105 protein-coding genes, 1 pseudogene and 2 riboswitches (1 of these 108 cut by a window edge) are annotated in these 111,381 nt (G+C 73.2%); of the genes and pseudogenes, 52 read left to right on the top strand and 54 right to left on the bottom strand.

Annotation, left to right across the window (positions count from 1 at the left end; translation table 11 throughout):
• On the bottom strand, positions 1 to 396 hold the 5' portion of the coding sequence (locus ABZW30_RS02870) for a methylmalonyl-CoA mutase subunit beta (RefSeq protein ID WP_355669242.1). 1,500 nt of this gene lie to the left of the window's left edge; only the first 396 of its 1,896 coding nucleotides appear in the window; it begins with the start codon at positions 394 to 396; its stop codon lies beyond the left edge, outside the window.
• 379 nt (positions 397 to 775) lie between these two features.
• Between ABZW30_RS02870 and ABZW30_RS02865 the strand changes: the two genes are divergently transcribed.
• On the top strand, positions 776 to 1,846 hold the full coding sequence (locus ABZW30_RS02865; RefSeq protein ID WP_355669241.1) for an NlpC/P60 family protein: 1,071 nt from the start codon (positions 776 to 778) through the stop codon (positions 1,844 to 1,846).
• Between the two features lie 4 nt (positions 1,847 to 1,850).
• Here the strand turns inward: ABZW30_RS02865 and ABZW30_RS02860 are convergent, their stop codons facing one another.
• From ABZW30_RS02860 to ABZW30_RS02835, 6 genes are all read right to left on the bottom strand, one after another.
• Positions 1,851 to 2,366 carry a zinc-binding dehydrogenase gene (locus ABZW30_RS02860; RefSeq protein WP_355669378.1) on the bottom strand — a complete coding sequence of 172 codons (516 nt, stop codon included), beginning with the start codon at positions 2,364 to 2,366 and terminating at the stop codon, positions 1,851 to 1,853.
• Between the two features lie 14 nt (positions 2,367 to 2,380).
• A complete protein-coding gene (locus tag ABZW30_RS02855) occupies positions 2,381 to 3,475 on the bottom strand; it encodes a YncE family protein (protein WP_355669240.1) in 1,095 nt (364 codons plus the stop codon).
• Positions 3,476 to 3,583: 108 nt separating this feature from the next.
• Complete coding sequence (locus ABZW30_RS02850; RefSeq protein WP_355669239.1) at positions 3,584 to 4,468, bottom strand: M48 family metalloprotease; 885 nt, start codon at positions 4,466 to 4,468, stop codon at positions 3,584 to 3,586.
• Positions 4,465 to 4,836 carry a BlaI/MecI/CopY family transcriptional regulator gene (locus ABZW30_RS02845; RefSeq protein ID WP_355669238.1) on the bottom strand — a complete coding sequence of 124 codons (372 nt, stop codon included), beginning with the start codon at positions 4,834 to 4,836 and terminating at the stop codon, positions 4,465 to 4,467. The genes ABZW30_RS02850 and ABZW30_RS02845 overlap by 4 nt, the downstream gene beginning before the upstream one ends.
• 223 nt (positions 4,837 to 5,059) lie before the next feature.
• Positions 5,060 to 7,798 (bottom strand): FtsX-like permease family protein, encoded by a 2,739-nt coding sequence (locus ABZW30_RS02840; RefSeq protein WP_355669237.1) that lies wholly within the window; start codon positions 7,796 to 7,798, stop codon positions 5,060 to 5,062.
• The gene (locus ABZW30_RS02835; protein WP_355669236.1) at positions 7,795 to 8,565 is read right to left on the bottom strand and encodes an ABC transporter ATP-binding protein; all 771 of its coding nucleotides are present in this window, start codon (positions 8,563 to 8,565) and stop codon (positions 7,795 to 7,797) included. Before ABZW30_RS02835 ends, ABZW30_RS02840 begins: the two co-directional genes overlap by 4 nt.
• A 166-nt stretch (positions 8,566 to 8,731) precedes the next feature.
• Positions 8,732 to 8,908: riboswitch (M-box (ykoK) riboswitch) on the top strand.
• 390 nt (positions 8,909 to 9,298) lie between these two features.
• Between ABZW30_RS02835 and ABZW30_RS02830 the strand changes: the two genes are divergently transcribed.
• The 4 genes from ABZW30_RS02830 (at position 9,299) to ABZW30_RS02815 (ending at position 14,157) form a co-directional block, all read left to right on the top strand.
• Positions 9,299 to 10,954: an NRAMP family divalent metal transporter gene (locus tag ABZW30_RS02830; protein ID WP_355669377.1), complete on the top strand. Its 1,656-nt coding sequence runs from the start codon at positions 9,299 to 9,301 to the stop codon at positions 10,952 to 10,954.
• 103 nt (positions 10,955 to 11,057) lie between these two features.
• Positions 11,058 to 11,792 carry an MgtC/SapB family protein gene (locus tag ABZW30_RS02825; RefSeq protein WP_355669235.1) on the top strand — a complete coding sequence of 245 codons (735 nt, stop codon included), beginning with the start codon at positions 11,058 to 11,060 and terminating at the stop codon, positions 11,790 to 11,792.
• A 152-nt stretch (positions 11,793 to 11,944) separates the two neighbouring features.
• Complete coding sequence (gene tnpB / locus ABZW30_RS02820; protein ID WP_355669234.1) at positions 11,945 to 13,486, top strand: IS607 family element RNA-guided endonuclease TnpB; 1,542 nt, start codon at positions 11,945 to 11,947, stop codon at positions 13,484 to 13,486.
• Positions 13,480 to 14,157 (top strand): YoaK family protein, encoded by a 678-nt coding sequence (locus tag ABZW30_RS02815; RefSeq protein WP_355669233.1) that lies wholly within the window; start codon positions 13,480 to 13,482, stop codon positions 14,155 to 14,157. Before tnpB ends, ABZW30_RS02815 begins: the two co-directional genes overlap by 7 nt.
• 61 nt (positions 14,158 to 14,218) lie before the next feature.
• On the opposite strand, the gene ABZW30_RS02810 is transcribed toward ABZW30_RS02815, so the two are convergent.
• A complete protein-coding gene (locus tag ABZW30_RS02810) occupies positions 14,219 to 14,875 on the bottom strand; it encodes a hypothetical protein (protein WP_355669232.1) in 657 nt (218 codons plus the stop codon).
• Positions 14,876 to 15,248: 373 nt separating this feature from the next.
• Between ABZW30_RS02810 and ABZW30_RS02805 the strand changes: the two genes are divergently transcribed.
• Genes ABZW30_RS02805 through ABZW30_RS02795 form a run of 3 tightly spaced genes read left to right on the top strand, consistent with a single transcriptional unit; the run spans position 15,249 to position 18,687 of the window.
• Positions 15,249 to 15,773, top strand: a complete 525-nt coding sequence (locus tag ABZW30_RS02805) for a PadR family transcriptional regulator (protein ID WP_355669231.1) — start codon at positions 15,249 to 15,251, stop codon at positions 15,771 to 15,773.
• Entirely contained in the window at positions 15,770 to 16,456 is a 687-nt protein-coding gene (locus ABZW30_RS02800) for an ABC transporter ATP-binding protein (protein ID WP_355669230.1), read from the top strand. Before ABZW30_RS02805 ends, ABZW30_RS02800 begins: the two co-directional genes overlap by 4 nt.
• On the top strand, positions 16,453 to 18,687 hold the full coding sequence (locus ABZW30_RS02795; RefSeq protein ID WP_355669229.1) for an FtsX-like permease family protein: 2,235 nt from the start codon (positions 16,453 to 16,455) through the stop codon (positions 18,685 to 18,687). The genes ABZW30_RS02800 and ABZW30_RS02795 overlap by 4 nt, the downstream gene beginning before the upstream one ends.
• Before the next feature lie 63 nt (positions 18,688 to 18,750).
• On the opposite strand, the gene ABZW30_RS02790 is transcribed toward ABZW30_RS02795, so the two are convergent.
• Together ABZW30_RS02790 and ABZW30_RS02785 are read right to left on the bottom strand one after the other, a co-directional pair.
• On the bottom strand, positions 18,751 to 19,215 hold the full coding sequence (locus tag ABZW30_RS02790; protein WP_355669228.1) for an NUDIX domain-containing protein: 465 nt from the start codon (positions 19,213 to 19,215) through the stop codon (positions 18,751 to 18,753).
• A gap of 21 nt (positions 19,216 to 19,236) precedes the next feature.
• Positions 19,237 to 20,688 carry an SDR family NAD(P)-dependent oxidoreductase gene (locus ABZW30_RS02785; RefSeq protein ID WP_355669376.1) on the bottom strand — a complete coding sequence of 484 codons (1,452 nt, stop codon included), beginning with the start codon at positions 20,686 to 20,688 and terminating at the stop codon, positions 19,237 to 19,239.
• A 363-nt stretch (positions 20,689 to 21,051) separates the two neighbouring features.
• Between ABZW30_RS02785 and ABZW30_RS02780 the strand changes: the two genes are divergently transcribed.
• Positions 21,052 to 22,491: a GuaB1 family IMP dehydrogenase-related protein gene (locus tag ABZW30_RS02780; RefSeq protein WP_355669227.1), complete on the top strand. Its 1,440-nt coding sequence runs from the start codon at positions 21,052 to 21,054 to the stop codon at positions 22,489 to 22,491.
• On the opposite strand, the gene ABZW30_RS02775 is transcribed toward ABZW30_RS02780, so the two are convergent.
• The 3 genes from ABZW30_RS02775 to ABZW30_RS02765 all read right to left on the bottom strand — a co-directional run bounded on the left by ABZW30_RS02775 (position 22,452) and on the right by ABZW30_RS02765 (position 24,960).
• Positions 22,452 to 23,285 (bottom strand): DUF5995 family protein, encoded by an 834-nt coding sequence (locus tag ABZW30_RS02775; RefSeq protein ID WP_355669226.1) that lies wholly within the window; start codon positions 23,283 to 23,285, stop codon positions 22,452 to 22,454. The two genes, ABZW30_RS02780 and ABZW30_RS02775, sit on opposite strands and share 40 nt — an antisense overlap.
• A 92-nt stretch (positions 23,286 to 23,377) precedes the next feature.
• Positions 23,378 to 23,767 (bottom strand): DUF3224 domain-containing protein, encoded by a 390-nt coding sequence (locus ABZW30_RS02770; RefSeq protein WP_355669225.1) that lies wholly within the window; start codon positions 23,765 to 23,767, stop codon positions 23,378 to 23,380.
• 101 nt (positions 23,768 to 23,868) lie between these two features.
• Positions 23,869 to 24,960, bottom strand: coding sequence for a PP2C family protein-serine/threonine phosphatase (locus ABZW30_RS02765; protein ID WP_355669224.1), 1,092 nt, complete (start codon positions 24,958 to 24,960; stop codon positions 23,869 to 23,871).
• A gap of 116 nt (positions 24,961 to 25,076) precedes the next feature.
• Between ABZW30_RS02765 and ABZW30_RS02760 the strand changes: the two genes are divergently transcribed.
• Positions 25,077 to 26,027: an RluA family pseudouridine synthase gene (locus tag ABZW30_RS02760; protein ID WP_355669223.1), complete on the top strand. Its 951-nt coding sequence runs from the start codon at positions 25,077 to 25,079 to the stop codon at positions 26,025 to 26,027.
• A gap of 189 nt (positions 26,028 to 26,216) precedes the next feature.
• Here ABZW30_RS02760 and ABZW30_RS02755 read toward each other — a convergent pair whose 3' ends face one another.
• The 4 genes from ABZW30_RS02755 to ABZW30_RS02740 form a co-directional block, all read right to left on the bottom strand.
• Positions 26,217 to 27,878, bottom strand: a complete 1,662-nt coding sequence (locus ABZW30_RS02755; RefSeq protein ID WP_355669222.1) for a multicopper oxidase family protein — start codon at positions 27,876 to 27,878, stop codon at positions 26,217 to 26,219.
• Between the two features lie 389 nt (positions 27,879 to 28,267).
• A complete protein-coding gene (locus tag ABZW30_RS02750) occupies positions 28,268 to 29,284 on the bottom strand; it encodes a DUF1259 domain-containing protein (RefSeq protein ID WP_355669221.1) in 1,017 nt (338 codons plus the stop codon).
• 250 nt (positions 29,285 to 29,534) lie between these two features.
• Positions 29,535 to 30,590 (bottom strand): type III polyketide synthase, encoded by a 1,056-nt coding sequence (locus ABZW30_RS02745; protein WP_355669220.1) that lies wholly within the window; start codon positions 30,588 to 30,590, stop codon positions 29,535 to 29,537.
• 340 nt (positions 30,591 to 30,930) lie between these two features.
• Complete coding sequence (locus ABZW30_RS02740; RefSeq protein ID WP_355669219.1) at positions 30,931 to 32,136, bottom strand: cytochrome P450; 1,206 nt, start codon at positions 32,134 to 32,136, stop codon at positions 30,931 to 30,933.
• Between the two features lie 378 nt (positions 32,137 to 32,514).
• Here ABZW30_RS02740 and ABZW30_RS02735 point away from each other — a divergent pair, with 378 nt between their 5' ends.
• Both ABZW30_RS02735 and ABZW30_RS02730 read left to right on the top strand, forming a co-directional pair.
• Positions 32,515 to 33,279: an SDR family NAD(P)-dependent oxidoreductase gene (locus ABZW30_RS02735; RefSeq protein WP_355669218.1), complete on the top strand. Its 765-nt coding sequence runs from the start codon at positions 32,515 to 32,517 to the stop codon at positions 33,277 to 33,279.
• The gene (locus tag ABZW30_RS02730) at positions 33,276 to 34,343 is read left to right on the top strand and encodes an S-adenosylmethionine:tRNA ribosyltransferase-isomerase (RefSeq protein WP_355669217.1); all 1,068 of its coding nucleotides are present in this window, start codon (positions 33,276 to 33,278) and stop codon (positions 34,341 to 34,343) included. Before ABZW30_RS02735 ends, ABZW30_RS02730 begins: the two co-directional genes overlap by 4 nt.
• Before the next feature lie 9 nt (positions 34,344 to 34,352).
• Here ABZW30_RS02730 and ABZW30_RS02725 read toward each other — a convergent pair whose 3' ends face one another.
• The 4 genes from ABZW30_RS02725 to ABZW30_RS02710 all read right to left on the bottom strand — a co-directional run bounded on the left by ABZW30_RS02725 (position 34,353) and on the right by ABZW30_RS02710 (position 41,262).
• Positions 34,353 to 34,898, bottom strand: a complete 546-nt coding sequence (locus ABZW30_RS02725) for a PQQ-binding-like beta-propeller repeat protein (RefSeq protein ID WP_355669216.1) — start codon at positions 34,896 to 34,898, stop codon at positions 34,353 to 34,355.
• 89 nt (positions 34,899 to 34,987) lie between these two features.
• Positions 34,988 to 35,392 (bottom strand): nuclear transport factor 2 family protein, encoded by a 405-nt coding sequence (locus tag ABZW30_RS02720; RefSeq protein WP_355669215.1) that lies wholly within the window; start codon positions 35,390 to 35,392, stop codon positions 34,988 to 34,990.
• Positions 35,393 to 35,515: 123 nt separating this feature from the next.
• The gene (locus ABZW30_RS02715; RefSeq protein ID WP_355669214.1) at positions 35,516 to 39,196 is read right to left on the bottom strand and encodes a SpoIIE family protein phosphatase; all 3,681 of its coding nucleotides are present in this window, start codon (positions 39,194 to 39,196) and stop codon (positions 35,516 to 35,518) included.
• Positions 39,197 to 39,780: 584 nt separating this feature from the next.
• The gene (locus tag ABZW30_RS02710; RefSeq protein ID WP_355669213.1) at positions 39,781 to 41,262 is read right to left on the bottom strand and encodes an MFS transporter; all 1,482 of its coding nucleotides are present in this window, start codon (positions 41,260 to 41,262) and stop codon (positions 39,781 to 39,783) included.
• Between the two features lie 119 nt (positions 41,263 to 41,381).
• Here ABZW30_RS02710 and ABZW30_RS02705 point away from each other — a divergent pair, with 119 nt between their 5' ends.
• Complete coding sequence (locus ABZW30_RS02705; protein WP_355669212.1) at positions 41,382 to 41,924, top strand: helix-turn-helix domain-containing protein; 543 nt, start codon at positions 41,382 to 41,384, stop codon at positions 41,922 to 41,924.
• An 89-nt stretch (positions 41,925 to 42,013) separates the two neighbouring features.
• Here the strand turns inward: ABZW30_RS02705 and ABZW30_RS02700 are convergent, their stop codons facing one another.
• From ABZW30_RS02700 to ABZW30_RS02680, 5 genes and pseudogenes are all read right to left on the bottom strand, one after another.
• Entirely contained in the window at positions 42,014 to 43,216 is a 1,203-nt protein-coding gene (locus ABZW30_RS02700; protein ID WP_355669211.1) for an alpha/beta hydrolase, read from the bottom strand.
• 101 nt (positions 43,217 to 43,317) lie between these two features.
• Positions 43,318 to 43,890, bottom strand: a pseudogene (locus ABZW30_RS02695) (thiolase family protein); the annotation flags it as partial.
• A gap of 598 nt (positions 43,891 to 44,488) precedes the next feature.
• A complete protein-coding gene (locus ABZW30_RS02690; RefSeq protein WP_355669210.1) occupies positions 44,489 to 45,544 on the bottom strand; it encodes a serine hydrolase domain-containing protein in 1,056 nt (351 codons plus the stop codon).
• A 152-nt stretch (positions 45,545 to 45,696) separates the two neighbouring features.
• The gene (locus ABZW30_RS02685; RefSeq protein ID WP_355669209.1) at positions 45,697 to 46,113 is read right to left on the bottom strand and encodes an HIT family protein; all 417 of its coding nucleotides are present in this window, start codon (positions 46,111 to 46,113) and stop codon (positions 45,697 to 45,699) included.
• Between the two features lie 165 nt (positions 46,114 to 46,278).
• Complete coding sequence (locus ABZW30_RS02680) at positions 46,279 to 46,974, bottom strand: MSMEG_1061 family FMN-dependent PPOX-type flavoprotein (protein ID WP_355669208.1); 696 nt, start codon at positions 46,972 to 46,974, stop codon at positions 46,279 to 46,281.
• Between the two features lie 212 nt (positions 46,975 to 47,186).
• Here ABZW30_RS02680 and ABZW30_RS02675 point away from each other — a divergent pair, with 212 nt between their 5' ends.
• Entirely contained in the window at positions 47,187 to 47,501 is a 315-nt protein-coding gene (locus tag ABZW30_RS02675; RefSeq protein ID WP_355669207.1) for an antibiotic biosynthesis monooxygenase family protein, read from the top strand.
• Between the two features lie 64 nt (positions 47,502 to 47,565).
• On the opposite strand, the gene ABZW30_RS02670 is transcribed toward ABZW30_RS02675, so the two are convergent.
• Positions 47,566 to 47,814, bottom strand: a complete 249-nt coding sequence (locus ABZW30_RS02670) for an SCO4226 family nickel-binding protein (protein WP_355669206.1) — start codon at positions 47,812 to 47,814, stop codon at positions 47,566 to 47,568.
• Between the two features lie 245 nt (positions 47,815 to 48,059).
• A riboswitch (FMN riboswitch) is annotated at positions 48,060 to 48,187 on the top strand.
• A 217-nt stretch (positions 48,188 to 48,404) separates the two neighbouring features.
• Here ABZW30_RS02670 and ABZW30_RS02665 point away from each other — a divergent pair.
• From ABZW30_RS02665 to ABZW30_RS02620, 10 genes are all read left to right on the top strand, one after another.
• Positions 48,405 to 49,082, top strand: a complete 678-nt coding sequence (locus ABZW30_RS02665) for a riboflavin synthase (RefSeq protein WP_355669205.1) — start codon at positions 48,405 to 48,407, stop codon at positions 49,080 to 49,082.
• On the top strand, positions 49,079 to 49,726 hold the full coding sequence (locus ABZW30_RS02660) for a nicotinamide mononucleotide transporter family protein (RefSeq protein ID WP_355669204.1): 648 nt from the start codon (positions 49,079 to 49,081) through the stop codon (positions 49,724 to 49,726). The genes ABZW30_RS02665 and ABZW30_RS02660 overlap by 4 nt, the downstream gene beginning before the upstream one ends.
• The gene (locus ABZW30_RS02655; RefSeq protein WP_355669203.1) at positions 49,723 to 50,994 is read left to right on the top strand and encodes a bifunctional 3,4-dihydroxy-2-butanone-4-phosphate synthase/GTP cyclohydrolase II; all 1,272 of its coding nucleotides are present in this window, start codon (positions 49,723 to 49,725) and stop codon (positions 50,992 to 50,994) included. The genes ABZW30_RS02660 and ABZW30_RS02655 overlap by 4 nt, the downstream gene beginning before the upstream one ends.
• Before the next feature lie 32 nt (positions 50,995 to 51,026).
• Positions 51,027 to 51,500 carry a 6,7-dimethyl-8-ribityllumazine synthase gene (gene ribH / locus ABZW30_RS02650; protein ID WP_355669202.1) on the top strand — a complete coding sequence of 158 codons (474 nt, stop codon included), beginning with the start codon at positions 51,027 to 51,029 and terminating at the stop codon, positions 51,498 to 51,500.
• Positions 51,501 to 51,601: 101 nt separating this feature from the next.
• Positions 51,602 to 51,874, top strand: coding sequence for a phosphoribosyl-ATP diphosphatase (locus ABZW30_RS02645; RefSeq protein ID WP_097238956.1), 273 nt, complete (start codon positions 51,602 to 51,604; stop codon positions 51,872 to 51,874).
• A 53-nt stretch (positions 51,875 to 51,927) separates the two neighbouring features.
• Positions 51,928 to 52,776 carry an ATP phosphoribosyltransferase gene (hisG, locus tag ABZW30_RS02640; protein WP_355669201.1) on the top strand — a complete coding sequence of 283 codons (849 nt, stop codon included), beginning with the start codon at positions 51,928 to 51,930 and terminating at the stop codon, positions 52,774 to 52,776.
• Positions 52,777 to 52,940: 164 nt separating this feature from the next.
• A complete protein-coding gene (locus ABZW30_RS02635) occupies positions 52,941 to 53,381 on the top strand; it encodes a PH domain-containing protein (RefSeq protein WP_355669200.1) in 441 nt (146 codons plus the stop codon).
• Between the two features lie 280 nt (positions 53,382 to 53,661).
• On the top strand, positions 53,662 to 55,005 hold the full coding sequence (locus tag ABZW30_RS02630; protein ID WP_355669199.1) for a hemolysin family protein: 1,344 nt from the start codon (positions 53,662 to 53,664) through the stop codon (positions 55,003 to 55,005).
• The gene (locus ABZW30_RS02625) at positions 55,002 to 56,048 is read left to right on the top strand and encodes a hemolysin family protein (protein ID WP_355669198.1); all 1,047 of its coding nucleotides are present in this window, start codon (positions 55,002 to 55,004) and stop codon (positions 56,046 to 56,048) included. Before ABZW30_RS02630 ends, ABZW30_RS02625 begins: the two co-directional genes overlap by 4 nt.
• Before the next feature lie 143 nt (positions 56,049 to 56,191).
• Positions 56,192 to 57,178 (top strand): NAD-dependent epimerase/dehydratase family protein, encoded by a 987-nt coding sequence (locus ABZW30_RS02620; RefSeq protein ID WP_355669197.1) that lies wholly within the window; start codon positions 56,192 to 56,194, stop codon positions 57,176 to 57,178.
• A gap of 71 nt (positions 57,179 to 57,249) precedes the next feature.
• On the opposite strand, the gene ABZW30_RS02615 is transcribed toward ABZW30_RS02620, so the two are convergent.
• A complete protein-coding gene (locus tag ABZW30_RS02615) occupies positions 57,250 to 59,169 on the bottom strand; it encodes an AAA family ATPase (RefSeq protein WP_355669375.1) in 1,920 nt (639 codons plus the stop codon).
• 421 nt (positions 59,170 to 59,590) lie between these two features.
• Complete coding sequence (locus ABZW30_RS02610) at positions 59,591 to 60,169, bottom strand: hypothetical protein (protein ID WP_355669374.1); 579 nt, start codon at positions 60,167 to 60,169, stop codon at positions 59,591 to 59,593.
• Positions 60,170 to 60,434: 265 nt separating this feature from the next.
• Between ABZW30_RS02610 and ABZW30_RS02605 the strand changes: the two genes are divergently transcribed.
• The gene (locus tag ABZW30_RS02605) at positions 60,435 to 61,598 is read left to right on the top strand and encodes an acyl-CoA dehydrogenase family protein (RefSeq protein WP_355669196.1); all 1,164 of its coding nucleotides are present in this window, start codon (positions 60,435 to 60,437) and stop codon (positions 61,596 to 61,598) included.
• Between the two features lie 101 nt (positions 61,599 to 61,699).
• On the opposite strand, the gene ABZW30_RS02600 is transcribed toward ABZW30_RS02605, so the two are convergent.
• Entirely contained in the window at positions 61,700 to 62,182 is a 483-nt protein-coding gene (locus ABZW30_RS02600) for a hypothetical protein (RefSeq protein ID WP_355669195.1), read from the bottom strand.
• A 380-nt stretch (positions 62,183 to 62,562) separates the two neighbouring features.
• Between ABZW30_RS02600 and ABZW30_RS02595 the strand changes: the two genes are divergently transcribed.
• The 5 genes from ABZW30_RS02595 to fxsA all read left to right on the top strand — a co-directional run bounded on the left by ABZW30_RS02595 (position 62,563) and on the right by fxsA (position 67,659).
• On the top strand, positions 62,563 to 63,003 hold the full coding sequence (locus ABZW30_RS02595; protein WP_045694655.1) for an Lrp/AsnC family transcriptional regulator: 441 nt from the start codon (positions 62,563 to 62,565) through the stop codon (positions 63,001 to 63,003).
• 49 nt (positions 63,004 to 63,052) lie between these two features.
• Positions 63,053 to 64,693, top strand: coding sequence for an amidohydrolase family protein (locus ABZW30_RS02590; protein ID WP_355669194.1), 1,641 nt, complete (start codon positions 63,053 to 63,055; stop codon positions 64,691 to 64,693).
• 76 nt (positions 64,694 to 64,769) lie between these two features.
• Positions 64,770 to 65,228, top strand: coding sequence for an N-acetyltransferase (locus ABZW30_RS02585; RefSeq protein WP_355669193.1), 459 nt, complete (start codon positions 64,770 to 64,772; stop codon positions 65,226 to 65,228).
• Positions 65,229 to 65,384: 156 nt separating this feature from the next.
• Positions 65,385 to 67,025: an apolipoprotein N-acyltransferase gene (lnt, locus tag ABZW30_RS02580; RefSeq protein WP_355669192.1), complete on the top strand. Its 1,641-nt coding sequence runs from the start codon at positions 65,385 to 65,387 to the stop codon at positions 67,023 to 67,025.
• Positions 67,026 to 67,080: 55 nt separating this feature from the next.
• Positions 67,081 to 67,659, top strand: coding sequence for an FxsA family membrane protein (gene fxsA, locus ABZW30_RS02575; protein ID WP_355669191.1), 579 nt, complete (start codon positions 67,081 to 67,083; stop codon positions 67,657 to 67,659).
• A 162-nt stretch (positions 67,660 to 67,821) separates the two neighbouring features.
• Here the strand turns inward: fxsA and ABZW30_RS02570 are convergent, their stop codons facing one another.
• The 3 genes from ABZW30_RS02570 to ABZW30_RS02560 form a co-directional block, all read right to left on the bottom strand.
• A complete protein-coding gene (locus ABZW30_RS02570) occupies positions 67,822 to 68,196 on the bottom strand; it encodes an RNA polymerase-binding protein RbpA (protein ID WP_153459849.1) in 375 nt (124 codons plus the stop codon).
• 275 nt (positions 68,197 to 68,471) lie between these two features.
• Positions 68,472 to 70,085: a hypothetical protein gene (locus ABZW30_RS02565; protein ID WP_355669190.1), complete on the bottom strand. Its 1,614-nt coding sequence runs from the start codon at positions 70,083 to 70,085 to the stop codon at positions 68,472 to 68,474.
• Between the two features lie 112 nt (positions 70,086 to 70,197).
• A complete protein-coding gene (locus ABZW30_RS02560) occupies positions 70,198 to 70,392 on the bottom strand; it encodes a hypothetical protein (protein WP_355669189.1) in 195 nt (64 codons plus the stop codon).
• Between the two features lie 385 nt (positions 70,393 to 70,777).
• On the opposite strand from ABZW30_RS02560, the gene ABZW30_RS02555 reads away from it, so the two are divergent.
• From ABZW30_RS02555 to ABZW30_RS02540, 4 genes are all read left to right on the top strand, one after another.
• Entirely contained in the window at positions 70,778 to 71,170 is a 393-nt protein-coding gene (locus tag ABZW30_RS02555; RefSeq protein WP_355669188.1) for an ankyrin repeat domain-containing protein, read from the top strand.
• 24 nt (positions 71,171 to 71,194) lie between these two features.
• Positions 71,195 to 71,710, top strand: coding sequence for a GNAT family N-acetyltransferase (locus tag ABZW30_RS02550; RefSeq protein WP_355669187.1), 516 nt, complete (start codon positions 71,195 to 71,197; stop codon positions 71,708 to 71,710).
• Between the two features lie 57 nt (positions 71,711 to 71,767).
• Positions 71,768 to 72,841, top strand: a complete 1,074-nt coding sequence (locus tag ABZW30_RS02545; protein WP_355669186.1) for a serine hydrolase domain-containing protein — start codon at positions 71,768 to 71,770, stop codon at positions 72,839 to 72,841.
• Between the two features lie 150 nt (positions 72,842 to 72,991).
• Positions 72,992 to 73,495 (top strand): NUDIX hydrolase, encoded by a 504-nt coding sequence (locus ABZW30_RS02540; protein WP_355669185.1) that lies wholly within the window; start codon positions 72,992 to 72,994, stop codon positions 73,493 to 73,495.
• Positions 73,496 to 73,502: 7 nt separating this feature from the next.
• Here the strand turns inward: ABZW30_RS02540 and ABZW30_RS02535 are convergent, their stop codons facing one another.
• The 3 genes from ABZW30_RS02535 to ABZW30_RS02525 all read right to left on the bottom strand — a co-directional run bounded on the left by ABZW30_RS02535 (position 73,503) and on the right by ABZW30_RS02525 (position 75,871).
• Positions 73,503 to 74,153 carry a vitamin K epoxide reductase family protein gene (locus tag ABZW30_RS02535; protein ID WP_355669184.1) on the bottom strand — a complete coding sequence of 217 codons (651 nt, stop codon included), beginning with the start codon at positions 74,151 to 74,153 and terminating at the stop codon, positions 73,503 to 73,505.
• Positions 74,154 to 74,250: 97 nt separating this feature from the next.
• Positions 74,251 to 75,048 carry a thioredoxin domain-containing protein gene (locus ABZW30_RS02530; RefSeq protein ID WP_355669183.1) on the bottom strand — a complete coding sequence of 266 codons (798 nt, stop codon included), beginning with the start codon at positions 75,046 to 75,048 and terminating at the stop codon, positions 74,251 to 74,253.
• Positions 75,049 to 75,193: 145 nt separating this feature from the next.
• Positions 75,194 to 75,871, bottom strand: a complete 678-nt coding sequence (locus tag ABZW30_RS02525; RefSeq protein WP_355669182.1) for a hypothetical protein — start codon at positions 75,869 to 75,871, stop codon at positions 75,194 to 75,196.
• Positions 75,872 to 76,047: 176 nt separating this feature from the next.
• Between ABZW30_RS02525 and ABZW30_RS02520 the strand changes: the two genes are divergently transcribed.
• The gene (locus tag ABZW30_RS02520) at positions 76,048 to 76,926 is read left to right on the top strand and encodes a CHAD domain-containing protein (RefSeq protein WP_355669181.1); all 879 of its coding nucleotides are present in this window, start codon (positions 76,048 to 76,050) and stop codon (positions 76,924 to 76,926) included.
• Positions 76,927 to 76,973: 47 nt separating this feature from the next.
• Here ABZW30_RS02520 and ABZW30_RS02515 read toward each other — a convergent pair whose 3' ends face one another.
• Entirely contained in the window at positions 76,974 to 77,753 is a 780-nt protein-coding gene (locus tag ABZW30_RS02515; protein ID WP_355669180.1) for a uracil-DNA glycosylase, read from the bottom strand.
• Positions 77,754 to 77,901: 148 nt separating this feature from the next.
• On the opposite strand from ABZW30_RS02515, the gene ABZW30_RS02510 reads away from it, so the two are divergent.
• Positions 77,902 to 78,912: a slipin family protein gene (locus ABZW30_RS02510; RefSeq protein ID WP_355669179.1), complete on the top strand. Its 1,011-nt coding sequence runs from the start codon at positions 77,902 to 77,904 to the stop codon at positions 78,910 to 78,912.
• A gap of 76 nt (positions 78,913 to 78,988) precedes the next feature.
• On the top strand, positions 78,989 to 79,441 hold the full coding sequence (locus ABZW30_RS02505; RefSeq protein ID WP_355669178.1) for a CBS domain-containing protein: 453 nt from the start codon (positions 78,989 to 78,991) through the stop codon (positions 79,439 to 79,441).
• Between the two features lie 88 nt (positions 79,442 to 79,529).
• On the opposite strand, the gene ABZW30_RS02500 is transcribed toward ABZW30_RS02505, so the two are convergent.
• Positions 79,530 to 79,940, bottom strand: a complete 411-nt coding sequence (locus ABZW30_RS02500) for a PaaI family thioesterase (protein ID WP_355669177.1) — start codon at positions 79,938 to 79,940, stop codon at positions 79,530 to 79,532.
• A 29-nt stretch (positions 79,941 to 79,969) separates the two neighbouring features.
• On the opposite strand from ABZW30_RS02500, the gene ABZW30_RS02495 reads away from it, so the two are divergent.
• Positions 79,970 to 80,185 carry a hypothetical protein gene (locus ABZW30_RS02495; RefSeq protein WP_355669176.1) on the top strand — a complete coding sequence of 72 codons (216 nt, stop codon included), beginning with the start codon at positions 79,970 to 79,972 and terminating at the stop codon, positions 80,183 to 80,185.
• A 56-nt stretch (positions 80,186 to 80,241) separates the two neighbouring features.
• Here the strand turns inward: ABZW30_RS02495 and ABZW30_RS02490 are convergent, their stop codons facing one another.
• A complete protein-coding gene (locus ABZW30_RS02490) occupies positions 80,242 to 83,178 on the bottom strand; it encodes an FAD-binding and (Fe-S)-binding domain-containing protein (RefSeq protein WP_355669175.1) in 2,937 nt (978 codons plus the stop codon).
• A gap of 122 nt (positions 83,179 to 83,300) precedes the next feature.
• Here ABZW30_RS02490 and ABZW30_RS02485 point away from each other — a divergent pair, with 122 nt between their 5' ends.
• Positions 83,301 to 83,921 carry a hypothetical protein gene (locus tag ABZW30_RS02485; protein ID WP_355669174.1) on the top strand — a complete coding sequence of 207 codons (621 nt, stop codon included), beginning with the start codon at positions 83,301 to 83,303 and terminating at the stop codon, positions 83,919 to 83,921.
• Positions 83,922 to 83,926: 5 nt separating this feature from the next.
• On the opposite strand, the gene ABZW30_RS02480 is transcribed toward ABZW30_RS02485, so the two are convergent.
• The 4 genes from ABZW30_RS02480 to ABZW30_RS02465 form a co-directional block, all read right to left on the bottom strand.
• On the bottom strand, positions 83,927 to 84,931 hold the full coding sequence (locus ABZW30_RS02480) for a glycosyltransferase family 2 protein (protein WP_355669173.1): 1,005 nt from the start codon (positions 84,929 to 84,931) through the stop codon (positions 83,927 to 83,929).
• 208 nt (positions 84,932 to 85,139) lie between these two features.
• On the bottom strand, positions 85,140 to 85,772 hold the full coding sequence (locus ABZW30_RS02475) for a transglycosylase SLT domain-containing protein (RefSeq protein ID WP_355669172.1): 633 nt from the start codon (positions 85,770 to 85,772) through the stop codon (positions 85,140 to 85,142).
• Between the two features lie 948 nt (positions 85,773 to 86,720).
• On the bottom strand, positions 86,721 to 88,133 hold the full coding sequence (locus tag ABZW30_RS02470; RefSeq protein ID WP_355669171.1) for an amino acid permease: 1,413 nt from the start codon (positions 88,131 to 88,133) through the stop codon (positions 86,721 to 86,723).
• 279 nt (positions 88,134 to 88,412) lie between these two features.
• Complete coding sequence (locus ABZW30_RS02465; protein WP_355669170.1) at positions 88,413 to 88,646, bottom strand: hypothetical protein; 234 nt, start codon at positions 88,644 to 88,646, stop codon at positions 88,413 to 88,415.
• Positions 88,647 to 88,762: 116 nt separating this feature from the next.
• On the opposite strand from ABZW30_RS02465, the gene ABZW30_RS02460 reads away from it, so the two are divergent.
• Together ABZW30_RS02460 and ABZW30_RS02455 are read left to right on the top strand one after the other, a co-directional pair.
• Positions 88,763 to 89,683, top strand: a complete 921-nt coding sequence (locus tag ABZW30_RS02460) for a Ku protein (RefSeq protein ID WP_355669169.1) — start codon at positions 88,763 to 88,765, stop codon at positions 89,681 to 89,683.
• A 48-nt stretch (positions 89,684 to 89,731) separates the two neighbouring features.
• Positions 89,732 to 90,016, top strand: coding sequence for a hypothetical protein (locus ABZW30_RS02455; RefSeq protein WP_355669168.1), 285 nt, complete (start codon positions 89,732 to 89,734; stop codon positions 90,014 to 90,016).
• 30 nt (positions 90,017 to 90,046) lie between these two features.
• On the opposite strand, the gene ABZW30_RS02450 is transcribed toward ABZW30_RS02455, so the two are convergent.
• Entirely contained in the window at positions 90,047 to 91,435 is a 1,389-nt protein-coding gene (locus ABZW30_RS02450) for an NADP-dependent succinic semialdehyde dehydrogenase (RefSeq protein WP_355669167.1), read from the bottom strand.
• A 120-nt stretch (positions 91,436 to 91,555) separates the two neighbouring features.
• Entirely contained in the window at positions 91,556 to 91,837 is a 282-nt protein-coding gene (locus ABZW30_RS02445; protein ID WP_355669166.1) for a DUF6158 family protein, read from the bottom strand.
• Between the two features lie 167 nt (positions 91,838 to 92,004).
• On the opposite strand from ABZW30_RS02445, the gene ABZW30_RS02440 reads away from it, so the two are divergent.
• The 3 genes from ABZW30_RS02440 to ABZW30_RS02430 are packed head-to-tail and all read left to right on the top strand — an operon-like array spanning position 92,005 to position 94,953.
• The gene (locus tag ABZW30_RS02440) at positions 92,005 to 92,610 is read left to right on the top strand and encodes a winged helix-turn-helix domain-containing protein (protein WP_355669165.1); all 606 of its coding nucleotides are present in this window, start codon (positions 92,005 to 92,007) and stop codon (positions 92,608 to 92,610) included.
• The gene (locus tag ABZW30_RS02435) at positions 92,607 to 93,905 is read left to right on the top strand and encodes an MFS transporter (RefSeq protein ID WP_355669164.1); all 1,299 of its coding nucleotides are present in this window, start codon (positions 92,607 to 92,609) and stop codon (positions 93,903 to 93,905) included. Before ABZW30_RS02440 ends, ABZW30_RS02435 begins: the two co-directional genes overlap by 4 nt.
• A gap of 49 nt (positions 93,906 to 93,954) precedes the next feature.
• A complete protein-coding gene (locus ABZW30_RS02430) occupies positions 93,955 to 94,953 on the top strand; it encodes an adenosine deaminase (RefSeq protein WP_355669163.1) in 999 nt (332 codons plus the stop codon).
• A 118-nt stretch (positions 94,954 to 95,071) separates the two neighbouring features.
• Here the strand turns inward: ABZW30_RS02430 and ABZW30_RS02425 are convergent, their stop codons facing one another.
• From ABZW30_RS02425 to ABZW30_RS02415, 3 genes are all read right to left on the bottom strand, one after another.
• Entirely contained in the window at positions 95,072 to 95,866 is a 795-nt protein-coding gene (locus ABZW30_RS02425; RefSeq protein ID WP_355669162.1) for a thioredoxin domain-containing protein, read from the bottom strand.
• Between the two features lie 106 nt (positions 95,867 to 95,972).
• Complete coding sequence (locus tag ABZW30_RS02420; protein WP_355669161.1) at positions 95,973 to 96,632, bottom strand: hypothetical protein; 660 nt, start codon at positions 96,630 to 96,632, stop codon at positions 95,973 to 95,975.
• Between the two features lie 98 nt (positions 96,633 to 96,730).
• Positions 96,731 to 97,204 carry an SRPBCC family protein gene (locus tag ABZW30_RS02415; RefSeq protein ID WP_355669160.1) on the bottom strand — a complete coding sequence of 158 codons (474 nt, stop codon included), beginning with the start codon at positions 97,202 to 97,204 and terminating at the stop codon, positions 96,731 to 96,733.
• Between the two features lie 316 nt (positions 97,205 to 97,520).
• Between ABZW30_RS02415 and ABZW30_RS02410 the strand changes: the two genes are divergently transcribed.
• Positions 97,521 to 98,390 carry a DNA-formamidopyrimidine glycosylase family protein gene (locus ABZW30_RS02410; RefSeq protein WP_355669159.1) on the top strand — a complete coding sequence of 290 codons (870 nt, stop codon included), beginning with the start codon at positions 97,521 to 97,523 and terminating at the stop codon, positions 98,388 to 98,390.
• 45 nt (positions 98,391 to 98,435) lie between these two features.
• Here ABZW30_RS02410 and ABZW30_RS02405 read toward each other — a convergent pair whose 3' ends face one another.
• Positions 98,436 to 99,296: an SAM-dependent methyltransferase gene (locus ABZW30_RS02405; protein ID WP_355669158.1), complete on the bottom strand. Its 861-nt coding sequence runs from the start codon at positions 99,294 to 99,296 to the stop codon at positions 98,436 to 98,438.
• A 224-nt stretch (positions 99,297 to 99,520) separates the two neighbouring features.
• Positions 99,521 to 99,784: a hypothetical protein gene (locus tag ABZW30_RS02400; RefSeq protein WP_355669157.1), complete on the bottom strand. Its 264-nt coding sequence runs from the start codon at positions 99,782 to 99,784 to the stop codon at positions 99,521 to 99,523.
• Between ABZW30_RS02400 and ABZW30_RS02395 the strand changes: the two genes are divergently transcribed.
• From ABZW30_RS02395 to ABZW30_RS02375, 5 genes are all read left to right on the top strand, one after another.
• Entirely contained in the window at positions 99,777 to 100,385 is a 609-nt protein-coding gene (locus tag ABZW30_RS02395) for a polysaccharide deacetylase family protein (protein ID WP_355669156.1), read from the top strand. The two genes, ABZW30_RS02400 and ABZW30_RS02395, sit on opposite strands and share 8 nt — an antisense overlap.
• Before the next feature lie 188 nt (positions 100,386 to 100,573).
• On the top strand, positions 100,574 to 100,906 hold the full coding sequence (locus ABZW30_RS02390; protein WP_355669155.1) for a hypothetical protein: 333 nt from the start codon (positions 100,574 to 100,576) through the stop codon (positions 100,904 to 100,906).
• A gap of 197 nt (positions 100,907 to 101,103) precedes the next feature.
• Positions 101,104 to 101,445, top strand: a complete 342-nt coding sequence (locus tag ABZW30_RS02385; RefSeq protein WP_355669154.1) for a hypothetical protein — start codon at positions 101,104 to 101,106, stop codon at positions 101,443 to 101,445.
• A gap of 170 nt (positions 101,446 to 101,615) precedes the next feature.
• The gene (locus tag ABZW30_RS02380) at positions 101,616 to 102,488 is read left to right on the top strand and encodes a sulfurtransferase (RefSeq protein ID WP_355669153.1); all 873 of its coding nucleotides are present in this window, start codon (positions 101,616 to 101,618) and stop codon (positions 102,486 to 102,488) included.
• Between the two features lie 197 nt (positions 102,489 to 102,685).
• Entirely contained in the window at positions 102,686 to 104,212 is a 1,527-nt protein-coding gene (locus ABZW30_RS02375; protein WP_355669152.1) for a M1 family metallopeptidase, read from the top strand.
• A 52-nt stretch (positions 104,213 to 104,264) separates the two neighbouring features.
• Here the strand turns inward: ABZW30_RS02375 and ABZW30_RS02370 are convergent, their stop codons facing one another.
• Entirely contained in the window at positions 104,265 to 105,095 is an 831-nt protein-coding gene (locus tag ABZW30_RS02370) for an AAC(3) family N-acetyltransferase (RefSeq protein ID WP_355669151.1), read from the bottom strand.
• Between the two features lie 333 nt (positions 105,096 to 105,428).
• On the opposite strand from ABZW30_RS02370, the gene ABZW30_RS02365 reads away from it, so the two are divergent.
• Positions 105,429 to 106,733: an MFS transporter gene (locus tag ABZW30_RS02365; RefSeq protein WP_355669150.1), complete on the top strand. Its 1,305-nt coding sequence runs from the start codon at positions 105,429 to 105,431 to the stop codon at positions 106,731 to 106,733.
• Positions 106,734 to 106,999: 266 nt separating this feature from the next.
• On the opposite strand, the gene ABZW30_RS02360 is transcribed toward ABZW30_RS02365, so the two are convergent.
• A complete protein-coding gene (locus tag ABZW30_RS02360) occupies positions 107,000 to 107,875 on the bottom strand; it encodes a methyltransferase domain-containing protein (RefSeq protein ID WP_355669149.1) in 876 nt (291 codons plus the stop codon).
• Positions 107,876 to 108,197: 322 nt separating this feature from the next.
• Here ABZW30_RS02360 and ABZW30_RS02355 point away from each other — a divergent pair, with 322 nt between their 5' ends.
• Entirely contained in the window at positions 108,198 to 108,707 is a 510-nt protein-coding gene (locus ABZW30_RS02355) for a DinB family protein (RefSeq protein WP_355669148.1), read from the top strand.
• Positions 108,708 to 108,723: 16 nt separating this feature from the next.
• Here ABZW30_RS02355 and ABZW30_RS02350 read toward each other — a convergent pair whose 3' ends face one another.
• Complete coding sequence (locus ABZW30_RS02350) at positions 108,724 to 109,218, bottom strand: hypothetical protein (RefSeq protein ID WP_355669147.1); 495 nt, start codon at positions 109,216 to 109,218, stop codon at positions 108,724 to 108,726.
• A gap of 200 nt (positions 109,219 to 109,418) precedes the next feature.
• Complete coding sequence (locus ABZW30_RS02345; protein ID WP_355669146.1) at positions 109,419 to 111,038, bottom strand: CehA/McbA family metallohydrolase; 1,620 nt, start codon at positions 111,036 to 111,038, stop codon at positions 109,419 to 109,421.
• Positions 111,039 to 111,381: the final 343 nt, after the last annotated feature.

Raw genomic sequence — 111,381 nt, 5'->3', positions numbered from 1 at the left:
CACCGGCAGGCCCGCGCCGCCCAGCTCCAGCCAGAGCGAGCCGACGCCGTTCTCCAGGTCCGCGAGGACCGCCTCGTTGGTGCGCCGCCGGTCGGGGTCGGCGTGCCGCTGACGGACGTCCCATCCGGCGATGGCGGAGCCCTGCGGCCGTCCGCCGCGGACGAACGGCGGGAAGCCGGGGTAGCCGGGCTCGGTCGAGCTGTCCTCGGCGGTGTACAGCGGGCGCGCGCGCAGGCCGTCCTGGAGCGCGGTGCTGAGCGCCTGTTCGGCGGCAGCACCGTTCTCGGGCTGGGCACCGGACTTGCGCAGCACGCCCTCGACGAGCTGCTGCCACTGCTCACGGTGCGCGGCCGGGAACTCGGCGGCGAGGGGGAGCCCTTCGGGCGGGACCTTCATGTCCGCAGGTTAGCGCCCGTTCGCGGACCGGCAGGAGGGGAGTCGCGTGTGACCTAGTTCTCGATTTGCTCAGCCTTTAGCACTCCGTCCGCCGGGGAGTGCCGCGAGGCCCTGCACTCCGCCCGTGGGGGAGTGTCCCGACGCGGTGTCGGGGCGGGCTCAACGCCGGTGGCACGGCACACGATCGATCGTCCGAAAGCCCTCGGATCAGGGGGATTGCGGAACCTCGCCACTCATCTATTAAGTTACTTCGAAGAAGGTGGGTGGGGCCGCATCCCCCGTGCGTCCCCGCCGGCCTTCGCCGTGCCCTGCACGCCCCCGACGCCCCTGCACGCCCCCCGGCAGGTTTCGAATGTCCCCCGAAGGAGAGCCCACCGCGATGGGAAAGCGCCGCAAGCCCAGCCCCCCGAGCCGGGCCCGCCTGGCGGTCCTCACCACGGCGATGGCCGGCGGCGCGGTGCTCGCCGCCGGCACCGCCCACGCCGAGCCGACCCCGACGCTCGCCTCCGTCAAGGAGCAGGTGGACAAGCTCAACGAGGAGGCCGAGCAGGCCATCGAGCAGTACAACGGCTTCCAGGAGAAGCAGCAGAAGCTGCAGGGCGACGCCAACGAGATCCAGGAGAAGGTCGCCCGCGGCCAGGAGGCGATGAACGAACTGCGCACCCGGCTCGGCGGCGTGGCCGCCGACCAGTACCGCAGCAACGGCATCGACCCGTCCGTCCAGCTGATGCTCGACTCCGACCCGGCCGCCTACCTGGAGCGTGCCGCGGTGCAGAACCAGGTCGCCGACTCGCAGTCCTCCCTGCTCAAGCAGGCTCAGGAGGAGCAGCGCAAGCTCGACCAGGACCGTACCGAGGCCACCACCACCCTCGCCCAGCTCGACTCCGTCGGCACCGAGCTGGCCGAGAAGAAGAAGCAGATCCAGGCCAAGCTGGCCCAGGCCCAGGCCATGCTCAACAAGCTCAGCGCCGAGGACCGCGCCAAGGTCAACGCCCAGCAGTCCGCCGAGAAGGCCAAGGCCGAGGCCCAGAAGGCCGCCGCCGCCGACCGCGCCTCCCGCTCCGCCCAGCGCCCCGACCTGAACGCCCCGGCCCCGCCCGCCGGCGGCCGCGCCGCCACCATCGTCCAGTTCGCCTACGCCCAGCTCGGCAAACCCTACGGCTGGGGCGCCACCGGCCCCAACAGCTTCGACTGCTCCGGCCTCACCGGGGCCGCCTACCGCGCGGCTGGCCTCAAGCTCTCCCGGATGTCCCAGGACCAGTGGAACGACGGCCCCCGCGTCGCCCGCGCCGACCTCCAGCCCGGCGACCTGGTCTTCTTCTACGGCGACATCCACCACGTCGGCATCTACATCGGCGACGGCAAGATGATCCACGCCCCCCGAACCGGCAAGAACGTCGAGGTCCTCCCCGTCGACGCCATGCCCTACGTCGGCGCCGTCCGCCCGTAACCCCCTACTCCTCGACCACCGACAGGACGATCTTCCCGGTGGTGCGGCCCAGTTCGCCCAGGCGGTGCGCCTCGGCGGCCCGGGCCAGCGGGAGGGTGGTGTCGACCAGGACGCGCAGGCGGCCGGAGCCGACCAGGTGGGAGATCTCCCGCAGGCCCTGCTGGTCCGGCTCGACCAGCATGAAGACGGCGCGGACGCCGGCGGCCTCGGCCTCGGCGAGGGGGAAGGCGTCGGTCGGCGGTTCGATGGAGACCAGGGTGCCGCCGGGGCGCAGGGAGCGCAGGGAGCGGGACCAGCCGGCGCCGCCGACGGGGTCGAGGACGAAGTCGACCTCGCGGACGGCCTCGGCGACGTCCTGGGTGCGGTAGTCGACCAGCTCGTCCGCGCCCAGTCCGCGCAGTAGCTCGTGCTTGGCGCTGCTCGGGCCGGCTGCCCGCGCAGCCGCCCCTCCTGTCGTTGCCGGCGAAGTGCCGACGGGCCCGGCCGCTCCGAGGAGGGTGGCCGGGCCCGTCGCGCTGATCCGGGGACTCCGGCTCAGTTGGCGATGATCTGGAGCTTCCCGCTGGTGCCGATGGTGCCGGTCACGTAGAGGGTGTGGCCGTCCGGGCCGGCGGCCAGGCCGTCGAGACCGTCCTCGTCGGGGGACACCGCTTCGGCCGGGACGACGTTGCCGGTGGCGGTGTCGACGGCGAGCACCGACGGGCCCGTCGTGTAGTCGTTCTCGGCGACGTAGAAGCGCGTACCGTCCGCGCTGAGCTGCGGGGCGTGCAGGTCGGCGAAGCCGCTGACCAGGGCGAGGTGCTGGGTGACGGTGTCGGCGGCGGGGTCGATCAGGTCGGCCTGGCCGCCGTTGGAACCGCCCGCCAGGGCGAACAGGCGGGTGCCGTCCTGGGTGAAGACGGGGTAGTAGTCGAGCGCCGAGGCGGTGCCGGTGACGGTGCCGACCAGGGCCGGCGTGGCACCGGCCGTGCTGACGTGGAAGACGCCGCCGCTGCTGCCCACGTACAGGTCCCGGCCACCCGGCCGGACCGCGGCCGTGCCGGTGAAGCTGCCGGGCACCTGCACCGAGCCGGTGAAGGCCGGCCGTGCGGTGGAGTACGCCAGCACCCGGCCCTGCCCGTACTGCCGGTACGCCGTCGGTCCGTTCTGCACGACGTAGACGGTGCCGCCGTCGGGGCTCACCGTGAGGCCGGTCAGCGTGCCCGGGTTCCAGCCGGCCTGGCGCGGCTGGTCGGGCAGGGCGGTGTTGGCGACCACGGTCAGCGAGGCGGTGTCCACCACGCTCAGCTGCTGCCCGTTCGCGACGTAGAGGCGGGCACCGTCCGGGCTGAGCCCGGCGGCGAGGTCGACCTGGTTCGTACTCAGGGCCACCTGGCCGGTGACCGCGTCGGTCTGGGTGTCGATCGCCTTGACCTGGACGAGGTTGTCGGTGCCGGTCACCACGACGTAGGCCTTGGTGCCGTCCGGGCTGACGAGCGGCTGGGCGTGGTTGGCGCCGATCGTGATGACGGCCTCCGTGCCGGAGACCGGTGCGGCCGCCTCGGCGCCGGTGCCGGTCAGGGCCAGGACGGCGGCCGCGGCGATCACCGTGGTCCAGCGAACGGCCTTCGCGCGGGTGTGCGTGGACATTGATCCCCCTTGTGCGCACCGCACGATGCGGTGTCGGGGGCAGGCTAACCGATCACACCGACAACTCTGATGGTCGGTCAGTGGACGAATCCTCCCGGCCGGGGCGCACTACGGGTGCGGCGCGCAGGCCAGCAGGTACGGCAGCACCGGCAGCGCCGACACGGCGAGCCGTCCGGCCAGTTGGCGCGGCCCGCGGCTGCCGGGCCGGGCCAGTCGGCGGACCCGGGCCAGCACCCCGGTGGAGGCCGCCCCCAGCGACCCGCCCGGAGCCGTCCCGGACGCGGCCAACGCGCAGAGCGCCGAGGCCAGTTCGCCCCGCGACACCGTCGCCAGCGCCGCGTCGTCCGCCGCCATCTCCAGCAGCAGCGCCACTTCCGAGCGCCCCAGCCGGGCCAGCGGCAGCGGCCCGAGCAGCAGCGCGAAGGTGTCGGCGGGCAGCCGGAACAGGTGGTGGCGGCCGCGGATGTGCCCGTGCTCGTGTGCGACGGCCGCGGCGAGCTGCCGCTCGTCCAGCAGCCGCAGCGCCCCGCGCGACAGCACGACCCGGGAGCGGCGCCCGGGCAGACAGTAGACGGTCGGGTGGGCGTGCTCCAGCACCAGCGCGCCCCAGCGCCGGTCCCGTACGGCGACCACGTCCAGCACCGCCCGGTGCCGCTGCCGGGCCCGCCCGGCCCGGGCACCGACGGCGGTCAGCACCACGGTGAGCACCGCCCCGGCGGCGGCCGGCAACCACCAGCCGTGGGTGTGCGGCACCACCGGCCCGGCCGGTTCGAGGTGGGGGAGCAGGCCGAGCAGCCCGGCCGGTTCGTGGGCGGCGGGCTCCAGCGCGTGGTGCGCCGCGAGCACCAGGGCGACGGTGAACGAGGCCATCAGCGCCAGCCACAGGGTCGCGCCCAGGACCGGACGGGCCTGGAGCCGGGCGGAGCCGGCCATCCGGCGGGGCAGCAGGACGCCGGTCACGGCCAGGTAGAGGCCGAGCAGGGCAAGGGTCACTCGGCGTCCCGGGCCTTGACCTGTTCGAGGGCGGCGAGCAGCGCGGAGGCCTCGTCCCCGCTCATCCGGTCGACGAAGTGCAGCAGCGCGCCGGCCCGGTCCGGGGTGGTCTCCAGCGCCTGGTGCATCAGCTGCGCGGTGTACGCCTCGCGGGTGCAGGTCGGCTCGTACACCCAGGCGCGGCCGATCTTGTCCCGGCGCAGCCAGCCCTTGGTGTGCAGGATGTCGGCGACGGTGGTGACGGTGGTGTACGCGACCGGCCGCTGCTGCTGGAGGTCGTCGACCACCTCGCGCACCGTTGCCGGACGGCCCCAGGACCAGAGCCGGTCCATGATCTCGGCCTCAAGATCGCCGAACCCCCGTAGCACTGCCGTGGTCTCCCTTTGCCGCACCGGCCGCCGGCGCCCTTCGCCCGCTGGAACGCGGCCCATGCTACGGCGAGCGCCGGGCGCCCGCCCCCGGGCAGTGGGGGCGGGCGCCCGTGGCGTGCGGGTGGCGCTCCGCGGGAGCTCAGCGGGTGCTCAGGCCGTGCTCAGGGCAACCGCTCCAGCTCGGGCCGTGCCGGCGCAGCCGCTCCAGCCCGGGCCGTGCTCACGACAGCCGCCGCGCGAGCGGCACCCGCGACCGGGTGAACAGTGCCGCGAGCAGCCCGGCCACCACCGGCAGCACCAGCACGACCAGCAGCAGTTCGCCCCAGGGCGCGGTGATCAGTGGAGGCTGGGCACCTGGTCCGCTCGCCCGGGACTTCAGCAGCCCCACCGCCGGGACGAAGCCGTTGGCCGCCCCGAGCACCGCCCCCAGCAGGGCGATCAGCGCGCACTGCAGCCCCGCCATGGTCCGCCGGATCCGGGGCGGCGCGCCGACGGCGGCGAGCGTCGCCTGGTCCTGCCGGGAGTCGGCGGCCGCGAGCCCGGTGGCGATCCCGGCCGCGCCGAGCACCACCAGCCCGGCGAAGCCGCTGAGCGCCAGGGTGAGCGCGTCGCTCTTCGGCTGGTAGCCGCGCTCGACATCGAGGCGGGCGAATCGGTCCAGCCGGATCGCGGCGGCCTCGGCGCGCTGCTGCGCCTTGCGGTCCGGCGGGGTGGCCGGCCGCCAGACCGCGCCGGTCGGCTGGGCCGCGAGCCCGAGCCCGGCCAGCGCGGTGGTGGGCAGCAGCCCCTGGGCGAAGCGGGCGGCGCCCGGGTTGTCGACCACCACGGCGTCCACCGGGACCTCCTGGAGGTCGGGCTTGGGGACCTGCCCCGGCTGCACCGGGCCGCCGCCTCCGCGCAGCAGCAGCACGGCCTTACCGTCGGCGCGGACCAGCGACCGGTCGAAGACCAGCAGCTTCCCGGCCGCCAGCGCCTGTTCGGCCGCCTGGTCCCGGACGTCGAACAGATTGTGCAGCAGGGCGGCGTCCCCGGTGGCGATGTGCGGCGGCTCGGCGAGCCTATGCCAGTCCACCGGGCCCTTGAGCTGGACATTGCTGGCGCAGTTGTCACAGAACTTGTAGATCAGCTGGCCGAGTTCGGCGCGCGGGCCGAGCCCGGTCAGCTGCTTCTCCAGCTCGGCGCGCAGCTGTTCGGCCGCCGCCCCGTCCCGGTGGCTGACCAGCTGGACGGCTCCGTACGGGGCCTGGGGCCGGTAGTCGCGGCGGTTCTCGGCGTCGGTGCTGGTGCTGTACACCCCGATGGCGACCGCCCCGGCGACCGCCGCCATCACCGCGGCGACGGCCGGCGCGGTGCGCGAGCGGTGCCGGGCGGAGTCCCGAAGCGCGAGCCGGGGGCCGAGCGGCAGCCGCTTGGCGGCCCGGCCGACCACGGCGACCAGCACCGGGGTGCAGGCGAGCAGGCCGAGTTCGGCGGTGACGGAGCCGCCGAGCACGGTGAGCGTGCGGGCGTCGTAGGTGCTCACCACGGCCCCGCCGTGCTGCACCGCGCCCGCGCCGTACATCGCGAGCGCGCCGCCGCCGAGGATCAGCGCCACGCCGAGGAGGGTGACCGCCCGGCTGGGCGGCCGGACGGTGTCCCGCCCGGTGAGCCCGGCGGTGACGCTGCGGCGGGCGGCCTGCCAGGCGGGCAGCGCGGCCGCGAGCAGCGCGGTGAGCAGCCCGATCCCGGCGATCGCGAGCAGGTCCAGCGGGGGCAGCGCGAAGTGTCCGAAGCGCGCGCCGCCGACCCGTTCGATGAGCGGCCGCAGCCCGGCGACCAGCCCGGTGCCGAGCGCCACGCCGAGCGCCGCCCCGGTCACACCGAGGACCAGTCCGCCGCCGAGCACCACCGCGCCGACGTGGGCCCGGCTGCCGCCGGCCGCGCCGAGCAGGGCGAGCTGGCGGCGCGAGCGGCGGGCGCCGACCGCGAAGGCGGGCCCGGCGAGCAGCGCGACCTCCAGCAGCGCCATCCCGGTGACGGTGGCGACCACGACCTTGGTGCTGTTGCCCGCGGCCGGGTCGCTGTAGTGGGCGGAGTCGCGGTAGTAGGGGACGGCCCCGTACGGCGGCGGGTCGAGCGCGACCGAGCGCGCGGTCAGGGTGTAGCCGTACGCGTTGAGCTGCTGCACGGCGGCCCAGTCGAGGCTGGTTCCGCTCGGCAGGTGGACCAGCCAGGCGTTGCGGGCGTCCGGGGCGCGCTCGGCGGCGGGCCGGCCGGGCTCCGCCGCGGCGGCCAGTGGGTCGAGCAACTCGCCTGGCCGGGCCACGAGTTCGACCCGGCCGAGCTCGTCCGGGTGCTCCACCACGGCGGTGACGGTGAAGGTGGTCCGCTCCAGCCCCTGGACGGTGGTGGTGCCGCCGAGCGAGAGCCCGGCGTGGTCCAGGAAGGCCCGGGTGGCGGCCAGTTCGTGCGGGGCGCTCGGGGCGCGGCCCTCGACGACGTTCAGTCGGCCGTGCCAGACGGGGTCGGCGAGGTCGGCCTCGGTGGTGAGGGTGCGGACCAGGCCTTCGGGCGAGGTCGCGCCGGTCTCCGGTCCGGGTCGGGCGGGGGTGAGCACGCTGCCGGGCGGCAGTAGTGAGCTGACCAGGGCCGCCGGGTCGGTGCTCGCGGCCCGCTGCTGCTCGGCGGTGGGCTGCTGGCCGGGCTTGGGCTCGACCGCGAAGGCGCCGTCCTCGGCGATCGGGGCCTGTTCGACGGTCCGGCCGGGGTTCAGCCCGGTGACCAGGGCGTCCGCCCCGCCGACCACCCGCTCGACCCGTTCGGCCGGGGTGAGCTGCCCGCTGCGGTGGACCACGTCGGCGCCGGTGACCCCGAGGACGGGCAGTGCGACCATGGCCAGGATGAGGGCGCTGCGCCCCTTGGCCCGCACCGCGTCGCGCCGGGCGATGCGCAGCGCTACCTTCGCTGCTCCGAGCCTCAACGTGCCACCTGGCCAAGCGCGTTGGGCCGGTGCACGGCCGCCGGGCAGCCGCCGGAGCGGCGTCCGGTGGTCTCCGAGGCGACCGCGCCGTCTCGCAGGTGGACCACCCGGTCCGCCCAGGCGGCGTGCGAGGCCTCGTGGGTGACCATCATGGCGGCCGCCCCGGCGTCGCAGCGGGCGCGCAGGACGGCGAGGACGGCGTCGCCGGTGGCCGAGTCGAGCGCGCCGGTCGGCTCGTCGGCGAGGACGAGCCGGCGTTCGCCGATCAGTGCCCGGGCGATGGCGACGCGCTGTTGCTGGCCGCCGGACATGTCGTCGGGGAAGCGGTCGGCGAGTTCCCCGATGCCCAGTTCCTCCAGCGCGGCCAGCGCCTCCCGGCGGGCGGTGCGGCCCGGGGCGCCGTCGAGTTCGCGCGGCAGGGCGATGTTCTCGGCGGCGGTGAGTGCCGGGATCAGGTTGTAGTCCTGGAAGACGTAGCCGACGGAGCGCCGCCGCAGGTCGGCGAGCCTGCCCCGGCTGAGGCCGCCGAGTGCGACGCCCTCGACCAGCACCTCGCCCTCGCTGGGCAGGTCCAGCCCGCCGGCCAGGGTCAGCAGGGTCGACTTCCCGGAGCCGGACGGCCCCATCACGGCGACGAACTCGCCGGCGTGCACGGTCAGGTCGATTCCGCGCAGGGCGTGCACCTGAGCGGCGCCGCGTCCGTGCACGCGGGAGACCCCGGCCAGTCTCAGGACGGGCTCGGACCAGGTCGGATCTGTGTGGGACACACTTCCCCCTCGTGAGCTGTTCAGCTGCATATGTCGGTGAACTATATATGCCGAGCGCGAGAGGATGGAGCGGTCGGGTTTGGTCAAAGTTCTACAAAGGTGTCGAAGATCGGCCGAAAAGGTGAGAGGGGCCGGCCGGGCGGGTCTATGCTTGGGGAGGTTTGAAAAGGCACCTCGTTCGGTGAGGCGTCTTCACGGACACAGGCCACTGACCCGACGACGTCGAGAGACGCCCAGGTTCAGGACAGGTCTTCCCGACTTAAGGGTTGACCCCAAGTGGCTTCCGGCCGGACAGGCTGGACACGCCGTGGAGTGCCAAAGCTCTGACGAGTTGGGGTGTACCGGTCCATCTCGACCGGTGTGCTCCTTGCCGTGTCGTGATGCGGCGCACAGGCGGTGCGCCCCCGGCCGGGAGGAGGCGAGAGACATGGACTGCCCTAGTCCGGGCCACAGTTGCCCCTACCCCCGCATGCTCTCGAACACCTCCGGCACGCGGTAACAACCTTCCCTGCGCGTTCACCCGGCGCTTCGTTCGGTGCTCGGTCGTGCCTCCGCGGCACTCGACCACGCCTCGACCCAAGTAGCCTGACGCATCGTCATGTCCGTACGGCCGCCGCCGCTCAGCGCCGCCGTGCGGAGACGACGGCGTGCGCCCGCAGGGAGGATCGCTGCTGCGTGCCCCCTGACGCCCCCTCAAGGTAGGGGGCAGGGAGGCCCCGCCATGACCAACGTGATGCTGGACCCGAAGGTTTCCACGGTCCCCGCCGCTTCCGCCGCCACCCGCTCCGCCGTCCTGGACGACGCCCACGTGGGCGACATCAAGGGCGCGCTCGGCACCATCCGGCTCGACGACACCACCCCCCGCAGCGGGCTCTCCGCCCGGCTCAAGACCCTGCTGGCGATCATCGGCCCCGGCCTGATCGTGATGGTCGGCGACAACGACGCGGGCGCCTTCTCCACCTACGGCCAGGCCGGGCAGAACTACGGCACCCAGCTGCTGTGGACGCTGCTGATGCTGGTCCCGGTGCTGTACGTCAACCAGGAGATGGTGCTGCGCCTGGGCGCCGTCACCGGGGTCGGCCACGCCCGCCTCATCCTGGAGCGGTTCGGCAAGTTCTGGGGCGCGTTCAGCGTCATCGACCTGTTCCTGCTGAACGCGCTGACCCTGGTCACCGAGTTCATCGGCGTCACGCTGGCCGCCGGGTACCTGGGGTTGCCGAAGGCGGCCTCGGTGGTCCTGGCGGCGGCGATCATCATCGCCTCGGCCTTCACCGGCTCCTTCCAGCGCTTCGAGCGTGTCGCCGTCACCCTGTGCGCCGGCTCGTTGCTGCTGGTGCCGATCTACTTCATGGTCCACCCCAAGACCTCGCAGATGGCCCACGACTTCGTGACGCCCACCCTGCCCGGCGGCTCCGGCCAGCTCGCGGCCGTCATGATGGTCATCATCTCGATCGTCGGCACCACCGTCGCCCCCTGGCAGCTGTTCTTCCAGCAGTCGTACGTCATCGACAAGCGGATCACCCCGCGTTTCATGAAGTACGAGAAGGTCGACCTGTGGATCGGGATCGTCGTGGTCATCGTCGGCGCGGCCGCGCTGATCGGCCTCACGGCGGCGGCCTTCGCGGGCACCGACGGCTTCGGCCAGTTCTCCGACGCGGCCGCCCTGGCCAGGGGCATCGAGGACAAGGCCGGCCACCTGGCGGGCGTGCTGTTCGCCATCGCGCTGCTGGACGCCTCGATCATCGGCGCCTTCGCGGTCTCCCTCTCCACCGCCTACGCGATCGGCGACGTCTTCGGCATCAAGCACTCGCTGCACCGCGGGGTCAAGGGCGCCAAGGGCTTCTACGCGGTGTACGCCGGCCTGGTGGCGGTCGCCGCCGCGATCACCCTGCTGTCCAACGGCTACACCCAGGGCCTGATCACCCAGTTCGTCCAGGTGCTGGCCGGGGTGCTGCTGCCCTCCGCCACCGTCTTCCTGCTGCTGCTGTGCAACGACAAGGCCGTGCTCGGCCCGTGGGTCAACGGCCCCAAGACCAACGCCTTCACCGCCGCCGTGGTCGGCGTCCTGGTCACGCTCTCGCTCATCCTGACCGCCGCCGTGGTCTGGCCGGACATCAGCTCGGACGCGATCCTGTGGATCATGGCCGGCTGTGGCGTGGCGGGCGTGCTGGTCGCCGGGTACTTCTTCACCTTCGGGCGCCGGGGCACGAAGGAGGAGCCGATCGACCGCACCGGCCGCGAGAACTGGCGGATGCCCCCGCTGGAGACCCTGGAGAAGCCGGTGATGTCCACCGCCCGCAAGGTCGGCATGGGCGCCCTGCGCGCCTACCTGCTGATCGCGATGATCATGGTCATCGTCAAGATCGTGCAGACCGCGCTGAACCACTGAGCCACCGAGCACGTCCCGTACGGACGGGTGGTGGGCAGCCGCTCGCCACCCGTCCGTCCCATGTCCCCGTGATCCCCGTGTTTCCTCCGAAGGAGGTGCCGTCGTGCACACCCTGACCACCGTCGAGTTCCTGGTCCGGCTCGCCACCGGCGTCGCCTGTGGCGCGCTGATCGGCGTCGAGCGCCAGTGGCGGGCCCGGATGGCCGGCCTGCGCACCAACGCCCTGGTCGCCGCCGGCGCCACCCTGTTCGTGCTCTACAGCGAGGCGGTCGGCGACACCGGCAGCCCCACCCGGGTCGCCTCGTACGTCGTCTCCGGCATCGGCTTCCTCGGCGGTGGCGTCATCCTGCGCGACGGCGCCGGTGTGCGGGGCCTCAACACCGCCGCCACGCTGTGGTGTTCGGCCGCCGTCGGGGTACTGGCCGCGTCCGGCAAGCTGGAGCTCGCCGTCCTCGGCACCCTCGCCGTGCTCGCCGTCCACCTGGTGCTGCGCCCGGCCGGCCGACTGCTCGACCGGGCCCCGCAGGCCGGCAGCGACCCGGACTCCACCTGCCGGGCCGTCGTCCACCTGGAGTGCGACCGCAAGGCCGAGACCCACATCCGCGCCCTGCTGCTCCAGGCCCTGGCCGCCTCCGGCCTCGCCCCCACCGGTCTGCGCGCCCGCCGCTCCGACGAGGGCGACGCCACCAACCTGCGGGCCACCGTGGCGATCACCGGGCAGGTGACCCCGGCCCTGGAGCAGGTCGTCACCCGGCTGTCGCTGGAGCCCGGCGTACGGGACCTGCACTGGCACCTGGACGAGGATTCGGAGGAGTCCGGCAGCCCGGCGCTGGCCTGAAGGGTGACCGCTGTTGCCGTTTCTATGGGCGAGTCTCAGCGATTCGGACGTTTCGGCGGATTGTCAGTGCTGCCCGGTATGGTCCGGGGTGTTGCTGGTCTGGCTCGGGTTGGGGGTGTCTTGTGCGGAGGTTCGAGGCGCGTCCCGGTTTCGTGGTCCAGGCGTACCGTTCCGCGCTGGATCCGAACTCCGGGCAGGAGGTGGCTCTTCGGTCGCACTGCGGTGCTGCGCGGGCCGCCTACAACTGGGCGGTGTCGTGGGTCGGGGCGTCGTGGTGGCAGCGTAAGCCCGAGGAGTCCTACGGCATCCCGGAGTCCGAGTTGACGCCGTGGCGGCCGTGGTCGCTGCCCGCCTTGCGTAAGGAGTTCAACCAGGCCAAGAAGACCGACCCGAGGTTCGCCGGCTGGTGGGAGGAGAACTCCAAGGAGGCGTACTCGACCGGGCTGGCGAACGCCGCCGCCGCGTTCGACAACTACGCCGAGTCCAAGCGCGGCCAGCGTAAGGGCAAACGCGTGGGGATACCGCGCCGGAAGTCGAAGCACACGTCGCGGCTGGCATGCCGGTTCACCACCGGCACCATCCGCGTCGAGACGGACCGCCGCCATGTGACGCTCCCCCGGCTCGGAACGATCCGCACCCACGAGAACACCCGCAAGCTTCAGCGGCGCATCGCGAACGGCACCGCCCGCATTCTGTCGGCGACGGTGCGGTATGAGCGCGGCAGGTGGTTCGTCTCGCTCCAGGTCGAGGTCAGGAAGACCGAACGCGCCGCCGCACGTCCGGATGTGGCGGTGGGCGTGGACCTGGGCGTGAAGTGTCTGGCGGTGATGGCGGACAGCTTGGGCGAGGTCCGGTACGAGCCCAACCCCAAACACCTCGACAGCGCTCTCAAGCGGCTTCGCCGTGCCTCGCGCCGCGTCTGCCGCCGCCAGGGACCGCACCGCAAGAAGGGCGTCGAACCGTCGAAGCGGTGGCTGAAGGCGAACGCCGAACGGAACCGTATCCACCACCGCGTGGCCAACCTGCGCGCCGACGCCCTGCACAAGCTCACCACCGGCATCACGGGCGAGTACGGCACCGTCGTGGTCGAGGACCTCAACGTCGCCGGGATGCTCCGCAACCACCGGCTGGCCCGGGGGATCGCCGACGCCGGGTTCGGCGAGATCCGCCGACAGATCACCTACAAGACCGACTGGGCCGGTGGCCGCGTGATCGTCGCGGGCCGCTGGTACCCGTCAAGCAAGACCTGCTCGACGTGCAAGGCCGTGAGAGCCAAGCTTCCCCCGCCTGTGCGAGTGTTCACCTGCGACGCGTGCGGCCTGGTCATCGACCGGGACGAGAACGCGGCCCGCAACCTCGCCGACCTCGCGTCGGCCGGCATCACGGGTACCGGAGTGGCCGGAAACCCGGACGCGCGAGCGTCGAAACCGCGTGGAGCCGACCGGAAGACCCGCGCCACCCGCACCCGCCGCAAGGCGGACGCGGGGCGGGCAGGTGGCGCAACCCTCCCCGCCAGCGGGGCGAGGAGGAAACGCGAGACCGTACTCAGGACGCCGAAGCGCAACTCGCGCTCTGGTGACACCGTGACGGACCTTCCGGGCCGTCATGCCCGGATCGCTGATATCCGACTAAGGAATCAGCAACGGAGTAGAACGGAAGGACCGTCACGAGGCCGCCGGGAGGCCCGATGCTGAAACCCGACCCCAAGCACGGGCCGCTGGTGCCGATGCTGCTGGTGCTGACCGTGGTCACCGGGGTGGTGGACGCGGTCAGCTACCTCGAACTCGGGCACGTCTTCGTCGCCAACATGACCGGCAACGTGGTCTTCCTCGGCTTCGCCCTGGCCGGCGCGGCGAACCTCTCCGCCACCGCCTCACCGGCCGCCCTCGCCGCCTTCCTGCTCGGCGCTCTGGCCGGCGGCCACCTCTCCCGGCACCTGCCCGGGCACCGCGGCCACCTGCTGACCGCCGCCGTCGTCGCCCAGACGGTGCTCGTAGCCGTGAGCACCGTCCTGGCGGCCGTGATCGGCCACGGCTCCGAACCCGCCCGCTACACCCTGATCGGTCTGCTCGCCTTCGCGATGGGCGGCCAGAACGCGGTGGTCCGCTCCCTCAAGGTTCCTGACCTCACCACCACCGTGCTCACCATGACCATCACCGCCCTCGCCGCCGACCGCACCGGCCTGCGCCGTCTCGCCTCCGTCGTCTGGATGTTCGCCGGCGCCCTGGTCGGCGCCCTCCTGGTCCTCCACACCGACGTCCCCACCGCCCTGGCCCTGGCGCTCGTCCTGCTGGTCGCGGTGGCCGCCCTCACCCACCACGCCGCCAAACCCACCCCGGCGCCGGCCTGGACGGAGCGCCTCTGACCCGGAACGCCCCTGTGCCCGCTCGTCGTCCGGGCGGATACCAGGGCGTTGCTCGTCTGGGTCAATCCTCCCGGCGGTGCCCCGCGCGGCCGCTCCAGAGCGGCTCCAGGCGGGCCCAGCTCGCGGTCCAGACGGCTTCGGCGCGGCGGTCGAGGACGCGCAGGCGCAGCCGGAGGGCCAGGGCGAGCAGCGCGAGCACGGCGAGCAGGGCGCCGGCTCCTGTGCAGGCCGCGGAGACCGCGAGGGCGGCGCGGTTGGCCGGGGGAGTGGTGGCGTTGCCCGCGGGGTCGACCCAGATAGGGACGAGGGCGCCGGCGACGGCCGTGCGCGGGGCCTCGACGGTGCCGGTGTGCGCGGTGCCCATGGGGTAGTTCCAGGCGGCCTCGACGTCGATCCGGGTGCTGTAACCGCCCGCGAACCGGCTGCCGGTGACCGCGCCGTGGTCGGGGAGGACGGCGACCACGGCGTTCACCTGGTGCAGCCGCACCCGGTCGGCCGCGGCCTGTGGCGCCGTCGAGCGGTACAGGAGCAGGGAGCCGATCACGGAGACGGCGACGGCCAGCAGCCCACCGACGAGCGTGAGCAGCCAGACGCGGGCGCGGGCGCGGTCGAGCGGGCGGGCCAGTGGTTCGTGCCGAGCGCCGAAGGCCCGCCGCAGCTGACGGCCGGTTCGCCGCGGGAGCGACGCGGGCCGGGCGGGGCGGGGTGTGCTGGCCACGGTGAGCACTCCTCAAGGACACGGGCGCGTACAGGATTTCATCACCCAATCTCCACCCGGCGGCCCCCTGTGCACAAGAGCGGTGCGCGCGCGGAGAAATCGCCCGGTGGCCCATCGACCCCACTACCAGGGACGTTCGGCCCTGGGCGGGCACCGCCAGTCCGGGCAGGCTGGAGTCCGGCCGCGCTCCCCGTGCCTGAGCGCGGCGCCGGCCCGGTGGGACCGTGGGGGTTCCGGGCCGTGGTGCGGAGCAGGGGGCGGTCGTGGGGCCGCCTCCTGTCCGCCCTGTCAGCCAATTGACGTTTCGCCAGATCATGGCCTTATTCCTCGCAGCTATACACTCGGTGTATATCCCTGGTGTATGGTCTCGCCCATGAGTGTTCCCTTGACCCTCCTCGGGCTGCTGGAGCGCGAGCCGAGCCACGGCTACGACCTCAAGCGCGACTACGACTCCCTCTTCGGCCGCGGCAAGCCCCTTCCGTACGGCCAGGTCTACGCGACCCTCGGCCGACTGGCCCGCGACGGAAAGGTGGTGGCCGGCGAGGCCGAGCCCGGCGACGGGCCCGAGCGCAAGCGCTACGTCATCACCGACGCCGGGGCGACCGAGTTCGAGACCTGGCTCCAGGAGCCGATCGCCCCCGAACCCAACCTGCAGTCCGTGCTGTTCACCAAGGTGGTGCTGGCCCTGATGCTCGGCCGCGACGCCGAGCAGTACCTGGACACCCAGCGCGCCGCCCACCTGCGCCGGATGCGCGAGCTCACCGAACTGCGGCGCACCGGAGCCCTGGTGGACGCCCTGCTCGCCGACCACGGCCTGTTCCACCTGGAGGCCGACCTGCGCTGGATCGACCTCACCGTCGCCCGCCTCGACGCCCTCGCCGCGGAGGTGCGCGCGTGACCGCCGTGATCGAGGCCCGCGACATCGCCCTCGCCTTCGGCGAGACGCCCGCGCTGCGCGGGGCGAGCCTGTCCGTCCAGGCCGGCGAGGTGCTCGCCGTCATGGGCCCCAGCGGCTCCGGCAAGTCGACGTTACTGCACTGCCTGGCCGGCATCCTGGTGCCCGACGCGGGCGAGGTGCTGTTCAACGGGCAGCGCGTGGACAGCATGCCGGAGGCCAAGCGCAGCGCCCTGCGCCGGGACAAGTTCGGCTTCGTGTTCCAGTTCGGCCAGCTGGTACCGGAGTTGACGGCGGAGGAGAACGTGGCCCTGCCGCTGCTGCTGAACGGCGTGCGCCGTGCCGCGGCGCTGGCCGAGGCCCGGCCGTGGTTCGCCCGGCTCGGCCTGGACGGAATGGAGAAGCGCCGCTCCGGCGAACTGTCCGGCGGTCAGGCGCAGCGGGTGGCCCTGGCCCGTGGCCTGGTGGCCCGTCCGCAGGTGCTGTTCGCCGACGAGCCGACCGGCGCGCTGGACTCGCTGACCGGCGAGCAGGTGATGGAGCTGATGGTCACCTCGGCCAAGGAACAGGGCACCACCGTCATCCTGGTCACCCACGAACCGCGGGTCGCCGCCTACGCCGACCGCGAGGCGATCGTCCGCGACGGCCGGGCCCGTACGCTCTCCGCCGGATCGGTGGCCCCGTGATCCCCTTCTCGCTCCGACTGGCCGTCAGCGGCGGTCGGGCGGCTCTGGCCCGGTTGGTGACGATCGCGGCGGCCGTCGCGATCGGGGTCGGGCTGCTGCTCTCGACGCTCGCCGGCCTCCACGCGATCGACCGGGCCAACGAGCGGCAGTTCTGGATGAACACCGGGGTCAAGGGCGCGACCGCCACCGCCGCGGTGGACCCGCTCTGGTGGGGCGCCCGGGTGGACTACTACCGGGGGCAGTCCGTCTTCCAGGCCGATGTCGCCCCGACCGGGGCGACATCGCCGGTGCCGCCCGGGCTGAGCAAGCTGCCCGCCCCGGGCGAGTACTACGCCTCGCCCGCGCTGGCGAAGCTGCTGCGCGAGGTCCCGGCCGTCGAGTTGGGCGACCGCTTCCCGGGCCGGCTGGCCGGTACCCTCGGCGACGACGCGCTGCCCTCCCCGGACACCCTGGCGGTGATCATCGGCCGCACCGTGGAGGAGGTCAAGGCCCTGCCAAGGGCCACCACCGTCACGAGTGTCGCCACCGCCCTGCCCGTCGAGTGCGACAACGACTGTTACGGCTCGGGCGTGCACGGCGACGCGCTGGTCCTGGTGCTCACTGTGGTGGCCGGGGCGCTGATCTTCCCGGTACTGATCTTCATCGGCACCGCGACCCGGCTGTCCGCCGCCACCCGCGAGCAGCGTTACGCCGCGATGCGGCTGGTCGGAGCCACGCCGGGCCAGGTGTCGTTGATGTCGGCGGTGGAGTCCACGGTGGCCGCGGTGGCGGGTACGGTTCTGGGCCTCGGCGTGTACGCCGCGTTGAAACCCCTGATGGCGGATGTGCCGTTCACCGGCGACCGCTTCTTCACCGACGATCTGAGCGTCGGTCTGCCGCAGGTGGCCGGGGTGGTCCTGGGTGTGCCGGTGGCGGCCGCGCTCGCCGCTCGGTTCGCACTGCGCCGGGTCACCATCTCGCCGCTCGGGGTCAGCCGCAGGGTCACCCCGAAGCCGCCCAGCGCCTGGCGGGTGGTCCCGCTCCTGGTAGGTCTCGGCGAGCTCGGCTACTTCGTCGGCCGCCGCCCGGCGACCACCGACGCGCAGTCGATGGCCTACCTGGCGGGCTTCGGGCTGGTGATGTTCGGTCTGGTGATCGCCGGACCGTGGCTCACCATGGCGGCCTCCCGGGGAGTGGCCAGGCGGACCAGCCGTCCGGCCACGCTGATCGCGATGCGCCGGCTGGGGGACGACCCGAAGGCCGGTTTCCGTTCGGTCGCCGGTCTGGTGCTGGCCCTGTTCGTGACCACCGCGACGCTGTGCATCATCGGCACCATCAACGTCAACGAGGGCGCGCTCAACGGCACTCCGGAGGTCCTCAAGGCCGTCGTGGCCACCCCGCCGGGTGGCCCGGACAGTCGGCTGGGGCTTCCGGCGGTGCCCGACGGCGTGGTGGCGCGGGCCCGGGCCGTCCCCGGCTTCGAGGGGATGGCGCTGGTGCACGACAACCCGGCTGGGATCGGCGCGTACCAGTACGGCCGGGAACGGATCGTGCCGCCCCTGGTGCGCTGCTCGGAGCTGGCGCAGATCCCGGTGGTCGGCCACTGCGCACCCGGGGCCGCCGTCGCGCTGATCGACCGGAACCAGTTCCTCAACCTGCAGGCGGAAGGGGAGAAGGAATGGCCGGCGGCGCCGATCTCCGCCGATGAGGTCACCACCCTCCCGGTGCGGATCATCTACGCGACCACCGACGGCTCCAAGACGGCCCAGGAGCAGCTGCGGACCCTCTTCATGAAGGAGTTCCCGAACTACTCGGTCCGGATGGCCGAGGACTGGAGCTCCGAGGGGCAGAAGAAGCTCCAGGGCTGGCGTCAGCTGGCGAACGTCGTCCTGCTGGCCACCCTGCCGATCGCGGGGTGCAGCCTCGCGGTGAGCGTGGTGGCCGGACTCTCCGATCGCCGCCGCCCGTTCGCGATGCTGCGGCTGACCGGGGCGCCGCTGCGGCTCTTGCAGCGGGTGCTCGGGCTGGAGAGCGCGCTGCCGCTGTTGGTGGTGTCGGCGGTCGCGATCGGGACGGGCTTCGCCGCGGCGGCGATGTTCCTCAAAGCGCAGATGAACTTCGACCTGGCGTCGCCGGGCGCGCCGTACTACGGGCTGACGGGCTTCGGCCTGGCCGCCTCGCTCGGGATCATCGCCTCGACGCTGCCGCTGCTGAAGCGGATCACGGGGCCGGAGGCGGCCCGCAACGGCTGATCGCCGCGGCCGAGTCGGCCGCCCCGACGCCTGCCGACGGGCAGGAGTCGGGGCGGCCGTGCGTCAGCGGCGGGCGACGGTGTAGCCGTGCGTCCCGTCCCGGCGGACGTCGTCCAGCCCGGGAAGCCAGCTGCCGAGCACCAGCGCCGACGGGTAGAACATCGGCTCCGGCAGCTCGTCCACCGCGAAGCGTTCCCAGCCGGCGCAGGCGTGCGGCTCGGTGACCACGGCCTCGGCCAGGCTCGGCGGCGCCAGCACGGCGGCGGTCAGCCGGGGCCGGCCGAGCTCGTGGTCCAGGTGCACGGCGAGCACCCGCATCGCGGCCGCCGGCAGCACGATGCCGGTCTCCTCGGCGAGTTCGCGGGCCGCGGTCCGCTCGAAGGACTCGCCGAGGTCGACCTTGCCGCCGGGCAGGCTCCAGGTGGGCGGCTCGCCGGCCGTGGTGCGGCGGCCGATCAGCACCCGGCCGTCCCCGGTGGGCACGATGATCCCGGCGCCGAGCAGTGGTGCGATCGGTGCTGTGCTCAACTCGCCGTCTCCTTCAGCTGGTTACCAGTTGGCGCGCTCGTAGTCCTTGAGGAAGCAGCCGTACAGGTCCTCGCCCGCCTCGCCGCGCACGATCGGGTCGTACACCCGGGCCGCGCCGTCGACGAGGTCCAGCGGGGCGTGGAAGCCCTCGTCGGCGAGGCGCATCTTGTCCGGGTGCGGTCGCTCGTCGGTGATCCAGCCGGTGTCGACGGCGGTCATCAGGATGCCGTCGGCCTGGAACATCTCCTCCGCGCTGGTGCGGGTGAGCATGTTGAGCGCGGCCTTGGCCATGTTGGTGTGGGGGTGGCCGGCGCCCTTGTAGCCGCGCTGGAACACGCCCTCCATCGCGGAGACGTTGACCACGTACTTGCGGCGGGACGCGGAGGCGGTCATCGCCGGGCGCAGCCGGCTGATCAGGATGAACGGCGCGGTGGAGTTGCAGAGCTGGACCTCCAGCAGCTCGACCGGGCCGACCTCGCTGACGGTCTGCACCCAGCTGTTGGTGGGCGCGAGGTCGGGCACCAGGCCGCCGGCGTCGATCGCCGTTCCCGCCTCGATCCGGGCGGGCGTGGCGGAGCCGGTGACGAGCGCGAGCGAGGTGACGTCCTCGGCGGCCATCCGCCGGTCGTCGCCGTTCGCCTGGTGGGGGAGCGCGGGCAGGTCGACACTGCCGCTGTTGAAGCGGCCGATGGTGGTGGCCTGCGGCAGCTCACCGGCCGGCAGCGGGGCGGACTCGGCGTTGACCAGCTCGCGGTAGGACTCCGGCGGTCGACGGACGGTCTGCGCGGCGTTGTTGATCAGGATGTCCAGCGGGCCGTCGGCGGCGACCTCGTCGGCCAGCGCCATCACCTGGGCCGGGTCACGCAGGTCGATGCCGATGATCTTGAGGCGGTGGATCCACTCGGCGCTGTCCGGCATCGCCGTGAAGCGGCGGATCGCGTCGTTGGGGAAGCGGGTGGTGATGGTGGTGTGGGCGCCGTCGCGCAGCAGCATCAGCGCGATGTACATCCCGATCTTGGCCCGGCCGCCGGTCAGCAGCGCGCGCTTGCCGGTGAGGTCGGCCCGGGCGTCCCGGCGGGACCGGTTCACGGCCGCGCACCGCTGGCACAGGTTGTGGTAGAACGCGTCGACCTCGACGTACCGGCCCTTGCAGATGTAGCAGGAGCGCGGCCGCTCCAGGATGCCGGCGATCTCGGTGGTGGTGACGGTGGTCAGGCCGAAGGCGCCGGCCGTCTCGTCGTCGATCCGGGTGGGTGCGCCGGTGGCGGTCCGGGCGGTGACCTTGCGGTCGTTGGCGGTCTTGCGGGCCCGGGTCTCCTGGCGGCGGCGCTGCTTGAGGGTCCGGAATATGCCGCCGACGGCCTGGCGGACGGTGATCGCGTCCGGGTGGTCGACGTGCAGCTCGTCCAGCTCGGCGAGCACCTCCAGGCACAGCCTCAGCCGCTCGGGGTCGAGGCCGGGACCGTAGTCGATCTCCTCCTCGGTGCCCTCGCCCTGGTCCTGACCGACGCCGTGCTGCTCGACGTCCTTCTGCTCGATGCTCACGCCCGCTGCCGCTTTCCCACTCGCCTCGCCGTTACCGCGTGAATGCTACGGGAGCGGTCCGCGCCGGCGCGAAAAGCCGACGTGGGGGCGGGCGCTTGGAGGATCGTCCATGTCTACGCGCGGAGCATTGATCACGGTTTGTGTACAGCACCAGCAATGTTCCCCGAACTGGCATTTGCCCCCACCCTGCCGGAGAATCGAACGCTGGGTGCCGGGCGCCCGAGTGCGCCCCGGCGGCATCGCCGCAACCGCACCCGAGGTGTAATTTCTCCCAGCCAGAGAGCCCATTCCATGCGTTTCCTGAACGACCTCAAGCCCTCGTACGACCTGACGTACGACGACGTCTTCATGGTCCCCAGCCGTTCCGCCGTGGGCTCCCGGCAGGGCGTCGACCTCTCCTCGAACGACGGCACCGGCACCACCATCCCGCTGGTCGTCGCCAACATGACCGCCATCGCCGGCCGCCGGATGGCCGAGACCGTCGCCCGCCGCGGCGGCCTGGTCGCCATCCCGCAGGACATCCCCACCGAGGTGATCGCCGAGGTCGTCTCCTGGGTCAAGCAGCGCCACCTGGTGGTCGACACCCCGATCACCCTCACTCCCGGTGCCACCGTCGCCGAGGCGCTCTCGCTGCTGCCCAAGCGCGCGCACGGCGCCCTCGTGGTGGTCGAGGACGGCAAGCCGGTCGGCGTGGTCACCGAGTCCGACTGCCAGGGCGTGGACCGCTTCACCAGCCTGGCCGACATCATGTCCCGCGAGCTGCTGCTGCTGGACGAGGGCATCGACCCGCGCGCCGCCTTCGACAAGCTCTCCGAGGCGCACCGCAAGCTCGCCCCGGTGGTCGACGCCGAGGGCCGCCTGGTCGGCATCCTCACCCGCAAGGGCGCGCTGCGCGCCACCCTGTACACCCCGGCCGTGGACGCCGACGGCAAGCTGCGGATCGCCGCCACCGTAGGCATCAACGGCGACGTCGCGGGCAAGGCCAAGGCGCTGATCGACGCCGGGGCCGACGTGCTGGTGGTCGACACCGCGCACGGCCACCAGGAGAGCATGATCAACGCGCTGCGCGCGGTGCGCGGCCTGGACCCGCGGATCCCGATCGTGGCCGGCAACGTGGTCTCCGCCGCCGGTGTCCGCGACCTGGTCGAGGCGGGCGCCGACATCCTCAAGGTCGGCGTCGGACCGGGCGCCATGTGCACCACCCGGATGATGACCGGCGTGGGCCGCCCGCAGTTCTCCGCCGTCCTGGAGTGCGCCGCGCAGGCCCGCCGGCTCGGCAAGCACGTCTGGGCCGACGGCGGCGTGCGCCACCCGCGCGATGTCGCCATGGCGCTGGCCGCCGGTGCCTCCAACGTGATGATCGGCTCCTGGTTCGCCGGGACCTACGAGTCTCCGGGCGATCTGCAGACCGCGGCCGACGGCCGCCAGTACAAGGAGAGCTTCGGCATGGCCTCGGCCCGCGCCGTGAGCAACCGCACCGCCCAGGACTCCACCTACGACCGGGCCCGCAAGGCGTTGTTCGAGGAGGGCATCTCGCACTCCCGGATGTTCCTCGACCCGGCCCGCCCGGGAGTGGAGGACCTGATCGACTCGATCGTGGCCGGCGTGCGCAGCTCCTGCACCTACGCGGGCGCCAACACGCTGGAGGAGTTCCACGAGAAGGCGATCGTGGGCGTCCAGAGCGCGGCCGGCTACGCCGAGGGCAAGCCGCTGCACTCCAGCTGGGCCTGATCGCCCGCGTCCGTCCCGCGGTCCGGCCGGTTCCTCGCCTCGGGGAGCCGGCCGGCGGCCGTCGACGGTCCGTGGTGCAGCGTTTCGTGGTGCGGGCCGAGGGGGAGCAGCAGCGCGTGGCCGAGCAGCCCGACCGAGCCGTCCAGCGCGGCGGCGAAGGTGTGCGCGGCACCCGGCGCCCGGCGCAGCTCCCACAGCGTCCGGACGGCCGACCAGGCCGCCTCGCGCGCGGCGTCCACCGACCAGGCGCCGAGCAGGTGGGCGAGCGGCTCGACCCGTGCCGGCAGGTCGGGCTCGGGCAGCAGCCGCTCCCGGACGGCGGCCTCCACCTCCGCCAGCACGCCGTTGACCCGGTGGTAGTCGTCCTCGACGTCGTCCGGCTCGCAGCCCAGCCGGTGGCAGGTGTCGACGACGGCCAGCGGCAGGTCGTGCTGGATGTGGGCGTTCATCCCGGCCAGCGCGAACTGCAGCGGGTGCACACCCGGGTGGGCGCGCAGCGCGAACAGCGGCCGCCAGCAGGCGGGCGGCTCCCGCCCGGCCGCGTCGGCGGCCACGGCCAGCAGGTACCGCCGGGCGAACAGCACGTCCAGCTCGGCCACCGCCGCCGGATCGGCGAAGTACGGGCCGCCGAGCCGTTCCCGGACGGCCTCCGTGACGGTGAGGTAGGCGCGGTTGAACACCGCCACGCCATCGTCCGGCGGCAGGTCCGCCCCGATCCCCCTCAACCGGCCGACCACGCCGTCGACCGTGACCACCGGGCTGTCCGCCGTGCCGTCCGCTGCCGCACCGGGCATGGGCCACCCTCCGATGTCGATCGTGCGCTGACCGCCTCATCGTGGCAGCGTCGTCGGCGGCCCGGTGCGTGCGGCGCGCAGCCGACGCCTGTTCAGCCCAGCTCGTACTCCAGGACGTAGGTGTGCGCGCCGTCCTCGCCGACGGTCAGGTGGAACTCCCCGGTGAGCCCGGCCAGCTCGCCCGAGCCCGTCCCCGGTACGACGCGTATGGTCACCCCGCTCGTGTCCCACGCCGCGTGCTGGAGCACGAACGAACCCTTCCGTCCGTCGAGCTCACCGGTGACGTGCTCCACCGCCACGTACGAGGCCGGGCCGCCCGAGGTGTCCCCGACGGACGTCATCCGCACCTCGCTGGTGCCCGTGATCCCGCCCGTGAACGTCTTGGCGATCCGGATCCGGCCGAAGCTCGCCCCCGCCCGCTCCTCCGTCTCCACCGGTTCGAAGGCGGTCAGCTCGAATGCCCCGCTCGCCTTGTTCACCATGCCCTGCTCCCCTCGACGATCGTGCCCGCGGCCGTCACCCGTCGACCGTGAGCAGAGCCTTGCACACACCACTGACATGGACGGCGTCCGCGGTGCGCCGGTCACGGCTCCCAGCGGAGCGCGAGCATCGCCGCGTCGTCCGCCAGCCCGGCCGGGCCGACCCAGCCGTCGACGTCCGCGAGCAGGGCGCCCAGCAGGTCCGCCGGGTTCCCCGCGGGCAGGCCGGGCAGACGTTCCGCCAGCGGGTAGAACCGGCCCTCGGCGTCCCGCGCCTCGGACACGCCGTCGGTGTGCAGGAGCAGCAGGTCGCCGGGCCGCGGTTCGAAGCGGCCCGCCGGGTAGCCGCCGCCGGTCAGCCCGAGCAGGCCCAGCGGCGGCGCCGGGAACGGCGGCTCCAGGTCGCTGACCTTGCCCGCGCGGCGCAGCAGCGGGTCCGGATGGCCGCAGTTCACGATCGTCACGGCCCCCCGGTCCGGTGGTACGTCCAACAGCAGCGCGGTGGCGAACCGCCCGTCCTCCGACCGTGCGGTGAGCGCCGCGTCCAGCCGCTCCGCGAGCCGGGTGAGGTCGGGCTCGGTCCGCGCCGCCTCCCGGAACACGCCCAGCACGTCCGCCGCCGTCTCCACCGCCGGCAGCCCGTGCCCCTGCACGTCCCCGAGCAGGATCCGTACCCCGAAGCGGTTCTCGACGACGGCGTACAGGTCCCCGCCGATCCGCGCCTCGGCCGCCGCCGCGACGTACCGCACGGCCACGCGCAGCCGTCCGATCCGCTCCGGCGGCGGGCGCAGCAGGGCCCGCTGCGCCGCCTCGGCCACCGTCCGGACCTGGAACAGCTCCCGCTCGCGGGCCGCCACCAGGACGACGTTGGCGGCGCTGGCCAACGTCGCGGCGAGCACCGTGATCAGCGCGGTGATGTGCACCTCGGTCGGCAGCTCGGTGTTGGTGGCCTCCAGCAGCCCGACCGCGAGGACGGCGATCGCCCCGGCGATCAGCGGCACACGGGCCGTCCGGGTGGTCGCTCCGGCCAGCACCGGCGCCACCGCGAGGACGGGGGAGAGCGTCGTGCCGGGGCCGGTCGCCAGATCGGCCACGATGGCGCCGACCAGCAGCACGAAGGAGCCGTACAGCAGCAGCCGGGTGCGTCGCGGCAGATGCAGCGGCGGCACACCGGCCGGGCCGTCGTCGGCGGTCACGCGTCCTCCAGGGCTGAGCGGCTGGGCGGGCCTACCGTCCACTCTGCTCCGCGCCCCCCGCAGGCGGCACCTCGGACGGAGACGGCCGGGCGTGCCCGACTAGGCTGGGCCGCGAGATGAGACGAAAGAGCCGCCGCCCGGCTTCCCCCCTCCCGCAGCGCAACGGCGTGGACCCGGTGCACCTGCGGCTGCCGGCCGAGGGTCCCTGGCCGACCGTTCGCGCCCACCTGGTCGAGCGGCTGCCGGCCGTGGCGGCCGAGCGGATCGACGCGGCGTTGCGGGGGCGGGAGATCGTCGGCGAGGACGGGCCGGTCGCGCCCGACGCGCCGTTCCGGCCCGGCGCGCACCTGTGGTTCTACCGGGACCTGCCGGACGAGGTCCGTGTCCCGTTCGACCTGGAGGTGCTGCACCGGGACGAGCACCTGGTCGTCGTCGACAAGCCGCACTTCCTTGCCACCACCCCGCGCGGCAGGCACGTCGCCGAGACGGCCCTCTCCCGGCTGCGGCACGCCCTCGACCTGCCCGCGCTCAGTCCCGCCCACCGGCTCGACCGGCTCACCGCCGGCCTGGCCATGTTCGTGGTCAGACCGGAGGACCGCGGCGCCTACCAGACCCTGTTCCACGACCGGCTGGTCCGCAAGGAGTACCAGGCCGTCGCCCCCTACGACCCGGCGCTGAGCCTGCCGCGCACCGTCCGCAGCCACATCGTCAAGGAACGGGGCGTGATCGCGGCCCGCGAGGTCGACGCCCCGCCGAACAGCGAGAGCCGGATCGACCTGCTCGACCACCGCGACGGCCTCGCCCGCTACCGGCTCCGCCCGGTCACCGGACGCACCCACCAGTTGCGCCTGCACATGTGCGGGCTCGGCGTGCCGATCCTCGGCGACCCGGTCTACCCGGTGGTGCTGCCCGAACCGGCCCCGGACGACTTCCGCCGCCCGCTCCAACTCCTCGCCTCCGTCGTCGAGTTCACCGACCCGCTGTCCGGCCGCGAGTGCCGTTTCGAGAGCCGCCGCACCCTGTCCGCCTGGACCGACCCGGAGGGCTGGGCCCTCGGCGCGTCCTAGGTTCGGCGATCGACGGGGCCCGGCCCGGTGGCCGATCCGCCGCCCGGCCCCACGGCGCGATCGCGGGGGCATGAACGCGGCGCTGTCCTGCGCCCCGCACTCCTCGGGAGTCTCGCGGGCCCCGGGTACCCGCGAGACTGGCTCACCACCGTGATCACAGGCGGTCGAACGCCGAGATCCCCGACAGCGTCAGGCTCGGGCGGCGACGCGGTGCCCGTGGTGGTGCCGACCGTGGTGGTGCCGGCCGTGGCGCCGCCGTCGCCGCCGACCGGTTCCGGATGCCGACGATCCGGACCGGCCGGCTCCGGACCCCGAGGCTTCAGAGGACGAGGATGAGTCGGCTAAGGCCTCGTCCGACTCGTGGTCGGAGCCTTCCGGTGCTGAGGGCAGCACGTCGACCCGACCCATCTGGCCGTGCGAGGAGTGCACCATGTGGTGGCAGTGATAGAGGTACTGGCCCGGGTAGTCGCCCCAGGTCATGGCGATCCGGACGGTCTCGCCCGGATGGATCGGGACGGTGTCCTTCAGCCCGGCCTCGGACGGGCCGACCGGCTCCCCGTCGCGGTCCAGCACCCGGAACCGCACCAGATGGGTGTGGAAGGAGTGGGGGGCGTGGAAGACCCCGGCCGGCCGGCGGGTGAGGTGGTTGTGGATCGTCCAGATCTCGCTGGTGCCGACGGTGGTCTGCACGTCGGTCCGGTCCGGGTCGTACTTGCGCCCGTTGATCCTGGTGTCCGGGAAGGTCGTCAGCCAGAACTCCCGGTGCACCGTCGCCTCCGGGATCGGCGGCAGGGTGGCCAGGACGTCCGGTACCCGGCTACGGTCCTCGGCCTTCCGGGTGATGTCGAAGCGCAGCACCTCGGACCGCTCGGTCTCCAGCGCGGCCGTGTTCTCCAGCACGATCGATTCGCCGACCGGGTAGCGGGCGAAGTCGACCACGATCTCGGCGCGTTCCGCGCCGGCCAGGGTCAGCTCGTCCAACTGCACCGGCCCGGCGAGCAGTCCGCCGTCGGAGGCTATCTGGGTGAACGGCTTGCCGTCGGCGAAGCGCAGTGATATGTGGCGGTTGGGCGAGACGTTGAAGAGCCGCAGGCGGTACTTGCGCGCCGCCACCTCGAAGTAGGGCCGCTCCTTGCCGTTGACCAGCATGTGCGGGCACTCGTACGGGTCGGTGTAGACCAGCCTGCCGTCGGTCTCGATCCGGGCGTCCCGGAACAGCAGCGGGACGTCGAACTCGCCGCCCGGCAGCGGCAGGCTGCTCTCGTGCGGGTCGCTGAGCAGGTAGGCGCCGGCCAGGCCGCGGTAGACGTTCTCGGCCTCCAGCCGGTGCGCGTGGTCGTGGTACCAGAGCGAGGCGGCCACCTGTTCGTTGGGGTAGCGGTACTCGCGGGTCTCGCCGGGCTCGACGAGGTCCATCGGCAGGCCGTCGTACCGCGACTGCACATGGCCGCCGTGCAGGTGGACGGAGGTGTGCACGCTCAGGTCGTTGGTCTGCCGGACTACCACCTCCCGGCCCTTGACCGCCCGGATGGTCGGACCGGGGAAGCAGTCGCCGTAGGTCCAGACGGTGGTCCGCAGCCCCTTGACGATCTCCACCTCGCTCTCGGCCATCCGCAGCTCGTACAGGTCCGAGGAGTCCGTCCGCGACACCGGGCTCAGCACCGGGGGCACCCGCATGGCGTGCGCGAAGGGAACGATCCGGGCGGTCCGCCCCCCGGTCCCCGACCTGGCCGGAGCGGTCGGCAGCGTGGCTGGCGCGACCTGGGCCACGCTTGGTGCGAGGCCCCATGGGAAGAGGGCCACCGGGCCGCCTATGGTGGCGGCCCTGAGGAGGTCTCGTCGGTTCAGCATCCTCGGTTTCTCCGTCCAGGACTCGGCGGTCGGTACGCCGCCAGGCAGTGGTCGCCGGTCGTGGCTTCCGTCCGCCCCGTCCAGCGGCTGCTGCGCCCACGACGGCGCGCGACCGGGCATTGCGGAGCGTGGCGCCCGTGCCGCGCTCCGTTACCGCCCGTCGGCTCAGTATCGGCGAGCTTCGCGCGCTCCGCATCGCGACCGCACCTGCCGGGAACCAGGGCGGCCCCTCGGAACGGCCGGCGGCCACGTGGTGCGGGGGCGCGCGCCCGGTGCGCACCTGGCGGCCGGCCACGCTCGTCGGGCATGGCCAGGGCGTGTCTTCGAACTTCCGCCTGAGGGAGTTCGAAGACACGCCCTGAAGAAGGCTTGCGACCGGCGCCCGTCGGTCAGACGGTGGCCGGCACGACGTTGGTGGCGGCGACCGCGGGGCGGACCGCTCTGGCCAGGTCCACGGCATCGCCCTCGGCCCAGATGTGGGTGAAGAACAGGCGCGGTTCGTCCGTCAGACCGTGGTTGTGGAGTTCGACCAGGTCGATGCCGCCCCGCCGCAGCGCCGCGTGCGCGTCCTGGACCTCGGCGGCGACCATGGCGAGGTCGCCGCTGAGCGCGGCCCGTCCCCCGCCGAGCGGCTGGAAGTTGAAGGCCGAGGTCGCGCCCAGGCCGGGCGGCAGGACGTGCCCCTCCTCGATGATGGTCTCGCGGCGGACGAAGACGCAGGCATGGACGTCTTCGCTGGTCGTGCCCGTGGCGCCCAGCGCGGCGTCGATGCCGGCCGTGTCCAGATCGAGGGGCCGGGTCGGTCGGGGCAGGTGGGGCGGTGGAGTGCCGGTGGAGTCGAGCGCGGTCCGCAGTCCGCGGGCCAGTGCCGCGGCGTCATGGCCGTGTGCGCAGACATGGGTCCACCAGATGTCAGGAGTGTGAGCCGGCAGGTGTTTGTGGATGGCGGTCTGGGCGATCCCCTGAGCATGGAGGGCGTCGGTCAGGGCGGGCATTTCAGCTGCGGTCACCACCAGATCGCCCATCATCAGCGTGCTGCCGTTGTCGTACCGGGCGAAGGAGACGTGCGAGCCCAGCGCGAGCCCGGGGCTGACGACGACGCCGCCGCTGACCACGTGTAGGTCGTGCCGGGGGAAGGGCGTGTGGTGGTAGGTCCGGCGGATGAGGCCACCCGGGCGGCGGAGAGCCCGCGCGACGTCGACCCAGTCCGCCTCCGAGGTGGACACCGGCCTCGGCGCCGACTCGGCCGGCTGACCACTGCCGTGACCATGGGTCACAGCCGGCTGTGCGGCGGTGTCCCCGCCCAGGCCGACCAGCACCGGCGCCAGCCCGGCCGCCGCCAGCAGCGGCCGTCGCGGTACAGCGGGGGGAATACTCTTCCCGGGGGTTCCGTCTCCGGTCTTCACAGGCACACCTCCAGAGTCGAAGGCAAACACAGGAGCCGGTGCCCGCGTCGTCGCCACGGCGGCGCGCGGGCACCGACTCCGGTCCGGATCGACCGATAGGGTTATGCCGGCGGCCGGACGAGCGGCCGGATGGAGGAGCGAAGCCACGGGACGGCAGCCGCCTGACAGCGACACCCGGCACCCTGGTCGACCGACCCCGCGGCGGGCTCGATCGACCCGACTCGGAAGGTCGAGCGCTCGGTTTCGTGCGTCAGGAATCGGGCGACGCCCAGGTGCCCAGGGACATCTCCGCGGTGATACCCGGGCCGAACCCGGCCAGCAGCCCCTGGTGACCGTTGAGAGCCGACTTCTCGTCGAACATCCGGCCCAGGGCGTCGAGCACGACCGCACTGGCGATGTTGCCGTACTCGGTGAGGGTGGCTCGGCTGAAGCGGAACGCCTCGGGCGGCACCTCCAGGAAGCGGCTCAGGTCGTCCAGGATCCGAGGGCCGCCGGCGTGGACGATGTAGAAGTCCAGCATGCCGACGTCCCACTGGTGCTGCTCCGCCACCGCACGCAGGGCCGGGCTGAGGGGCTCCATCGTCCCCGGCACCCGTCTGTCCAGCTGGAAGTGGAATCCGGTGGAGCGGACCGCGTAGGAGATCCACTCCTCGGTGTGCGGGATGAGGTACGAGCCGTTGCGCTCCAACCGGATCCCGGTCCCGCCCTCGCCCCGGACCACGGCGGCGGCGATCCCGTCGCCGAACAGGCCGTTGGACAGCAGCGACCCCACGCCCAGGTCGGTGGGCTGGTAGCACAGCGAGCAGAACTCGCAGGCCACGATCAGCACGTTGGCGCCCGGGTAGGCCGAACAGAAGTCATGGGCCCGGTTCACCGCCGCACCGCCGGCCGCACAGCCCAGTTGGGCGATCGGCAGCTGCCGGGTCTCCGGCCGGAAGCCCAGCTTGTTGATCAGCCACGCGGTGAGCGACGGCATCATGAAGCCGGTGCACGACACATAGACGATCAAGTCGATCTGCGACGGCTCCACTTGGGCCTGTGCGAGAGCCCTGACCACCACCTCCGGGACGCGGGCCCTGGACTCCGACTCGAAGACGGCGCTCCGCTCGTCCAACCCCGGGTGCTTCAGCACCATGTCGATGGGTTGGATCAGATGCCGCTTCCGCACTCCGGTGTTCTTGATGAGGCGCAACGCCAGATCGAGCTGCGGATGGTCGCGGTGGAGCCTGCGTGCCAGTTCGAGGGTTTCCTCGTTGGTGATGACGTGCTCGGGCACAGCTATCGCCGGCTTGCACAGAACGGCCATGGGACTTCCTCCTGTACGGGCGGAGTTCCCGGTGCGACCCTGGCCGGGCGGGGAATTCATCGGCAGCCGCTGCGAACCGGACGCGTGGAGACGGCGCGGCGGCGGGACTCACCGGGCGGGACCCAACAGCGTGGCGGACGAGCCGGCAGGGCGAGGATCGGATGCTCGCCGTGCGGGCGGTCGTGCCGGCCGCGAGTTGGTTCGAGCCGCGACAACCCAATGTACGGAAGGTGGGTCCAGCGCGCACGTCGGCCCGCACACTCCGAGGTGCGCGGGCCGAGGTGCGTGGCGATGCCGGAAGCGAGGTGGCGGCAGACGAGCGCCAGAGGGTGGGGCACCGTCACCAGGTGACCGGCAGCGCGAGCGGATAGCGCCAGATCGACGTGGTGTTCCACGCCAGCTCCGCGGCCGGCTTCGCCAGCGCGATCCCGGGGAAGCGCTCCAGCAGAGTCCCGAGGGCGACTTCGAGTTCGGTGATGGCCAGCGGTGCGCCGAGGCAGTGGTGCGCGCCCCAGCCGAAGGTCATGTGGGAGGGGCTGGTCCGCTCCAGGTCCAGCTCGTCAGGCCGGTCGAACCTGCGGCCGTCCCGGTTGGCGGTCAGGTAGGAGACATGCACGATGTCCCCCGCCGAGATCGTCACCCCGCTCAGCTCCACGTCCTCAAGGGCCACCCGGGGGATGCCGACGCCCTTGCGGAACGGGATGAAGCGCAGCATCTCATGGATCACCTGGGTGAGCATCTCGGGCCGCTCGCGCAGGGTGGCGCGCACGTCGGGCCGGGTGAGGATGGTGTACGAGAGGTTGCCGAGCTCGTACGTCGTGGTGTCCTGGCCGGTGATCAGCAGGACCATGGCCATCACGGTGAGTTCCTTCTCGTCGAGGACCTCGTCGCCGTCGCGGGCCGTGGCCAGGGCGCTGATCAGGTCGTCACCGGGGTTCCTGCGCCGTTCGGCCGTCAGCTCGGTGAAGTACGCCCGCAGGTCGGCCTTGGCCCGTACCGCGTCCGGCTTGTTGTCCAGGCCCACGTTCATCATCGTCCGGGCGTTGGCGCGCAGCTGTGCGCTGTCGGCCTCGGGGATCTCCAGGACCTCGCAGATCGTGATCAGCGGGAGCGGGTGGGCCAGGTGCTCCATGAGGTCGGCCGGGGGACCCTGGTCCCGCATGCGGTCCAGTAGCTCGTTCACCACGTTCTGGGTACGGTCCCTCATCCGCTCGATGTGGTCGGGTGTGAAGCCCTTGGACACCAGGCTGCGCAGTCGGGCGCTGGCAGGCGGGTCCATGACGTTGATCGCCTCGGCCTGGACGATCGGCTCGGGCGTCATGCGCGGAAAGTCCCGGCCGACGACGGCGTGGCGGCTGAAACGCCGGTCAGTGGTCACGGTGCGCACGTCGTCGTACCCCGTGACGAGCCAAGCCTCCCCTTCGCCGTAGGGGAGGCGGATGCGGCTGACCGGTGCCTCGTTCATGAGCTGCCGGAGCGTCGGGTCGAACTCAAGGGCCTCGGCGAAGTCGAACGGGCAGTTCCGTGGGCTGGAGTCGGTCGACATGCGGACCTCCAGGTCTGGGCCGTGCAGGCCGGATGGGAAGGCGGACGGAATGGACGGAGCACCGGTACCCGATCGGTCGGCCGGACACACCGGTGGAAGCGCGGGACCGCCGGTAATTCATCCGGGCTGATCAGCGGCAGGAGCGCCCGCACCCCGTGGACGGCGATCCGACGGCGGACGATCCGGAGACCACGGTCACCGGGTACGGCGTCCCCGTCCGGCCGAACCCGGCCCGGGCGAGCCCGTCCCCGCCGACCGCCCCGGCGGGGTGGGGCGTTGCCGTACCAGGGCCTGTCCGGGCCCTAGGCCCAACGAACGACGGGGTCCCCGGCCCGGTGGCCGATCCGTCGCCCGACCCCGCGGCGCGATCGTGGGGGCATGAACGCAACACAGCCCACCGCCCCCGTCGCCGTCGTCACCGGCTCCTCCCGCGGCCTCGGCCTGGCCCTCGCGCACGCCCTGGCCGCCGAGGGCTGGCAGCTGGTGATCACCGCCCGCGGCGCCGCCGAACTCGCCGCCGCCGAGGCGCGGCTGGCCACCGTCACCAAGGTCGTCGCACTGCCCGGCACGATCGTCGACGACGGCCACCGCGCCCACCTCGCAGAGGCCGCCGCCGCGCTCGGCGGCGCGAGCCTCCTCGTGAACAACGCCGGCACCCTCAACGGTACCGACGACGTCACGGCCGAACCGCTGCCCCGGATCGCCGACGTCCCGCTGCCCGCCCTGCTGGAGACCTTCGAGGTCAACGCCCTCGCCCCGATCGCGCTCACCCAGCTCGTCCTCCCGCAGCTGCGCGCCCACGCCGGCGCCGTCCTGAACATCAGCTCGGACGCCGCCGTGGTTCCCTACCTCGGCTGGGGCGGCTACGGCGCCAGCAAGGCGGCGCTCGACCTCGCCACCGCCGTACTCGCCCGGGAAGAGCCGGAGTTGAGCGTCTGGGCGGTCGACCCGGGCAGTATGCGCACCCGGATGCTGCAGGAGGCCGGCCCCGGCGAGGACATCTCCGGCGAGCCGCTGCCCGAGGAGATCGCGCCCCGGCTGCTCAGCCTGCTGCGCGACCGCGTCCCCTCCGGCCGCTACCGCGCCGAGGACCTGGCCGCCACACCGGCCGCCTCGGCTGCCGCGGACCGGGGTGGGCGATGACGGCCCTGACCGATCCCGGCTTCGGCCTCGCCGTCCCGCCCGAACTCTCCGCCCGCGCACCGGCGGAGGCCCGCGGCGGCGCCCGGGACGACGTGCGGATGCTGGTCGGCCGGCGCGCGACGGGCGGCGTCGAGCACCGCCGCTTCACCGAGCTTCCCGAGGTGCTGCGGCCCGGCGACCTGCTGGTGGTCAACAACTCGGCAACCCTCCCGGCCGCCCTGTCGGGGCGGCTGCCCGACGGCGCGCCGGTCGCGCTGCACCTCTCCTGTGCCCAGCCGGACCAACACGGCTGCCACCTGGTGGAGTTGCGCAGGGTGGTGCCCGGTCAGGCGGCGGCCTACTATCCGCCGCCGGAGTCCCCGGCCCGCCCGGGCCTGCGGATCGGCCTGCCGGCCGGCGCCGCGGCCGAGCTGACCGCGCCGTTCACCGCCCGCCTCTGGTACGCCGAACTCGAGCTGCCCGCCCAGCTGCCGCGCTACCTGGAGCTGCACGGCCGCGCGATCCGGTACGGCTACACGGACCGCGACTGGCCGATCGAGGCCTACCAGACGGTCTTCGCGACCGTCCCCGGCAGCAGCGAAATGCCCAGCGCAGCCCGCCCGTTCAGCCCCGAGGTGGTGGCCCGGCTGGCCGGCCGGGGCATACTGGTCGCCCCGATCACCCTGCACACCGGGGTGGCCTCCCCGGAGGCGCACGAGGCCCCGTACGCCGAGCGCTTCCACGTCCCGGCGGCCACCGCCCGCCTGGCCGGCCACGTCCGGTCCGAGGGCGGCCGGGTGATCGCCGTCGGCACCACCGTGGTCCGCGCCCTGGAGTCGGCCGTCGCACCGGACGGCACGCTCCAGGAGGCCGACGGCTGGACCGAGTTGGTGATCACCCCGGAACGCGGCGTCCGCGCGGTGGACGGCCTGCTCACCGGCTGGCACGAGCCCCGGGCCTCACACCTGCTGATGCTGGCCGCCGTCGCGGGCCGCCCGCTGCTGGCGGACTGCTACCGCGAGGCGGTCCGGCACCGGTACCTGTGGCACGAGTTCGGGGACGTGAACCTGCTGCTCCCGGACTGACCGATCGCGTCAGCCGGTGGCGGCGTAGGCCGCGATCCCTCCGTTGGTGTCCGCCAGCCCCGCGTAGCCGTCGACCAGGACGGGTGCGAGCTGCGGATTGCCGGGCCGGTCCTGGCCGGTGGTCGCGTCCAGGCTCACCGGGCCGTTGGAGGTCCTGCCGTAGACGACGCCGTGCCAGACGGCGGTGACCCGGGGCGCGACGCGGGTCTTGGCGTCGTCGGGCAGCTTCCAGAGCACCTTGCCGGTGGCGGGATCGAGGGCGAAGGCGCTGTCCTCGCCCGCGCACACCGTCACCGAACGCTCGTCGTACGTGCAGATGAGGTGCAGCGGGCTGTTGATGTCCAGCAGCAGCTTGCCGGTCGTGCCGTCGGTGAACCAGGTCAGGCCCTTGGCCGAACCGTAGTCGCTGCCCTCGACCAGGACCCGGTTCGGCCCGGCCGGCTGCACCGAGACCTGGAACAGGTCCTTGTCCCCGGTCCACGCCGTGCTGCCGTCCGTCAGTTTCAGGCCCGACAGCCGGCGCTTGACGAGGTCCGTGGCGCTCGGGCCGACCACCTGGTCGTCGGTGAGCGCGGAGCCGAGGAAGCCCAGGCCCGCGCCCCCGGCGGGCGGGCGATCATGGTACCGATCCGGGGGATCGCGGTTCAGGCCAGCAGGGTCTGCGCCACGTGATGGGTGTCCAGGTACTCTCGGACGGCGGTGATCCGCCCGTTCTCCACGGTGAACACGCCCAGGCAGCGGTTCTCGTACGCGGCCCCGTTGGCGGCCGTGCCGACGGTGGTCCACTCGGCCACCGCCTGGAGGCCGTCCGCGAGGACGTGGGTCAGGGTGATGGTCGGCAGGCCGTCGGCGGCGAACAGGGCGCCGACCTGCCCGAGGAACTCGCCGAAGATCTCCTCCTTGCCGCGCCAGGTGCGGGACAGGGCGAGGCCGCCCGGGTAGGTCCAGGTGGCGTCCTGCGCGAACAGGGCGATGGCGGCGTCGAGTTCACCCGCGGCGAGGAGGGTGACGTAGTCGGTGACGACGGTACGGGCGTCGGGCTGCTGCACGGTGGGCTCCTCTGGTGCGTCCGGTCGGGGCTCTCCCGCCGTGACACCAGCAAAGCCCCGCCGCGGCCCGGGCGGCCAACAACCGCACGGGCTCCCCGACAACCGTCCGTTGTCCATGCAGGCCTAGTCGGTCGAGAAGCCCGGCGGCAGCTCCAGCTCGAACCAGACCACCTTGCCCTCCTCGGTCCGGCGGCTGCCCCAGCGGTGCGCCAGCTCGTTGACCAGGTGGAGGCCGCGCCCGCCCTCGTCCTCGGCGCGGGCGCGGCGGATCCGGGGCGTCTCGCTCTCCTGGTCGGCGACCTCCACGGTGAGCACCCGGTTGCAGTACAGCCTCAGTTGGGTCGGGGAGCCGGCGTGCATGAGGGCGTTGGTGATCAGCTCGCTGGTGAGCAGCTCGGCCCAGTACGCGAGCGTGGTGAGCCCCCAGGCGGCCAGCGTCTCGCGGGTGAAGCGGCGCGAGTGGGCGACCATCGCGCGGTCGCCGGTGAGCGGCAGGATGGCGATCCGGTCCGCGCCGTGCGGGCGGACCTGCGCCATGATGACGGCGATGTCGTCCTCTGCGGTGCGGCCGGTGAGCCGGGTCAGCACGGCGTCGCAGGTCTGTTCCAGCGTGCGGCGCCGGTCCGCGACGGTGCGCAGGAGCAGGGTCAGCCCCTCGTCCAGGTCGCGGCCGCGGCGTTCGACCAGGCCGTCGGTGTAGAGCGTCAGGATGGCCTCCTCGGGGAGGGAGAACTCCACGCTCTCGAAGGGGACCCCGCCGACCCCGAGCGGTGCGCCGGGCGGCAGGCGGACCAGGTCGGCGTTGCCCTCGGTGTCGGCGACCACGGGCGGCAGGTGGCCGGCGCAGGCGGCGGTGCAGCGGCGGTCCACCGGGTCGTACACCACGCACACGCAGGTGGCGAACTGGCCTTCGCCGAGCGCCGTGGTCGCCTCGTCCAGCCGGTACAGCACCCGCTCCGGGTCCAGCTCCAGGGTGATCAACGTCCTGGCCACGGTCCGGAGTTGGCCCATGGTGGCGGCGGCCCGGATGCCGTGGCCCATCACGTCGCCGACGATCAGCGCGACCCGCCCGGCGGACAGCGGCACCACGTCGAACCAGTCGCCGCCGACCTCGCTGACCACGCTGCTGGGCAGGTAGCGGTAGGCCAGTTCCAGCCCGAGCGTGCGGTGGATCTCCTGTGGCAGCAGGCTGCGCTGGAGGGTGAGCGCGGTGTCCCGCTCACGGCGGTAGAGCCTGCCGTTGTCGATCGCCAGCGCGGTGCGGGCGGCCAGCTCCTCGGCCAGCGAGCGGTCCGCCGGGCCGAACGGCACCGGGTTGCGGGTGCGGACGAACTCCGCGCCGCCCAGCACCAGTCCGCGCGCCACCAGCGGCACCATCAGGTACGAGTGCACCCCGGCGGCCATCCCCGGCTGCACCCGGTCGGGGGAGGCGACGATCCGGCGCAGCTCCTTCTCGGTCACCTCGGACACCAGGATCGAACGCCGGGTGCGCAGGCTCTGCGCGTACACCTCGGCGGACTGCGAGGTCTCGCCGACCTGGTCGGCGGCCTCCGTCATGTGGCCGTCCTCGGCCGCCTCGCCGACCGCCACCGCCCGCATCAGTACCGACCCGTCCCTCGGCAACGGCCAGGGCTCCTCGTCGTTGAGTACCGCGTCGCGCAGGTCCACGGTGACGAAGTCGGCGAAGCGCGGGATCACCACCTCCACCAACTCCCGGGCGGTGCGGTGCAGATCGAGCGTGGTGCCGATCCGGTTGCTGGCCTCGTTCAGCAGACCCAGCCGCTGTTGGGCGGCCCAGGCCTCGTCCAGCGCCCGCTGCCGGGCCGCGGCCGCGTCGTGTTCCCGGGTGAACAGCAGCGCGTTGTCGATCGACACCGCCGCCCGCACCGCCAGCTCCCCGGCCAACGCCAGGTCCTCGTCCTCGTACGGCCGGTCCACCAGGGTGCGGTAGAAGCCCGCCACGCCGACCGCGCTGCCGCGCGCGATCAGCGGGACGACCATGAACGAGCGCACGTTCTGCTCCCGTACGGCGGCGGTGCGCACCGGGTCGTCGGCGAACCAGGCCATGCCCTCCGCGTCCATCCGCGGCACCAGCACCGGTTTGCGGTGCGCCAGGCTCCACGCGTACGGCGAACCGGGCAGGAAGCGGTGCACTCCGCCGGGCCGGTCGATCGGCGCCAGGGCGGAGTCGCGCACCGAGTGGAAGGCGATCCGTCGCAGCAGCGCCGAGCCGTCCGCCGCGGCGCGGGCCTCCCGCTCACCCCGGACCAGCTCCTCCAGCACCTCCACCACCACCGTGTCGGCCAACCGGGGCGTCGCCACCTCGGCCAACTCCTGTGCGGTACGGTCGATTTCGAGCGTGGTGCCGATCCGGGTGGAGGCCGCGTTGACCAGCGCGAGCCGCTCCTGCGCCGCCTTCGCCTCGCGCAGCGCCTGCTGCCGGGCCAGCACGGTCTGGTGCTGGCGCAGGTACAGCCGGGCGTTGTCGATCGCGACGGCCGCGCGCGAGGCCAGCTCGTCGCCGAGGGTGATGTCGGCCTCGGCGAAGGACTCCCGCTCGCCGCGCCGCGAGTACACCACCATGCCGAGCGTGGTGCCGCGCGCCACCAGCGGGGTGATCCGCACCGAGTGCGGCGGGTCGCCGAGGAACGCCTGGCTGTGGTTGTCGTCGATGTCCTCGCTCAGCGGCGGCAGCTCCCAGGACGGCACCACCACCGTCCGCCCGCTGGTCATCGCCCGGGCGTACGGGGAGTCGGCCGACAGCTCGTACACCGCGTCCACCGGCAGTGCCTCGGCCGGGCACGGCGGGTCGGCGGTGGCCAGCGCCAGCTGGCGGACCAGCTGCGGGGCGTCCGGGTCGGGCGGCTCGACGTTGCGGCCGGCCACCAGCGCCTCCAGCGCGAACACCCCGCTGATGTCGGCGACCCTGGGCACCATCGCGTCGGCCAGCTCCCGGGCGGTCTGTCGCAGGTCGAGGGTGGTCCCGATCGAGGCGGTCGCGTCGACCAGCAGGGCGAGCCGCTCCTGCGCCCGGGCCGCCCGGGCGTCGGCGCGGTAGCGCTCGGTGATGTCGACGACGGTCGCGCTCACCCCGAGCACCCGCCCGGCCCGGTCCGCCAGCCGGAAGTAGGAGGCGGACCAGGCGTGGTCGGGCCGCGGATCCCCCGGCGTGCGGCCGTGCGAACGGAAGTCCACCACCGGCTCACCGTCCGCCAGCACCTGCCGCATCACCGTCTCGGCCTCGGCGCCGTCGATCCCCGGCAGCACCTCGGTGAGCCGGTGGCCCAGGTGCTCGTCGGCGGCCAGCCCGTCCGTCCTGGCCATCGCCTCGTTCAGCCGGACGAAGCGCAGCTCGGGGTCGAACACCGCCATGCCGATCGGGGACTGGGCGAAGAACCCGTCCAACACGGCCAGATCCGCCTGGAGCCGGTGCAGCGTGGTGACCTCGGACGCGACGGCCAGCACCATCGGCGCCCCGCCGGGCCCGCGGATCGGATGGGTCCGGAACTCCAGGTTCACCAGGTGCCCGTCCCGGTGCCGTACGGGGAACACCCCGGACCACCCCCGGCCCGCCAGGATCTGCCGGAACAGCTCCAGCACCTCGGGCCGGTCCTCGTCCGAGGTCAGCAGCTTGGCCGCCTTCCGGCCCACCACCTCGTCCGCACGGTAACCGAGCAGTGCCTCCGCGTCGCCGCTCCAGTGCAGGATCCGCCCTTCGGCATCGGTCAGCGCCGTGGCGATCGGCACCATCAGCAGGGCATCCTGCCGCGGCTCCCCCTGACGCTGCCCTTCGTCGTTCACCATGGCCAGAGACCCGCCCGGAGATCGTTCCCACCAGCCCTGCCATCTTCCCACGGGCCCTGCCGCGGCCGCTCACCGTGGCGGCGGGAGCCGCCCCCGGGGCGGGCCTACCGAATCCCGCGCCGCAACGTCGGCCACACCAGGAGCCGCACCAACCGGTTGTGCACGATGCGGTACCCCGGTGTGACGCACAACCCCGCTCTGCCGCCGGCCGGGTGCGCACCGTCCCGGTACACGTACCGCACGTACCGCCGCCACAACGGCCCCCCGGCCACCAACAGCACCGGCGCCGCCACCACCGCCCCGATCCACACCGCGCTCCGGCAGAGGAAGTCGGTCGGGCTCCCCGCTCTCATGGGCCAACTGTCGCACGGATAGGGGCAGTCGGAGCCGTGTTCCACCGGCCCTGACGAGCCCGGCGTCGACCAGCTCGGCGATCCCGCCGGCGAGGCCGCGGCGGAGAGCGCAGAGGGGAGCGCCGAGCGGAGTGCCGACGACGGCGCCGCATCCGGCGAGTGACCGCCCCCCGGCACGCCCCGCCCGTCCGACCCGGCCAGGCGGGCGGGTTCGGCGTCCTCGGCCCCGCATCACCGGGGGGTGGCGTGCTCCCGGACCGGTGCGGTCGGCTCCGGCTCGGCGCCGGCCTCCGGGCGGGATTCGGCACCGCGGGCCGCGAGCGCCAGCACCGCGCCGAGGAGGCAGAGCGCTGCGACGACCAGGACGGCGCGGTCGGTGCCCGTGGCCAGGGCGCGGGCCGCCGCCTCCGGGCCCGGGCCGGTCGGGCGGGCGGAGCCGGCGACGGCGACCGTCACCGCCACGCCCAGGGCCGAACCCAGGTAGCGGGAGGTGTTGTTGGCGCCCGAGCCCATGGCCGTGCGGTGGGCCGGGACGCTGCTGACCGCCAGCCGGGCGAGGGCCGCGTTGAGGACGCCGCTGCCGATCCCTGCGACCGCCAGGCCGGGCGCCAGCCGGAGCCAGGGGGAGCCGGGCGTGAGCCCGTACAGTCCGGCCTCGCCCAGGCCGCAGACCAGCAGGCCGAGGGTGACCTGCGCGGTGGCCGAAAGGCGGGTCGCGAGGCGGCGGGCCTGGAGGGCGGAGACCACCGACAGGCCCGACCACAGGGCCAGCACGCCGGCCGCCGCCAGGCCGGACAGGCCGAGCACGCCCTGGAGCAGGGTGGGCAGGTAGCTCATGAAGCCGACCAGTGAGAGCCCGGTGAACAGCGCCCCGCCCGTCGCCGCGATGAAGCCGGGGCTGCGGAAGAGCGCGAGGTCCAGCATCGGCTCGCGGACCTTGGCCTCGACCACGGTGAAGGCCGCCAGCAGCAGTACCCCGGTGGCCAGCAGCGCGACCACCACGGGCCGCCCCCAGCCGCTGCGGCCCTCGGCCAGTCCGGCGATCAGCAGGGACGTCCCGGCGGCGAGGGTCAGCACGCCGTACGGGTCGAGCGCGCGCGGCTGCTCCGCGCGCGACTCGGTGAGGCACGCGGCGGCGCAGGCGGCCACGGCGGCCGAGACCACCGCGAGTCCGCCGCCGACCACGCGCCAGCCGGCGCACTGCTGCACCAGTGCGCCGTAGACCGGCCCGACCGCGATGCCGAGGCCGACTGCCGCGCCCCAGATCCCGAGTGCCCGGATCCGGGTTGGCCCCGGTGGGTGGGCGTGGCTGATCAGGCCGAGGGCGGGCGCCAGGACGGCGGCCGAGGCGATGCCGAGCAGCACCCGGGCGGCCAGGTACACGGTGCCGCCGGGGGCGAGTGCGGCCAGGGCCTCGGCGGCGGCGAACAGTGCCACGCCGAAGGTGAAGACCCGCTTGCGGCCGTGGTCGTCGGCGGCGCTGCCGGCGGTGAGCAGCAGCGCCGAGATGCCGACCAGGGTGCCGGTGAGGATCCAGGTGCGGCCGGAGGCGCCGAGCCGGGCGGCCTGGGCGGTGGCGGCGAGCGAGGCGGTGGGGGCGGTGTAGGCGACGGTGACCAGGGCGGTGGCCGCCGCGGTGACGGACAGCGTTGCGCCGGGTCGGACGGATGCGGCCACTGGGGCGGGGGTGGAACCGAGTGGTGCGGGGGACATGGATGTTCCCTCCGAGCGCGGACCAATAGGTCTGGTGAATGAACCTTCGTTGCGACGGCACGCTACCACTGCTGGTCTGTTCATTGAACCCATTGGGGGAGTGGACTAGGCTGGCCCGCATGGCGCTGGGAACCGACTACGAACTGCAGGACTGCGCACTGGCCCGCGCGCTGGAGGTGGTCGGCGAGCGCTGGAGCCTGCTGATCGTGCGCGACGCGTTCTACGGCGTGCAGCGGTTCAACGACTTCCTCGCCCACCTGGGCATCCCCCGCGCCGTTCTCACCGCGCGGCTGAACGCCCTGGTCGCCGCCGGGGTGCTGCGCAAGGAGCCGTACCAGCAGGCGCCGCTGCGCCACGGCTACCTGCTCACCGAGGTCGGCCTCGAACTCTGGGGTCCGCTCTACCAGTTGAGCCGCTGGGGCGGCCGACACGTCACCGAGGGCGGTCCGCACCACCTGTTCGCGCACGCCGCCTGCGGCACCGACCTGGACCTCGTCGGCGCCTGCCCGAAGTGCGGCGGCGGGCCCGTCCCCCCGGCCGAGGTCGCCATGCGTCCCAACCCCGCCCGCACCGGCGGCCGCCGCGACGACCCGGTCTCCCGCGCCCTGGTGCGCCCGCACCCGCTCCTCGAACCGATCGCCTCGGCGGCGGTAGCGGCTTAGGTCCGGGCCCGGGCCCGGACCCAAGCCCGGGGGCCCGCACGCCGACGAGGCCGCCGGCGGGTCGCCGACGGCCTCGCGGGGCGCAGGGATCAGGAGTGGAACCGGACCTCAGGGTTGGCGGCGGTCGGCCCGTCGAGGAGCGGCTGCTCGACGCCCTTCAGTCGGAGGTCGAAGAAGGCGCCGACGTACTGGCGGGTGAGGTCGATGGCGCGTCGGCCCGAGACGGTGGTGCCCGGGTCCTGGGGGATGCCGAATGCCTCGGAGAACAGCGGGTAGTCGGTGAAGCTGCCGTGGTTGGTGCCGTCGACGGTCAGCCACTGCTTCCAGCCGTCGAGCCGGGGCCAGCTCTTGGTCCAGCTGTCGTCCTCGGCGCCGTCGGGCAGCGGGTGGCCCATCATCAGGTACGGCTTGCCGTCGATGCCGGACTCGGGCACCAGGTAGTCCATGGTGCCGTCCAGGTCGGCGCCGGCCTGGATCCGGTCGTCGGTCAGCAGCGCCGGAACGGTGGACGCGCCGCCGGCTGAGTGCCCGGCCATGCCGATCCGGTCGCGGTCGATCATGCGGGCATAACGCCAGGCCGGGTGTGGGCGGCTGGTCAGCTGGTCGAGGACGAAGGAGACGTCCTTCGCCCGGCTCTCGGTCAGCGCCTTCCAGGCCTCAGGCGTCCTGAGCTTGCCGCACATGACGCAGGGGAGCGTCTGCCCGTCGGGGAAGGTCGTCCCGGTGTTCTCGTAGGTGTGGTCGACCAGGGCCACGACGTACCCGCGGCTGGTCAGGTCCTCGGCGAGGCTGGTGAGCGAGGCGCGAGGCATGGTGAAGCCGGGCGAGAGCACCACCATCGGGTAGTGGCCGCCCTGGGGGCGCGCGCCGGACTCGGCCCAGGTCCGGGTGTCGGTCACCGACTCGGTCGGGATGGAGTGGCCCGGGAGCTTCCCGTCCAGCAGCATCCGGGCGGCCGCGGCGGTCATGTACGGGGCCGGGCTGCCGGTTCCGGCGTGCGCGGGGTAGTACATCGAGACCATCAGCTGACGCGGACCGGCGGAGGGGACCCACGGGTCCGGACGGCCCTGGTCGACCAGGTGCAGGTCCTCCCGCCCGACCGCGTACGGGCCGGTCGGGCGCGGGAGCTGGACGTGGACGGCGGTCGGGGTGGTGTCCGCGGCGGTGGCGGTGACGACGGCACCGGCCGAGGCGGCGGGCGCGGGTGCGGCCAGGGCCGGTGCGGCGGCGACGGACAGCGGCAGCGCGAGCAACAGGGCTGCCGCGGCGGCGGTTGTGCGAAGTCGGCTCATATGACCGACGGTAGGCCGCGAGCACTGGAACTGACGTCCACTCAGCGATGTACTGGTCCCTTCCGGGAGGTCCCCCTTCCGCCCCTAGGGGACGGGCGGGATCAGCGGATCGCCTCCAGGATCGTCGCGTTGGCCAGGCCGCCCGCCTCGCACATGGTCTGCAGTGCGAACCGCCCGCCGCTGCGCCGCAGTTCGTGCACCAGGGTGGTCATCAGCCGGGTGCCGCTGGCGCCCAGTGGATGGCCGAGGGCGATCGCGCCGCCGTTGACGTTGAGCCGGGCCGGATCGGCGCCGGTCTCCTGCAGCCAGGCCAGGACCACACTGGCGAAGGCCTCGTTCACCTCGAACAGGTCGATGTCGGCGAGTGAGAGGCCCGAGCGGCGCAGCACCTTCTCGGTCGCGGGCAACACGCCGGTGAGCATCAGCAGCGGGTCCGAGCCGGTGACCGTGAAGGAGTGCAGCCGGGCCAGCGGGCGCAGACCGAGTAGCGCGGCGGTCTCGCTGCTGGTGATCAGCACGGCGGAGGCGCCGTCGTTGATCGGGCTGCTGTTGCCCGCCGTCACCGACCAGCTGAGCTGCGGGAAGCGCTCCTCGTAGGACGGGTCGGCGAAGGCTGGGCGCAGGCCCGCCAGCACCTCGGGTGTGGTGCCCGGGCGCACCGACTCGTCCATGGTCACCAGCCCGCCCGGCGTCCCCGGCCATATTCGCCCCTGCTCGGGCCGCCCGCGCCACTCGCCGGGCGAGTACTCGCTGGCCTCCACCTCGCCCCACGGCAGCAGCCGCTCCGCGCCGTCCGCCCCGACCAGCGCCAGCCCGCCCATGTGGACCCGCACGGACCGCAGCCTGGCAGTGTGCCGAGGCCGCCCGTAGCCGGTGGTGGCGAGCACCGCCGCAGCGGCCACCACGGGTGCGGGCCACCACTCGCCGAGCGCCAGGCAGAGCGCCACCGCGAGGACCGCCGCTGCGGCGTCCACCCAGGTCCGCGCCCGCCAGGGCATCGGCCGGAAGCCACGGTGCACCCGCACCACCGGCCCGAGCGGCCCGGCCGGCCTGCGCCGGGCCCGGCCGCTCTCCGGCGTGAGCGACCGCGCCCACACCGGCGACCACCCCATCGCCACTTCGGCCTCCTTGCCCTCGGCGGTCTCCCCAAGTGGAATCACGACTCTCGGATCACCAGCATCAACGCCCGACCGGCTCCGGGAACAGTGCCAATCGGCACGTTTTGGCCCAAAACGGCCGGACCGTGTCCCGTTCCACCCCGAGAGACGTCGATCAGCGCCCCGCCGCGCTGGCCCCGAGCTGCAGCCGCCGAAGCAGTGCCGTCCCGACCGGGTCCACCGACCGCCGGGTATTGACCAGCACCACCACCCCCACCTGCTTCTCCGGATCGAACGCGACGAAGGAGCTGAACCCGCCCGTGCCCCCGTTGTGCCACAGCTGCAGATGGCCGCCCTGCTGGCTGTGCAGCCGGTGGCCGAGCCAGCCGAGGTGCGTCCAGGCGAACGGGTTGACCCGGTGCCGGGTCTCCCGGGTGAAGGTGATCGCGGGCGCCAGCGGCCCGTCCGGCTCGCGCTCGGCGGACAGCTGGGCCCGCAGGAGTATCACGAGGTCGGCGGCCGTGGACCGGAGCCCGCCCATGCCCGGTATCGCCGCCAAGTCCCAGTACGGCACCGGCTGCCCGCCCGGCGTGTGCCCCCGCGCCAGCCGTCCGGACTGTTCCTCGCCCGGCCGCAGGCAGGTGTCCGCCAGCCCCAGCGGCCCGCAGACCTCGCGCGCCACCAGCTCCCCGTACCCGGCGCCAACCCGCCGGGCGAGGGCCAGCCCGAGCAGTCCGGCCCCGAGGTTGGAGTAGCGGAAGCTGCGCCCGGGCACGGCCCGCAACCGCGTCCTGGCGAGCCCGTCCAACACCGCCTCCGAGGTGCAACGGGCGTACGGATCAGGCCTGTTGGGCGTGAGCAGCGCCCGCACCGCCATGCCCCTCGGTAACCGGGGGAGCCCCGAGGTGTGGGTGGCGAGGTGCCGCAGGACGATCGGCTGCCCGCCGCGGACCGGGACGGCCGCGGCGTCGTCGAGCACCTCCGCGAGTGGCTCGTCGAGCCGCACCGCGCCGTCGAGGGTCAGCCGCGCGAGCAGGAGCGAGGTGAACACCTTGGTGACGGAACCGACTTCGAACAGGGTGCGCGGACCGGGCACACCGCCGTCCGGGCCGGTCTGCCCGGCGCCGCGGATCTCCACGTCGCCGTCGGCCAGCCCGGCGACCACCGCGCCGACGTGCTGGCCCGCGAGCCGGTCGGCGGCCTGTTGTACGAGACTGGCGAGTTCTTTCATGGCTGTGAGCCTAGGCCGCCCCGACCTGCGAAATCGTCCGCCCCGAAGCCGATTTCGACAGCCTCCCGCTGCTCCTCCGGGCGTACGGCTTGCTACCCTCCGCATCGCGATCGACGTCACAGCGTGCTCCTCGCCGGATCGGCGGAGGCGGGCTACGACTCCCCGAGCGCCGCCCGCAGCCGGGCCGCGACCTCCACCGCGCCCGCCTCGTCCGGGTACTTCCCCCGCGGCCAGAAGAACCCGCGCAGCCCGTCCTTGGGGTTCCGCGGCACCACGTGGACGTGCAGATGCGGCACCGACTGGCTGATCCGGTTGTTCGCCGCCACGAAACTTCCCGCCGCGCCCAGCCCCCGCTCGACGGCCGCCGCCACCCGCTGCACCCGCAGGAAGAACGGTCCGACCTCGGCGCGCGGCAGGTCCGCCAGGGTCCGGTGGTGGGCACGCGGTACGACCAGCACATGGCCGGGGAACAGCGGCCGGCGGTCCAGGAAGGCCACCGCCGCCTCGTCGTCCAGCACCCGGTGCGCGGGCTCCTCGCCCGCCACCACCGCACAGAACACGCAGTCCATCCGTCCATTCAAGCGACCGGCCCCGGCCCCGGCACCCCCGCAAACCCGGGTCCGCCCGACGTCACCCGTCCGGCCGCCGACCGGGTGCGCCCGCCCCGCACCGGTACGCGCGCTCCCCGCGCGTACCGGTGGACGCGCTCCCGACGCGTACCACTGCACGCGCCCCTACTCGTATCGGTACAGCAGCGCCTCCCGCTCCGCCTGCTCGATCATCTCGATCGTCAGCGACTCGTCCCGCAGGTGCGACAGCGTGATCTCCGCCGAGCTCGGCTGCGCGTCCTTGGCCAGCCAGTTCCCCGGCTTCCACGCAGACCCGCGCAGGAAGGCCTTCGGGCAGTGCGCGTACACCTCCTCCACCGCCACCACGATCGCGCTGCGCGGCGGCTTGCCGACCGCCGTCAGCTGCCGCAGCAGCTCCGGGTCGGTCGAGACGCAGGCCCGTCCGTTGACCCGCAGCGTGGTGTCCCGGCCCGGTACGACGAAGAGCAGCCCGACCCGGCCGTTCTCCAGGATGTTGTGCAGCGTGTCCAGGCGCTTGTTCCCGGTCGCGTCCGGTATGGCCAGGGTCTGCTCGTCGAGCACCGAGACGAGCCCGGCCGGCCCGCCGCGCGGCGAGACGTCGCAGCGCCCGGCGGCGTCGGAGCTGGCGACGAACACCAGCGAGGAGCACGCGATCAGCCGCTGCGCGACCTCGTGCAGCCGGTCCACCTGCTTGCGGCGCGCGTGGTCGCCCGGCTGCTCGTAGATCTCGCGCAGCTGGTCAGGGTCGGTGAGGGCCTCCGCGCTGAGGGCGGCGAACAGCCTGTTCGGCGCGTCCGTAGCGGTGGTTGACGGAACGGCAGCATCCGGTGTGGTGGTCATACCGGGAATCTACGGGACCCGGGGAAGCCGAGCCGGAGTCCTTCGCCGCACCCCCGGCCCGCGGTCCGCGACCGGCTCCGTCCCGCACCGCCTCCCCAGCCGCTCCCCCCGGCTTCCCCAGCTCTTCGTGAAAGGGGCGCGGTACCCCTCCCCACCAGCGGTTTTCCGCTGATAATGGGGCCAGGGACTCCAGCCAGCCGGAGGTGGTGGCCGTGATCGTCAGAATCTGGACCGGGCAGGTCGTGTCCGATCGCTTCGAGGAGTTCTGCGCGCACCTGACCTCCCAGCTGATCCCGCAGCTGGGGCGTACGGACGGCTGCCTCGGCGGCGAGCTGCTGCGCTCGGTGACCGAGGGAGGGCACCGGGTGCTCGTGGTGAGTCGCTGGCGGGATGAGGAGGCCCTGCGCGGGTACGCCGGGCCGATGTGGCGGATCCGGCCGGTTTGCTCGGAGGGCGAGATGTGCTTTCTCGCGCACCCCCCGGTGGTCACCCACTTCATGCCGATCACCGCACCCGCCACGCTCTGAACCGCCGGTCCCGGATACCGGGGCTCCGCGTACCGGGGCTTCACGCCGGCTGAATGCCGGGGCCCTACACCGACAACGGCACCGGGTGGATCTCGTCCGCCGGGTGCCCGGTACGGTCGTGGACCCGCAGTACCGCTTCCTTGGTCGGCGCCTCGGACAGGCAGTACACCGTGCCCGAGTCCGGGTCCGCCCAGGCCTGCTCGAAGTGGACGCCTTCCTCGCCCTCGATCGCCAGGTCGGCGGCGTGGACCGCCCTGAGCTGCTCCGCCGTGATCCCGTTCATCCCGTGGTGGATGTCCATGAACTTCGCCATCGCCCTCGCCTCCGAACGTTCCGGCCCCCACCACCAGCCTCGTCCTCGGTGTGCGACGGCGCCACCAGGCGGCGCGGCCGCGGCTCCGGACGGGCCCCGCCGCACCACGGGACCGGTGGGCCCGGAAGCAGCGTCCGTCACTGCGCGGCGCATTCCCCGTACCAATCGTGAAACAGGCCACAGTCGAAGACCCTCCCTGAGCTTGCGTCGCTCGTGGCAGAATGACGTCAACAGCAGTGACGTTCAGCGCACTCCGGGGTCGGTGAAAATCCGAACCGGCGGTTACAGTCCGCGACCCGTCCGCAGCCAGCGGCCGGTTGACCAGGTGAAATTCCTGGACCGACGGTTAAAGTCCGGATGGGAGGCGTGCGCGGGCGGACGAAGAGCAGTACCCGTGGTCCATCGAAACCGGACCGGACCGCGGTCAGGTGAACGGCGGGAGAGGTGTCTCCCGGGCCGGGCGAGTGATCTCCCGGCGGCCTCCGGCACCCCGGCGACGGGTCGTGCCCGCGGGTTCGTCCACCGTTGCCCGTCCGTGTCATCTCCCTCTGCCGCCCCGGAGTCCGCGCCCCAAGCGCGAGGAGACCCGGGTGTTCACCGGCATCATCGAAGAGCTCGGCGAGGTCGTGTCGATCGAGGAGATCGGCGACTCCTCGCGAATCCGCCTGCGCGGCCCGGTGGTCTGTTCCGGTGCGCGGCACGGCGACTCCATCGCGGTCAACGGCGTCTGCCTGACCGTCGTCGACAGCCCCGAGCAACTGGCCGCCGAGACCGGCGAGTTCAGCGCCGACGTGATGGCCGAGACGCTGCACCGTTCCAGCCTGGGCGAGTTGAAGCCCGGCTCCCGGGTCAACCTGGAGCGCGCCATGGCGCTCGGCGCCCGCCTCGGCGGCCACCTGGTGCAGGGTCATGTCGACGCCACCGGTCGGCTGTTGAGCCGCGAGCCCGGCGAGCGCGACGCGGACGGCAACCTGCGCTGGGAGGTGCTGCGCTTCTCGCTGCCGGAGTCCATCTCCCGCTACCTGGTGGAGAAGGGCTCGATCACGGTCGACGGCGTCAGCCTCACCGTGGTGGAGGCCGCCCGCGACAGCTTCACCGTCAGCCTCATCCCGGCCACTCTCGCGCTGACCACGCTCGGCGCCAAGACGGCCGGCGAGAGCGTCAACCTGGAGGTGGACGTGCTCGCCAAGTACGTGGAGCGGCTGCTCGAATCGCGCGCCCTCCCGACCCTGCCGAACCTCGATCACATCACGGGGGAGCCGAAGTGAGCTGGCTCAGCGGAGAGGCGTTCACCGTCCTCGGTGAACACGTGAAGTGGGCCGACATGATCGGCAACCTGCTCGGGCTCGGCGGCCTCGCGCTCGGCTGGCGCCGCTCGGTCTGGAGCTGGCCGGTGCAGCTCCTGTCGGGCGTCGTGCTGATCACCGCCTACCTCGGGGGCCACGTCCCCGGCCTGATCGGCAAGCAGCTGATCGTCATCGCCACCGCCGCCTGGGGCTGGGCGCAGTGGCGCCGCGGCAGCCGCGACACCGGCACCATCGCCGTACGGTTCGCCAGCTGGCCCGAGCGGGCCGCCCTGGTGGCCGGTACCGCGGTCGGCACCGTCGCCCTGGCGACGCTGTTCACCGCCTACCCCAGCCTGTCCTGGAGCCCCTGGTCGGACGCCTACATCTTCGTCGGCACGCTCGCCGCGATGATCGCCCAGGCGCGCGGCTGGCTGGAGTTCTGGTTCGCCTGGATCGCCGTCGACGCGGTCGGCGTCCCCTTCGCCTTCAACAGCGGTTACACCTTCTCCGGCCTCACCTACTCGATCTACTTCGTCCTGGTGCTGCTCGGCCTGCGCTCCTGGTGGCTGAGCACCCGTGAGCCGCGAGTCACGTCCACCAACGTCCCGCAGGGAGTCACGGCATGACCGAGAACCAGACCTTCGAGAGCGGCGCCGGCGAAGAGCTGGTCCTCGACCCCGTCGAGCGGGCGATCGCCGACATCGCGCTCGGCCGCGCGGTGATCGTGGTCGACGACGAGGACCGCGAGAACGAGGGCGACATCGTCTTCGCCGCCTCCGCGGCCACCCCCGAGCTGATGGCCTTCACCATCCGCTACAGCTCCGGCGTGATCTGCGCCCCGATGACCGGGGAGGAGCTGGACCGCCTCAAGCTCCCGCCGATGACCCAGGTCAACGAGGACCGCAAGGGCACCGCGTACACCGTCTCGGTGGACGCCCGCGAGGGGGTCGACACCGGCATCTCCGCCGCCGACCGAGCCCGTACGGTACGGCTGCTCTCCTCGCCCGGCACCGAGCCCGGCGACCTCACCCGCCCCGGGCACGTCTTCCCGCTGCGCGCCGTCGAGGGCGGCGTGCTGGTGCGCCCCGGTCACACCGAGGCCGCCGTCGACCTGGCCCGTCTCGCCGGGCTGGCGCCGGCCGGCGCGATCGCCGAGGTGGTCAACGACGACGGCAGCATGGCCCGGCTTCCCGAGCTGGTCGCCTTCGCCCGTGAGCACGGCCTCGCGATCATCTCCATCGAGGACCTGATCGCCTACCGCCGCCGCACCGAGCTGCACGTCGACCGGGCCGCCACCACCGCCCTGCCCACCGCGCACGGCGAGTTCACCGCGGTCGGCTACAAGGGCACCATCGACGGCGTCGAGCACATCGCCCTGGTGGCCGGCGGCCTCGGCGCCGACGGACACCTGCCGGACGGCGAGGACGTCCTGGTGCGGGTCCACTCCGAGTGCCTGACCGGCGACGTCTTCGGCTCGCTGCGGTGCGACTGCGGCCCGCAGCTGGAGGCCTCGCTTCAGCGGGTCGCCGAGGCCGGCCGCGGCGTGGTGCTCTACCTGCGCGGCCACGAGGGCCGGGGGATCGGCCTGGCCCACAAGCTGCGCGCGTACGAGCTGCAGGAGCAGGGGCGCGACACCGTCGACGCCAACCTGGACCTCGGCCTGCCCGCCGACGCCCGCGACTACAGCATCGCGGCGCAGATGCTGGTGGACCTCGGCGTCCGCTCGCTCACCCTGCTGACCAACAACCCGCAGAAGCTGACCGCGCTCACCGAGCACGGCCTCAAGGTCAAGGGGCGCGAGGCGGTCGAGATCGCGCCCGGCGAGCACAACCTGAGCTACCTGCGCACCAAGCGCGACCGGATGGGCCACGACCTGCCCGGCCTGGGCTCCTGAAGCACCCCACCAACCACAGGAAGTAGGAAGACATGAGCGGCCACGGAGCCCCCGAGCTGACCATCGACGGCGTCGCCGACCTCAAGGTCGCGGTCATCGCAGCCCAGTGGCACGACAAGGTGATGAACGGCCTGCTGGACGGCGCCCACCGCGCGCTCAAGGAGCTGGGCATCGCCGAGCCGACCGTGCTGCGCGTCCCCGGCACCTTCGAACTGCCGGTCGCCGCCAAGCGCCTCGCCGACCGCGGCTACGACGCCGTGATCGCCCTGGGCGTGGTGATCCGCGGCGGCACCCCGCACTTCGACTACGTCTGCCAGGCGGCCACCGTCGGCCTCACCCAGGTCAGTGTCGACACCGGTGTCCCGGTCGGCTTCGGCGTACTGACCTGCGACAACGAGGAGCAGGCCCTCGACCGGGCCGGTCTGCCGGGCTCCGCCGAGGACAAGGGCCACGAGGCCGTCACCGCAGCCGTCGCCACCGCCGCGGTGCTGCGCGCCGCGCTCTGACGGCAGCCCGCACGGTCCCGGACCGTGGACGTCCACCGGACTGTCCACGGTCCGGGACCGTTTACCGTCCGTCCGCCCGCACGCCGTAAGGTGGCCCCATCATGGCTTCGAAGACATTCGAGGAGCTCTTCGCCGAGCTCCAGCAGAAGGCCGCCACCGGCGACCCCTCGTCCTCCCGCACCGCGCAGCTCGTCCAGCAGGGCGTCCATGCGATCGGCAAGAAGGTCGTCGAGGAGGCCGCCGAGGTCTGGATGGCCGCCGAGTTCCAGTCGGACGAGCAGACGGCGGAGGAGATCTCGCAGCTCCTGTACCACCTTCAGGTGATGATGATCGCCCGCGGGCTGACGCTCGACGACGTCTACAAGTACCTCTAAACCCTCAAGCTCCCCGAGCACACCCCTCCCAACAGGTAAGGAAGCAACCTCCCATGCTGCGCATCGCCGTCCCCAACAAGGGTTCTCTCTCGGGTCCCGCGGCGGAGATGCTCCATGAGGCCGGCTACCGCCAGCGGAAGGACCCCAAGGAGCTCGTACTCGTCGACCCGAACAACGACGTCGAGTTCTTCTTCCTGCGCCCGCGCGACATCGCCGTCTACGTCGGCTCCGGCCGCCTCGACGTCGGCATCACCGGCCGCGACCTGCTGCTGGACTCGCACTCCAACGCGGAGGAGGTGCTCGCCCTCGGCTTCGCCGGGTCGACCTTCCGCTTCGCCCGCCCCGAGGGCGTGGACGTCGAGGACGTGAAGGGCCTGGAGGGCCTGCGGATCGCGACCTCCTACACCGGTCTGGTCGAGCAGCACCTGGCCGACCACGGCGTGAAGGCGACGGTCACCAAGCTGGACGGTGCGGTCGAGACCGCGGTGCAGCTGGGCGTCGCCGACGTCATCGCCGACGTGGTGGAGACCGGCACCAGCCTGCGCAACGCGGGCCTGGAGGTCTTCGGTGACCCGATCCTGATCTCGGACGCCGTGGTGATCCGCCCCAAGGGCGCGGGCGAGGACCCGCGGGTGGAGCAGTTCCTGCGCCGCCTGCAGGGTGTGCTGGTGGCCCGCCGCTACGTGCTGATGGACTACGACATCCGCGCCGAGAAGGTCGGCGCTGCCGTGGCGCTCACCCCCGGCCTGGAGTCGCCGACCGTCTCCCCGCTGCACACCGAGGGCTGGGTGGCCGTCCGCTCGATGGTGCTCCGCAAGGAGGCCCAGCGGATCATGGACGACCTGTGGGGCATCGGCGCCCGGGCCATCCTGGTCACCAACATCCACGCCTGCCGCCTCTGACCTGCCCGAACGGGCCGTCCGGAAGGCGGCGCCGGACGACCTGCCCGTCAGGCCGCGAGTAAAGAACGGTTCAATAGGGGCGGGGACGCCGACCGGCGTCCCCGCCCCTCGCCGTCGGCACGCCGCGTGCCGCACGCCGCCACCAGAACCACCGGAGACCCCACGTGTCCACGCCGCCCGTCCAGTTCCCCGTCACCTGGGCGCCCCGCCGTACCCGCGCGGTCCTGCTGCCGGTCTGCGCCCTGCTGGTGGTGCTGTTCGCCGTGCTGGCCCTGCTGCTCCCGGCGAACTGGCAGCTCAACGACCGGATCATGATGATCGTCAGCGGAGTGCTGTTCGCCTGCGTGGGGCTGATGCTGGCCCGCCCCCGGGTGACCGCGGACGCGGAGGGCGTGACGGTGGTCAACTTCGTCCGCAGCCGTCGGCTCGCCTGGGCCGAGATCGTCCGGATCAACTTCCGCCAGGGCGACCCGTGGGCCACCCTCGACCTCGCCGACGGCACCTCGCTCGCCGCGGTCGGCATCCAGTCCGGCGTCGGCAAGGCCCAGGCGATCGCGGACGCCCGCGCGCTGCGCGACCTGGTCGAGCACCACACCCAGGTCTGAACCGGACCGCGACCCGGGCCGGACGGCGACCCGCGCCGGACAGCACCGGGACCTGCGATTCCGCGATCCAACGGGTCCCGAACATGCTTCCTGCTGTTGCCCCGGTATGGTCTACGCTGGTAAAAGCAGGGCAAAACTTCAGTCCTGCCCGCAGGTCGTCCGACAAGAGCCCGACCTGACTCGAACTCTGACCTGAGGAGTGACACTCCCCCTCGATGGACGATCCGTCCGGTAGTACCTGCGCCGCCTCGCTTCCGACGTCCGGAAGGCAGGCGGCACTGTGATCACCGCCTGGCTGCTGTTGTTCGCGGCCTTCCTCCTGATCCTCGCCAACGGCCTCTTCGTGGCCGCCGAGTTCGCCTTCGTGACCGCCGACCGGGGCGCGGTGGAACGTTCCGCCAAGGCCGGAGACGCCAAGTCCGGCCGGGTCTCCAGGGCCCTTCGGCACCTCTCCTTCGAACTCTCCGGAGCCCAGCTGGGCATCACCGTCACCTCGTTGGTGGTCGGCATGCTCGCCGAGCCGGCCCTGTCGACCCTGCTGCGGCCCGTGATGTCGGGCATCGGCGTGCCCGACTCGGTCGCCCGCGGCGCCGGCGTGGTGATCGGCATGGTGCTGGCCACCGTCGTGCAGATGGTGATCGGCGAGCTGGTCCCGAAGAACTGGGCGATCGCCCGCCCGCTCCAGGTGGCCCGCTCGGTCGCCGCCCCGCACATGGCCTTCTCCTTCGTCTGCCGCCCGCTGATCAGCTTCCTGAACGGCGCCGCCGACAAGACGGTCCGGGCCTTCGGCGTCGAGCCGCAGGAGGAGCTGGACCACGCCCGGACCCCGGCCGAGCTGGTCTCGCTGGCCCGCCACTCGGCCAAGGCCGGCGCGATAGACGAGGAGTCGGCGACCCTGTTCGTCCGCACCCTCGGACTCGGCGAGCTGACCGCCGAGTCCGTGATGACCCCGCGGGTCGACGTCTCCGCCCTCCAGCGCGACGCCACCGCCTCCGACGTCATCAACCTGACCCGGGCCACCGGCCTGTCCCGCTTCCCGGTCTACGCCGACAGCCTGGACGAGGTCACCGGCATCGTGACGCTCAAGGACGCCCTCGCCGTCCCGGCCGCCCGGCGCGGTCTGGTGAAGGTCGGCGAGCTGGCCTCGCCGCCGCTGCTGGTGCCCGAGACCCTGCCCGCCGAGCGGCTGCTCGACCGACTGCGCCGCCTCCAGCCGATGGCCATCGTGGTCGACGAGTACGGCGGCACCGCCGGCGTCGTCACCGTCGAGGACATCGTCGAGGAGATCGTCGGCGAGGTGCAGGACGAGCACGACCCGGCCGACCGCCCCGAGCTGCTCCCGCTGCCGACCGTCGACGGCCTGCCCGCATGGGAGGCCGACGGCCGTGCCCGGCTCGACCAGCTGGAGGCCATCGGTCTGAACGCCCCGGACGGCCCGTACGAGACCCTGGCCGGTCTGGTCGCCGACCTGCTCGGCAAGCTCCCCGACGTGGGCGAGCAGGCCGGACTGCCCGGCTGGCGGTTCACCGTGACCGGCGTCGACCGGCACCGCACCAGCCAGGTCCGGGTGGAGCGCACCGCCGCGGCCGCGCTGTTCGGCGAGGACCAGGGGGGCGCCCGATGATCGTGCTGCAACTGGGCCTCGCCCTCCTGCTGCTGCTCGGCAACGCGTTCTTCGTCGGCGCCGAGTTCGCCGTCGTCTCGGTGCGCCGCAGCCAGATCGAGCCGCTCGCCGAGGCCGGGCACAAGCGCGCCCGCACCGTGCTGCACGCACTGTCCAACGTCTCCGCGATGCTGGCCGCCGCCCAGCTGGGCATCACCGTCTGCTCGCTGGGCCTCGGCGCGCTCGCGGAGCCGACCATCGCCGCGCTGCTGGAGGGCCCGTTCCACGCGATCGGCGTCCCGACCGGCCTGATGCACCTGCTCTCGTACGGGATCTCGCTCTCCCTCGTGGTCTTCCTCCACATGGTGATGGGCGAGATGGTGCCGAAGAACATGGCCATGGCCGGCCCGGAGAAGGCCGCGCTCTGGCTCGGCCCGCCGCTGGACCGGCTGGCCCGCTGCCTCGCCCCGGTGATCCGGATGCTGAACGCCTTCGCCAACGGCGTGCTGAAGCTGTTCCGGGTCGAGGCCAAGGACGAGGTCGAGTCGGTCTTCACCACCGAGCAGCTGATGTACCTGCTGGTCGACTCCCGGGACGCCGGCCTGCTCGACGAGGAGCGCCAGGAGCGCCTGGAGGACGCCCTGGAGATGGGCCGCCGCCCGGTCACCGACGTGCTGCTGCGGCCCGAGGAACTGGTCACCGTGGACCCGAAGGCGACCGCCGCCGAGGTCGAGGAGCTCGCCCTGCGCACCGGTTTCTCGCGCTTCCCGGTCACCGACGGCGACCCGGCCGGCCGCGGCTACCTCGGTTACCTCCACCTCAAGGACATCCTCGATGTGGAGGACCCGTCGGCGCCCGTCCCGGCCCGGCTGTGGCGGCCGATCACGGTGCTGCGCGGTGGCCTCCCGCTGGACGACGCCCTCGGCGCGATGCGCCGGGCCACCTGCCACCTGGCCGCCGTGCTGGACCAGGACGGCCGCACGGTGGGCGTGGTGATGCTGGAGGACGTGCTGGAGGAACTGGTCGGCGAGATGCACGACCCCGACCACCGCACCACCGCGTAGCACACCCCAGGTCAGGACAGCCCAGGTCAGGACACCTCCGGTCAGTACACCTCCGTTCGCTGACGGCGTGTCCGCCCGTGGCGATTCCGCCCAGAGCGTTCAGCGGTTCCCATGCCGGCCACCCTCGGAGCAGGGTGGTCGGCATGAGACTTCTCCTGCTGGGTGGAACGAAGTTCGTCGGACGCGCCATCGCCGAGGAGGCCCTCGCCCGCGGATGGGAGGTGACGGCCCTCAACCGCGGCACGCAGCCCGCGCCCGAGGGCGTGCGGGTGCTGGTGGGCGACCGTACGGCCGAGGACGGCCTTGCGGCGCTCGCCACGGGGGAGTGGGACGCGGTGGTGGACACCTGGTCCTGGGCCCCGGCGGCGGTGCGCGACAGCGCCCGGCAGCTGTTCGGCCGGGTCGGCCACTACGCGTACATCTCCAGCCGGTCGGTGTACGACTACCCGCTGCGCGCCGGGGCGGACGAGTCGGCGCCGGTGGTCCCCTCCTCCCCGGACCTGACCGGCGAGGTGGCCTACGCCGAGGCCAAGCGCGGCGCCGAACTGGCCCTGGAAGCGGAGTACGGCGGGCGCGCCCTGCTGGTGCGCGCCGGGCTGATCCTCGGCCCGTACGAGAACATCGGCCGACTGCCCTGGTGGCTCAACCGGATCGCCCGCGGCGGCCCGGTGCTCGCCCCCGGCCCGCGCGACATGGCGCTGCAGTACATCGACGGCCGCGACCTCGCGATCTGGACCCTGGACGCGGTCGCGGCCCGCCTGGCCGGCCCGTACAACGTGGTCAGCCCGGCCGGCCACACCACCATGGGCGGGCTGCTGGCGGCCTGCGTCTCGGCCACCGGTTCGGACGCCGAGCTGCGCTGGACCGACCCGGAGCGGATCATCGCGGCGGGCGTCGAACCGTGGACCGAGCTGCCGATCTGGCTGGCGCCGGGCGAGCTTCACGACTTCCTGTACGGCGCCTCGGTCGCCCGCGCGGTCGCCGCCGGGCTGCGCTGTCGCCCGGTCACCGAGACGGTCGCGGACACCTGGGCCTGGCTGCGGTCCATCGGCGGCGACGCCCCGCAGCGCGCCGACCGGCCGAACGTCGGGCTCGACCCCGAGCGCGAGGCGAAGCTGCTGCAGGGGTGAGGGGGCCACGGGGAGCTGTTCGAGGCCGGTGGCTTTTGTCGGACCCGGCGAGGACCCAAGCGACAGGCCCCCTAGCCCCGGCCGTCGATCAGCTCCCCGTAGGCCTGTACCAGGTCCGGCAGCCGTAGCGTAGCCAGGTCCTCCCGGCCCGGCGGCTCGCGCAGCAGCGACAGCCGCAGATCCCGGTAGGCGCAGGACTTCTCGTACAGGGTGCGGATGAACCGGCCGTTGCCCAGCTCGTCGATCCAGCCTTCGCGCACCACGTGGGTGCAGATGCTGGCCAGCTCCTCGGCGGCGTCCTCGTCCCAGCCGTCGCCGTCCCGGCCGGCCAGCGCCGCGCCGATGGCGGTCAGCTCGGTGGGGCGGTAACTCGGGAAGTCGACCCGGGTGGTGAAGCGGGAGTTGAGGCCGGGGTTGGTGGCGAGCAGCCGGTTCATCCCCTCGGGGTAGCCGGCCAGGATCACCACCAGCCGGTCCCGGTTGTCCTCGGCCCGCTTCAGCAGTACCTGGAGCGCCTCGTCGCCGTACGCGTCGCCCTTGGTGTAGCCGGAGTTGGAGAGGCTGTACGCCTCGTCGATGAACAGCACGCCGTCCAGCGCGGAGTCGATCAGGTCGTTCGCCTTGACGGCCGTCTGGCCGAGGAACTCGCCGACCAGGTCGGCTCTTTGAGCCTCCACCAGGTGGTCGCCGGAGAGCAGGCCGAGGGCGTGGAAGACCCTGCCGAGGATCCGGGCCACGGTGGTCTTTCCGGTGCCGGAGGGGCCGGAGAAGACGAAGTGCCGCTTCGGCGGCTGGACCGGCAGGCCCTGCTCGGTGCGCAGCCGGCTCATTCTCAACTGGGCCGAGAGCGCCCGCACTTGGCGCTTGACCGGCTCCATTCCCACCATCAGCGAGAGTTCGGCCAGCGCGGCGTCCAACTCCCGCTCGTCACCCTCCGGTTGGGCGGGGGTCGGGGCGGGCGCGAGGCGGGGCTGCGCCCCGCCGCGGACCGGCAGCGGCGCGGGTGCGGCGGGGCCGGCCGGGGCGCCCGAACCGGACCGCTCCCCGGCCGCCTGCGGCGCCCCGCCGGCCGCCGGCCCGCTCGGAGCGCCGTCCGACACGCCGTCCACCAGGCTCGCGTCCACCGAGGACCCGCTTCCCGGCGCGGCGGTCCCCGCTCCGAACTCCTCGCCGTAGAGCGGCCCTTCGGCGTACCCGGTGTCGTCCTGGTAGCCCGGGTCGCCGCCCGCCCCGGCGCTCTCCAGCCCGCCCGAGCGCCCGTCCGTCAGCAGCCCGTCCGCGAGCGCGTCCTCCGCCGCGATCGCCGTCAGCCGGGCCGCGGTGTCCATGAACGCCGGATCCGCCCGGTGCACCGCCCGGTACAGCGGCAGCGCCGCCGCGCTGCGCCCGGCCCCCTCGTACGCACGGGCCAGCCAGTAGCGCAGCTCCTTGCGCTGCGGCTGCTCGGAGCGGCAGCGCGCCAGCGAGGCGGCCAGGGGGGCCTGCGCCTGGGCGCACATGTCCAGCCGCACCCGCGCCATCCCGGCGAACAGCCCGGCCTCGATGCCCAGCAGCGGGTCGTCCAGCAGGTGGTCGGTGTCCCGGATCAACTGCTCCCAGTCCTTGAGCAGGTAGGACCGGCAGGCGTACAGGAACTGGGCGGACGGGTCCTCGCTGGGCGCCGGGCACTGCTCCAGCGCCCGGTCCAGCTCGACCAGGTGGCGGCCGTCCAGCCAGTGCGAGGCGTGCGCCAGCGCGAGGTCGCGGGCGTCCTCCAGGACGGGCTGCACCCACCAGCCCAGCCAGTACCAGGAGCTGAGCGGTCGCCGGTGCAGCCGCCGCTGTTCGCCGAAGCGCTTCTGGTGGCGGTACATGGCGAGCAGTGCCGCCGAGGTGTCGCTGCGCAGAGCGTGCAGGCCGAGCCAGGCGTCGGCCATGCCGGGGTCCAGCCGGACGGCGGCCCGGAACTCCTCCTCGGCCCGGGCGTAGGCGCCGGCCGTGTAGGCGTCCATGGCGCGCAGCCAGGCGCGGTCGGCGAGCCGGTCCGGGCCGCCCGCCGTGCTGTCGGAACTGTCCACCGTCGTCACTCACGCCCCCCGCGGTGTGGCCCGGGGCTCGGCCGGCGGTTCGCCTGAGCGCGGCCGGGCCGGTGGTCGGTAGCCCCCGGGGCGCATATGCGCCTGCCAGGAATCGTACCGGCGCAGGGCTGATCCGGAAGGGTGCCGCACAGGGTCAAATACGATCGCCCACACGGTCGTTGAGCGGTCGGATGGCTGAAACACCGAGGTCTGCCGACGGCGGAACGCGCTGTGGGAGGGGACCGGACGGCGCCCCCGGCTCACGGGGGAACAAGCCGGGGACGCCGGGTCCGAGGCGGCCGGAACGCTGCGTTCCGGCGGCTGAGGAGAACCTAGATCCTGGTGATGTCGCAGGTCAAGGGCTTGTTGAAGGTTCACCGACGGTGCCCGGGAGGATCCGCCCGGTCACCCCGTCCACGCGCGTGGCGGCGTACGGGCGGCTCGGGTCGGCGGCGAAGTGCGCCGCCTCCGCGTGCGCCCAGCCGGCCCAGAACTCAGCCAGTTCCGGACCGTCCCGCTCCTCGCCCCGCCGACGGGCCGCGACGGCGTCCAGTTCCATCCAGATCACCCGGGCCAGCCGGGGTCGAACGTCCCGGCGCCCGGCGCCGACCCCCTCCACCAGCACCACCGGGGCGGCCGGCACCGCGGCGGTGGTCGCGAAGCGGCGCAGCGTCCAGTCGTACACCCGGTACGCGGCGTCCCGGCCGACCGCCAGCGGCTCCAGCACCTGCTCGTGCAGCCGGCCCGTCCACTCGAAGGGCTCGGTGTGGGTGGCCAGGTCGTCGAGGTGGACCACCGGAGCCCCGTCGAGCGCCGCCGCCAGCCGCCCGGCGAAGGTGGTCTTGCCGGAGCCCGCGTGCCCGTCCACCGCGACCAGCCGCACCGGCCCGCAGGACGGCGGCAGCGCCCGCAGCTCGACGGCGAGCGAGGTCAGCGTGTCGCCGGTCGCGGGCGGACGGCGGGAGGGGAGGGTTCCGAAAACAGCCACAACGTCAACCCTACGGTGCCGTAGCCCACCACTGCGGACAGTTCATCTGTGCTGGTCGTGACGGCAGCGCGGGTTTCGGGCATACTCGCTTCGCCACGCCTGTGAACGGCCGTTCACCGCAACCCGGTGCCGGTCGGGCCGACCTGCCACACCCGCGCCGGACCAGCCGACACCCTCGGTCCGGCGCCCGATCGAGGAGGCGACCGCCGCCATGACCCCGTCCCCCGTGAAAGCCGTGGAGCGCCAGCTGCCGAGCGAGGAGGCCCGCGAGCTGCTGAGCCTCACCCGGGACCTGGTCCAGCGCGAATTGCAGCCGCGCGCGGCGGCGGACGAGGCCGCCGACCGCTTCCCCCGGGATGTCTTCCGCACCCTCGGCGAGGCCGGCCTGCTGTCCCTCCCGTACGACGAGAAGTACGGCGGCGGCGAGCAGCCCTACGAGGTGTACCTGCAGGTGCTGGAGGAGCTCGCGGCCGGCTGGCTGGCCGTCGGCCTCGGCGTCAGCGTGCACACCCTGTCCTGCCACGCGCTGGCCACCTTCGGCACCGACGAGCAGCGCGACGAGTGGCTGCCCGGCATGCTCTCCGGTGAGCAGCTCGGCGCCTACTGTCTCTCCGAGCCGCAGTCCGGATCGGACGCGGCCGCCCTGCGCACCCGCGCCGACCTGGACGGCGACGAGTACGTCGTCAACGGCACCAAGGCGTGGATCACCCACGGCGGACAGGCCGACTTCTACAGCGCCCTGGTGCGCACCGGCGTCGACGGCCCCAAGGGCATCAGTTGCCTGCTCGTCCCCGGCGACCAGCAGGGCCTGTCGGCCGCGCCGCCGGAGCACAAGATGGGCATGCGCTCCTCGCCGACCGCCCAGCTGCACTTCGACGGCGCCCGGGTCTCCCGCCACCGGCTGATCGGCGAGGAGGGCCAGGGCTTCCAGATCGCGCTCGCCGCGCTGGACTCCGGCCGCCTCGGCATCGCCGCCTGTGCGATAGGCGTCGCCCAGGCCGCGCTGGACCTCGCGGTGGACTACGCCCGCACCCGGCGCCAGTTCGGCCGTCCGATCGCCGAATTCCAGGGCCTGTCCTTCATGCTCGCCGACATGGCCACCCAGATCGAGGCCGGCCGCTCGCTCTACCTGGCCGCCGCGCGGCTGCGGGACGCGGGCCGGCCGTTCTCCAAGGAAGCGGCGATGGCCAAGCTGTTCTGCACCGACACCGTGATGCGGGTGACCACCGACGCCGTCCAGGTGCTCGGCGGCTACGGCTACACCCAGGACTTCCCGGCCGAGCGCTTCATGCGCGAGGCCAAGGTGCTGCAGATCGTCGAGGGCACCAACCAGGTCCAGCGCCTGGTGATCGGCCGCCACCTCACGAAGGCCTGACAGGCCTTCCCCGATACGGCCTCCGGCCGTCACTCCAGGGTGCGGAGTGACGACCGGAGGCATTTCCGATCGAGCGTCAACTCGCCTGCGGCAGGCGGCCGTCAGTGCCGGACCAGCCGCCGGCGCTGCTCCGGGATGACCGGCTTGACCGGGGCGACCTGCCACGCGGCCTGAGCCGGGACGGACGCGGTCCGCGCCGGGCGGTGCACCAGCGCGTGCGAGAACGGCTGGGTGCGCCAGTCGAGTCCGCTCGGGAGCTTGAACAGCGCGTCGAACCCGGCCGGCCGGAAGTCCTCGGGGGCCTCCACCTCCGCCAGGTCGTCCGTCAGCGTGCCCGAACCCGGGCAGACCGCGGGGGCGAAGGGGTTCCACGCGGTGGGCAGCAGCGCGTGCTGCGGGAGCCGCTCCTCATCCGCCACCAGGGCGATCGGACGGCGGCACTCGGGGCAGTGGACCCGGAAGATCTCCCAGGCCTCGGCGTCGCCGGGGTCGCTGTCCGGCGCGTGGTCGACCGCGAGGCCTTCGCGGCCGGTCATATCGTCGGTCTCGTCGGCGCCCAGCACACGCTGGTCAGTAGCAGGCATGAGGATCCCCCTAGGATCGGGCCCGGCGTGGTCGCCCGGGGCCACAACCAGCACTTCCCTGCGATTCGGGCTCATAACCCTGCGGCGTTGTGCACCGTGATGCACCGGGTGTGTCCTTGGCCACACCGCTTGCCACATTCACCCGGCACTTGCCCGTGTGACACCTGCAATCCCTCCAGTGATCGCCCGCTCGCCTCCGTGCGCTCTTGACCAGGCGCCGACGTTCGCCCCCCTTGCCCGCCCTCGGGCAGGAGGGCCCGCCCTCCGGCACTCGGTCCTCGCTTGCCGCTCGTCGCTCTCGGCGCCGGCGCACCCTTCGGCTCGGGCGGTGCACCACCGTGTGAGCCCCCCGTGCGTTCGAGCGGGTAGGTTTGCGCACTGTGGAGGATCTCGACCAACGCATCGTCCAGCTGCTCCTTGAGGACGGCCGGATGAGCTACACGGACCTGGGCAAGGCCACCGGCCTGTCCACCTCGGCGGTGCACCAGCGGGTGCGCCGCCTCGAACAGCGCGGGGTGATCCGCGGCTACACCGCGATCATCGACCCCGACGCCGTCGACCTGGCGCTGACCGCGTTCATTTCGGTCAAGCCCTTCGACCCCAGCGCGCCCGACGACACCCCGGAGCGACTGGCCGGCCTGCCCGAGATCGAGGCCTGCCACAGCGTCGCCGGCGACGAGAACTACATCCTCAAGGTGCGCGTCGGCGCCCCCGGCGACCTGGAGGACCTGCTCGCCCGCATCCGCAGCGCCGCCGGCGTCTCCACCCGCACCACCGTCGTGCTCTCCACCCCGTACGAGGCCCGCCCCCCGAAGCTCTGAAGGCCGGGCCGGACTTCTCGGAGCAAAAGCAAGGTGCAGACTTAGCGGCATGACCGAACGCACCCTCCCTCCTTGCCCGCCCTCGGGCAGGAGGGGCCCACGAACCGTCCTGCTGCGCGGCGGCGCCGTCTACAGCCCCGCCGACCCCTTCGCCACCGCGATGCTCGTGGAGGGCGAGCACATCGCCTGGGTCGGCAGCGACGGCGCCGCCGAGGCGTACGCGGCCACCGCCGACGAGATCGTCGAGCTGGACGGTGCCCTGGTCACCCCCGCCTTCGTGGACGCCCACGTCCACGCCACCTCCACCGGCCTGGCGCTCACCGGCCTCGACCTCACCGGCAGCCCCTCGCTGGCCGCCACCCTGGCCGCCGTCACCGCCTTCGTCGAGGCCCGGCCCGAGTCCGGCGGGGTGCTGATCGGCCACGGCTGGGACGAGAGCGGCTGGCCCGAGGGGCGCCCGCCCACGCTCGCCGAACTCGACGCCGCCGCCTGCGGCGCCGCGCTCTACCTCTCCCGCACCGACGTGCACTCCGCGCTCGCCACCACCGCGCTGCGCAGCCTCACCGAGGGCCTCACCGAGCGGCCCGGCTTCGACGCCGAGGGCCCGCTCACCAAGGACGCCCACCACGCAGTCCGGCAGACCGCGCTCGCCCGCCTCACCCCCGAGCAGCGCCGCCGGGCCCAGCGCGCCACCCTCGCCCGCGCCGCAGAACTGGGCATCGGGGCCCTGCACGAGTGCGCCGGCCCGGAGATCTCCTCGGAGGCCGACCTGGCCGCCCTGCTGGAGTTGGCCGCCGCCGGCGACGGCCCCGAAGTCTTCGGCTACTGGGGCGAGTTGGGTGGAGTCGAGACGGCGCGCAGGCTCGGCGCAGTGGGCGCCGGCGGCGACCTCTTCGTGGACGGCGCGCTCGGCTCGCGCACCGCCTGCCTGCACACCCCGTACGCCGACGCCGAGCACACCGGCACCGCCTACCTGACCGCCGAGCAGGTCGCCGACCACGTCGTCGCCTGCACCGAGGCCGGGCTGCAGGCCGGCTTCCACGCCATCGGCGACGCCGCCGTGGCAGCGGTCGTCGAGGGCGTCCGTACGGCCGGCGAGAGGGTCGGCGCGGGCCGGGTCAAGGCCCTGCGCCACCGCGTCGAGCACGCCGAGGCGCTGGACGACAAGGCCATCGCCGCCTTCGCCGAACTCGGCCTCACCGCCTCCGTCCAGCCCGCCTTCGACGCCGCCTGGGGCGGCCCGGACGGCATGTACGTGCAGCGCCTCGGCGCCGAGCGGGCCGCCGCCCTCAACCCCTTCGCCGCCCTGCTGCGCGCCGGCGTCCCGCTGGCCTTCGGCTCGGACGCCCCGGTCACCCCGCTCGACCCCTGGGGCACCGTCCGTGCGGCCGCCTTCCACCGCACCCTGGAACACCGGATCTCCGTCCGCGCCGCCTTCACCGCCCACACCCGCGGCGGCTGGCGTGCGATCGGCCGCGACCAGGACGGCGTGCTGGTCCCCGGTGCGGTCGCCAGCTACGCGATCTGGGCCGCCGAGGAACTGGTCGTCCAGGCCCCCGACGCCCGGGTGGCCGGCTGGTCCACCGACCCGCGCTCCGGCACCCCCGGCCTGCCCGACCTCACCCCTGGCCGCGAACTGCCCGCCTGCCTGCGCACCGTGGTCCGCGGCCGCACCGTGCACCGGCGCTAGGGCCTGCCAGGCAAGATCGGCCGGACAAGCCCTCATCGAATGAAGGGGCGGGCCGCCGCGTCCTAGGTTGATCACCATGACGACCGAACCGCTGGTGCCCGCCGACTTCACCGTCCCGCGCGAGCTGCTCGCCCCGGAGTTCCGCCTGGAACCGCTGGGCGAGCAGCACAACGCCTCCGACCACGCCGCGTGGACCGGCAGCATCGACCACATCCGTGCCACCCCCGGCTGGGCCGGCCGCGGCTGGCCGCCCGTCGACGGGATGCCCCCAGAGCGGAACCTCGCCGACCTGCGCCGCCACGCCGCCGACTTCGAGGCCCGCACCGGCTTCACCTACACCGTCCTGGAACCGGACCGGGACGAGGTGATCGGCTGCGTCTACATCTACCCGGACCGCGAGGACCCGTCCGTGGTCTCGGTCAGCTCCTGGGTCCGCGCCGACCGTGCCGCGCTGGACGCCCCGCTGCACCGGGCCGTCTCCGCCTGGCTCGCCGAGCACTGGCCGCTGGGCGAGGTCCGCTACGCAGAGCGCTGACCCGGGCGCCGGCCAGGGCGCGGGCAGGCCGGGCGAGGGGTGGCCGGGCGAGGGTCGGCCCCACCACCCTGACCTCACGCCGCACTGACGTTCCGGGGTACCGTCTTCGGACAGCGTCCGAACAGCAAGCCCCAGGAAGATGGTGCGCCGGTGGCCATGCCCGTCACCCAGGAGCGGTCCGGGACCGCTCCCGAGCCGCAGGACCCGGCCCCCACGCCCGGCCGTGCCGCCCGCGCCCTCGCCAAGGTCCGCGCCGGGCTGCCCCGGACCGGCCTCGCCGCCCTGGCCGGCCTGCTGCTCGCGCTCGCCTTCCCGCCCTACGACCTCTGGCCGCTGTCCCTGCTCGGCGTCGCCGCGCTCTCGCTGCTCACCCGCGGCCGGACCTTCCGCCAGGGTCTGTGGACGGGCTTCGCCTTCGGTGTGCCGTTCTTCCTGATGCTGCTCAGCTGGCTGCGGGTGGTCGGTTGGGACGCCACGATCGGCCTGTCCGTCGTGGAGGCGCTGTTCCTGGCCCTGCTCGGCGGCGCGCTGGCGCTCACTGCCCGGCTGCCCGGCTGGCCGCTCTGGGGAGCCTGCCTGTGGATCACCCAGGAGTGGGCGCGCGACCGGCTGCCGCTCGGCGGCTTCCCCTGGGGCCGGCTCGCCTTCGCCAACACCGCCACCCCGTACACCCCGCTGGCCGCGATCGGCGGCGCGCCGCTGGTGACCTTCGCCGTCGCCCTCTCCGGCACCCTGCTGGCCTGGGCCGCGCTGCGTCTGCGCGGGCCGCGCAGGGCCCCGTGGGCGGCCGCGCTGGCGGCGCTCGGCGCGGTCGCCGCGCTGCTGGCCGGCTACCTCGTCCCGGTGCCCACCGCCGCGGACGACACCGTCAAGGTCGCCATCGTCCAGGGCAACGTGCCCAACCCGGGCATGGACTTCCTGGGCCGCCCGATGATGGTCCTGAACAACCACGCCTCGGCCACCGAGCGCCTCGCCGCCGACATCCAGGCGGGCAAGGTCCCGCACCCCGACGTCGTGATCTGGCCGGAGAACTCCTCCGACCTGGACCCGTTCAGCGACCCGCTGGCCCGCCAGCGCATCGACGAGGCGGTCAGGGCCGTCGGCGTGCCCACCCTGGTCGGCACCCTGGTGGACGGCCCGGACGCGCAGCACGTCCAGAACGAGGGCATCGTCTGGGACCCGCAGACCGGCCCCGGCGCCTCCTACACCAAGCAGCACCCCGTCCCCTTCGGCGAGTACGTGCCCTTCCGCGCCCAGCTGATGAAGGTGATCACCCGCCTCCAGCGGGTCGCCCGGGACTTCTGGCCCGGCGACCACAACGGCGTCATGCAGCTCGGCCCGGCGAAGATCGGCGACGTGATCTGCTTCGAGGTGGCCTACGACGAGATCGTCCGGGACACCGTGGACAGCGGTGCCCGCGTCCTGGTCGTGCAGACCAACAACGCGACCTACGCCGAGACCGGCCAGCCCGAGCAGCAGCTCGCGATGAGCCGGCTGCGCGCGGTCGAGCACGGCCGGGCCGTCCTGATCGCCGCCACCAGTGGCATCAGCGCGGTGATCGCGCCGGACGGCACCGTCGAGCAGCGCACCCAGGAGCTGACCGCGGCCGAGCTGTCCGCGACCGTCCCGCTGCGCGACGGCACCACGGTGGCCGACCGGGTCGGCGTCGCCCCGGAGTGGACGCTGGCGATCGGGGGCCTGCTGGCCTGCGGCGCCGCGGCGCTGGTCGGCCGTCGCAAGAAGACCGCCGTCGGAACACCGGCCGCCGGGGAACCGTTGGACCAGGTGGTGCCGTAGCCGGCCCGGACCTCCCGTGCGGCGCGCAGAGCACCGCTTGGAGTGGATTCGTACCGTGACCCAGCAAGCTACCCCCACCCGTCCGGTCCCGCGTAGCAGGCTGCGCCGGGTGCTGCCGCCGCTGATCACCGCCTGGCTGGTGCTGGAGATCTGGCTGCTGGTCCAGGTGGGCTCGTGGCTGGGCGGCGGCACCGTCCTGCTGCTGCTCATCGCCGGCGCGGTGATCGGCGGCTCGCTGATCAAGCGGGCCGGGCTGAAGGCGCTGTCGGCGGCCGTCGAACAGAGCAAGAACCCGCAGTCCCAGCAGCCGCAGACCGGCACCAGCATGACCGTGCTGGCCGGGCTGCTGCTGATCATCCCCGGCTTCCTGTCGGATCTGATCGCCCTGACGCTGCTGTTCCCGCCCACCCGGGCGCTCTGGAGGGCCGCCGGGCGCAGGCTCGCGGACAGCGCGCTGCGCAGCACCTCCGCGGTCGGCGCCGACCCGTTCGCGGACGCGATGCGGCTGCAGGAGCAGATGCGCATCCACCGCCCGGACGGCAAGGTGATCCAGGGCGAGGTGGTCGAGCCGGACGCCGGCCCGCGCGGCCCGCAGGGCCCGGACACCACCTACCGTCCGCCGATCACCGGCTGACCCGGCCGACCCGTCCGGGGGCCGCCCGCCCGGGCGGCCCCCGGACCGTCACTCGGCTCCGGAGGCTCCGGACGGCGCGAACGCCCCGGACAACGCGAAAGGGACCCTGGTGACCAGGGTCCCTTTTCGCGTCCTCCCGCCCAGCGGCGGGAGCGAGGTGTGTCAGGCGCTCTTACGGGTGTCCCGCGGGTGCACCGCGAGGTTCATCCCGCCGGAGCGGAGCACGGCCAGCCGTTCGGCCAGCACCTCCTCCAGCTCCTCGCGCGTCCGGCGCTCCATCAGCATGTCCCAATGGGTGCGCGTGGGCTTGACCTTCTTCTCCTCCGGCTCGTCACCGTCGAGAAGTGCCGCCTCCTGGCCGCAGAAGCGGCATTCCCAGGTCGGGGGGATCTCCGCCTCGACCGAGAAAGGAACCTCGAATCGGTGTCCGTTCTGACATGCGTACTCGACGGTCTGGCGGGGAGCCAGATCGATACCACGGTCGGTCTCGTAGCTAGTGGCCCCGAGTCGCGTGCCGCGGAGAGCTCGCTCGCTCATGAATCGTGCCTCCCGGGCTTATGGCCCACAGGACTAGTGGTCGCTGTTCTTCGTCGTTCGGTCAACGCTCGGCTTCCGACGAAGATTCCCGTCCCGGGACATGCGTCGTCTGTCGTGCCGCCCCTGTTTGTACCCACCAGCGCCCGATTTGTCACATCTGGCTGGTGATATCACCCCAGGTGTCACCTATTTCACATCCGGTGACCGGTCGGGCTTTCCGTGTCGAGCGTACCGGGACGGGATTCGACGGCCGTCGCCGCCCCCGCCCCGGGCGGTCAGGAGATCGGTCGGGAACGGATCATCGGCTCGGTCTTGCCGAGGTCGACCGGGTGGGCCGCCGGCGCTCCGTCGGTCGGGATCGTCGGCGCCCGCTCCGGGCGGGGCGGGGCGGCGGGGGAGGCCTCGGTCCGGCTGTCGCGGTGCGGCAGCAGGGCGATCACCGCGTCCCGCAGCTGCGGCGGGGCCTCGTCGTCCAGCGGGTCGACGGTGGCGGGCACCTGGAGCCGGACCGGGGCGCCGTTGCCGATCCGGGCGTAGCCGCGGCCGATCGGGGCGTGGGCGGCGGGCGCGATGTCCAGCGGCGCGCCGAGCGCGGCGTGGCCCTCGTCGGGCCCGGCGGGGCCGAGCAGTACCCGGGCCCGGGTGGTGGCGCGGACGGTCGGGGTGATCCGGTCCCGGGCCTCCAGGTCGTCGGCGATCACCACGGTGACCCGGGCGGCCCGGCCGTGCCGCAGCGGCAGCTCCAGCAGGTCCTGCGGGTCGGGGCGGCCCTCGGCGTGGGCGAGCTCGCTCAGCTCGGTCGGGTGGTCCAGCAGCAGCCACAGCGGCCGGGTGGCGTCCGCGGGTGGGGCGGTGCCGGTGTGCCGGGCGGCGTTCAGCGCGGCCAGCCGACGGTCGGTCTCGTGGGTGGCCCACTCCAGCGCGGCCAGGGCCCCGTGCAGGCTGGTCTCCACGGTGTGCACCCCGGGCCGGTTCACCAGGCAGGCGTGCTCTCCGGTGCCGGCGCCGTCGATCACCACCAGGTCGGCGTACGGGAGGGCCTGGAGCGCCACCGAGCGGAGCAGGCTGGAGGTGCCGTGGCCGGTGACCCCGAGGGCCAGCAGGTGCGGCTCGGAGGAGCGCGGGCCGGTGCGCCAGACCACGGGCGGTTGTTGGACGGTGGTGCCGCCCTGACTGACCGGGATGGTGCGGGCGGTGCCGTCCTCGTCGGTGAAGCCGAGCACGATCTCGCCCGGGGCGGCCACGAAGCGCTGGGCCATGATGTCGGTGGGCAGCGGGGCCATCGCGGCGATCCGCAGCCGGTTGGACTCCTCGTCCCAGTCGAAGCGGTACTCCCGGGCCCGTCCCGCCTTGCCCTGGACGACCTGCTCGATCCGGGCCCGGGCGGTCGGCTCGGTGTCGGTGAAGTACGCCGGGTAGCCGAGCTCCAGCCGGGAGAGCCGGCCCTCGGTGTCGAACTCCCAGGAGCTGAAGGCGCTCTTGTAGCTGCCCTCGAAGTGGTACAGCGGGTTGGCGTCCTCGGGCCCGCACAGGTACGGGGTGAGCGCCGAGTAGAGGGCGCTCAGTTTGACGTCGGCGACGTCGGGTGCCGGCGGGCCGGGTGGCGCCTTGGGGGTCCGGCCGGCCCAGGCGGCGCTGGCCATCAGGGCGATCAGCGCGAACAGCAGGCCGTGCGGTAGCAGGTAGATGCCGATCAACGTCGCGGCGGTGAGGAACAGCGTCGGGCCGCGGCGTTCCTGCGGGGTGGCCTGCCAGCGGCCCTTGGCCCAGCCGGCGTGGTGGCGCAGGCCCCGGCCGATCACGGCGAGCGGGGCGAACATGTCGGAGGCGTGGTCCCCGGCGGTTCGGGCGACCTCGCGGCCCTTGCTGAAATGGCGGTGGAGCGGCATTCCGTGACTCCCCGGGCGAGTGGGACGGGTGGGGTGAGAGGGGACTGCTCGGGTAACGACGGGGCCCGGGGCGGTGGGATCCGCGCCCGGGCCCGTACGGGGAGTGGCGGTCCTAGAACTTGATGCCGCCGAGCAGGCTCGCCAGGCTGGCGCCGCCGGCTGTGATGCTCGGGGCGATGGAGGAGCCGGCGATGTAGAAGCCGAAGAGGGCGCAGACGATGGCGTGCGACATCTTCAGGCCGTCTCTGCGGAAAAACAGAAAGGCGACGGTGCCGAACAGGACGAGCGCGGAGACATTGAGGATCACGTTCTGCTCCTCGGGGAGGGGGCGGGGACAGTGTTACTTAAAGTGCTCTAATCGTGACAAAAAGTAATAGATGATGGAACGGCGCAAATGGGTGGTTCTGCCGTTCAATACCGCCCGGGAGAGCGGACGAGGGTATGCGAACCGGCCGGGGTGGGGGCCTTGTGTCGCAGGGATTCGGTGCGGCTAGGCATTCCCGGCGGGTGGGTGGGAAGTTTCCGGGGGGTCCGGAAGGTTCCCCCGAACGGCTGCGCAACCCGTGCGGCCACGCGTCGTACCCGTGCGGAACGCCATCCGGATTCCGGACACCCGCTGGCCCGGCTTCCCGCCGGCCGCTACGGTGCGGTACGCACGCTCCCCCGTCAGCTCTCAGGAAAGGCAGCCCGCCATGACCGATGCCCCCGACGCCGAGGTGATCGCGCTCGCCGGGAAGCTCTTCGACGCCGCCCGGGCCGGTGACACCGCCACCCTGACCGCCGCCGTCGACGCGGGCGTCTCCGCGGACCTCACCAACGGCAGCGGCGACACCCTCGTCATGCTCGCCGCCTACCACGGCCACGCGGCCACCGTCGAGGCGCTGCTCGACCGCGGTGCCGACCCGAACCGGGCCAACGACAAGGGCCAGACCCCGCTGGCCGGGGCCGTCTTCAAGGGCACCGTGGACGTCGTCGACGCCCTGTTGGCCGGCGGCGCCGACCCCACGGCAGGCTTCCCCTCCGCCGTCGACGCCGCCGCGATGTTCGGCAAGAGCGAGCTGCTCGCCCGGTTCGAGGGTCGCTGAGACGAGGTCGTAGGCTTTTCAGCCATGGAGAGCACCGCCACCAAGGACGCCGGCATCGTCGAGTTCCGCGTCACCGGCTACGCCCACCCCGACGCCCAGGCCCTGTCGGCGGAGGTGCAGCAGGAGTACGTGCGCCGCTACGGGGACCCGGACGAGACCGTGATGCACCCCGAGGACTTCGACGCGCCCGCCGGACTGTTCATGATCGCCTACCTGGGCGGCCGCCCGGTCGCCTGCGGCGGCTGGCGGGCCAAGCAGGCCGGCCCGAACGGGCTGCGCGACGGTGACGCCGAGCTGAAGCGGATGTTCGTGACCCCCGACGCCCGCGGCCGCGGCCTGGCCCGGGCCGTGCTGCGCCGCCTGGAGCAGACCGCCGTCGAGGCCGGGCGCACCCGCTTCATCCTGGAGACCGGCACCGGGCAGCCCGAGGCCATCGCGTTGTACGAGTCCGAGGGCTACGTCGCGATCCGGAAGTTCGGCATCTACAAGGACCACCCGCTGAGCGTCTGCCTCGGCAAAGAGCTCGTCGCGGCGGTCTGATCGCCCGCCGCGCCGGGTAGGCTCCCCGTCGGCCGGATGGGCCCTGGAGGGGGACGGATGAGCCACCAAGCGCCTGGAGCCGACCGGCTCCCCGCCCTGACCCGGCGCGACGGGGAGCTGGACCTGCTGGTCCGGGACGGCGTGCACATCGTCGGCGCGGGCGCCGTCTGGGCGGTCGGTGACGCCGACGGCACGCTCGGCGGCGGCGGCCACGGGGTGCTCGGGCAAGGCCCGTACGCGGAGTTCACGCCCGGGCCGGACACCCGGTACGACCTTGCCAGCCTCACCAAGATCGTCGCGCTCTGGCCCTGCGCCGGCGCGCTGTGGCAGTCCGGCCTGCTGCCGCTGGACGAGCCGCTCGGCCGCTGGTGGCAACCCGTCACCGGGCGCCCCGCCAGGTCGGTGACGGTCCGTCAGCTCCTCGCGCACACCGCCGGAATGCTCCCGTACACCCGCTTCGAGCAGCTCTACGGGCGGGAGCCCGCCGCGATCCGGGCCGGGGTGGTCTCCGCCCCGCTGCACCGCGAACCGGGCACCGCCGTCGAGTACACCGACCGTGCCGCCGTGCTGATGACGTATCTGGTCGAGGACCTCGGCGGTGCGCCGCTGGACGAACTCGCCGCGCGCTGGGTCTGGCGGCCGCTGGGCATGGGCGACACCCGGTACGGGCCGCTCGGCGCCGCGGAGACCGCCCGTACCGCGCCCACCGAGTACGAGGAGTCGGTCGGCACCCATCTGCGCGGCCTCGTGCACGACCCCTCGGCCCGGCTGCTCGGCGGGGTCTCCGGCAACGCCGGGGCCTTCTCCACCGCCCGCGACCTCGCCCGCTTCCTCACCGCCCTGCTCGCCCCGCCGCCCCAACTGCCCTGGGGCGAAGCGTGGATCACCGAATCACTGCGCGAGCAGACCGGCGGCCTCGCGCCCGCCCGCGGGCTGTCCTGGCTGTACGCCCCCGGCACCGAACCCGCCGAGGGCACCTTCGTCCACTACGGCTTCACCGGCACCGGCTTCTGGGTCTCCCGGCGGCTCGGCCGCTGGGCGCTGCTGCTCACCAACAAGGTGCACCACGACCGGACCACCCAGCCGCTCACGGACCTGCGCAACGCCTTCCGGCAAGCGGTGTTCGGTTAGGGCCTGCCTCTCGGGTCCTTGCCCGATCCGACGGAACCCAGGAGACAGGCCCTGGCACTCGATCGGGTGGATCAGGTGCGAACCGTCTTTGGCGCGGCGGTGATCGGGCACGGTGGCGGCGACAGGGCGGCACCCCGTGAAGGAGGCGCGATGACGGAGACCTTGGCACTCTCGGAGGCGGAGTGGCTGTCCGGGATGGTGCGCGCCTACATCGGGTCCAGCGTGCTGCTCACCGACGAGCAGGGCAAGGTCCTGCTGCTGAAGCCGGGTTACCGCGACCAGTGGCAGTTCCCCGGCGGCGGGATGGACCCCGGGGAGGCACCTGCCGAGTGCGCCGCGCGGGAACTGCGCGAGGAGACCGGCCTCGTGGTGGCGGGCGGACTGCGGCTGCTGGTGGTGGAGTGGCGCGAGGCGATCCCCGACCAGGGCCGGTACGCCCACCCCGCCGTGCACTTCATGTTCGACGGCGGCACGGTCGAGGCGGATGCGATCGTCCGCCTCCAGGCCGAGGAGATCGCCGACCACGGCTACTTCACCCCCGCCAAGGCCGCCGCGCTGCTGCACCCCTGTGCGACGCGCCGACTCACCGGGGCCCTGGAGGTCCGGCGGACCGGCACCGCCGCGCTGCTGCACTCGGCGGGGTACGTGGGGTGACCGGGGGTCAGATCAGGGTGCTCCAGTAGTACCAGAACCGGTTGAGGACCAGCAGCGCGATCACCGCCGCCCACAGCACCGGCAGCGCCCAGTGGTAGCGCGCCGCCTCCCGGACGACCGTCCGCATCCTCGGCCCGACCGGGATCACGCCCGTCCGCAGGTTGTGCAGGGTGGTGTACCAGAACAGCACCACCACCGTCGCCCACACCACCATGCAGTACGGGCACAGCGCGCCGATGTCGTACAGCGCCTGGTCGATCAGCCAGTGCGTGAAGACGACGCCCGCCGCGGTCCCGGCGTGCAGGCCCAGCCAGAACCAGCGCCGGTACGCGGCGCCGGCCAGCAGCCCCGCGCCGATCGCCGCCAGCGCTCCGAAGGCGGCCAGGCCGAGCAGTGGGTTCGGGAAGCCGAACACCTCGGCCTGCTCGGTGCGCATCACCGAACCGCAGCTGATCACCGGGTTGATGTTGCAGCTGGGGACGTAGGACGGGTTCTCCAGGATGCGGAGCTTGTCGAAGGTCAGGACGGCCGAGGCGGCCAGTCCGATCAGCCCGCCGAGGAACAGCAGGATCGCGAACGCCCGGCCGGCGCCGATCGGGGCTCGGCCGGCGGCGTCGGGGGCGGGTTGGGAGAGGTGCACGGTGGTCGCGGCGGTCATGGGCAGCACACTCCGGTGGCTGGCTGGGAGGGGCCGGCCCGGCCGGGAGTTCGGCCGGGCCGGTGGTGCCGTGCGGTGCGGTGCGGGCCGGGCGGACCTACTGGAGGCCGGCGGCCTGCTTGACCTGCGCGGTGAACTGCTCCGGCGTCGCGGTGGCGTTGCCGGCGAACAGGTTGATCGGCTTGCCGTCGACCTTGACCGTCGGGGTGCCGGTCACCTGGCTGTTGTTGAACGCGTCGGCGACCTTCGCCGCCCACGGTGCGTAGGTCTTGTCGGTGACCGCCTTCACGAAGGCGTCCGTCTTCAGACCGGGCACCTGGCCGGCCAGGTCCAGGATGTGGTCGACGTCGCCGAAACCGTCCTCGCGCTCGTCCGGCTGGTTGGCGTACAGCACGTCGTGGAACGCCTTGAACTTGTCCACGCCCTCGTTCAGCGCGGCGCCGGCGGCGGCCAGCGCGGTGCGCGAGCCCTTGCCGCCGAGGTTCTTGTCCAGGAAGGCCGCCAGGTGGAACTCCACCTTGATCTGGCCGTCCTCGGTGAGCTGCTTGACGGTCTGGCCGTTCGCCGCCTCGAAGTGCTTGCAGACCGGGCAGCGGAAGTCCTCGTACACCTCCATGGTGTGCGGGGCGTCGGCCTTGCCGTAGGTGATCACCGTGCCGTCCGGGCCGGTGGCGTTGGCCGGGACGACCAGCTGGCCCGCGGAGGCGGCGGCGGAGGCCTTGTCGTCCTTGTTCGAGCCGTTGACCGCGAGCGCGACACCGCCCGCGAGGGCGAGGACGACGACGGCGGAGACGGTCACGACGATCCGCTGACGGCGCTTGGTCGCCAGCTGCTCGCGGCGCTGTGCCTCCTGGATCCGCTCACGGGCACTGATTCGCTTGGTGGACTGAGCCATGGGGAAGTCAACTCCTGTACGCGGCGCGCGGGTGCGCGCGGGGAGCCGCACACGGGTGCGGCGGGGTCGGTGAACGCGGGAGTCGTGCGCACTGCCTGCGGGCGTACGGGGCCGGTCGGCCGGTACGCGTGTGACGGGGAACTGATCAGCAGGCAGGCGCGAAGGACGGCGGGCCACGGCGGGGCGCCGGGCTCAGCACCACGTCCTCACGGCGCGGCCGCGCACGGTCCGACACCGGCAGCGGCACCCGCAGCACCGGGCGCGCCGGGGCGGGGAGCAGCAGCAGGACCAGCGCCCGCAGCGGGCGGGTCAGCGACTGGCGCAGCGCGCGCAGCGCCCGGGCCAGGCCCGACAGCGCCGCGTCGCCCAGCCACAGCCAGGCCGAGGCGGCCAGCGCGATCGCCAGGTGCACCACCAGGAGCAGCAGCTGGGTCGCGGCGGGCGCCAACTGCCCGGCGTGCCCCAGCGGGCCGCCCAGCAGTGAGCCGTCCATCGAACCGCCGCCGCAGACCAGCAGGTTCACCCCGCGCGCGGACACGTGCTCGGACAGGACCGGCCCACAGCCGGTCTGGCCCAGGTTGAAGGTGGTGTTGAGCAGCAGCTCGACCGGCACCATCACGGCGGAGATGTGCAGCAGCCGCCGCTCCCCGCCGGCCAGCGCGGCCGCGAGCAGGAAGACGACGGCACTCGCCGTGGCCACCAGCGACAGCGGTAGCGGGCGACCGGTGATGACCACCTGGCCCAACGCGGCCATCGGCACGGCGAGCGCGGTGAACACCGCGGCCCGCAGGGCCCTGGTCGTCGCATGGGTGGAGGTCGTCACGCTCGGGAGTATGCCATGGCGCTTACGCCCGGCACGAGGGCGCGTGGTCGTTCACGCCCGCATGACGTCCCCTCAGCGGCTCCGCCGACGCGACAGAGGCCGCCGCGCGACTAGCCTGGAAGGCGTTCCCGGCGACCCCGACGAGCCCGGCGACCCCGACAAGGGGGTGGACGCACATGGCGAGGCCCGAAACCACGGTGGGACAGGTGCTGCTCGACCGCATCGAGGCCCAGGCGGTGGTGCTGGCCGGACTGGACGACGCCGTCCGGGCGGACGAGCCCGACGCGGTCCACCGGATGCGGGTCGCCTGCCGACGGCTGCGCAGCGCCCTGCGGACCTTCCGCCGTCTCCTCGCCCCCGGCGCCGTCGAGAGCCTGGTCGCCGACCTGCGCTGGCTGGGTGCCGCGCTGGGCCGCGCCCGGGACCGTGAGGTGCTCGCCGAGCGGCTGGTGGCCCAGGCCCGCGGGCTGCCGGCCGAGTGCGGACCGGAGCGGGTCGCGGGTGCGCTGGAGCGGTGGGGCGAGGCCGAGTACCGCCGGGTGTGGCCCGAGGTGGTCGCGGCCCTGGACAGCCCCCGTCGTCGGGTCCTGGCCGAGGCCCTGACCACGTTGTTGGCCGACCCGCCGCTGCGGCGCCGGGCCGCCCGCGCGGCCGTCCCCGAGCTGTCCCGGGTCGCCGCCCGCGAACAGCGCCGGACGGCCGAGTGCGTGCGCGCCGCGCTCGCGGCCGACCCGGAGGACCGGGACCGGGCCTTGCACGAGGCCCGCAAGGCCGCCAAGCGGGCCCGCTACGCCGGCGAGGTCGCCGAACCCGCGGTCGGCCCGGCGGCCGGGCGGTACGTGGAGCGGATGAAGGCCGTCCAGGAGGTGCTGGGTGAGCACCAGGACGCGGTGGTCGCCGCCGCGGCCCTCGCCCGCCAGGTGGACAGCGGCGGCGAGCCCTTCGCCTACGGCGTGCTCTACGCGGGCCAGCTCGCCGCGGCGGAGACGGCGCGCGGGCGGCTGCCCGAGGTGTGGGCGGGTGCCCGGGAGCGGAAGCTGGCGCGGTTCGGCTAGGCCGTCGTGCCCCGGCGCCGGACAGCGCCGGAGGCGGCCACTGGCGGCTACTCCGGCTTGGGGCTGAGCCCCGCCGAGAGCGCCGCGTCCCTGAGCAGGGCGCGCAGCATCGCCGTGGTCAGCCGACCGGTGTTCGTGTTGCGCGGGCTCACGTGGTAGCAGCCGTAGAGCCGCAGGTCGGGGCCGCCGTCGCGGGCGGGGAGGGTGATCCGGGCGGTGTGGCCGAAGGCGGGGCGGGGCCGGGGGACCTGCCAGCCGGCGTCGGCGAGCACCGGGAGCACGGCCTGCCAGGCGAAGCCGCCGAGTGCGACGACCGTCCGGACGGTGGGGCGCAGCAGCTGCAGTTCGCGGGTGATCCAGGGGCGGCAGGTGTCGCGTTCCGCGGTGCTGGGCTTGTTGTCGGGTGGGGCGCAGCGGACCGGGTCGGTGATCCGTACGCCGTACAGTTCCAGGCCGTCGCCGTAGCGGACGGACTCGGGGCGGTTGGCGAGCCCGAGGTCGTAGAGGGCCGCGTAGAGCAGGTCGCCGGAGGGGTCGCCGGTGAAGATCCGGCCGGTGCGGTTGGCGCCGTGGGCGGCGGGGGCGAGGCCGACCAGGACGAGCGGGGCGTCGGGCGGGCCGAAGCCGGGGACGGGGCGGGCCCAGTAGTCCCAGTCCTGGTAGGCGCGGCGCTTGGTGCGGGCGGTCTCCTCGCGCCATTCGACCAGGCGGGGGCAGGCCCGGCAGCCGGTGACGACGCGGTCCAGCGCGGTGAGTCCACCGGTTCGGGCCGCGGCCTCGACGGGGTGGCGGGGGTGGCCCGGGTCGTCGGCGGGGGACTGCGGCATGTCCCCGATCCTAGGGTCTCCAGGACGTTCACTTCGGCGTCGGCCGGGCAGGCGTAGCGTGGAATCAGTTGTTCCGGCGGCCCCCGGCCGGGCCGGGTCGGCGGTGGCCGGAGGCGCCGGTGTGCGAGGAGGCCGCGAGGAGGCCGCGATGATCGTCGATGCGGTGCTGGGGGCGCTCGGAGGGCTGGTGGGGTTGGGGGCGCTCTGGGCGGCCATGAGCATCAGAGTCGTCCAGCAGTTCCAGAAGGGCGTGGTGTTCCGCTTCGGGCGGGTGCGCGAGGAGGTCCGCCAGCCGGGGCTGGTCGCCCTGATGCCGATCGCGGACCGGCTGCGCCGGGTGAACGTGCAGATCGTGACGATGCCGATCCCGGCGCAGGAGGGCATCACCCGGGACAACGTGACCGTGCGGGTCGACGCGGTGGTCTACTTCCGGGTGGAGGACCCGGTGAAGGCGACGGTCAACGTGCAGGACTACCAGTTCGCGATCTCCCAGGTCGCGCAGACCTCGTTGCGGTCGATCATCGGCAAGAGCGAGCTGGACGACCTGCTGGCCAACCGAGAACCGATCAACCAGGGGCTGGAGTTGATGATCGACAGCCCGGCGCTCGGCTGGGGCATCCAGATCGACCGGGTGGAGATCAAGGACGTCGCCCTGCCGGAGTCGATGAAGCGCTCGATCGCGCGCCAGGCGGAGGCCGAGCGTGAGCGGCGGGCCCGGATCATCACGGCGGATGGCGAGTACCAGGCCTCGGCCCGGCTGTCGGAGGCGGCCGCGGTGATGAGCGCGACCCCGGCGGCACTGCAACTGCGGCTGCTGCAGACCGTGGTGGAGGTGGCGGCGGAGAAGAACTCGACGCTGGTGCTGCCGTTCCCGGTGGAGCTGCTGCGGTTCCTGGACAGCGCGACCGAGTCCCAGCAGCGCGATCTGCTGGCGGCCGCCGCGGTCGCCGCCGCGGCGAAGTCCGCGGAGCAGGCGGTGGAGAGCGGAGAGGTCCCCGAGGCCGAGCTCGACCGTGAGCCGCCCAAGCACGAACTGCCACCGCTGGAGGAGCTGTTGTCCCACTCGCCGCTGGAGAGCGCGGACCTGGAGGGCGGGCCTGCGGAGGCGGACGGTCAGGCCGAGCCAAAGGACCGCATGGAGCCGAGGACGACGCCCTGACAGGTGCCCGGTGGCGTGCGCCATCGGCCCGGACCAGGATGGACGAGGGGGAACAAGCCAGGTCAGGAGGCGGACCATGACCATAGCCAGCGACATCATGCACCCGGGCGCGGAGTGCATCCGCGAGCACGAGACGCTCGCGGCCGCCGCCCGGATCATGCGGGAACGGCATGTGGGCGCGCTGCCCATCTGCGGGGAGAACGACAAGCTGCTGGGGATCGTGACCGACCGCGACATCGTGCTGCGCTGCGTCGCCGAGGGGCGCGACCCGGCGAAGGTGACGGCGGGCGACCTGGCGCTGGGGCGGCCGATGACGGTGGAGGCGGACGAGGACTGCGAGCAGGTGCTGCGCGTGATGGAGCAGTACCAGGTCCGTCGGCTGCCGGTGATCAACCACCCGGAGCACAAGGTGGTCGGCATGATCAGCGAGGCCGACATCGCGCGCGGGCTGCCGCAGGCGCGGCTCGCGGAGTTCGTGGCGGCGGTGTGCGCGGAGGAGCCGCCCAAGAAGGAGGCGTTGCAGGCCTGACCCGTCGCCGGATCGAGGCCTTCCGAGCCCGGCTCGGAAGGCCTCCGGGTGCGCCCGGGTGAGGGTCAGGACCCGACGCTCTCGGGCGTCATCCCAGGGCGTAGACGGCGGTGGCGTGGGCGGCGGGCTCCTCGGCGTCCTCGGCGGTGAGGGTGGCGTCGAGGAAGGCGATCCGCCGGCCGAGCTTGGTGACCCGGGCGAGCACCAGGACGTCCTGGCCGACGACCGCGCGCTGGAAGCTGGTTGACTGCTGGACGGTGGTCATCGGGCCGAAGCCGCCGCGCGCCGCCGAGACCGCGACCACGCACGCGGTGTCGGCCGCGGCCATCATCGCCTGACCGGACAATCCGCCACCCTCGCGAGCGAGTCGGTCGGACCAGGGCAGTCGCAGCACGGCGTGCCGCTCGCCGGTCTCGACGGCGGACAGGCCGAGCGCCTGCACCCAGGGGGCGAAGTTGTCGGCCAGGAGCTTGTCCGCCTCAGCGGTGGTGAGGGTCATCGGGCCATTGTGCCAAGAGCGTTGGCGCGGTGTCAGGAAGCGGCGAGGGTGTCCAGGTGGCGGCGGAGCACCGCTCGCAGCTCGTATTCGGCGGTGCCGCCGAGTTGCTGCGGGGCGAGACCGCCGAGGGCTGGCGCTGGACGGCCGTCGGCGCCGACGGGGCGAGCGGCGTGGCGGCCGCCGGCCACCCGACCCGGGAGGAGGCCGCAGCGCACGCCGGGGCCTTCCTCGCCGGGCACGCGTAGCTAGGGCGTGTCTTGCGGATCCTTGCCGGAGCCGACAAGATCCACAAGACGCGCCCCTATTCCGAGGCCCGCAGCTCCCGGGCGATCAGCTCCGCCAGGTGCAGGGCCAGTCGGCCGTCGGCGAGTTGGGCGATCTGGGTGCGGCAGCTGAAGCCGTCCGCCAGCACCACCGTCTCCGGTCCGGCGGCCCGGACCTCCGGCAGCAGGACCCGCTCGGCGATCGCCTCGGACACCTCGAAATGGCCTTCCTCGAAGCCGAAGTTGCCCGCCAGCCCGCAGCAGCCGGAGTCCAACACCCGGTTGTGCAGGCCAAGTCGGGCCTCGACCCGGCGGTCGGCGGCGCTGCCGAGCACCGCGTGCTGGTGGCAGTGGGTCTGGGTGACGGCGTCCAGCGGGATCCGGGGGAGCGGCGCGTCGGGGGCGTACTCGTCGATGAACTCGGCGAAGGTACGGGTGCGTTCGGCCAGCGGGCGGCCGTCCGCGCCGAGCAGCCGGGGCAGGTCCTCGCGCAGGGTGGCGGTGCAGCTGGGGTCCAGGCCGACCACGGGGGTGTCGGCCGGGAGCCCGGTGGCCGCCAGCGTCCGCAGGCTGCGCCGCAACACCCGGCGGGCGGTGCCGAGTTGGCCGGTGGAGTACCAGGTGAGGCCGCAGCAGACCGGGCCCTCGGGCAGCCGGACGTCGAAGCCCAGGTGCTCCAGCACCTCCACGGCCGAGCGCAGCACGTTCGGCTGCAGGTGGTCGGAGAAGGTGTCCGGCCACAGCAGCACCGGCCGGCCGCCTGCCGGTGCCGGCCCGTTCGGGTCGATGCTGCCGGCGCGGCGCCGCTGGTACCAGCGGGTGAAGGTCTCGGGCGGGAAGACCGGCAGCACCCGGCGCCGGTCGATCCCGCCGAGCCGCTTGAGCAGGGCGCCGGCCGGGGAGCGGACCAGGGAGTTGGCCGCGCCGGGCGCGAGCGCCACCGCGCGCAGCCACAGCGGCAGCCAGCCCATCGAGTAGTGCGACAGCGGGCGCGGCCGGCGCCGGTAGTGCTGGTACAGGAACTCGGTCTTGTAGGTCGCCATGTCGACGTGCACCGGGCAGTCGCTCGCGCAGCCCTTGCAGCTCAGGCAGAGGTCCAGTGCCTCCCGGACCTCCGCCGAGCGCCAGCCGTCCGGGATCGCTCCCCCGGCCTGGCGGCCGGGAGGTGCCCCCATGCCCCGGAGCATCTCGGCGAGCAGCCGCGCCCGGCCCCGGGTGGAGTGCCGCTCCTCGCCGGTGGCCATGTAGCTCGGGCACATCACCCCGGTGGTCGGATCCACGCACTTGGCGACGCCCACGCAGCGGTGCACTGCCGTGGCCAGGCTGCCGTCGTCCTGCTCGTACGGCAGGGCCAGCGGCAGTGGGCGGAGCGGGGCGGTGACGAAGCGCAGGTCGGCGTCGAGTGGGCGGGGGTCGACCAGCGCGCCCGGGTTGAGCAGGTTCTCCGGGTCCCAGATCCGCTTGAACCCGCCGAAGAGCTCGATGACTTCGGGCGGGTACATGCGCGGCAGCAGCTCGGAGCGGGCCTGCCCGTCGCCGTGCTCGCCGGAGAGCGAACCACCGTACGAGACCACCAGATCGGCCGCCTGCTCCAGGAACTCCCGGAACACCAGCACCCCTTGGGGCTCGTCCAACGGGAAGTCGATCCGCAGGTGCACACAGCCGTCACCGAAGTGCCCGTACGGGACGCCGCGCAGGCTGTGCCGGCGCAGCAGGGCGCGCAGGTCCCGCAGGTAGTCGCCGAGCCGCTCGGGCGGGACGGCGGAGTCCTCCCAGCCGGGCCAGGCCTCGCCGCCCCCCGGCAGCCGGGTGACGATCCCGGCGCCCGCCTCCCGGACCGCCCACAGCTGGCGCTGCTCGACGGGGTCGGTGACCAGGGCGACGGCGGCCGAGGGCTCCCGGCGCACCGCGTCGGCGAGCCGGCGCGCCGCCTGGTAGGCCTCCACGGCCGTGGCGCCGCCGGTCTCCAGGAACAGCCAGCACTCGCCCGCGGGCAGCCGGTCCAGCGCGGGCGGGCGCGGGCCGGCCGCGAGCAGCGCGGCGATCAGGTCGGCCGCCATGCCCTCGGCGGTCAGCGGGCCCAGCGGCAGCAGCGCCGGGATCGCGTCCGCGGCCGCGCCCTCGTCGGGGTAGCCGGCCACCACCAGGGCGCGCGCGGGTGGGTCCTCGACCAGGCGGACGGTGGCGCCGAGCAGCAGCGCGCAGGTGCCCTCGGTGCCGGTCAGCGCCCGGGCGAGGTCGTGGCCGTGCTCGGGCAGCAGCGCGTCCAGCGGGTAGCCGGAGGTGCGGCGCGGCAGCTGCGGCATGCCCTGCCGGATGGTGGCGAGGTTGCGGTCGGTGAACTCCTGGAGTTCACGGTGCAGTTGGCCCGCCCGGCCGGGTAGGGCGCGCAGCGCGGCGCGCTCCTGCGCATCGAGCCGGCCGCCGACGCTCAGCTCGGTGCCGTCCGCGAGCAGCAGCTCCAGCCGCTCCACGTTGTCCGCGGTGCGCCCCCAGGCGAGCGAGTGCGAGCCGCAGGAGTCGTTGCCGATCATGCCGCCGATCGTGCAGCGGCTGTGCGTGGACGGGTCCGGGCCGAAGCGCAGCCCGTACGGTCTGGCGGCGCGCTGGAGGTCGTCCAGCACGGTGCCGGGCTGGACGCGTGCGGTGCGGGCCTGCGGGTCGATCTCCAGCACCGAGCCCAGGTGGCGGCGGAAGTCCAGCACCACCGCGCCCGGGCCGATCGCCTGCCCGCCGATACTGGTCCCGGCCCCGCGCGGCACCACCGGCACCCGGTACTTGCGGCACAGCGCCAGCGCGGTACGCACATCGTCCAGATCGGCGGGCTTGACCACGCCGAGGGGCAACTGCCGGTAGTTGGAGGCGTCGTGGCTGTAGACGGTCCGCTCGGCGGCACCGAAGCGGACCTCCCCGAGCAGCACGGCGGCCAGCTCACGGGCCAGCTCGGCCCCGGGGACGGCGGACGGACGGCTCACCAGGGACCTCCCGGGCGGGTGCGGCAGCGGCTCCGCCGATGATTGCAGCCCGGGCGCCGCACGGGTACTGGGGCACGACGGGGCTACCGCCATCCGGGTGTCCTGTGGCACCCTCGACAATCATGATCAACGATCCCGAGGACCCGGCCGGCCCCGACGCCTACCTCGCCCGCCTGCCGATCGGCGAGCCGCTGCCCTTCCCGGCGGACGGCGCACCGTCCTGGGAGATCTTCCCGTACGAGGGCGAGCTGACCGTCCGGCGGCTGCGCGAGCCCGAACTGCCCGAGCCGCCCCGCCAGGGCGAGGACGGCCCGGAGAGCTGCGAGCAGTGCGCCCGCCCGGACTCCGACTTCCTCTGGACCGACGAGCACTGGCGGCTGAGCGCCACCGACGAGCCGACCGGTCTGCCCGCCGCCCTGCTGCTCCAGCCCCGCGCCCACCACGACCTGCTGGACCTGCCCGCCGAGCTGTCCGCCCGGCTCGGCCCGATGCTCCAGCGCGTCGAGCGGGCCGTGCTGTCGCTCGGCGGCATCGGCCGGGTCCATGTGAACCGCTGGGGCGACGGCGCCGCCCACCTGCACCTGTGGCTGATCGCCCGGCCCACCGGGATGAGGCAGCTGCGCGGCTCCACCCTGCCGCTGTGGATGGACGTGCTGCCGCCGCTGCCCGCCGAGGCGACGGCCGAGCGCGCCCGCCGGATCGCCGCCGCGATGGCCGCGGACGGCGGCACCGCGCACGCCTGACGGGGCTACTTCCGCCCGGTGATGGTGCCGCGCGCGATGTGCGAGAGCTTGGCCACCTCGAAGGCCGGGTAGGCGCCGCCGGCCAGCAACGAGAACTTGATCCCCTCGCGCCCGCCCGGCTTGCGGTGGCCGGGCGGCTGGAAGCGGCGGTGGTGCTCGGCGGCCCGGTGGAAGAACTGCGGGCGCTCGGCCCGGGAGACGCAGCCGGCGAGGTCGAAGACGAACAGGTAGTGCCGGATCATCCGGACGAACAGCGCGTCGCGCACCGCGTACAGGTGCGGCTGCTCCTCCAGCAGGGCGAAGCTGCGCTCGTACTGTTCGAACAGGTCGAAGACGCTGCTGCCCGGGCCGCCGGCCGGGTGGACGGTCTCCCGGCGGCGCAGCTGGACGCACTCGCGCGGCAGTACGGCGGCCTTCCGGGCGTCGAGCAGCGCCGCGTGGACGACCGGGACCTCCTCGTACCTGCCGTCCGGGAAGGCGAGCTCCAGGTCCTCCCAGTGCCCGCGGCGGATCAGTCGGTCCCAGATCAGCGGCGGCGTGCCGAACAGCGCGGGCTGGTCGAAGGGGGCGAATACCTCGGGGCCGGTCTCGGCGAGCAGCGCCTCGGCCCCGCCGGGCCAGTCGCGGCCGTTGTGGTGCCGGGTGTGGCCGAACAGCAGCACGTCCACCGGACCGGTCTGCTGGAGCCGGTCGGCGAGCGTCTGGAGTGCGTCCGGGGGCAGCAGGTGGTCGGCGTCGAGGAACAGCAGGTACTCGCCGCGGGCCTGCGCCGCACCCGCGTTCCGGCTCACCCCGACCCCGACCGCCGCGTTCAGGTGCAGCGCCGAGACCCGCGGATGCTGTTCCGCGTACGCGTCGGCGAGCCCGCCCGGGGTCCCGGGGGAGCGGTCGGCGACCACGATCACCTCGACGTCCGCCAGGGTCTGGGCGAGCAGCGAGTCCAGGCAGTCGGCGAGCTGTCCGTGCTGGTCGTAGGCGGGGAGCACGACGCTGATCAGGGGTGAGGACATGACGCCGGAGCGTAAGAGGGCGCGCGAACCGTGGCAAAGCCCTGACGGTGCGTAACTCGGTGCAATGGCGGCAAATCGTACTACCGTGCGCCATATCTTCACGCCGCCTTCTGGGCGTGCACACGTCGATCGGTAACGCGACCCGGCCCGCGACGCGGGGTGCGTCGCGGGCCGGAGCGTGTACGGAGGGGTGCCGAGCGGGTTCGGCTTAGTACCAGTGGTGCGCCTGCCAGAACGACCACGCGGCGCAGGGGCTGCCGTAGCGGCTGTTCATGTAGTCCAGGCCCCACTTGATCTGGGTGACCGGGTTGGTGCGCCAGTCGGAGCCGGCCGAGGCCATCTTGGAGCCCGGCAGGGCCTGGACCAGGCCGTAGGCACCGGAGGAGGCGTTGACGGCCTGCGGGTTCCAGCTGCTCTCGCGGAACACGATGCTGCTGAAGCACTGGAGCTGGCCGGCCGGCACGATCTGCGCGGCGATCTGCTGCGGGGTGCCGGAGTAGCTGTTGAGGTCCTGGCGCTGCTGGGAGCGCGAGGCGGCGGCGTCGGCCTGGGCCTTCGCCTCGGCCTGGGCCTGGGCCTGCGCGGCGGCCTGGGCCTGCGCCTGGGTGGCGGCGTCCGCCTCGGTCTTGGCCTGGGCGGCCTGCTGGGCAGCGGCAGCGGTGCCGGCCTGGGCCTGATCGCCGGCCGGCTTGCCGTCCACCGAGACGGCGGCCACCGGGGCCGCGGCCTCGGCGTTTTGCGCGGTCTGCGGGATGGCGAGGGCGGCGGTGGCGGCGCTGGCGACCACGAGGGTGGCGACGCCGGTGATCAGGGAGTTGCGGCGGGCATGGCTGAGCTGCATGAAGCGGGCAATCCTTTTCCGTCGGGGACCGTGCCGGTGGCACTGGGCTCGGGCTTCGCGTGGGCTCCGGGTGAGCGGGGCCCGCGCGGCCGTCCGGGACGGCCGGGATGCCCCGGCGATGACGGCGGGGCCAGCGGGCTGCGCGGCGGACTGGGCCGGCCGGCGCTGCCTGGCGACGGCCATTCTTGGCAGGCCCGAGGACGGGTGGCAAAGGTGCTCGCTACTACGCCGAGTAGTGGCTGCGGGGCGACTGCAGCACGACTTGGCGGATGATTTGGTGAGGTTTATCCGAATTGCGAATCTGTGGGACGGGTGCGAGGCGGGGTCGGCGGGGCGCGAGGGCGTGAGGGCGGGTGGCCTGCGCTCTTCGGGGCGGGCGCGGTGACGGCGGGCGCGGTCCGGGTGCGGCCGGGGCGGCGGGACGAGTGATGGGGCCGGCCCGTCCACTACCCGGGGTCGTAGATGCGGAACCCCTTGTGGGCGGGCTCACATGCTTGAGGCGCTGACTTCGGCGCAGCGTGACCGGCGCGTCACGCGCTCGGCGCCCCCGGGGGGGAGTGGCCGATCGGCGCACTACGTCCGGCGCGCGCATCGCCGTCGGGGTTCGCCGATTCCACACCGCCTGGACACCGCACGTGTCGGACCGGTCGCCTATTGCGACGAGGGGCGGTCGCGATCGAGCGCGCGGACGGTGCTGACGGCAACCGGGCCCGTCTCGCCCTGCGGCAACACCGCGACGGACGCGGGTGGTGGCATCGACGTCACCGGGGCCAGGTGTCGGCCGTCTTCGGCACCGCCGGCGGCGACATCCCGATCCAGTGCGCCCCCGCCGGTTCCGTGCCCGGCTGCACCGGCTGAGCCGTCGACGAGCGTCCTGAACGGAAACCGGGCCCGGGAGCCTCCGCAACGGCTCCCGGGCCCGGCGTTTTCCGGCGCGGCCTGGACGGGTCAGGACTGCGCCGCGACCGCCGCCCGTCGCCGTCGGCCGACCACGGCCGAGGCCGCGATCACGATCGCCGCGGCGACCAGCGACAGGTACATCTGCTTGCGCCCGTCGGCGTCGGTGAACATGTACGCCATCACGAAGCCGATCATGCCGATGGCGACCCAGGTCAGGTACGGGTACAGCCACATCCGGACGGTGTGCCGCTCGGGCATCTCGCGCTCGATGATCTTGCGCATCCGCAGCTGGGTGGCGCAGATCACCAGCCAGACGAACAGCGCGACCGCCCCGGAGGAGTTGAGCAGGAAGGCGAACACGGTGTCCGGCGAGGTGTAGTTGAAGAAGACGGCGATGAAGCCGAAGACCACCGAGGAGAGGATGGCCACCCGCGGCACGCCACGGTCGGTCACGGTCGCGAAGACCTTCGGGGCGTCCCCGCGCCGGCCGAGCGAGAAGGCCATCCGGGAGGCGGTGTACATCCCGGAGTTGAGGCAGGAGAGCACGGCCGTCAGCACGATCACGTCCATCACCTGGCCGGCGTGCGGAATGCCCACGTGGTCCAGCACGGCCACGTACGGGCTGGCCTTGACCTCGGCCGAGTCCCAGGGCAGCAGGGTGACCACGAGCAGGATCGAGCCCAGGTAGAAGATGCCGATGCGCCAGATCACGCTGTTGGTGGCCTTGGTGACCGCCTTCTCCGGGTCCTCCGACTCGCCGGCGGCCAGGGTGACGATCTCGCTGCCCATGAAGGCGAAGACCACGGTGAGCATGCCGGTGAACACCGCGCCCACCCCGTGCGGCAGGAAGCCGCCGTGGCCGGTCAGGTTGCTGGTGCCGACCGCGTGGGTGCCGGGCAGCACGCCGAAGGCGGCGAGGACGCCGATCACCAGGAACGCGGCGATCGCGACCACCTTGATGCCGGCGAACCAGAACTCGAACTCGCCGTAGGAGGAGACCGAGAACAGGTTGGTGGCGGTCAGCACCGCCATCACGATCAGCGCCCAGCCCCACTGCGGCACGCCGGGCACCCAGTTGTTGAGGATCTTGGCGCCGGCGGTCGCCTCGACCGCGAGCACGACGACCCAGAAGAACCAGTACAGCCAGCCGATGGTGAACCCGGCCCAGCGGCCCAGCGCGCGGTCCGCGTACGCCGAGAAGGAGCCGCTCTGCGGGTCCGCCGCCGCCATCTCGCCGAGCATCCGCATCACCAGCACGACCAGCACGCCGGCCAGGGTGTAGGAGAGCAGGATGCCGGGGCCGGTGGCCGCGATGCCCGCGCCGGAGCCTACGAACAGGCCGGCGCCGATCACGCCGCCGATGGCGATCATCGACAGGTGGCGGTTCTTGAGCCCGGCCTTCAGGTGGCCGTCGCCGCTGTGTCCGTCCGGTCCCGACCGGTCGGGGGCCTTCGCGGCCATCGCAGACTTGGTGGTGTCCGCACTCATAAGGGGGTGCCCTGTGCCTTTCCGGCGCGGTGTGACCCTCGGCTCGTCGTGCCGGAAGGTGGGGGACAGACCCGCGCATTGCGGTGAAACCTAACTTCTACGCCCGGGTATCGGAACAATCGTTTGATAACTGTTCGTTCACCGGACACAAAGAGCCAGGTCAGAGTGGGTGTAGAGGTGGCGGGAAAAGCTCAAATCTGACCAGTCGTCAGGGTGGCGGAAGGTCGCCAAGCCCTGCGGGGGGTCCGGCACTCAGGCCGGGCGGAGCTCCAGGACGGTGATCAGTTCGGCGTCCGCCGGTCGCCCGGTGAGACGGGCGGCCAGAATCCGGGGGACGTCGGACTCCTGGGAGTACCCGGGCAGCAGTGTCACCTCGGCCCGCCGCGTCCCGGCCTCGCCGCGCACGGAGTACACCGCCCGGTACGCGGTCCGCTCCGGCGGCGGGACCCGGCTCCGGCCGTGGCTGCTCCGGCTCCGGACGGTCATCGGCATCGACCTCCTCGGCCCATTGTGGGCGCGGTGTGGCCGATCCCGGCAAATCCGGGCAGAGTGGGATTCCCGGGGCGAACTCGACGCCGCTCGGCCGTTTCAGGAGCGACCCCATGCAGACCACCTGGAAGGGGACGATCAGCTTCGGGCTGGTCAGCATCCCCGTCCACCTCTACTCCGCGACCCAGGAGCACGACGTCCCGCTGCACCAGGTGCACGCCAAGGACGGCGGACGGGTGCGGATGAAGCGATACTGCGAGCGGGAGGAGCAGGAGGTCCCGTACGCCGAGATCGCCAAGGGCTACGAGTCGCCGGACGGTCGGACCGTCACCCTCACCGACGAGGACCTCGCCGACCTGCCGCTGCCCAGCAAGAAGATCATCGACGTGCTGGCCTTCGTGGACGCGGGCGAGATCGACCCGCTGATGTTCTCCAAGGCGTACTACGTGGGCGTCGCCGACAAGGCGGCCGCCAAGCCGTACGCGCTGCTGCGCGACGCGCTGGTGGAGTCCGGGCAGATCGCGGTCACCAAGATCGCGCTGCGCACCCGGGAATCGCCGGCCGTGCTGCGGGTGCACGACGGGACCCTGGTGCTGCAGACCTGCATCTGGCCCGACGAGGTCCGCCCGGCGGCCGGGATCGCGCCAGAGGAGAACGTCACCGTCCGGCCGCAGGAGCTCAAGATGGCGCGGTCGCTGATGGACACCCTCTCCGAGGACTTCGACCTGTCCCAGCTGCACGACGACTACCAGCAGGCGCTCCAGCAGGTGATCACCGCCCGGCTGGAGGGCGTCGAGCTCCCGCACGAGGAGGAGCCCGGCCCGGCGCCGGACAACGTGATCGACCTGATGGAGGCGCTGCGCAGCAGCCTCAAGCAGGCGAAGGGCGGGCGCGCGCCGGCCGCGGAGCCGCAGGAGAAGCCGGCGCCCCGCAAGCGCGCCCCGGCGAAGAAGACCGCCGGGGTCGCCGAGAGGACCGCCTCGGCGAAGAAGACGCCCACCCGTAAGTCCACGGCTCCGCGCAAGGCCTCCTGACCCCCCGGGCCAGGCGTCCCGTCCCGTCCAGCATTGGAGGCGATCCCGATGGACCTGCTCACCTACAAGGAAGCCGAGACCGGCCCCGACGCCCCGCCGAATCCGAGCCTCGGGCACCGGGCCTGGCGCTGGCTGCTCAGCCTCAGCCCCACGGTCGTGACGTTCATGGTCGCGCTCTCGGTCGGCCTGGGCATGGTCGGTGCTCAGACGAGCAACATGACGGCGCTGGTGCTGATGGCGATCTTCTGGGGCCTGACGGTCATCGCGCTGGTCGGCGTCGTAGCCCGCTGGATGACGCCCGGCCGGGGCAGGCACCGGATGGCGGCCTCCTGACCCGGCCGGTGACGCGGCGTCCGGGAGGGCTCAGCCGATCCACACCGTGGTGACGTTGCAGAACTCCCGGATGCCGTGCCCGGACAGCTCCCGGCCGAAGCCCGAGCGCTTGACGCCGCCGAAGGGCAGCGCCGGGTGGGAGGCCGTCATGCCGTTGAAGAACACCCCGCCGGCCTGGATGTCGCGGACGAAGCGCTCCTGCTCGGTCTGGTCGTTCGTCCAGACGTTGGAGCTGAGCCCGAACGGGGTGTCGTTGGCGACCGCCACCGCCTCGTCCAGGTCGGCGACCCGGTAGACGGTGGCGACCGGGCCGAAGGTCTCCTCCTGGTGGATCCGCATCGCCGGGGTGATGCCGGTCAGTACCGTCGGCTCGTAGAAGTAGCCGGTGTCCCAGCCCATCGGGCGGTCGCCGCCGCACTCGACCCGGGCGCCGTGGGTGCGGGCGTCCTCGACCAGCTCCTCCAGATCGTCCCGGCCCTGGCGGCTGGCCAGCGGGCCGACGTCGGTGCTCTCGTCCATCGGGTCGCCGACCCGCAGGGAGCGCATCGCCTCGGTGAAGGCGGCGGTGAAGCGGTCGTAGACGTCGGTGTGCACGATGAAGCGCTTGGCCGCGATGCAGGACTGGCCGTTGTTCTGGACCCGGGCCCGGATGGCGGTACCCACCGCCGCGTCCAGGTCGGCGCTCGGCATCACCACGTACGGGTCGCTGCCGCCCAGCTCCAGCACCGCCTTCTTCACCTCGTCCGCCGCGGCGGAGGCGACCGCCCGCCCGGCCGGCTCGCTGCCGGTGAGGGTGACGGCGGCGACCCGGCGGTCCCGGACCACGCCCTCGACCGCGCCCGAGCCGATCAGCAGGGTCTGGAAGCAGCCCTCGGGGAAGCCGGCCCGCTGGAACAGCTCCTCGATCGCGAGCGCCGTCCGCGGCACGTTCGAGGCGTGCTTGAGCAGGCCCACGTTGCCCGCCATCAGGGCGGGCGCGGCGAAGCGGATCACCTGCCAGAACGGGAAGTTCCACGGCATCACGGCGAGGACCGGGCCGATCGGGCGGTAGCGGACGTAAGCGCGGGCGGCCCCGGAATCGGCCACGTCGGCCGGGGCCGGGTGCTCGTCGGCGAGCAGCTCCTCGGCGTTCTCGGCGTACCAGCGCATCGCCTTGGCGCACTTGGCGGCCTCGGCCCGGGCGGCGGTGAGCGGCTTGCCCATCTCCTCGGTCATGGTGCGGGCGACGGTTTCCCGGTCTTGGTCCAGCAGGTCGGCGGCCCGGCGCATCAGCTCGGCGCGGGCGGCGAAGGAGGTGTTGCGGTAGCTCTGGAAGGCGGCCTGGGCGCTGGCCAGCCGCCGCTCGATCCCGGCCGTGTCGAGCGGTTCGAAGGTCTGGACGGTCTCGCCGGTCGCGGGGTTGACGCTGGCGATGGGCATGCGGGGCTCCCTGGGGGTCCGGGTCCGGTGCGTCTGCCCTCACACCCTCCCCGACGGCCCGCCCCCGGGCACGCCACCACCGCCCGGCGTGTCCCGCCGGGGTGCGTTCAGGTATCGGCGTCACTCCGGCAGCGACTCCACCCGGGCCGCCGCCTCCCGGGCCCGCGCCCCGGCCCTGGTCCGGGCGGCGGTCACCTGCCGGTTGGGGAAACGGTGCAGGTACTCGGCCTCCAGCTGGCCGGTACGCAGCGTGTGCCGCTTCAGCGCCTCCTCCGAGCCGTACAGGAACGTCTCGTGGCGCGTGCGGTGCAGCTGCTCCAGCTCGTGCAGGAGGGTGTCGTTGCCCAGAGCGTGCGGGGAGATGCCCTCGGGCCGGATGTGCGTGTCGTCGGCGTGCCGCATCTCGGTACCTCCTCGGCGGGAGTCCCCTCCTACCGGGTGCCCGGTGCCCGGCGCCGGTACACCCGTTCGAGTGGGTGGCGGTACACAAGAGAAGTTGCACAAGAAGTGTTGTAAAAGAGGTGTCGCACAAGAGCTCTTGTGGATATTCTCCGGGCATGGATGACCGCATGGATGACCGCATGGGCGACACCGCGGACGAACCACGCGGCACCCGGGAGATCTCCGACTCCCGGGTGCTCGCCGCCCTCACCCACCCGCTGCGCCGCCGCCTGCTCGACCTGCTCAAGGTGCACGGCCCGGCCACCGTCGGGCAGCTCGCCGAGCGCACCGGGCAGGCGGTCGGCAACGTCAGCCATCACCTGAAGGTGCTGGCCGAGAGCGGACTGATCGCGGAGGCGCCCGAACTCGCCCGGGACCGGCGCGAACGGTGGTGGCGGCTCGCCGACAAGGACCTCAGCTGGACCAGGGCCGACTTCGACGGCGACCCGGTCGCCGAGGCCGTCGCGGACGCCGCCGGGTCGATCCTGCTGGAACGCCAGGTCGAGCTGGTCCGCGGATGGGCCGCCCGGCGCGGCGGGTACGGGCCCGACTGGCAGAACGGCTGCTCGGTGGCCACCCAGGCCTGGCTGCGGCTCACCCCGGACGAGGCCCGGGAACTGGCCGCCGACCTCCACGCGGTGATCCAGAAGTGGGCCGACCGGCCGGTGCCCCAGGACGGGCGGGAGCGCGAGACCGTCCTCGCCTTCTCCCACAGCGTCCCGGCGCGGCCGTGACCACCGTGACCGCCCCGCCGGGGCCGCCCGAACTCCGTTCGCGCTGGGGCCTGTTCGCCCATCGCGAGTTCCGACTGCTGTGGGCCGGCCAGACCGTCAGCCGGCTCGGCAGCAGCATCACCTCCATCGCGCTGCCGCTGGTCGCGGTGCTCACCCTGGGCGCCGGGCCGATCGCGGCCGGCCTGCTGACCGGCGCCGTCTGGCTGCCCTGGCTGCTGTTCGGCCTGCCCGCCGGGGTCTGGGTCGGCCGGGTGCCCCGACGCGCCGTGATGATCGCCTGCAACCTGGGCTCGGCGGCGCTGTACGCGAGCGTGCCGGTGGCGGGCTGGTTCGGGGTGCTCACCCTGGCCCAGCTGCTGGCCGTCGCCCTCCTGAGCGGCGTCGCCTCGGTCTTCTTCGACGCGGCCTACCACGTCTACCTGATCGAACTCGTCCCGGCCGAGGACCTGATCGAGGGCAACGCCAAGCTGGAGGGCAGCGCCTCGGCCGCCGAGGTCGCCGGCCGCGGCCTGGCCGGCCTGACCGTCCAACTGCTCGGCGCGACGGCCGGGTTGCTCGTCGACGCGGTGAGCTTCCTGATCGCGACGGTGACCCTGCTGCGGATCCGGACCACGCCCCGGCCGGTCACGGTCGACCCCGCCGGGGAGAGCCTGCCGCGACAGGTCCGGGAAGGGCTGGCCTTCCTGCTGCGCGACCCCTACCTGCGCTCCTTCACCCTCTACGGCGCGGCGGTGAACTTCGCCCTCATGGGCTACCAATCGATCACCGCGCTGTTCCTGGTCCGGGTGGCCGGGCTCGCCCCCGGCTGGGTCGGCGGGCTCGCCTCGGCCGGCGCGGTCGGCGGAGTGCTCGGCGCGCTGGTGGCCCGGCCGCTGTGCAGGCGCCTGGGCAGCGCGCGCGGGGTGCGGATCGTGCTGGTGACCGCCTCGCCCTTCGGTCTGCTGATGCCGCTGGCCGGCCCGGGCCCCGGCACGGTGCTCTACCTGGTCGGGCTGCTCGCGGTGGTCGCCGCGGTGGTGTTCGTCAACGTCGTGCTCGGCAGCTTCCGGCAGTCCTACACCCCGCCCGCGCTGCTCGGCCGGGTGAGCGCCACCTCGATGTTCGCCAACCACGCCACCATCCCGCTCGGCGCCCTGGCGGGCGGCGGGCTGGGCGCGGCGATCGGACTGCGCGCCACCATGTGGGTGATGACGGGCCTGCTGGCGCTGTGCGGCGCGCTCCCGCTGCTGTCGCCGCTGCGCACCGTCCGGGAGCTGCCGACCACGCCCCCGCAGCAGGGAAAGATCATAGGGTGAATTCCTCTGTACCTTCGGGTTCGCCCCACTACCTCCGGACAGATCGCTGATGCCGCTTCCCAAGGCCGAACTCCACCTGCACATCGAAGGCACCCTGGAGCCCGAACTCGCCTTCGCGCTCGCCGAGCGCAACGCCGTCCAGCTCCCGTACGCCGACGCCGAGGAGCTGCGGAAGGCGTACTCCTTCAGCGATCTGCAGTCCTTCCTGCGCCTCTACTACGCGCTGATGGCCGTGCTGCGCACCGAGGAGGACTTCGCCGACCTCGCCGACGCGTACCTGGCCCGGGCCGCCGAGCAGGGTGTGCGGCACGCCGAGATCTTCTTCGACCCGCAGGCGCACACCGCCCGCGGCGTGCCGCTCGGTGTGGTGGTGGACGGGCTGACGCGGGCGCTGTCGCGCAGCGAGGAGCGGTACGGCATCAGCACCCAGCTGATCATGTGCTTCCTGCGCGACGAGTCCGCCGACTCGGCGCTGGAGACCTTCGAGGCCGCCCGCCCGTACTTCGACCGGATCACCGGCATCGGCCTGGACTCGGCCGAGGTCGGCAACCCGCCCGCGAAGTTCCGCGAGGTCTACCGCCGCGCCGCCGAGGCCGGCCTGCGGCGCGTCGCCCACGCGGGCGAGGAGGGCCCGGCCTCGTACATCACCGAGGCGCTGGACGTCCTCGGCGTGGAGCGGATCTCCCACGGCCTGCGCTGCCTGGAGGACGGCGAACTCGTCGCCCGCCTGGTCCGCGAGCAGATCCCGCTCACCCTCTGCCCGCTCTCCAACGTCCGCCTGCGCTGCATCGACACCCTCGCCGACCACCCGCTGCGCGAGATGCTCGACGCCGGCCTGCTGGTCACCGTCAACTCCGACGACCCGGCCTACTTCGGCGGCTACGTCGAGGACAACGTCCGGGCCGTCCGCCAGGCCCTCGCCCTCGACCAGGAGACCGTCCGCCGACTGGCCGCCAACTCCTTCCGGGCCGCCTTCATCGACGACCGGCGCCGGGCCGAACTCCTCGCCGAGGTCGAGCGGTTCGGCTTCGCCCCGGCCGAGGGCTGACGGACCCGACGGGCGGTGAGGACCGTCGAGGCGAACAGCCCGACCGCACCGCCGATCACCAGCAGCCACGCGAACGGACGGCCCGCGCCGTGGGCCCGCGCGGCGGTGGTGGCGGCCGTCACCCGGTCACCTGCTTGACCATCGCGGTGAACTGCTCGGGGGAGGCGGCCTTGCCGTCGGTGAGGACGTCCAGTTTCTTGCCGTCCAGCTTGACGGTCGGGGTGCCGGTCACGTCGCTCTTGTTGAACTCCTCGTCGACCTTGGCCGCCCACGGAGCGTAGGTGCCGTCCTGGACGGCCTTGACGAAGGCGTCGGTCTTCAGGCCCGGCACCCGGCCGGCCAGGTCGAGGATGTGGTTGACGTCGCCGAAGGCGTCGCTGCGCTCGTCCGGCTGGTTGGCGTAGAGCACGTCGTGGAACTGTTCGAACTTGTCCACGCCCTCGTTGAGCGCGGCGCCGGCGGCGGCCAGCGCGGTGCGCGAGCCCTTGCCGCCGAGGTTCTTGTCCAGGAACGTCGCCAGGTGGTACTCGACCTTGTAGGTGCCGTTGTCGGCGAGCTGCTGGACGGTCTTGCCGGTGGTGGTCTCCAGCTGCTCGCAGAACGGGCAGCGGAAGTCCTCGTAGACCTCCAGGGTGTGCGGGGCGTCGGCCTTGCCGTAGGTGATCACGGTGCCGTCGGTGCCGGTCGCGTTGGCCGGGACGACCAGCGGGCCGTTGGCACCGGCGTCCGAGGAGGAGCCGGAGGAGCCGCCGACGGCGAAGGCCACGCCCGCCGCGAGGGCGAGCACGGCGGCGGAGGCGGCGCCGACCACCACCCGGCGGCGGATCCGGTCGGAGCGCTCGGCCTGGGCGCGGGCGGTGTGCATGCGCTCGGTGGCGGTGGTCCTCTTGCCGGTCTTACGGGTGTTGCTCATGGGGTGTCGTCCTGTGCTCTCGGGTGCTCTCGGGCATGTGGAGGTGTGGGCGCGACGGATCAGGGTCAGCGCCGGGGAGAGAGGAGCGGCCGAGCGAAGGGTCTGCTCAGGCGGCCAGGGCGAACACCGGCGGACCGCGCCGGACGGCCGGACGGACGACCACGTCCTCGGCCGGGACCAGCGGGCGGCTGGCCGGGGGGAACGGCACCCGCGTCACCGGCCGGGCCGGGACGGGCGCGGCGAGCAGCAGCGGCCAGCGGGCGGCGGCCGGGAAGTGGCGGTGCAGGAACTCGCCCAGCATCCGGACGGCACGGACGAGGCCTGCCAGCGCCGCGTCCGCGCGGCGCAGCCAGAACGCACCGGCCAGCGCGATCACCGTGTGCAGCAGCAGGAGCAGTGGGACGCCGGTCTGCGGGGAGACGCCGTGGCCGAGCAGGAACCCGCCCAGCGAGCCGCCGCCGCACAGCAACGGCTGGAAGCCGTGCGCGGCGCCGGTCGGCAGGGAGGGACAGGTGCTCTGCGCCAGGTCGAACAGCCCGCTGACACCCAGCTCCAGCGGCAGGAACACCGCCGCGATGGCCCGGTAGCCGCGCTCACGGCCGGCCAGCACGAAGGCGACGGCGAACACCGCGACCGAGGCCGGACACATCGTGCCGACCGGCAGCGCCCGGCCGGTGACCAGCACCTGGCCGAGCCCGGCGAGCAGCACGACCAGCGCGGCGAAGACCGCCGCGCGGAGCGTCCTGGTGACCGGCCCGATGTCCACGGCATCCGAGTCTGCCACAGGCCGAACGCGGAACGGTCGGGTGGACGGCGGGCTGTGAAGAGCCTCACCACCCTTGCTGAGCTGGGCTTATGTGGCTCTTATGGGTGCTCGTGGGAGTCGCGCCGGTGGCCGTCGGCGGCGCTCACCCGGGCCTCGACCAGTTCCCGGAAGTGCTCCAGATCCCCGCGCACCGCCCGCTCGATAGCCCCGGCCTGGGCGAAGCCGCGCGGTCCACCGAACTCGTGCTGCACCGCCTCCGGGTCGTACTCCACCCGGATCTGCAGCCGGGTGCGCCGGGCGTCGAGCGGCAGCAGCGCGAAGGCACCGCTCAGATGGGCGGAGCTCAGCGTTCGCCAGGCCATCACCCGGCCCCGCCCGCGATCGGTGATCTCGGTGTCGACGGAGAGCTCGGCATCGCCGACCCGCACCCCGAGGTGCGCGAGGTTGCGGCCGTGCGGGTGGGCGCTGCGGACGCCGTCGACGAACTGCGGGTACTCGTGCACCCGGTGCAACTGCTCCCAGGCGACGAGGACGGGGGCGGCGATGTCGATCTGTTCCTCAAGCGTGCTCATGCGCCCTCCTCGCTGCGCTCGGTAGGCGCTTCGCACAACGCGCGCCCTCGACGACTCGCTCGCTGCGCTCGCTCGTTGCGGCGCCTCCTCGCGTCCCAGCCTGCTCTTCGGGGGAGGGGGAGGCAAAGGGGGAGAGGGGTGGGGGACGCGGCGTCGGGGAGGGACGGCCGACGGAGGGAGGAGAGGGTGGTGCGGGGAGGGGGAGGCAGAGGGGCAGGGTGGTGCGCGGGGCGGGCGGGTCCTGACGGGAGGCCCGGTCGCGGGTGCCGGCCGGCGAGAGCGCGCGGGTGGGGCGGGGGTGCGGGAGACTGGGCGCATGCCGGAGCTGCCCGAGGTGGAGGCGTTGAGCGCCTTCCTGTCCGAGCGGCTGACCGGGCGGGTGATCGCCCGGGTGCAGCCGGTGGCGATCAGCGCGCTGAAGACGTACGACCCGCCGGTGACGGCGCTGGAGGGGCGGACGGTCGGGCCGGTGAAGCGGCGCGGGAAGTTCCTGGACATCGAGGCCGACGGGCTGCACCTGGTGGTCCACTTCGCCCGGGCCGGCTGGCTGCGCTGGAAGGACGGCCTGCCCGCCGAGCCGCCGCGGCCGAGCCCGAAGAACCCGCTGGCGCTGCGGCTGCGGCTGGAGGGTGAGGCCGGGGACGGCTTCGACCTGACCGAGGCGGGGACGAAGAAGGGGCTCGCGGTCTATGTGGTGAAGGATCCGGCCGAGGTGCCGGGCGTCGCCGGGCTGGGCCCGGACCCGTTGGACCCGGGTTTCACGCTCGACGACTTCGCCGCACTGATGCGGGGCGACCGGCGCCGGCTCAAGGGCGTGCTGCGGGACCAGAGCGTGCTGGCGGGTGTGGGCAACGCCTACTCGGACGAGGTGCTGCACGCGGCGCGGATGTCGCCGTACAAGCCGGCCGCCGGCCTGACCGAGGAGGAGACGGTGCGGCTGTACGAGGCGCTCGGCAGCACGCTGCGCGACGCGGTGGAGCGCTCGCACGGGCTGGCGGCGGGGGAGCTGAAGGCGGAGAAGAAGCTCGGGCTGCGGGTGCACGGCCGGACCGGCCGGCCCTGCCCGGTCTGCGGGGACACCGTGCGTGAGGTCTCCTTCGCGGACTCCTCGCTGCAGTACTGCCCGACCTGCCAGACCGGGGGCAAGCCACTGGCGGACCGGCGGCTGTCGCGGTTGCTGAAGTGACACCCCGGGCGGGACGGTCCCACGGACCGTCCCGCCCGGGCGTGCTCAGCGCTTGATGGCGACGCCGCCCCAGTAGTACGCCGCCTTCGGGTCCGCCGGCGGCTCGCCGTCCGGGCGCCAGCCCAGGACCGGGGCGACGCCCGGTTCGACCAGCTCCCAGCCGTCGAAGAAGCGGAGCACGTCGTCGTAGCCGCGCGGCACCAGGGTCATCCCGCCGGCCCGGGCGGCCTCGGCGACCTTGCCGACCGCCTCCGGGTCGAAGTCCGGGGTGGGGGTGGTGAGGGCGATGCAACTGCCGACGGGCAGGGCGTCGCGCAGCGCGGCGACGCGGCCCCACGGGTCGTCCTCGTCGGCGATCAGCATCAGCACGGCGATCATCAGCAGGCCGACCGGCCGGGTGAGGTCCAGGGTGGAGGTGAGCGCCGGGTCGGCGAACAGCTCCTCGGGCTTGCGCAGGTCGGCGTGGATGTAGGTGGTGCGGCTGGCCGGGCTGGAGACCATCAGGGCGCGGGCGTGGGCGAGCACGATCGGGTCGTTGTCGACGTAGACCACCCGGGTGCCGGGGCTGACGGCCTCGGCGATCTCGTGGGTGTTCGGCGAGGTGGGGATGCCGGTGCCGAGGTCGAGGAACTGGCGGATGCCGTGCTCCCGGGCCAGGTAGCGGACGGCTCGGCCCTGGAAGGCGCGGTTGGCCTTGGCCATCTCCTTGACGCTCGGCACGGCCTCCTCGATGGCCTGCCCCATGGCGCGGTCCGGCGGGAAGTTGGTCTTGCCGCCCAGCCAGTAGTCGTAGACGCGCGCCGAGTGCGGGGTGGTGGTGTCGACGCCGAATCGTTCCCACTGGCTCGGCTCGGCGGGGTCCTCGTCCTGCGGGCCCTGCTGGGGGAAGTCCTGACGTGTCGTCATGGCCGCGTCCTCTGATGGCAGATCATCACACTGGGGAAGGCTCAGCGTAGCGGCCCTGACGGGAGGCCGGGCGTCCGGTCGGGGAGGAATCGGGGAAGCGCCGGGCATGGGGGGTGTACGACGGGTCGCCCTTGGGCCGTCGGAGTGGTCATCGGGGCCGTCGGAGTTGAGCCCGGAGAGTGGCGGTGACTCGCGGGGCAAGCATCCAGAATGCTGTCTGATCGTCAGATTAATGCTCCGATTTCGCCTCGGATCACTTCGCGCAGGTTGTTGCTGGTCGCCGCCGGGATGTCCCTGCTGGGCGCGGCCGCCGGCTGCGAGAGCCCCTGGAGCGACGGGGACGCCGCCTCGCCCTCGGCGGTGCCCTCACCGGCGCCGCCCTCCGGCTCTGCCCCTGCTTTCGCCTCGTCGTCCGGCTCGTCGTCCGGCTCGTCGTCCGGCTTCTCGTCCGCCGAGGCGGACGAAGAGCCCGTGCGCCGGGTGCTCACGGATGCGGAGAACAAACCGGTGTACGAGTTGGACGCGGGGCGGCGGGCGGTGGCGCTCACCATCGACGACGGCCCGGATCCCCGGTACACGCCGGCCGTGCTGGCGCTGCTCCAGCGGTACGGGATCCGGGCGACCTTCTTCCTGATCGGCGAGAACGTCGTCGAGCACGCGGCCCTGGTGAGGGAGATCGCCGACTGCGGCCACCACATCGGCAACCACACCTGGACCCATCCGGACCTGCGGCACATGTCCGAGGGTGCGGTCCGGGACGAACTGGAGCGCACCTCCGACCTGCTGCACCGGACCACCGGTCGGCAGCCCACCTGGTTCCGCGCGCCGGGCGGGGACTGGTCGCCGGTGTCGCTCAAGGTGGCCGCCGACCTCGGGATGCGGAACATGGCATGGTCGGTGGACCCGCGGGACTGGGCCCGGCCGGGCACCTCGGCGATCACCGACCGGATCCTCAAGGACGTCCGACCCGGGTCGATCGTGCTCAACCACGACGGCGGCGGGGACCGCTCGCAGACGGTGGCGGCGCTGAAGGCGTATCTCCCGGTGCTGATCGACTCGGGGTACTTCTTCACGGCGCCGCCGAACTGACATATGAATTCAGGGTGTCGGGCGTCCGATATCGGCAGGCATTGGTGGGTAGCGCGGGTAGTGGCTTTGCCGCCTAAACCACCCGAAAGGGTGGATTGGGAGAACCGTTTCTGCGGATTTTGGGCCTCTAGGGTGATCTCGCACCAATTCCTCGGGTACCGCGCGTACCACCTGAAAGGCCCTCATTCATGCGTCTCCGCAATGCCGCGCTCGCCGTCGTCAGTGCCGTCGCCCTCGTCCTCGCCGTTCCGATGTCCGCCAACGCCGCCGCCGGTGATTTCCTCTACAAGGTCGGCCCGTTCCCGGGCGTTCCGGCCGGGATCGCCGACCCGGAGAGCGGCAAGTGCATCAACCTTCCGTTCACCACCGAGCAGGACCCGGGCTTCGCTCCGGAGAACTTCACCAACTCCACGGCGACGGTATTCCGCGACTTCGACTGCTCGGGTGACGTCTTCTACGTGATGAACCCCGGCAAGAGGCTCGGCGACCGACTGAAGCTGCGCTCCGTGGTCTTCTCCTGACCCTCGGACCCTTCTCCGACCCGGCCGCCCCCTTTCCCGACCCGGGCCGGCGACGTGCGGGGCAGTTCGGCGACGGCCTGGAATCGTCGAGCTGCCCGCCCGGACGGCACGCGCGTAGCGGTCTGCGCAACGCCTGGTTCGAGGTCGCCGACTCCGCCGAGCTGACCGGCCGGTACGACCTGGTCACCGCCTTCGACGTGATCCACGACCTGGCCCGGCCGACCCGCACGCCGGCCGCGATCGCGGGCGCGCTGCGGCCCGACGGCGTCTTCCCGATGGGCGACATCGCCGCCGGCAGCAAGCTGGAGGAGAACATCGACCACCCGTTGGCGCCCGCGCTGTACACCTTCTCGACCTCCTACTGCATGCCGGTCTCGCTTGGCGAGGGCGGCGAGGGGCTCGCGACGGTCTGGGGCGAGCAGACGGCTCGGCGGATGCCGGCGGAGGCCGGGTTCCGGTCGGTGGACGTGAGGCGCGTCGAGAACGACGTGCTGAACCTGCACTACGTGGCGCGGCCGGACGGCGCGGCGGGCGGCTGAGCGGACCGTACCGGTTCGGGTTGGGCCGGGTGCCGGGGTGGCCGCGGTCGGGCGGTCGGCGTAGCTTCGAACTGTCCGGCCCGGTCGCCGGCGCCTCGCCGTGCCCAGTGCGGCCCGTCAGAGCCCGTGGTCGGGCGCCGCAGCCTGGGCAGAGCGAAGGAGGGCCTGGGATGACCGGCAACGGCTACGCACACCCCGAGGCGCTGGTCCGCACCGAGTGGCTGGCCCACCACCTGGACGACGGGACGATCCGGCTCGTCGAGGTGGACGAGGACAACACCGCCTACGACCGGGACCACATCCCCGGCGCGGTCGGCTGGAACTGGACCACCGACCTGCACAGCCAGGTCGGCCGGGACTACGTCGACCGCGAGGGCGTCCAGCACCTGCTGCGAGCGGCCGGGGTGGAGGACGACACCACCGTGGTGCTGTACGGCGGCAACAACAACTGGTTCGCCGCGTACGCCTACTGGCTGCTACGACTGCGCGGCTTCGGGCCGGTGCGGCTGCTGGACGGCGGGCGCAAGAAGTGGGAGCTGGAGGGGCGGGAGCTCACCCGGGAAGTGATGGACTACCAGCACACCGGCTACCGGCTGACCGGGCCGGAGCGGCCCGAGCTGCGGGCGCTGCGGGACGAGGTGCTGGCCAAGGCCGAGGTGTTCGCCAAGCCGGGTGCGGACGCGGTGCTGGTGGACGTCCGCTCTCCGGCGGAGTTCCGGGGTGAGCTGATCGCGCCACCGCACCTGCCGCAGGAACAGGCCCAGGTGCCCGGGCACATCCCGGGGGCGGTGAACGTGCCCTGGTCGCAGGCGGCCAACGACGACGGGTCGTTCCGGTCGGCGGAGGAGCTGCGGGCGCTGTACGGGGGCAAGGGCGTGGAGGCGGAGCGCGAGGTGATCGCCTACTGCCGGATCGGCGAGCGGTCGGCGCACACCTGGTTCGCGCTCACCGAGCTGCTGGGGTACCCGCACGTGAAGAACTACGACGGCTCGTGGACGGAGTACGGCTCGCTGGTCCGGGCGCCGGTGGCGCTGGGGGCGTAGCGCGCCTCCGTTCGGGTGGGGCGGCGCGCGGGGTGGCACGCGGGGCGTGAGTGAGGGGTGGGGCGTGTGGCGGTGCTGCGGCGTCGTCATTTCGGCGCGTTTCTTTTCATGAACATCTCACAATCGAGGAGTGGGCCGCGGTCCACCGGGACAAGGATCGATCCAACCCATCGATCCGGTGATCCTGGAGGACCACGTTGCGCAAGAGGCTGATCGTCTCCGCTGCCAGTGCCCTGAGCCTGTTCCTGGCCGTCCCCGCCTCGGCTTCCGACTTCCAACCCGGCGCGGCCGGGGTCGGCGACCCCTACTACCCGACCTACGGCAACGGCGGCTACCGCGTCTCGCACTACGACATCCGCCTGAAGTACCAGCCCGCCACCGACGAACTGGAGGGCACCACCACCATCCTCGCCACGGCGACCCAGGACCTGTCCCGGTTCAACCTCGACTTCGCGCTGAACGTCTCGGAGGTCCGGGTCAACGGGCGGCCCGCGACCTTCGCCACCAGTGGCGAACAGGAACTGGAGATCACCCCGGCCCGGCCGCTGGCCAAGGGCAGCCAGGCCACCGTGGTGGTGCGCTACAAGGGCGTGCCGTCCACCGTGAAGAAGTACGGCTTCACCGCCTGGCTGCGCACGCCGGACGGCGCGGTGGCGGCGGGCGAGCCCGAGTCGGCCTGGTGGTGGTTCCCGAGCAACGACCACCCGAGCGACAAGGCCACCTTCGACGTCTCGGTGCAGGTGCCGGACGGCAATCAGGTGATCAGTAACGGCATCCTGACCGGCGCCACCTCGCAGGCCGGCTGGACCCGCTACAGCTGGCGGGAGAACAAGCCCCAGGCGACGTACCTGGCCACGCTCGCGGTCGGCAAGTTCGACATCAGCACGGACACCACGCCGAGCGGGCTGCCGGTCTACAACGCGTACAGCAAGGACCTCGGCGACAACGCGGACGCGGCCCGGGCCAGCGTCGAGCGCACCGGTGAGCTGGTGGACTGGCTGAGCGGCATCTTCGGCGACTACCCGTTCAGCTCGGTGGGCGGTTACGTCCCCAACGTCCCGACCGGCTTCGCCCTGGAGACCCAGACCCGGGTCTTCTACAGCCCGCGGCAGTTCGCCAAGGGCGCCAACACCTCGGTGGTCGTCCACGAGCTGGCCCACCAGTGGTACGGCGACAGCGTCTCGCTCTCCCGCTGGAGCGACATCTGGCTGAACGAGGGCTTCGCCCGGTACGCGCAGTTCCTCTGGTCCGAGCACGAGAACGAGGGCACCGCGCAGGAGCTGGCCGACTACGTCTACGCCTCGCACCCGGTCGGCGACCCGTTCTGGACCGTCAAGCCGGGCGACCCGGGCCCGGACAACCAGTTCGCCGGCGCCGTGTACGACCGGGGCGCGGTGGCCATCCAGGCGCTGCGCAACGCCGTCGGGGACGAGAAGTTCTTCCAGATCCTCAAGGGCTGGCCCACCGAGCGCCGCTACGGCAACGCGACCATCCCGGAGTTCCAGGCGTACGCGGAGAAGGTCTCCGGGCAGAAGCTCGGCGACCTCTTCAACACCTGGCTGTTCACCGCCGCCAAGCCGGCCGTCGGGCCGGTGCCGGCGGGCACCTCGGCCGCCGCTTCGCTGGCGCCGGGGGCGGACCGGGGTGACGGGCAGCTGCCGGCGGAGCCGAAGTCCTGGAAGAAGATCCAGGACAGCAACTCGATGCACGACGCCGAGCACTGACGCTGCACCGGTGCTCAGCAGCCCGGTGAACTGACGGGCACGGCCCGGCCGCTCATGGACGTGGGCGGCCGGGCCGTGCCGCTGCGGGGCCGTCGGCCGCCAGCAGTTCGGTGAGGCGGCGGACGGCGAAGGGTATGAGGTCGCGGACCGGGATCAGTCGGCAGGGCGCGTTGCCGACCAGCACCTCGCGGATGCCGGCCCGTTCCTCGAACTCCCGCCCCACGACCGGGAAGTGGGTGTCGTTGTCGTTGCCCACGTCGGGTGTCTCGATCCAGACCCGCTCGCCCTGGATCGCCATCGGGAAACGGCGCAGCTTGAGCCGGCGGTTGGGGGCGAAGGTCTCGGCGTAGTGCAGGAAGGTGTTGCGGTTGTGCCCGACGCCGATCAGCAGCACGTACCCGCCGAGGTCGTGCAGGGCGCCGAAGGGCGACTCCCGGCCGATGGCGAAGCCGAGCGAGCGGCGGGCGGTGACCTCCCGGGCGTGGGCGCCGACGGCGGCGACCGAGGCCTGCGGGTGGGTGCTGCGAAGGCTCTCCGGCAGGGCGCGCAGCGCCTCGGCTATCGCGCCCATCCGGGACGGCAGCTCGGGGTGGAACAGCGGGACGGCGGCCCGGAGTTCGGCGACCTCGGCGGTGGGCAGGCCGGCGTGGTCCGGCGCCGGGTCGCAGACCGTGCCGGTGGTGAAGGTGGGCACCGCGACGGTGCCGCCCGGCCCGACCGCCTCGCGCAGACTGGCCACCACGGCCTCCGCGCCGCCCTCGACCCGGCCGAGGCTGGAGAGCGAGGAGTGCACGATCATCGACATGCCCGGGCGGACGCCGACCCGGCGCCAGCCGTCCACGAGGTCGGCGGTGGTGAGCGGGCTGGTGCCCGTGGTGGTCATGGTCCCCCCCTGGTGACGGTGGCACTGGTGGTTCTGGTGTTGCCGACGGCGCGGTCGGAGCCGATCCGATCGTTCGGGGCCGACCATAGCGGGTGGCACTGACAGCCGGTCAGGAGGGAGGACCCTCCGTCAGCTCGCGGCCGGCCGGTACCGGGGCGTCGGGAGCGCGGGTGCTGCCGGGGAGGGTGTGGCGTACCGCCTGCCGGGATTCGAGGGCGGGGGGAGGGGGCGTGGCTGTCGCGCCTCGGTCGGAAGCGCGGGTTCCCCATGTCTCTCGATATGAAGTATCTTGATATCGAGATTAATGGTGATCGCGAGACGGGGGATCCATCCATGCGGGGGAACGGACTGTTGGCACAGCTGCGGCGGCCGCCGGGCGGGCGGGACGCGCGGATCATGCTGCTGGCCCAGGGCGTGGACCGGACCGGGACGGGCGTGTGGGCGGCGGCCTCGGTGCTGTACTTCACCTACGTGTGCGGGATGGACGCCGGACAACTCGGCCTGCTGCTCGGGGTGGGCGCGGCGGCCGGCATCGCCGGGTCGCCGCTGGCCGGGCGGGCGGCCGAGCGGCTGCCGGCGCGCGGGCTGCTGATCGGCTGCCACCTGCTGCGGCTGGGGACGATGGGCCTGTTGCTGGTGGTCGACCACTTCGCCGCGCTGCTGGTGGTCGTCGCCCTGACCTGCCTGGCCGAACGGGGCGCCAAGACGCTGGAGATGCTCTTCGCCACCCGGGTGGCGGGCGAGCGGCGCGGCACGTACCAGGCACTGTTCCGCAGCGTGGCCAACGGCGGGTACGCGGTGGGCGCGGGCATCGCGGCGATCGGCCTGGCGGTGGGGACCACGACCGCCTACCGCGCCCTGATCGTGGCCAACGCGCTCTCGTACGTCCTGGCCGCGGTGATGATCTGGCGCACCGAGGAGCCGGGCGGTCGCGGGCTGGTGGCGGCAGCCGGTGAGTCGGCGGGTGGCGAGTCGGCCGCTGTCGGCTCGGCGGCCGGTGAGCCGTCGGCCGCGCCGAGCCCCTGGCGCGACCGCGGCTACCTGCTGTTCGTCCTGCTCGACCTGCCGATGTGTCTGGACGACTCGATCCTCAACGTCGGCCTGCCGCTGTGGCTCATCCACCGCACCGACGCGCCGAGCGCCGTCGTCCCGGTCTTCCTGATCCTCAACACCGTGCTCGTGGTGCTGCTGCAGCTGCGGGTCTCCGCCTGGGCCGAGCGCCCGCGCGGGGCGACCACGGCGGTGGGGTGGTACGGGGTGATGATGCTCGCCACCTGCTTGCTGATCGCGCTCTCGACCGGCGGTGGGCCGTGGACCGCATCCATCGCCCTGTTGGCCGCCGCGGCGCTGGTCACCCTGGCGGAGCTGATGCGCTCGGTCAGCTCCTGGGAGCTGGCGGTCAGCCTGGCGCCGCCGCGCGCCCGGGCCTCCTACCTGGGGGTGGCGGGGATGTCCCAGTCGGTGCAGAAGTCGGTGGGCCCGATGCTGCTGACCGGTGCGGTGATGGCGGCCGGTCCGGTCGGCTGGCTGGCCCTCGGGGCCGCGTCGACCGGCCTCAGCGCGGTCCAGCGCCGGGCGAGCCTGCGACGGCTGGCGGCGGTGGCGACGCCGGAGCGGGTCGCTGTGGGCATCGGATGACTCGCGCGTGACACATGACGCATGACGCATGACGCCGGGCGCGGGCCCGCCGGGCCGGGGATCGGCCGCGCACGGTGGGGCGCGGCCGATCAGGAGGACGACACCGTCGACGGTTCACGACACTCCTCGGCGGGTGATCGCGCACCGGCCGGGGCAGCACGACAGGGCCTCTTGGTGGCCCGGTGGGTGCGAAGCCCGACCGGGAAACCGGGAAGCCCGGGCCCTTCGTGCGCGGCCGGACGGTACCGGCGAGGTGCGGGTACGAGTCAGCCGCGGTCGGCGCTGATGAGGTGGTAGTCGAGGAGGCCGTCGCGCCAGGCGGTCAGGAAGTGGCGGGTCCAGTGGGCGGGTGGGACGGTGTCGGCGAGGTAGCGGTCCAGGCCTGGCCAGACGTCCGGGCCGATGGACTCGGTGGTGACGGTGGTGAAGCCGGCCCCGGTGAGGTCGGCGGTGAAGTCGTCCAGGGGGTGGGCGACGTCCAGGCCGTCGGCGAAGCTGGCGAGCAGGATCTTGAGGCGCTCGGCGATCTCGGCGCCGGGGGCGGTGAAGAAGGTGGTGACCACCAGGCGGCCACCGGGGCGCAGGACGCGGGCGGCCTCGGCGGCGAAGCTCGCGAGTTCGCGGAAGTGCTGGGCGGCCTCGACGGAGTACAGTCCGTCCAGGGAGGCGTCGGGGAACGGGAGTTCGCCGGCCGAACCCAGGGTGTAGGCGAGCCGGTCCGGATAGCTGGCCAGAGCTTTGGCGTTGACGGCCCGGGCACGCTCGATCTGGTCCGGGTGGATGTCGACGGCGGTGACGGAGGCGAAGCGGAACTCCCGTAGTGCCAGGGCGGCGCCCAGTCCGCGCCCGCAGCCGACCTCGGCCAGCCGCAGCTGCTCGCGCGGCTCCGGGAAGGCGCGCAACACCCGCCGGTACAGCTGCTCCTGGCTGCGCACCCGGTCCTCGGGGGTCAGGGCGGTGAGGTCGATCCCTTGCCAGTCGCCGAAGTTGATGAACCCGCCTGCGAATCCGGCAGCCTTGGCCAGATCGTCGGTGCCGTAAGTCCGGCGCACGGTCGGGGGGATGTGGTTGTGGTCCATGGCCCGCTGGGTCTCCTGCTCGATGGGCGCCCGTCCGTCGGACGCGCCGAGGTACGTACCCAAACCGGTGGCGGTCCGAACACGTTACGTGACGGATGGATTTCGGCGGGGCGGGGTGTCAGCCGATCGAGCTGCGGCTGCGGCCGCGACGGCGAGGAGGCGGGTACGCGGTTGCCGGGCAGGGATGGAATCGGGCATGGACGGCCAGGTGGAGGTGAAGGGGCGGCGGATTCGTTCAAGTAATGATCAAGGATGGGCAAGGCATTGATCAAGGGGGCCGCGGGGGCCTGCCGGGAGCGGAAAACGCGGTGTCGGACCGGACGGTCGGTTCGCTACAGTCCGCCGGGATGACCAGGCGATCACCGACGAACAGGAGCGGAGCCAGATGAACACCGACACCCGACCCGTACCGGCGCTGACCGGGGGCGAGCGCGAGATGCTGCGCGGCTTCCTGGACTTCCACCGGGCGACCCTCGCGATGAAGTGCGAGGGCCTCACCGACGACCAGCTGCGGCAGCAGTCCAGCCCGCCGTCCACGCTGAGCCTGCTCGGGTTGGTCCGCCACATGGCGGAGGTCGAGCGGATCTGGTTCCGCAAGGTGATCAACGGCGAGGACGTCCCGCTGGTCTGGTCCGAGGACGGCGACTACCAGGCGGCCTACGACGCCGCCGACGCCACCCGCGCCGAGGCCTTCGCCGCCTGGCAGGCCGAGGTCGAGCACTCCCGTCGCATCGAACTCGCCGCCGCCTCCCTCGACGTCACCGGCTATCAGCCCCGCTGGGAGGCCGAGGTCTCGCTGCGGCTGGTGATCCTGCACCTCATCCACGAGTACGCCCGGCACAACGGGCACGCCGACTTCCTGCGCGAGGCCATCGACGGCACCGTCGGGGCGTAGCCGCTGACCCGCAGCCCTACCAGCCGAGGAGGTGGGTGCGGGTGGTGAGAGCGGTGAGGATGGATTTGGTGGTGGTTTCGGGGGTGAGGGCGGAGGTGTCGAGGGTGTGCGGGGCGGTGGGGGAGGAGGGGCCGGAAGTGAGGATGACGTAGTGGAGGGCGGCGCCGGTGGTGCGGCTCTCGCGGCGGAAGGTGGCCAGGGTCGGCGGGGTGGCCGGGCACTCGACGATGACCTGGTAGCCGCCGGTGGCGTAGGCGAAGGCAGCCTGGGCGGCGGCCGCGAAGGCCGTGGTGTTCTGGCGCCCGGCCTCCGGGAGGTGCGGCGGGAGCTGGCCGTTGCGGATGACCCGCAGGAAGTCGTCCGTCCGCAGGTGGACGCTCGGGTGCAGCTCTTGGGCGAGCAGGCCCGCGACCAGGCCGTTCCCGGCCCCGGTCGGGTCGACGAGGACCACGACTCCCCCGGCGCCCCGGCCGCCCCCGAGCTCCGGCCCACCTACGGTCGTACGGTTCACAGCTGCTGATCCCTTCGCGGGCCGGGGAAGGACGGGTAGCCGGGGCGAGACGGTCGGAGTGCGAAGAAGCCGGTCGGCCGGGATACGGACAACCGACCGCCTCATCCCTACGACTGATGCGTTTCGGGGATCAACCTAGTCCAAACGGGTGCCCCGAGTCGTCCCCCCCTCCCGGCCTGCGGGCGGGTCGGACCGGGCCGTCAGTCCTCCTCGACGCGCAGCACGATCGGGTTGGTGAGCGCCGCCATCGGTCCCCAGGGCAGGTCCTGGCCCATCGAGTTGCCACTGCCCGGAGTGCCGTCCGCCTTCGGGTGGCGCACCTCGGCCCGGACGTAGGCGGCGAGTGAGGCGGTGGTGCGCCAGACCACCGTGCCCGAGCCGTCGGTGGGCAGCGACTCCTGATGCATCTGCCCCTCGTCGGTGAGGAAGCGGACCGTACCGCCGGGCACTCCGGAGACGGTGAGCCGGACGTCCAGCGGGGCGTGGGCCGGGACGGTCAGCTCCTCGCCGATGCCGGCCTGGCGGCCGTTCCCGGTGACGGTGAAGTCCAGCCGCACGGTGACGGACTCGGCGAGCCAGTTGCGCCCGGCGCGCAGCCCGTCCAGGACCGCGTCCCGGGTGAGGTCCTCGGCGAGGACGACGTTGTGCGGGGAGCCGATCACCTGGGGGGCGCTGTGGGCGTCGCTGTCGCCCATCGCGGGCAGCCAGGAGCGGCCGCCGCGCAGGGCGACGGCGAGCTGGGAGTCCCAGGTGTCCACGGCCGACTCGTCGTCGTACGTCCAGGGCCCGTTCCACACCTCGACGGCGTCGGCCTGCTCGTAGCCGAACTTCCACTGGCAGGCGACGTACGGGCAGTACGGGTGCGCGGGCACCACCAGGCCGCCGGAGCGGTGGACCTGGCGGGCGAAGCGCGGGTACTCCTCGTCGCGGGAGCGGTAGCGCCAGTCGACGAACTGGCCGGCCTCCAGGCCCAGGGCCAGCCAGTGGCCGTTGCGGGTGGTGATCTCCTCACCCGGCAGGATCAGCAGGTCCGGGCCGGCCAGCGGGCCCCAAACCGCGTGCGAGGAACTGGTGTTGTGGTCGGTGGAGACGATGAAGTCCAGGCCGGCCGCGCGGGCCCCGGCGGCCACCTCCTCGGGCAGGCGCCGACCGTCGGAGTGGACGGTGTGCAGGTGGCAGTCGCCCCGGTACCAGGCCCGGCCGCGGCCGCGCGCCCGCTCCGGCGGGTAGTGCGGGGTGAACTCCGGGCCGGGGGCACCGAATCGGAGGATCACCTGGACCCGGTAGTCCAGGCCCTGCGGGGCGATCTGGTACGGGCCGAGGACGACGTGCCAGGTGCCCGGGTTGATCGGGCCGGGGAGGTAGCCCGGGGTGGCGGTGTCGCGGGCGATCGCGAACTCGGTGCGGAAGCCGCCGGACCAGCCGCGGAAGCCGTCACCGCCGACATCGGCGCCGCGCTCGTCGAAGATGCCGATGTCGCAGGAGTTTCCGGGGGTGCCGGCCGGGACCTGCGGCTTGTCGTAGCCGTAGGAGACGGCGATCTCACGGACGCCGTCGGGGACTTCGACCGGGAGGTAGACGAAGTCGGGGGCGCCGGTGGGGAGGTGGCCGGTGAGGGTGAGGGTCCGGTCGGCCTGCCCCGGGGCGGCGGCCGCCGTGCCGGTGGTGGCGGCGAGACCGAGGGCGGTGGCGGCGCCGGTGGCGAGGCCGGTGCGGAGCAGGTCGCGGCGGGCGGGGTGGGCCGGTTGTCCGGACTGCTTCGGCTGGGTCGGGTCGGTCGGGTCGGTCGGTTGGGCCGGGTCGGTCGGTTCGGCGGGCATCGGGGCCTCCGGGCTGGGGTGGGCGGATCCGCTGGCTCGCCTACCCGGGCTGGTGAACCTGGGGTGAGGCGGGGCCCACCGGGGTGGGGCGGGTCGGTGAAAGGGGCCGGGCCCGGGCGGAGGCGGGGGCGAGTTGCGGGGGAGTGACGCTCGGTCGGTTCATAGTCTGTGACAGGTGATGACGGGTCGGGAGGCTGGTGTGGCACTGAGTCGGCGGGCGCTGTTGGCGGCGGTGGTGGTCGGCGGCGCGCCGGCGGGGTGCCGGACCGAGCGGGTCGCCGAGGAGGGTGGATCGGCCCCGCCGACAGTCTCCGCTGCGGCCGCGCCGCCCGCCACACCGCCG

The sequence above is a fragment of the Kitasatospora sp. NPDC004669 genome, from assembly GCF_040609455.1.
Taxonomy (GTDB): Bacteria; Actinomycetota; Actinomycetes; order Streptomycetales; family Streptomycetaceae; genus Kitasatospora.
This window is presented reverse-complemented; position numbering and strand designations above follow the sequence as displayed.

Excerpts from the sequence above, each read along its gene's own strand:
- ABZW30_RS02865 (WP_355669241.1), top strand. The coding sequence starts at position 776 with ATGGGAAAGCGCCGCAAGCCCAGCCCCCCGAGCCGGGCCCGCCTGGCG.
- ABZW30_RS02855 (WP_355669240.1), bottom strand. The coding sequence starts at position 3,475 with ATGTCCACGCACACCCGCGCGAAGGCCGTTCGCTGGACCACGGTGATC.
- ABZW30_RS02830 (WP_355669377.1), top strand. The coding sequence starts at position 9,299 with ATGCTGGACCCGAAGGTTTCCACGGTCCCCGCCGCTTCCGCCGCCACC.
- ABZW30_RS02815 (WP_355669233.1), top strand. The coding sequence starts at position 13,480 with ATGCTGAAACCCGACCCCAAGCACGGGCCGCTGGTGCCGATGCTGCTG.
- ABZW30_RS02805 (WP_355669231.1), top strand. The coding sequence starts at position 15,249 with ATGAGTGTTCCCTTGACCCTCCTCGGGCTGCTGGAGCGCGAGCCGAGC.
- ABZW30_RS02780 (WP_355669227.1), top strand. The coding sequence starts at position 21,052 with ATGCGTTTCCTGAACGACCTCAAGCCCTCGTACGACCTGACGTACGAC.
- ABZW30_RS02775 (WP_355669226.1), bottom strand. The coding sequence starts at position 23,285 with ATGCCCGGTGCGGCAGCGGACGGCACGGCGGACAGCCCGGTGGTCACG.
- ABZW30_RS02770 (WP_355669225.1), bottom strand. The coding sequence starts at position 23,767 with ATGGTGAACAAGGCGAGCGGGGCATTCGAGCTGACCGCCTTCGAACCG.
- ABZW30_RS02760 (WP_355669223.1), top strand. The coding sequence starts at position 25,077 with ATGAGACGAAAGAGCCGCCGCCCGGCTTCCCCCCTCCCGCAGCGCAAC.
- ABZW30_RS02755 (WP_355669222.1), bottom strand. The coding sequence starts at position 27,878 with ATGCTGAACCGACGAGACCTCCTCAGGGCCGCCACCATAGGCGGCCCG.
- ABZW30_RS02745 (WP_355669220.1), bottom strand. The coding sequence starts at position 30,590 with ATGGCCGTTCTGTGCAAGCCGGCGATAGCTGTGCCCGAGCACGTCATC.
- ABZW30_RS02740 (WP_355669219.1), bottom strand. The coding sequence starts at position 32,136 with ATGTCGACCGACTCCAGCCCACGGAACTGCCCGTTCGACTTCGCCGAG.
- ABZW30_RS02735 (WP_355669218.1), top strand. The coding sequence starts at position 32,515 with ATGAACGCAACACAGCCCACCGCCCCCGTCGCCGTCGTCACCGGCTCC.
- ABZW30_RS02730 (WP_355669217.1), top strand. The coding sequence starts at position 33,276 with ATGACGGCCCTGACCGATCCCGGCTTCGGCCTCGCCGTCCCGCCCGAA.
- ABZW30_RS02715 (WP_355669214.1), bottom strand. The coding sequence starts at position 39,196 with ATGGTGAACGACGAAGGGCAGCGTCAGGGGGAGCCGCGGCAGGATGCC.
- ABZW30_RS02710 (WP_355669213.1), bottom strand. The coding sequence starts at position 41,262 with ATGTCCCCCGCACCACTCGGTTCCACCCCCGCCCCAGTGGCCGCATCC.
- ABZW30_RS02705 (WP_355669212.1), top strand. The coding sequence starts at position 41,382 with ATGGCGCTGGGAACCGACTACGAACTGCAGGACTGCGCACTGGCCCGC.
- ABZW30_RS02700 (WP_355669211.1), bottom strand. The coding sequence starts at position 43,216 with ATGAGCCGACTTCGCACAACCGCCGCCGCGGCAGCCCTGTTGCTCGCG.
- ABZW30_RS02690 (WP_355669210.1), bottom strand. The coding sequence starts at position 45,544 with ATGAAAGAACTCGCCAGTCTCGTACAACAGGCCGCCGACCGGCTCGCG.
- ABZW30_RS02685 (WP_355669209.1), bottom strand. The coding sequence starts at position 46,113 with ATGGACTGCGTGTTCTGTGCGGTGGTGGCGGGCGAGGAGCCCGCGCAC.
- ABZW30_RS02680 (WP_355669208.1), bottom strand. The coding sequence starts at position 46,974 with ATGACCACCACACCGGATGCTGCCGTTCCGTCAACCACCGCTACGGAC.
- ABZW30_RS02670 (WP_355669206.1), bottom strand. The coding sequence starts at position 47,814 with ATGGCGAAGTTCATGGACATCCACCACGGGATGAACGGGATCACGGCG.
- ABZW30_RS02655 (WP_355669203.1), top strand. The coding sequence starts at position 49,723 with ATGACCGAGAACCAGACCTTCGAGAGCGGCGCCGGCGAAGAGCTGGTC.
- ribH (WP_355669202.1), top strand. The coding sequence starts at position 51,027 with ATGAGCGGCCACGGAGCCCCCGAGCTGACCATCGACGGCGTCGCCGAC.
- ABZW30_RS02645 (WP_097238956.1), top strand. The coding sequence starts at position 51,602 with ATGGCTTCGAAGACATTCGAGGAGCTCTTCGCCGAGCTCCAGCAGAAG.
- hisG (WP_355669201.1), top strand. The coding sequence starts at position 51,928 with ATGCTGCGCATCGCCGTCCCCAACAAGGGTTCTCTCTCGGGTCCCGCG.
- ABZW30_RS02625 (WP_355669198.1), top strand. The coding sequence starts at position 55,002 with ATGATCGTGCTGCAACTGGGCCTCGCCCTCCTGCTGCTGCTCGGCAAC.
- ABZW30_RS02620 (WP_355669197.1), top strand. The coding sequence starts at position 56,192 with ATGAGACTTCTCCTGCTGGGTGGAACGAAGTTCGTCGGACGCGCCATC.
- ABZW30_RS02615 (WP_355669375.1), bottom strand. The coding sequence starts at position 59,169 with ATGGACGCCTACACGGCCGGCGCCTACGCCCGGGCCGAGGAGGAGTTC.
- ABZW30_RS02605 (WP_355669196.1), top strand. The coding sequence starts at position 60,435 with ATGACCCCGTCCCCCGTGAAAGCCGTGGAGCGCCAGCTGCCGAGCGAG.
- ABZW30_RS02600 (WP_355669195.1), bottom strand. The coding sequence starts at position 62,182 with ATGCCTGCTACTGACCAGCGTGTGCTGGGCGCCGACGAGACCGACGAT.
- ABZW30_RS02590 (WP_355669194.1), top strand. The coding sequence starts at position 63,053 with ATGACCGAACGCACCCTCCCTCCTTGCCCGCCCTCGGGCAGGAGGGGC.
- ABZW30_RS02585 (WP_355669193.1), top strand. The coding sequence starts at position 64,770 with ATGACGACCGAACCGCTGGTGCCCGCCGACTTCACCGTCCCGCGCGAG.
- lnt (WP_355669192.1), top strand. The coding sequence starts at position 65,385 with ATGCCCGTCACCCAGGAGCGGTCCGGGACCGCTCCCGAGCCGCAGGAC.
- ABZW30_RS02570 (WP_153459849.1), bottom strand. The coding sequence starts at position 68,196 with ATGAGCGAGCGAGCTCTCCGCGGCACGCGACTCGGGGCCACTAGCTAC.
- ABZW30_RS02565 (WP_355669190.1), bottom strand. The coding sequence starts at position 70,085 with ATGCCGCTCCACCGCCATTTCAGCAAGGGCCGCGAGGTCGCCCGAACC.
- ABZW30_RS02555 (WP_355669188.1), top strand. The coding sequence starts at position 70,778 with ATGACCGATGCCCCCGACGCCGAGGTGATCGCGCTCGCCGGGAAGCTC.
- ABZW30_RS02550 (WP_355669187.1), top strand. The coding sequence starts at position 71,195 with ATGGAGAGCACCGCCACCAAGGACGCCGGCATCGTCGAGTTCCGCGTC.
- ABZW30_RS02545 (WP_355669186.1), top strand. The coding sequence starts at position 71,768 with ATGAGCCACCAAGCGCCTGGAGCCGACCGGCTCCCCGCCCTGACCCGG.
- ABZW30_RS02540 (WP_355669185.1), top strand. The coding sequence starts at position 72,992 with ATGACGGAGACCTTGGCACTCTCGGAGGCGGAGTGGCTGTCCGGGATG.
- ABZW30_RS02535 (WP_355669184.1), bottom strand. The coding sequence starts at position 74,153 with ATGACCGCCGCGACCACCGTGCACCTCTCCCAACCCGCCCCCGACGCC.
- ABZW30_RS02530 (WP_355669183.1), bottom strand. The coding sequence starts at position 75,048 with ATGGCTCAGTCCACCAAGCGAATCAGTGCCCGTGAGCGGATCCAGGAG.
- ABZW30_RS02520 (WP_355669181.1), top strand. The coding sequence starts at position 76,048 with ATGGCGAGGCCCGAAACCACGGTGGGACAGGTGCTGCTCGACCGCATC.
- ABZW30_RS02515 (WP_355669180.1), bottom strand. The coding sequence starts at position 77,753 with ATGCCGCAGTCCCCCGCCGACGACCCGGGCCACCCCCGCCACCCCGTC.
- ABZW30_RS02510 (WP_355669179.1), top strand. The coding sequence starts at position 77,902 with ATGATCGTCGATGCGGTGCTGGGGGCGCTCGGAGGGCTGGTGGGGTTG.
- ABZW30_RS02505 (WP_355669178.1), top strand. The coding sequence starts at position 78,989 with ATGACCATAGCCAGCGACATCATGCACCCGGGCGCGGAGTGCATCCGC.
- ABZW30_RS02500 (WP_355669177.1), bottom strand. The coding sequence starts at position 79,940 with ATGACCCTCACCACCGCTGAGGCGGACAAGCTCCTGGCCGACAACTTC.
- ABZW30_RS02485 (WP_355669174.1), top strand. The coding sequence starts at position 83,301 with ATGATCAACGATCCCGAGGACCCGGCCGGCCCCGACGCCTACCTCGCC.
- ABZW30_RS02480 (WP_355669173.1), bottom strand. The coding sequence starts at position 84,931 with ATGTCCTCACCCCTGATCAGCGTCGTGCTCCCCGCCTACGACCAGCAC.
- ABZW30_RS02475 (WP_355669172.1), bottom strand. The coding sequence starts at position 85,772 with ATGCAGCTCAGCCATGCCCGCCGCAACTCCCTGATCACCGGCGTCGCC.
- ABZW30_RS02470 (WP_355669171.1), bottom strand. The coding sequence starts at position 88,133 with ATGGCCGCGAAGGCCCCCGACCGGTCGGGACCGGACGGACACAGCGGC.
- ABZW30_RS02465 (WP_355669170.1), bottom strand. The coding sequence starts at position 88,646 with ATGACCGTCCGGAGCCGGAGCAGCCACGGCCGGAGCCGGGTCCCGCCG.
- ABZW30_RS02460 (WP_355669169.1), top strand. The coding sequence starts at position 88,763 with ATGCAGACCACCTGGAAGGGGACGATCAGCTTCGGGCTGGTCAGCATC.
- ABZW30_RS02455 (WP_355669168.1), top strand. The coding sequence starts at position 89,732 with ATGGACCTGCTCACCTACAAGGAAGCCGAGACCGGCCCCGACGCCCCG.
- ABZW30_RS02450 (WP_355669167.1), bottom strand. The coding sequence starts at position 91,435 with ATGCCCATCGCCAGCGTCAACCCCGCGACCGGCGAGACCGTCCAGACC.
- ABZW30_RS02445 (WP_355669166.1), bottom strand. The coding sequence starts at position 91,837 with ATGCGGCACGCCGACGACACGCACATCCGGCCCGAGGGCATCTCCCCG.
- ABZW30_RS02440 (WP_355669165.1), top strand. The coding sequence starts at position 92,005 with ATGGATGACCGCATGGGCGACACCGCGGACGAACCACGCGGCACCCGG.
- ABZW30_RS02430 (WP_355669163.1), top strand. The coding sequence starts at position 93,955 with ATGCCGCTTCCCAAGGCCGAACTCCACCTGCACATCGAAGGCACCCTG.
- ABZW30_RS02425 (WP_355669162.1), bottom strand. The coding sequence starts at position 95,866 with ATGAGCAACACCCGTAAGACCGGCAAGAGGACCACCGCCACCGAGCGC.
- ABZW30_RS02415 (WP_355669160.1), bottom strand. The coding sequence starts at position 97,204 with ATGAGCACGCTTGAGGAACAGATCGACATCGCCGCCCCCGTCCTCGTC.
- ABZW30_RS02410 (WP_355669159.1), top strand. The coding sequence starts at position 97,521 with ATGCCGGAGCTGCCCGAGGTGGAGGCGTTGAGCGCCTTCCTGTCCGAG.
- ABZW30_RS02405 (WP_355669158.1), bottom strand. The coding sequence starts at position 99,296 with ATGACGACACGTCAGGACTTCCCCCAGCAGGGCCCGCAGGACGAGGAC.
- ABZW30_RS02390 (WP_355669155.1), top strand. The coding sequence starts at position 100,574 with ATGCGTCTCCGCAATGCCGCGCTCGCCGTCGTCAGTGCCGTCGCCCTC.
- ABZW30_RS02380 (WP_355669153.1), top strand. The coding sequence starts at position 101,616 with ATGACCGGCAACGGCTACGCACACCCCGAGGCGCTGGTCCGCACCGAG.
- ABZW30_RS02370 (WP_355669151.1), bottom strand. The coding sequence starts at position 105,095 with ATGACCACCACGGGCACCAGCCCGCTCACCACCGCCGACCTCGTGGAC.
- ABZW30_RS02365 (WP_355669150.1), top strand. The coding sequence starts at position 105,429 with ATGCGGGGGAACGGACTGTTGGCACAGCTGCGGCGGCCGCCGGGCGGG.
- ABZW30_RS02355 (WP_355669148.1), top strand. The coding sequence starts at position 108,198 with ATGAACACCGACACCCGACCCGTACCGGCGCTGACCGGGGGCGAGCGC.
- ABZW30_RS02345 (WP_355669146.1), bottom strand. The coding sequence starts at position 111,038 with ATGCCCGCCGAACCGACCGACCCGGCCCAACCGACCGACCCGACCGAC.